This is a genomic window from Streptacidiphilus sp. MAP5-3, from assembly GCF_041262505.1.
GTDB lineage: Bacteria > Actinomycetota > Actinomycetes > Streptomycetales > Streptomycetaceae > Streptacidiphilus.
In genome coordinates this window covers 1-112,686 of record NZ_JBGCCL010000014.1, presented here as the reverse complement: position 1 = coordinate 112,686, position 112,686 = coordinate 1, and the positions used below count along the sequence as shown (strand labels likewise).

Annotated in this window: 111 protein-coding genes and 1 tRNA gene (1 of these 112 only partly in view); 95 read left to right on the top strand and 17 right to left on the bottom strand. The window is 69.8% G+C overall.

The window, feature by feature from the left end; genetic code table 11:
* Together ABH928_RS21545 and ABH928_RS21540 are read right to left on the bottom strand one after the other, a co-directional pair.
* Positions 1–611, bottom strand: partial view of an adenosine deaminase gene (locus tag ABH928_RS21545; protein WP_370068880.1) — the 5' portion only. Its footprint begins 454 nt before the window's first position; 611 of the gene's 1,065 nt are visible here — the first part of the coding sequence; the start codon lies at positions 609–611; its stop codon lies beyond the left edge, outside the window.
* A 212-nt stretch (positions 612–823) separates the two neighbouring features.
* Entirely contained in the window at positions 824–2,062 is a 1,239-nt protein-coding gene (locus ABH928_RS21540; RefSeq protein WP_370068878.1) for a pyridoxal phosphate-dependent aminotransferase, read from the bottom strand.
* Positions 2,063–2,309: 247 nt separating this feature from the next.
* Here ABH928_RS21540 and ABH928_RS21535 point away from each other — a divergent pair.
* From ABH928_RS21535 to ABH928_RS21490, 10 genes are all read left to right on the top strand, one after another.
* Positions 2,310–2,382, top strand: a tRNA-Trp gene (locus tag ABH928_RS21535).
* 109 nt (positions 2,383–2,491) lie between these two features.
* Positions 2,492–2,827 carry a preprotein translocase subunit SecE gene (gene secE / locus ABH928_RS21530; RefSeq protein ID WP_370068876.1) on the top strand — a complete coding sequence of 112 codons (336 nt, stop codon included), beginning with the start codon at positions 2,492–2,494 and terminating at the stop codon, positions 2,825–2,827.
* 191 nt (positions 2,828–3,018) lie between these two features.
* Positions 3,019–3,876, top strand: coding sequence for a transcription termination/antitermination protein NusG (gene nusG, locus ABH928_RS21525; RefSeq protein WP_370068874.1), 858 nt, complete (start codon positions 3,019–3,021; stop codon positions 3,874–3,876).
* Positions 3,877–4,097: 221 nt separating this feature from the next.
* Positions 4,098–4,532 (top strand): 50S ribosomal protein L11, encoded by a 435-nt coding sequence (rplK, locus tag ABH928_RS21520; protein WP_370068872.1) that lies wholly within the window; start codon positions 4,098–4,100, stop codon positions 4,530–4,532.
* A gap of 90 nt (positions 4,533–4,622) precedes the next feature.
* A complete protein-coding gene (rplA, locus tag ABH928_RS21515) occupies positions 4,623–5,345 on the top strand; it encodes a 50S ribosomal protein L1 (protein ID WP_370068870.1) in 723 nt (240 codons plus the stop codon).
* A gap of 193 nt (positions 5,346–5,538) precedes the next feature.
* A complete protein-coding gene (locus ABH928_RS21510) occupies positions 5,539–6,402 on the top strand; it encodes a hypothetical protein (RefSeq protein WP_370068868.1) in 864 nt (287 codons plus the stop codon).
* Between the two features lie 352 nt (positions 6,403–6,754).
* Positions 6,755–7,327: a 50S ribosomal protein L10 gene (gene rplJ / locus ABH928_RS21505; RefSeq protein ID WP_196193133.1), complete on the top strand. Its 573-nt coding sequence runs from the start codon at positions 6,755–6,757 to the stop codon at positions 7,325–7,327.
* 80 nt (positions 7,328–7,407) lie between these two features.
* Positions 7,408–7,794, top strand: coding sequence for a 50S ribosomal protein L7/L12 (rplL, locus tag ABH928_RS21500; protein ID WP_370068866.1), 387 nt, complete (start codon positions 7,408–7,410; stop codon positions 7,792–7,794).
* A gap of 722 nt (positions 7,795–8,516) precedes the next feature.
* A complete protein-coding gene (rpoB, locus tag ABH928_RS21495; protein ID WP_370068864.1) occupies positions 8,517–11,990 on the top strand; it encodes a DNA-directed RNA polymerase subunit beta in 3,474 nt (1,157 codons plus the stop codon).
* Between the two features lie 126 nt (positions 11,991–12,116).
* Entirely contained in the window at positions 12,117–16,016 is a 3,900-nt protein-coding gene (locus ABH928_RS21490) for a DNA-directed RNA polymerase subunit beta' (protein WP_370068862.1), read from the top strand.
* A gap of 91 nt (positions 16,017–16,107) precedes the next feature.
* On the opposite strand, the gene ABH928_RS21485 is transcribed toward ABH928_RS21490, so the two are convergent.
* The gene (locus ABH928_RS21485) at positions 16,108–17,352 is read right to left on the bottom strand and encodes a DUF2786 domain-containing protein (RefSeq protein WP_370068860.1); all 1,245 of its coding nucleotides are present in this window, start codon (positions 17,350–17,352) and stop codon (positions 16,108–16,110) included.
* Positions 17,353–17,610: 258 nt separating this feature from the next.
* On the opposite strand from ABH928_RS21485, the gene ABH928_RS21480 reads away from it, so the two are divergent.
* The 6 genes from ABH928_RS21480 to tuf all read left to right on the top strand — a co-directional run bounded on the left by ABH928_RS21480 (position 17,611) and on the right by tuf (position 24,609).
* Positions 17,611–19,053 carry a DUF2637 domain-containing protein gene (locus ABH928_RS21480; protein ID WP_370068858.1) on the top strand — a complete coding sequence of 481 codons (1,443 nt, stop codon included), beginning with the start codon at positions 17,611–17,613 and terminating at the stop codon, positions 19,051–19,053.
* Between the two features lie 181 nt (positions 19,054–19,234).
* Positions 19,235–19,873, top strand: a complete 639-nt coding sequence (locus ABH928_RS21475) for a DUF1707 and DUF4190 domain-containing protein (protein ID WP_370069017.1) — start codon at positions 19,235–19,237, stop codon at positions 19,871–19,873.
* 387 nt (positions 19,874–20,260) lie between these two features.
* The gene (gene rpsL, locus ABH928_RS21470; RefSeq protein WP_014144289.1) at positions 20,261–20,632 is read left to right on the top strand and encodes a 30S ribosomal protein S12; all 372 of its coding nucleotides are present in this window, start codon (positions 20,261–20,263) and stop codon (positions 20,630–20,632) included.
* 2 nt (positions 20,633–20,634) lie between these two features.
* The gene (rpsG, locus tag ABH928_RS21465) at positions 20,635–21,105 is read left to right on the top strand and encodes a 30S ribosomal protein S7 (RefSeq protein ID WP_037605734.1); all 471 of its coding nucleotides are present in this window, start codon (positions 20,635–20,637) and stop codon (positions 21,103–21,105) included.
* 42 nt (positions 21,106–21,147) lie between these two features.
* A complete protein-coding gene (gene fusA, locus ABH928_RS21460; protein ID WP_370068855.1) occupies positions 21,148–23,253 on the top strand; it encodes an elongation factor G in 2,106 nt (701 codons plus the stop codon).
* Between the two features lie 162 nt (positions 23,254–23,415).
* Positions 23,416–24,609, top strand: a complete 1,194-nt coding sequence (gene tuf, locus ABH928_RS21455; RefSeq protein ID WP_370068853.1) for an elongation factor Tu — start codon at positions 23,416–23,418, stop codon at positions 24,607–24,609.
* 160 nt (positions 24,610–24,769) lie between these two features.
* Here the strand turns inward: tuf and ABH928_RS21450 are convergent, their stop codons facing one another.
* Positions 24,770–26,263, bottom strand: a complete 1,494-nt coding sequence (locus ABH928_RS21450; protein ID WP_370068851.1) for a glycosyltransferase family 39 protein — start codon at positions 26,261–26,263, stop codon at positions 24,770–24,772.
* A 311-nt stretch (positions 26,264–26,574) separates the two neighbouring features.
* On the opposite strand from ABH928_RS21450, the gene ABH928_RS21445 reads away from it, so the two are divergent.
* The 3 genes from ABH928_RS21445 to ABH928_RS21435 all read left to right on the top strand — a co-directional run bounded on the left by ABH928_RS21445 (position 26,575) and on the right by ABH928_RS21435 (position 29,825).
* Positions 26,575–27,474: a glycosyltransferase family 2 protein gene (locus tag ABH928_RS21445; protein WP_370068849.1), complete on the top strand. Its 900-nt coding sequence runs from the start codon at positions 26,575–26,577 to the stop codon at positions 27,472–27,474.
* 82 nt (positions 27,475–27,556) lie between these two features.
* Positions 27,557–28,501 carry an NAD-dependent epimerase/dehydratase family protein gene (locus ABH928_RS21440; RefSeq protein ID WP_370068847.1) on the top strand — a complete coding sequence of 315 codons (945 nt, stop codon included), beginning with the start codon at positions 27,557–27,559 and terminating at the stop codon, positions 28,499–28,501.
* Positions 28,494–29,825: an acyltransferase family protein gene (locus tag ABH928_RS21435; RefSeq protein WP_370068845.1), complete on the top strand. Its 1,332-nt coding sequence runs from the start codon at positions 28,494–28,496 to the stop codon at positions 29,823–29,825. Before ABH928_RS21440 ends, ABH928_RS21435 begins: the two co-directional genes overlap by 8 nt.
* On the opposite strand, the gene rfbC is transcribed toward ABH928_RS21435, so the two are convergent.
* Positions 29,800–30,399, bottom strand: a complete 600-nt coding sequence (rfbC, locus tag ABH928_RS21430) for a dTDP-4-dehydrorhamnose 3,5-epimerase (protein ID WP_370068843.1) — start codon at positions 30,397–30,399, stop codon at positions 29,800–29,802. The genes ABH928_RS21435 and rfbC overlap by 26 nt on opposite strands.
* The gene (gene rfbA, locus ABH928_RS21425; protein WP_370068841.1) at positions 30,396–31,271 is read right to left on the bottom strand and encodes a glucose-1-phosphate thymidylyltransferase RfbA; all 876 of its coding nucleotides are present in this window, start codon (positions 31,269–31,271) and stop codon (positions 30,396–30,398) included. The genes rfbC and rfbA overlap by 4 nt, the downstream gene beginning before the upstream one ends.
* Positions 31,272–31,404: 133 nt before the next feature.
* On the opposite strand from rfbA, the gene rfbB reads away from it, so the two are divergent.
* The 25 genes from rfbB to rplO all read left to right on the top strand — a co-directional run bounded on the left by rfbB (position 31,405) and on the right by rplO (position 45,123).
* Complete coding sequence (gene rfbB / locus ABH928_RS21420; RefSeq protein ID WP_370068839.1) at positions 31,405–32,391, top strand: dTDP-glucose 4,6-dehydratase; 987 nt, start codon at positions 31,405–31,407, stop codon at positions 32,389–32,391.
* A complete protein-coding gene (locus ABH928_RS21415; RefSeq protein ID WP_370068837.1) occupies positions 32,388–33,728 on the top strand; it encodes a lipopolysaccharide biosynthesis protein in 1,341 nt (446 codons plus the stop codon). The genes rfbB and ABH928_RS21415 overlap by 4 nt, the downstream gene beginning before the upstream one ends.
* A gap of 34 nt (positions 33,729–33,762) precedes the next feature.
* Positions 33,763–34,161, top strand: coding sequence for a DUF2304 family protein (locus ABH928_RS21410; protein ID WP_196193118.1), 399 nt, complete (start codon positions 33,763–33,765; stop codon positions 34,159–34,161).
* The gene (locus ABH928_RS21405) at positions 34,161–34,952 is read left to right on the top strand and encodes a glycosyltransferase family 2 protein (protein WP_370068835.1); all 792 of its coding nucleotides are present in this window, start codon (positions 34,161–34,163) and stop codon (positions 34,950–34,952) included. Before ABH928_RS21410 ends, ABH928_RS21405 begins: the two co-directional genes overlap by 1 nt.
* 439 nt (positions 34,953–35,391) lie before the next feature.
* Positions 35,392–35,700: a 30S ribosomal protein S10 gene (rpsJ, locus tag ABH928_RS21400; protein ID WP_020549238.1), complete on the top strand. Its 309-nt coding sequence runs from the start codon at positions 35,392–35,394 to the stop codon at positions 35,698–35,700.
* Positions 35,701–35,716: 16 nt separating this feature from the next.
* The gene (gene rplC / locus ABH928_RS21395; protein WP_370068832.1) at positions 35,717–36,361 is read left to right on the top strand and encodes a 50S ribosomal protein L3; all 645 of its coding nucleotides are present in this window, start codon (positions 35,717–35,719) and stop codon (positions 36,359–36,361) included.
* A 4-nt stretch (positions 36,362–36,365) separates the two neighbouring features.
* Positions 36,366–37,043, top strand: a complete 678-nt coding sequence (gene rplD, locus ABH928_RS21390) for a 50S ribosomal protein L4 (RefSeq protein WP_370068830.1) — start codon at positions 36,366–36,368, stop codon at positions 37,041–37,043.
* Positions 37,043–37,363, top strand: coding sequence for a 50S ribosomal protein L23 (gene rplW, locus ABH928_RS21385; protein WP_196193115.1), 321 nt, complete (start codon positions 37,043–37,045; stop codon positions 37,361–37,363). Before rplD ends, rplW begins: the two co-directional genes overlap by 1 nt.
* Positions 37,364–37,405: 42 nt before the next feature.
* Positions 37,406–38,242 (top strand): 50S ribosomal protein L2, encoded by an 837-nt coding sequence (gene rplB / locus ABH928_RS21380; RefSeq protein ID WP_370068828.1) that lies wholly within the window; start codon positions 37,406–37,408, stop codon positions 38,240–38,242.
* Between the two features lie 11 nt (positions 38,243–38,253).
* Positions 38,254–38,535: a 30S ribosomal protein S19 gene (gene rpsS / locus ABH928_RS21375; protein WP_030251592.1), complete on the top strand. Its 282-nt coding sequence runs from the start codon at positions 38,254–38,256 to the stop codon at positions 38,533–38,535.
* A gap of 46 nt (positions 38,536–38,581) precedes the next feature.
* The gene (rplV, locus tag ABH928_RS21370; RefSeq protein ID WP_370068825.1) at positions 38,582–38,929 is read left to right on the top strand and encodes a 50S ribosomal protein L22; all 348 of its coding nucleotides are present in this window, start codon (positions 38,582–38,584) and stop codon (positions 38,927–38,929) included.
* Complete coding sequence (gene rpsC / locus ABH928_RS21365) at positions 38,929–39,753, top strand: 30S ribosomal protein S3 (RefSeq protein ID WP_370068823.1); 825 nt, start codon at positions 38,929–38,931, stop codon at positions 39,751–39,753. Before rplV ends, rpsC begins: the two co-directional genes overlap by 1 nt.
* Positions 39,754–39,755: 2 nt before the next feature.
* Positions 39,756–40,175, top strand: a complete 420-nt coding sequence (gene rplP / locus ABH928_RS21360; RefSeq protein WP_196193111.1) for a 50S ribosomal protein L16 — start codon at positions 39,756–39,758, stop codon at positions 40,173–40,175.
* Positions 40,172–40,396, top strand: coding sequence for a 50S ribosomal protein L29 (rpmC, locus tag ABH928_RS21355; RefSeq protein WP_196193610.1), 225 nt, complete (start codon positions 40,172–40,174; stop codon positions 40,394–40,396). The genes rplP and rpmC overlap by 4 nt, the downstream gene beginning before the upstream one ends.
* Positions 40,396–40,668, top strand: a complete 273-nt coding sequence (gene rpsQ, locus ABH928_RS21350; protein WP_042367669.1) for a 30S ribosomal protein S17 — start codon at positions 40,396–40,398, stop codon at positions 40,666–40,668. Before rpmC ends, rpsQ begins: the two co-directional genes overlap by 1 nt.
* Positions 40,669–40,786: 118 nt before the next feature.
* Positions 40,787–41,158: a 50S ribosomal protein L14 gene (gene rplN, locus ABH928_RS21345; RefSeq protein ID WP_042451761.1), complete on the top strand. Its 372-nt coding sequence runs from the start codon at positions 40,787–40,789 to the stop codon at positions 41,156–41,158.
* A gap of 15 nt (positions 41,159–41,173) precedes the next feature.
* Positions 41,174–41,497 (top strand): 50S ribosomal protein L24, encoded by a 324-nt coding sequence (gene rplX, locus ABH928_RS21340; RefSeq protein WP_370069014.1) that lies wholly within the window; start codon positions 41,174–41,176, stop codon positions 41,495–41,497.
* On the top strand, positions 41,497–42,066 hold the full coding sequence (gene rplE, locus ABH928_RS21335; protein WP_370068819.1) for a 50S ribosomal protein L5: 570 nt from the start codon (positions 41,497–41,499) through the stop codon (positions 42,064–42,066). Before rplX ends, rplE begins: the two co-directional genes overlap by 1 nt.
* Positions 42,067–42,069: 3 nt before the next feature.
* Positions 42,070–42,255, top strand: coding sequence for a type Z 30S ribosomal protein S14 (locus ABH928_RS21330; protein ID WP_196193109.1), 186 nt, complete (start codon positions 42,070–42,072; stop codon positions 42,253–42,255).
* A 199-nt stretch (positions 42,256–42,454) separates the two neighbouring features.
* Positions 42,455–42,862 (top strand): 30S ribosomal protein S8, encoded by a 408-nt coding sequence (gene rpsH, locus ABH928_RS21325; protein WP_370068816.1) that lies wholly within the window; start codon positions 42,455–42,457, stop codon positions 42,860–42,862.
* 23 nt (positions 42,863–42,885) lie between these two features.
* Positions 42,886–43,425 carry a 50S ribosomal protein L6 gene (gene rplF, locus ABH928_RS21320; protein WP_370068814.1) on the top strand — a complete coding sequence of 180 codons (540 nt, stop codon included), beginning with the start codon at positions 42,886–42,888 and terminating at the stop codon, positions 43,423–43,425.
* Positions 43,426–43,428: 3 nt separating this feature from the next.
* Positions 43,429–43,812, top strand: coding sequence for a 50S ribosomal protein L18 (gene rplR / locus ABH928_RS21315; RefSeq protein ID WP_037605700.1), 384 nt, complete (start codon positions 43,429–43,431; stop codon positions 43,810–43,812).
* A gap of 45 nt (positions 43,813–43,857) precedes the next feature.
* Complete coding sequence (rpsE, locus tag ABH928_RS21310; RefSeq protein ID WP_111504516.1) at positions 43,858–44,484, top strand: 30S ribosomal protein S5; 627 nt, start codon at positions 43,858–43,860, stop codon at positions 44,482–44,484.
* Positions 44,484–44,666, top strand: coding sequence for a 50S ribosomal protein L30 (gene rpmD, locus ABH928_RS21305; RefSeq protein WP_042367653.1), 183 nt, complete (start codon positions 44,484–44,486; stop codon positions 44,664–44,666). Before rpsE ends, rpmD begins: the two co-directional genes overlap by 1 nt.
* 1 nt (position 44,667) lies before the next feature.
* The gene (rplO, locus tag ABH928_RS21300) at positions 44,668–45,123 is read left to right on the top strand and encodes a 50S ribosomal protein L15 (RefSeq protein ID WP_196193106.1); all 456 of its coding nucleotides are present in this window, start codon (positions 44,668–44,670) and stop codon (positions 45,121–45,123) included.
* A gap of 144 nt (positions 45,124–45,267) precedes the next feature.
* On the opposite strand, the gene ABH928_RS21295 is transcribed toward rplO, so the two are convergent.
* Entirely contained in the window at positions 45,268–46,722 is a 1,455-nt protein-coding gene (locus tag ABH928_RS21295) for a glycosyltransferase family 39 protein (protein WP_370068810.1), read from the bottom strand.
* 373 nt (positions 46,723–47,095) lie between these two features.
* On the opposite strand from ABH928_RS21295, the gene secY reads away from it, so the two are divergent.
* The 10 genes from secY to truA all read left to right on the top strand — a co-directional run bounded on the left by secY (position 47,096) and on the right by truA (position 54,479).
* Positions 47,096–48,406, top strand: coding sequence for a preprotein translocase subunit SecY (gene secY / locus ABH928_RS21290; RefSeq protein ID WP_370068808.1), 1,311 nt, complete (start codon positions 47,096–47,098; stop codon positions 48,404–48,406).
* On the top strand, positions 48,406–49,065 hold the full coding sequence (locus ABH928_RS21285) for an adenylate kinase (RefSeq protein ID WP_370068806.1): 660 nt from the start codon (positions 48,406–48,408) through the stop codon (positions 49,063–49,065). The genes secY and ABH928_RS21285 overlap by 1 nt, the downstream gene beginning before the upstream one ends.
* A 131-nt stretch (positions 49,066–49,196) precedes the next feature.
* Positions 49,197–50,030, top strand: coding sequence for a type I methionyl aminopeptidase (map, locus tag ABH928_RS21280; protein ID WP_370068804.1), 834 nt, complete (start codon positions 49,197–49,199; stop codon positions 50,028–50,030).
* A gap of 187 nt (positions 50,031–50,217) precedes the next feature.
* Positions 50,218–50,439 carry a translation initiation factor IF-1 gene (infA, locus tag ABH928_RS21275; protein WP_003956442.1) on the top strand — a complete coding sequence of 74 codons (222 nt, stop codon included), beginning with the start codon at positions 50,218–50,220 and terminating at the stop codon, positions 50,437–50,439.
* A gap of 33 nt (positions 50,440–50,472) precedes the next feature.
* A complete protein-coding gene (gene rpmJ / locus ABH928_RS21270; protein ID WP_009740505.1) occupies positions 50,473–50,586 on the top strand; it encodes a 50S ribosomal protein L36 in 114 nt (37 codons plus the stop codon).
* A 206-nt stretch (positions 50,587–50,792) separates the two neighbouring features.
* Positions 50,793–51,173, top strand: coding sequence for a 30S ribosomal protein S13 (gene rpsM, locus ABH928_RS21265; protein ID WP_370068800.1), 381 nt, complete (start codon positions 50,793–50,795; stop codon positions 51,171–51,173).
* 75 nt (positions 51,174–51,248) lie between these two features.
* Positions 51,249–51,656, top strand: coding sequence for a 30S ribosomal protein S11 (rpsK, locus tag ABH928_RS21260; RefSeq protein WP_030251538.1), 408 nt, complete (start codon positions 51,249–51,251; stop codon positions 51,654–51,656).
* A gap of 122 nt (positions 51,657–51,778) precedes the next feature.
* Complete coding sequence (locus tag ABH928_RS21255) at positions 51,779–52,798, top strand: DNA-directed RNA polymerase subunit alpha (RefSeq protein ID WP_370068797.1); 1,020 nt, start codon at positions 51,779–51,781, stop codon at positions 52,796–52,798.
* A gap of 145 nt (positions 52,799–52,943) precedes the next feature.
* The gene (rplQ, locus tag ABH928_RS21250) at positions 52,944–53,363 is read left to right on the top strand and encodes a 50S ribosomal protein L17 (RefSeq protein WP_370068795.1); all 420 of its coding nucleotides are present in this window, start codon (positions 52,944–52,946) and stop codon (positions 53,361–53,363) included.
* Positions 53,364–53,582: 219 nt separating this feature from the next.
* The gene (gene truA / locus ABH928_RS21245; protein ID WP_370068793.1) at positions 53,583–54,479 is read left to right on the top strand and encodes a tRNA pseudouridine(38-40) synthase TruA; all 897 of its coding nucleotides are present in this window, start codon (positions 53,583–53,585) and stop codon (positions 54,477–54,479) included.
* A 28-nt stretch (positions 54,480–54,507) separates the two neighbouring features.
* Here the strand turns inward: truA and ABH928_RS21240 are convergent, their stop codons facing one another.
* Complete coding sequence (locus ABH928_RS21240) at positions 54,508–55,620, bottom strand: hypothetical protein (RefSeq protein ID WP_370068791.1); 1,113 nt, start codon at positions 55,618–55,620, stop codon at positions 54,508–54,510.
* Positions 55,621–55,728: 108 nt separating this feature from the next.
* Here ABH928_RS21240 and ABH928_RS21235 point away from each other — a divergent pair, with 108 nt between their 5' ends.
* The 7 genes from ABH928_RS21235 (at position 55,729) to ABH928_RS21205 (ending at position 62,669) form a co-directional block, all read left to right on the top strand.
* Positions 55,729–57,375, top strand: a complete 1,647-nt coding sequence (locus ABH928_RS21235; protein ID WP_370068789.1) for an ABC-F family ATP-binding cassette domain-containing protein — start codon at positions 55,729–55,731, stop codon at positions 57,373–57,375.
* A gap of 319 nt (positions 57,376–57,694) precedes the next feature.
* Entirely contained in the window at positions 57,695–58,138 is a 444-nt protein-coding gene (gene rplM, locus ABH928_RS21230) for a 50S ribosomal protein L13 (protein WP_370068787.1), read from the top strand.
* A 42-nt stretch (positions 58,139–58,180) separates the two neighbouring features.
* On the top strand, positions 58,181–58,672 hold the full coding sequence (rpsI, locus tag ABH928_RS21225; RefSeq protein WP_370068785.1) for a 30S ribosomal protein S9: 492 nt from the start codon (positions 58,181–58,183) through the stop codon (positions 58,670–58,672).
* Between the two features lie 119 nt (positions 58,673–58,791).
* Positions 58,792–60,150 carry a phosphoglucosamine mutase gene (gene glmM / locus ABH928_RS21220; protein ID WP_370068783.1) on the top strand — a complete coding sequence of 453 codons (1,359 nt, stop codon included), beginning with the start codon at positions 58,792–58,794 and terminating at the stop codon, positions 60,148–60,150.
* A 178-nt stretch (positions 60,151–60,328) separates the two neighbouring features.
* On the top strand, positions 60,329–61,579 hold the full coding sequence (locus ABH928_RS21215; RefSeq protein WP_370068781.1) for an aminotransferase class I/II-fold pyridoxal phosphate-dependent enzyme: 1,251 nt from the start codon (positions 60,329–60,331) through the stop codon (positions 61,577–61,579).
* A 71-nt stretch (positions 61,580–61,650) separates the two neighbouring features.
* Positions 61,651–62,202, top strand: a complete 552-nt coding sequence (locus ABH928_RS21210; RefSeq protein ID WP_370068779.1) for a hypothetical protein — start codon at positions 61,651–61,653, stop codon at positions 62,200–62,202.
* Between the two features lie 38 nt (positions 62,203–62,240).
* Entirely contained in the window at positions 62,241–62,669 is a 429-nt protein-coding gene (locus ABH928_RS21205) for a hypothetical protein (protein WP_370068777.1), read from the top strand.
* A gap of 13 nt (positions 62,670–62,682) precedes the next feature.
* On the opposite strand, the gene coaA is transcribed toward ABH928_RS21205, so the two are convergent.
* Both coaA and ABH928_RS21195 read right to left on the bottom strand, forming a co-directional pair.
* On the bottom strand, positions 62,683–63,663 hold the full coding sequence (coaA, locus tag ABH928_RS21200) for a type I pantothenate kinase (protein WP_370068775.1): 981 nt from the start codon (positions 63,661–63,663) through the stop codon (positions 62,683–62,685).
* 117 nt (positions 63,664–63,780) lie between these two features.
* Positions 63,781–64,287 (bottom strand): FBP domain-containing protein, encoded by a 507-nt coding sequence (locus ABH928_RS21195; protein ID WP_370068773.1) that lies wholly within the window; start codon positions 64,285–64,287, stop codon positions 63,781–63,783.
* Between the two features lie 65 nt (positions 64,288–64,352).
* On the opposite strand from ABH928_RS21195, the gene ABH928_RS21190 reads away from it, so the two are divergent.
* The 10 genes from ABH928_RS21190 to ABH928_RS21145 all read left to right on the top strand — a co-directional run bounded on the left by ABH928_RS21190 (position 64,353) and on the right by ABH928_RS21145 (position 75,494).
* Positions 64,353–64,928: a TetR/AcrR family transcriptional regulator gene (locus tag ABH928_RS21190; RefSeq protein ID WP_370068771.1), complete on the top strand. Its 576-nt coding sequence runs from the start codon at positions 64,353–64,355 to the stop codon at positions 64,926–64,928.
* Between the two features lie 76 nt (positions 64,929–65,004).
* Entirely contained in the window at positions 65,005–66,876 is a 1,872-nt protein-coding gene (gene glmS / locus ABH928_RS21185; protein ID WP_370068769.1) for a glutamine--fructose-6-phosphate transaminase (isomerizing), read from the top strand.
* Between the two features lie 81 nt (positions 66,877–66,957).
* Positions 66,958–67,326 carry a holo-ACP synthase gene (locus ABH928_RS21180; protein ID WP_370068767.1) on the top strand — a complete coding sequence of 123 codons (369 nt, stop codon included), beginning with the start codon at positions 66,958–66,960 and terminating at the stop codon, positions 67,324–67,326.
* Between the two features lie 25 nt (positions 67,327–67,351).
* Entirely contained in the window at positions 67,352–68,848 is a 1,497-nt protein-coding gene (locus ABH928_RS21175) for an NAD(P)H-hydrate dehydratase (RefSeq protein ID WP_370068765.1), read from the top strand.
* A 118-nt stretch (positions 68,849–68,966) separates the two neighbouring features.
* Positions 68,967–69,545 carry a L,D-transpeptidase gene (locus ABH928_RS21170; protein WP_370068763.1) on the top strand — a complete coding sequence of 193 codons (579 nt, stop codon included), beginning with the start codon at positions 68,967–68,969 and terminating at the stop codon, positions 69,543–69,545.
* A gap of 181 nt (positions 69,546–69,726) precedes the next feature.
* Entirely contained in the window at positions 69,727–70,863 is a 1,137-nt protein-coding gene (gene alr / locus ABH928_RS21165) for an alanine racemase (protein ID WP_370068761.1), read from the top strand.
* A complete protein-coding gene (locus tag ABH928_RS21160; RefSeq protein ID WP_370068759.1) occupies positions 70,863–72,308 on the top strand; it encodes an alpha/beta fold hydrolase in 1,446 nt (481 codons plus the stop codon). Before alr ends, ABH928_RS21160 begins: the two co-directional genes overlap by 1 nt.
* Before the next feature lie 74 nt (positions 72,309–72,382).
* Complete coding sequence (gene tsaE, locus ABH928_RS21155) at positions 72,383–72,940, top strand: tRNA (adenosine(37)-N6)-threonylcarbamoyltransferase complex ATPase subunit type 1 TsaE (RefSeq protein ID WP_370068757.1); 558 nt, start codon at positions 72,383–72,385, stop codon at positions 72,938–72,940.
* A gap of 115 nt (positions 72,941–73,055) precedes the next feature.
* Positions 73,056–73,220, top strand: coding sequence for a hypothetical protein (locus ABH928_RS21150; protein ID WP_370068755.1), 165 nt, complete (start codon positions 73,056–73,058; stop codon positions 73,218–73,220).
* Positions 73,221–73,613: 393 nt separating this feature from the next.
* The gene (locus ABH928_RS21145) at positions 73,614–75,494 is read left to right on the top strand and encodes a protease pro-enzyme activation domain-containing protein (RefSeq protein WP_370069012.1); all 1,881 of its coding nucleotides are present in this window, start codon (positions 73,614–73,616) and stop codon (positions 75,492–75,494) included.
* Positions 75,495–75,582: 88 nt separating this feature from the next.
* Here ABH928_RS21145 and ABH928_RS21140 read toward each other — a convergent pair whose 3' ends face one another.
* A complete protein-coding gene (locus ABH928_RS21140; RefSeq protein WP_370068753.1) occupies positions 75,583–76,146 on the bottom strand; it encodes a hypothetical protein in 564 nt (187 codons plus the stop codon).
* 180 nt (positions 76,147–76,326) lie between these two features.
* Between ABH928_RS21140 and tsaB the strand changes: the two genes are divergently transcribed.
* From tsaB to tsaD, 3 genes are read left to right on the top strand one after another with little or no spacing between them, the layout of a single operon-like run.
* Complete coding sequence (gene tsaB, locus ABH928_RS21135; protein WP_370068751.1) at positions 76,327–77,007, top strand: tRNA (adenosine(37)-N6)-threonylcarbamoyltransferase complex dimerization subunit type 1 TsaB; 681 nt, start codon at positions 76,327–76,329, stop codon at positions 77,005–77,007.
* A complete protein-coding gene (gene rimI / locus ABH928_RS21130; RefSeq protein ID WP_370068749.1) occupies positions 77,004–77,588 on the top strand; it encodes a ribosomal protein S18-alanine N-acetyltransferase in 585 nt (194 codons plus the stop codon). The genes tsaB and rimI overlap by 4 nt, the downstream gene beginning before the upstream one ends.
* The gene (gene tsaD, locus ABH928_RS21125) at positions 77,578–78,666 is read left to right on the top strand and encodes a tRNA (adenosine(37)-N6)-threonylcarbamoyltransferase complex transferase subunit TsaD (protein WP_370068747.1); all 1,089 of its coding nucleotides are present in this window, start codon (positions 77,578–77,580) and stop codon (positions 78,664–78,666) included. The genes rimI and tsaD overlap by 11 nt, the downstream gene beginning before the upstream one ends.
* A gap of 4 nt (positions 78,667–78,670) precedes the next feature.
* Here the strand turns inward: tsaD and ABH928_RS21120 are convergent, their stop codons facing one another.
* Positions 78,671–79,870, bottom strand: a complete 1,200-nt coding sequence (locus ABH928_RS21120; protein ID WP_370068745.1) for an SAM-dependent methyltransferase — start codon at positions 79,868–79,870, stop codon at positions 78,671–78,673.
* 339 nt (positions 79,871–80,209) lie between these two features.
* Between ABH928_RS21120 and groES the strand changes: the two genes are divergently transcribed.
* The 3 genes from groES to ABH928_RS21105 all read left to right on the top strand — a co-directional run bounded on the left by groES (position 80,210) and on the right by ABH928_RS21105 (position 83,300).
* Positions 80,210–80,518 carry a co-chaperone GroES gene (gene groES, locus ABH928_RS21115; RefSeq protein WP_196193076.1) on the top strand — a complete coding sequence of 103 codons (309 nt, stop codon included), beginning with the start codon at positions 80,210–80,212 and terminating at the stop codon, positions 80,516–80,518.
* Between the two features lie 93 nt (positions 80,519–80,611).
* The gene (gene groL / locus ABH928_RS21110) at positions 80,612–82,246 is read left to right on the top strand and encodes a chaperonin GroEL (RefSeq protein WP_370068743.1); all 1,635 of its coding nucleotides are present in this window, start codon (positions 80,612–80,614) and stop codon (positions 82,244–82,246) included.
* 148 nt (positions 82,247–82,394) lie between these two features.
* Complete coding sequence (locus ABH928_RS21105) at positions 82,395–83,300, top strand: LysR family transcriptional regulator (RefSeq protein WP_370068741.1); 906 nt, start codon at positions 82,395–82,397, stop codon at positions 83,298–83,300.
* Positions 83,301–83,376: 76 nt separating this feature from the next.
* Here the strand turns inward: ABH928_RS21105 and ABH928_RS21100 are convergent, their stop codons facing one another.
* Positions 83,377–83,694: a WhiB family transcriptional regulator gene (locus ABH928_RS21100; RefSeq protein ID WP_370068739.1), complete on the bottom strand. Its 318-nt coding sequence runs from the start codon at positions 83,692–83,694 to the stop codon at positions 83,377–83,379.
* 465 nt (positions 83,695–84,159) lie between these two features.
* Between ABH928_RS21100 and ABH928_RS21095 the strand changes: the two genes are divergently transcribed.
* From ABH928_RS21095 to ABH928_RS21055, 9 genes are all read left to right on the top strand, one after another.
* Positions 84,160–84,771 carry a response regulator transcription factor gene (locus ABH928_RS21095; protein ID WP_030251459.1) on the top strand — a complete coding sequence of 204 codons (612 nt, stop codon included), beginning with the start codon at positions 84,160–84,162 and terminating at the stop codon, positions 84,769–84,771.
* Between the two features lie 194 nt (positions 84,772–84,965).
* Entirely contained in the window at positions 84,966–85,589 is a 624-nt protein-coding gene (locus tag ABH928_RS21090) for a sigma-70 family RNA polymerase sigma factor (protein ID WP_370068736.1), read from the top strand.
* 236 nt (positions 85,590–85,825) lie between these two features.
* The gene (guaB, locus tag ABH928_RS21085) at positions 85,826–87,328 is read left to right on the top strand and encodes an IMP dehydrogenase (RefSeq protein ID WP_370068734.1); all 1,503 of its coding nucleotides are present in this window, start codon (positions 85,826–85,828) and stop codon (positions 87,326–87,328) included.
* Between the two features lie 110 nt (positions 87,329–87,438).
* Positions 87,439–88,551: a GuaB3 family IMP dehydrogenase-related protein gene (locus ABH928_RS21080; protein WP_196193070.1), complete on the top strand. Its 1,113-nt coding sequence runs from the start codon at positions 87,439–87,441 to the stop codon at positions 88,549–88,551.
* Between the two features lie 246 nt (positions 88,552–88,797).
* Positions 88,798–90,534 carry a glycerol-3-phosphate dehydrogenase/oxidase gene (locus ABH928_RS21075; RefSeq protein WP_370068731.1) on the top strand — a complete coding sequence of 579 codons (1,737 nt, stop codon included), beginning with the start codon at positions 88,798–88,800 and terminating at the stop codon, positions 90,532–90,534.
* A gap of 135 nt (positions 90,535–90,669) precedes the next feature.
* On the top strand, positions 90,670–92,448 hold the full coding sequence (locus ABH928_RS21070) for a protein kinase (protein ID WP_370068729.1): 1,779 nt from the start codon (positions 90,670–90,672) through the stop codon (positions 92,446–92,448).
* A gap of 4 nt (positions 92,449–92,452) precedes the next feature.
* The gene (locus ABH928_RS21065; RefSeq protein WP_370068727.1) at positions 92,453–93,658 is read left to right on the top strand and encodes a hypothetical protein; all 1,206 of its coding nucleotides are present in this window, start codon (positions 92,453–92,455) and stop codon (positions 93,656–93,658) included.
* A 316-nt stretch (positions 93,659–93,974) separates the two neighbouring features.
* Entirely contained in the window at positions 93,975–95,822 is a 1,848-nt protein-coding gene (locus ABH928_RS21060; protein ID WP_370068725.1) for a serine/threonine-protein kinase, read from the top strand.
* A gap of 73 nt (positions 95,823–95,895) precedes the next feature.
* Positions 95,896–97,326 (top strand): NAD(P)/FAD-dependent oxidoreductase, encoded by a 1,431-nt coding sequence (locus ABH928_RS21055; protein ID WP_370068723.1) that lies wholly within the window; start codon positions 95,896–95,898, stop codon positions 97,324–97,326.
* A gap of 43 nt (positions 97,327–97,369) precedes the next feature.
* On the opposite strand, the gene ABH928_RS21050 is transcribed toward ABH928_RS21055, so the two are convergent.
* Complete coding sequence (locus ABH928_RS21050; protein ID WP_370068721.1) at positions 97,370–98,344, bottom strand: hypothetical protein; 975 nt, start codon at positions 98,342–98,344, stop codon at positions 97,370–97,372.
* 204 nt (positions 98,345–98,548) lie between these two features.
* On the opposite strand from ABH928_RS21050, the gene ABH928_RS21045 reads away from it, so the two are divergent.
* The 7 genes from ABH928_RS21045 (at position 98,549) to ABH928_RS21015 (ending at position 107,559) form a co-directional block, all read left to right on the top strand.
* The gene (locus tag ABH928_RS21045; protein WP_370068719.1) at positions 98,549–100,171 is read left to right on the top strand and encodes a succinic semialdehyde dehydrogenase; all 1,623 of its coding nucleotides are present in this window, start codon (positions 98,549–98,551) and stop codon (positions 100,169–100,171) included.
* A 130-nt stretch (positions 100,172–100,301) separates the two neighbouring features.
* Entirely contained in the window at positions 100,302–102,125 is a 1,824-nt protein-coding gene (locus ABH928_RS21040; RefSeq protein WP_370068717.1) for a GMC family oxidoreductase N-terminal domain-containing protein, read from the top strand.
* Positions 102,126–102,214: 89 nt separating this feature from the next.
* On the top strand, positions 102,215–102,880 hold the full coding sequence (locus tag ABH928_RS21035) for a TMEM175 family protein (RefSeq protein WP_370068715.1): 666 nt from the start codon (positions 102,215–102,217) through the stop codon (positions 102,878–102,880).
* Between the two features lie 1,083 nt (positions 102,881–103,963).
* On the top strand, positions 103,964–104,335 hold the full coding sequence (locus ABH928_RS21030; RefSeq protein WP_370068713.1) for a chorismate mutase: 372 nt from the start codon (positions 103,964–103,966) through the stop codon (positions 104,333–104,335).
* Positions 104,336–104,434: 99 nt separating this feature from the next.
* On the top strand, positions 104,435–106,030 hold the full coding sequence (gene guaA, locus ABH928_RS21025; RefSeq protein WP_370068711.1) for a glutamine-hydrolyzing GMP synthase: 1,596 nt from the start codon (positions 104,435–104,437) through the stop codon (positions 106,028–106,030).
* Between the two features lie 139 nt (positions 106,031–106,169).
* Positions 106,170–106,967, top strand: coding sequence for a class II aldolase/adducin family protein (locus tag ABH928_RS21020; RefSeq protein WP_370068709.1), 798 nt, complete (start codon positions 106,170–106,172; stop codon positions 106,965–106,967).
* Between the two features lie 73 nt (positions 106,968–107,040).
* Positions 107,041–107,559 (top strand): TQO small subunit DoxD, encoded by a 519-nt coding sequence (locus ABH928_RS21015; RefSeq protein WP_370068707.1) that lies wholly within the window; start codon positions 107,041–107,043, stop codon positions 107,557–107,559.
* On the opposite strand, the gene ABH928_RS21010 is transcribed toward ABH928_RS21015, so the two are convergent.
* A complete protein-coding gene (locus tag ABH928_RS21010) occupies positions 107,481–107,750 on the bottom strand; it encodes a hypothetical protein (protein ID WP_370068705.1) in 270 nt (89 codons plus the stop codon). The two genes, ABH928_RS21015 and ABH928_RS21010, sit on opposite strands and share 79 nt — an antisense overlap.
* Positions 107,747–109,075, bottom strand: coding sequence for a PspC domain-containing protein (locus ABH928_RS21005; protein ID WP_370068703.1), 1,329 nt, complete (start codon positions 109,073–109,075; stop codon positions 107,747–107,749). Before ABH928_RS21005 ends, ABH928_RS21010 begins: the two co-directional genes overlap by 4 nt.
* A gap of 155 nt (positions 109,076–109,230) precedes the next feature.
* On the opposite strand from ABH928_RS21005, the gene ABH928_RS21000 reads away from it, so the two are divergent.
* A complete protein-coding gene (locus ABH928_RS21000) occupies positions 109,231–110,661 on the top strand; it encodes a PspC domain-containing protein (protein WP_370068701.1) in 1,431 nt (476 codons plus the stop codon).
* A complete protein-coding gene (locus ABH928_RS20995) occupies positions 110,658–111,329 on the top strand; it encodes a LuxR C-terminal-related transcriptional regulator (RefSeq protein WP_370068699.1) in 672 nt (223 codons plus the stop codon). The genes ABH928_RS21000 and ABH928_RS20995 overlap by 4 nt, the downstream gene beginning before the upstream one ends.
* Before the next feature lie 20 nt (positions 111,330–111,349).
* On the opposite strand, the gene ABH928_RS20990 is transcribed toward ABH928_RS20995, so the two are convergent.
* A complete protein-coding gene (locus tag ABH928_RS20990) occupies positions 111,350–112,384 on the bottom strand; it encodes an NlpC/P60 family protein (protein ID WP_370068697.1) in 1,035 nt (344 codons plus the stop codon).
* Positions 112,385–112,686: the final 302 nt, after the last annotated feature.

The window sequence follows — 112,686 nt, the reverse complement described above, 5'->3', positions numbered from 1 at the left end:
TCGGTGGCGATCCGGAAGGCGCGGTCGAAGTCGCGCGCGAGCCCGCGCCGTTCGTCGTTGGAGAGACCGAAGCCGACCACGCCCTGGTCGGCGTAGCGGACGGCGAGGCGGGCCAGGGTACGGGCGTCCAGCGGGTGCTTCATGCGGTTGGCGGCGACCAGGACCCGGATGCCGACCCCGGACATCCGCGAGGCCTGGTCGACGGCGTCAAGTACCAGCTCCAGCGCGGGGATCAGGCCACCCAGCCGCGGCGCGTAGGAGGTCGGGTCGACCTGGATCTCCAGCCACCCCGAGCCGTCGGCACGCTCGTCCTCCGCGGCCTCGTGCACCAGCCGCCGGATGTCCTCCTCGTCCCGGAGCACGGAGCGGGCGGAGTCGTACAGCCGCTGGAACCGGAACCAACCCCGCTCGTCCGTCGCCCGCAGTTGGGGCGGCTCCCCGGAGCTGAGCGCCTCCGGCAGACGGACGCCGTGCTTGTCGGCGAGCTCCATCAGGGTGGCGGGGCGCATGGAGCCGGTGAAGTGCAGGTGCAGATGGGCCTTGGGCAGCAGACGCAGATCGCGCTGCGCGGGCTCGGTGACGGGACGGGACGGGGCAAGGACCTGTTCCATCCACAGATCCTCGCGCATCGACGGGGCGGAAGGGAAACAACAATTTCCGGCCCCCCGATCGAGTGATCTTTGGGCAAGAGACAAGGGAGAGGTGGAAAGCGTCAGGGGCGCGGGGCTCTGCTTTGCCGCGCCACGCGCCACGCGGCCACGCGGCGGAGCCGCAGATCAGCAGAGCCCGCGCCCCTGAGTAGTGCAACCACCTGAGAGAGCGACTACTGCGCCTCGGCGAGCAGCTTCTGCACGCGGGTCACGCCCTCGACGAGGTCCTCGTCGCCCAGTGCGTAGCTGAGTCGGAGGTAGCCCGGGGTGCCGAAGGCTTCGCCCGGGACGACCGCGACCTCGACCTCGTCCAGGATCAGCGCGGCGAGCTCGGCGGACGTGGCCGGGCGACGGCCACGGATCGCCTTGCCCAGCAGGCCCTTGACCGACGGGTAGGCGTAGAACGCGCCCTCCGGCTCGGGGCAGACCACGCCGGGGATCTCGTTCAGCATCGAGACGATCGTGCGACGGCGCCGGTCGAAGGCGACCTTCATCTCGTCGACCGCGGTCAGGTCACCCGCGACGGCGGCCAGTGCCGCACGCTGGGCGACGTTGCTGACGTTGGAGGTGGCGTGCGACTGCAGGTTGGTGGCCGCCTTGATGACGTCCTTGGGGCCGATCACCCACCCGACCCGCCAGCCGGTCATCGCGTAGGTCTTGGCCACGCCGTTGACCACGATGCACTTGTCGGCCAGCTCCGGCACCGCCACCGGCAGCGAGACGAACTCCGCGTCGCCGTAGACCAGGTGCTCGTAGATCTCGTCCGTCAGCACCCACAGGCCGTGCTCGGCCGCCCAGCGGCCGACCGCCTCGACCTCGGCGCGGGTGTAGACCGCGCCCGTCGGGTTGGAGGGGGAGACGAAGAGCAGCACCTTGGTGTTCTCCGTGCGCGCGGCCTCCAACTGCTCGACGGAGACCTTGTAGCCGGTGGTCTCGTCGGCCACGACGACGACCGGGGCACCGCCCGCGAGCTGGATCGACTCGGGGTAGGTGGTCCAGTACGGCGCGGGCACGATCACCTCGTCGCCCGGGTCGAGGATCGCGGCGAAGGCCTCGTAGATGGCCTGCTTGCCACCGTTGGTGACCAGGATCTGGGAGGGCTCCACGGACCAGCCGGAGTCGCGCAGCGTCTTGTCGACGATCGCCTGCTTGAGCTCGGGCAGGCCGCCGGCCGGGGTGTAGCGGTGGTTCTTCGGGTCGCGGCAGGCGTCGACCGCGACCTGGACGATGTAGTCCGGCGTCGGGAAGTCGGGCTCGCCGGCGCCGAAGCCGATCACCGGGCGGCCGGCGGCCTTGAGGGCCTTGGCCTTGGCGTCCACGGCGAGGGTGGCCGACTCGGCGATGGCGCCGATCCGGGCCGAGACCCGGCGGTCGGCGGGACGGATGCTGGGGTCAGGGGAGACAGCGCTCATGACTGCATGCTTGCAGACGCCGGGAGAGGGGGCCCAGGCATTCCGCGATGCGACCCGAACGAGTTCGGCACGCGGGACCCACGCGATACCCACGGGGTACTCGGCGGTACTCATTCGACGCGCACGCCGTGTCCCCTCTACACTCAACCCTCGTTGGAAGCCCACCGACGGCGCGGGCCCGGCAGCGAACCTGCCGACCGTCCGATGCTGTAGGTTGGTCACCGCGAGTTCGCTACACGGACTCCAAAGGGTCGTAGCTCAATTGGTAGAGCACCGGTCTCCAAAACCGGTTGTTGGGGGTTCAAGTCCCTCCGGCCCTGCTGTCCGCCCTGTCGGAAACTTCGTACAGGCGGTACCGTCAGCAGTGCAATCAGGGGCCCCGTGGTTCACGGGTGCCCCTATGGGTACCCGATTTCAGGTGAGGGACTAGTGACGGAGACCGTAGGCTCCACCGCCACACCTGAGAGTGGTTCGGGTGGCTCCGGCGACGAGGATCTCTCCCGTCGTGACCGGAAGCGTGCTCGCAAGTCCGCCGACCCTGAGGGTAAGGGCGGCCGGGGCCGCGAGAAGCGCCCGAACGTCTTTGCGCGCAGCGCGCGTCTCTACCGCCAGATCATCGCGGAACTGCGCAAGGTCGTCTGGCCGACCCGCAACGAGCTGACCTCCTACACCTCGGTGGTCATCGTCTTCGTGCTGGTGATCATGGCGCTGGTCTACGGCCTCGACACCGGCTTCGTGAAGCTCGCCTCGATCCTCTTCGGCTGAGCTGAGCCGAGCTGGTCGGAGTTGAGCCGAGTCGGCTCTTTCGGCCCGACCGCGCGTCCTCACAGTCCCGGCGTCGCACCTCTCCGCTGGCTTGCTCCGCGCCCCGACCCGAGCTGTCCGGGCGCTCCGCTAACGTTGAGTCGGTATCGTGGAATCCACCGACCGTTCACAAGCAGGAAGAAGCAGCCAACGTGTCTGAGTCCCACTCGTACGACGCCGCTGAGGCCCAGGAGGCCGAAGAGCAGGCGTGGGGCGACGACTCCGCCGAGGAGATCGTCGACAACGCCGATTCCGACGTCGACGAGAACGAGGCTGCCGAGGAAGCGGCCGGCCGCTCCGCGGAGGAGGAGGCCATGAGCGTCGTCACCGGCGACGAGTCCTCCGCCACGGAGGCCTTCGAGGAGGCGTCCGCCGCGGTCACCGAAGAGGACGGCGTCGACATCGACCCCGTGGTCGCCTTCCGTGAGGAGCTGCGCACGGCGCCGGGCGAGTGGTACGTGATCCACACCTACGCCGGCTACGAGAACCGGGTGAAGGCCAACCTGGAGCAGCGCGCCGTCTCGCTGAACGTCGAGGACTACATCTACCAGGCCGAGGTGCCGCAGGAAGAGGTCGTCCAGATCAAGAACGGCGACCGCAAGACGATCCGCCAGAACAAGCTCCCCGGCTACGTGCTGGTGCGCATGGACCTGACGAACGAGTCCTGGGGCGTCGTCCGCAACACCCCCGGCGTCACCGGCTTCGTCGGCAACGCCTACGACCCGTACCCGCTGACGCTGGACGAGGTCGTCAAGATGCTCGCCCCCGACGTCGAGCGCGCCGCCGCCAAGGAGGCCGGCAAGCCGAGCCCGGTCCGTCCGAGCGAGGTCCAGGTCCTCGACTTCGAGGTCGGCGACTCGGTCACCGTCACCGACGGTCCGTTCGCCACGCTGCAGGCCACCATCAACGAGATCAACCCGGACTCGAAGAAGGTCAAGGGCCTCGTCGAGATCTTCGGTCGCGAGACGCCGGTCGAGCTCTCCTTCGACCAGATCGCCAAGAACGACTGACGTCCGACTCACGTCGTCCGACGGCCCCGCGCCCCTCACTGAGGGGTGCGGGGCCGTCCGGATTTCGGGCTGGGCGGGGTCTCGGTCTATCCTGGTTGGATGTGTGTGCAGTGCGGGCCGGCTTTCTGAGCCCCCGCCGAAGCCACACGGTTATCCAAGGCCCCGCTGGTGCGCTGTCGCGCGCCGGTCGGGAACACCTCTCGTAAGGACCCGGAGAGAGCATGCCTCCCAAGAAGAAGAAGGTCACGGGGCTTATCAAGCTCCAGATCAACGCTGGTGCGGCCAACCCCGCGCCGCCCGTCGGCCCGGCCCTGGGTCAGCACGGCGTCAACATCATGGAGTTCTGCAAGGCCTACAACGCGGCCACCGAGTCGCAGCGTGGCATGGTGATCCCGGTGGAGATCACGGTCTATGAGGACCGCTCCTTCACCTTCATCACCAAGACTCCGCCGGCCGCCAAGCTGATCCTCAAGGCTGCGGGCGTGGAGAAGGGCTCCGGCGAGCCGCACAAGACCAAGGTCGCCAAGATCACGGCTGCCCAGGTCCGTGAGATCGCCACCACCAAGATGCCCGACCTGAACGCCAACGACATCGAGATGGCCTCGCGCATCATCGCGGGTACCGCTCGTTCGATGGGCATCACCGTCGAGGGCTGAACCCCTCGGTAGAGCTTTTCCCGTGGTAGGGCCGGGCGCGGCCCGTCACAACCACGACTCCACGCCAAGAGATATTCAGTAGGAGCAGCAGTGAAGCGCAGCAAGGCTCTGACTGCCGCGGACGCAAAGATCGACCGCGAGCGTCTGTACGCCCCCCTCGAGGCCCTCCGCCTCGCCAAGGAGACCTCCACCACCAAGTTCGACTCGACCGTCGAGGTCGCCATGCGCCTGGGTGTCGACCCGCGCAAGGCCGACCAGATGGTCCGCAGCACCGTCAACCTTCCGCACGGCACCGGCAAGACCGCCCGGGTCCTGGTCTTCGCGACCGGTGACCGTGCCGCGGCTGCGGAGGCTGCGGGCGCCGACATCGTCGGTGCCGACGAGCTGATCGACGAGGTCGCCAAGGGTCGCCTGGACTTCGACGCCGTCGTCGCCACCCCGGACCTCATGGGCAAGGTCGGCCGCCTGGGCCGCGTGCTCGGTCCGCGTGGTCTGATGCCGAACCCGAAGACCGGCACCGTCACCGTCGACGTGGCGAAGGCTGTCACCGAGATCAAGGGCGGCAAGATCGAGTTCCGCGTCGACAAGCACTCGAACCTGCACCTGATCATCGGCAAGACGTCGTTCGACACCGAGAAGCTGGTCGAGAACTACGCCGCGGCGATGGAGGAGGTCCTCCGGGCCAAGCCGTCCGCCGCCAAGGGCCGCTACATCAAGAAGATCGCCATCAGCACCACGATGGGCCCCGGCATCCAGGTCGACCCGAACCGCACGCGCAACCTCCTCGTCGAGGAGGACCCCGCGTCGGTCTGACGACCGAGCGAGGGACGAGCGAGGGCGGCAAGACGCCGCATCAAGCTCAGCGTCGGTCTGAGTCACCTCAGCCACGTAGGTCTGTAACGGGCCGGTACCAGCTCCTAACGGAGTGGGTACCGGCCCGTCGCTGTTTGTAGGCGCAGGAGTAACGTCTGCCCGGCACAGTTGAAAATCAGGGGAGGGACCCTCAATGCGCCACACCCGTACGCTCGTAGCCGCCACCACGGTTGCCCTCGCGCTGGTCGGCGTGTCCGCCTGCAGCGCGGCGAAGCAGGCCGCAGGCGGTGTCGTGGCCGGTGCCGGGCAGGCCGTGCAGACTGTCGCCGACGCCATGTCGCTGACGACCAAGGCCACGCAGCAGTACACCTCGGTCAGGATGCAGCTGAACGAACACATGACCGCCGAAGGTACGTCCGTGACCGTCACCGCGAACGGCCAGACGTCCTGGAAGCCCGCGGCTGTGAACCTGACGATGATGATGCCGAAGACGGCCACGACGCCTGCTGGCGCGGTGCACATGCTGCTCTCCGGCACCACCATGTATATGGGGTACAGCGGCTCTGCTCCGGCCGCGTTCAAGGGCAAGCACTGGATGAAGTTGGACTTCTCCCAGGACCCGGCTCTGGCGTCCGTGTACAACCAGAGCAACGGCCAGGACCCGGCCACCCAGGTGGCGCTCTTCACATCCTCGCCCGACATCAAGCGGGTCGGTCCGGAGACGGTCGATGGTGTTGCGACGACCCACTACTCCGGCACAGCGGACATGGCCAAACTCGCGACGGCCGAGAACCCGCAGCTCAAGTCGCTGGCCAGCAAGATGGCCGGGAGCGGCATCGGCACTGTCAACCTGGACTTCTGGGTCAATGCGCAGAACCTGCCGGTGCGCATGGTCGAGTCCACCCCTGCCTCTTCCTCGGTCGCGCTCACGGCCACGGTGGACTACTCCGACTACAGCACCGCGCCGGTCACGGTCACCCCACCGCCCGCGTCGGACACGGTGGACATGAGCTCCCTGCTGAACGGCGCCGGGCTCGGATCGGGCTCCAGTTCCTGAATTCCGCCGACCGCCCGGAGGGCGATTTGCCCCCCGGGCGGTCGGTCACGTAGTCTTCGAACCAAGCCACTGACCGCTGGTTGTCCCCGTGTGCCCGCAAGGGTGCCGAGGACCGAAGGATCCGCACAGCGAATGCTGCGGACGGCCCGCGCAGGTTGATTCGAGGACATTCGTCCCGACCGCTCCGCCGCGTTCCGCGCAGCGTAGAGCTGTTGGTCCGAGCCCCGTGCGCCTGCGCCGGGGCTCGTCGTAGTTTTCGGGACTTCGCCCTTCTCCTTCCGGCGGACATGCGCTTGGCAGGTCGACTCACTGGTCGGCCCCGCATCGACATCACGGAAGGAGGCGTAAGCCTATGGCAAGGCCCGACAAGGCTGCCGCCGTCGCCGAGCTCACGGACAAGTTCCGCGGTTCGAACGCGGCCGTGCTGACCGAGTACCGCGGTCTGACCGTGGCGCAGCTGAAGACGCTGCGTCGCTCGCTCGGCGCTAACGCCCAGTACGCCGTGGTGAAGAACACGCTGACCAAGATCGCGGCCAACGAGGCCGGGATCACCACGCTGGACGACCAGTTCAACGGTCCGACGGCGGTTGCCTTCGTCACCGGTGACCCGGTGGAGTCGGCCAAGGCTCTGCGTGACTTCGCCAAGGAGAACCCGGCGCTCGTCATCAAGGGCGGTGTGCTTGACGGCAAGCCGCTCACGGGTGACGAGATCAAGAAGCTCGCGGACCTCGAGTCCCGCGAGGTGCTGCTCTCCAAGCTCGCCGGCGCCATGAAGGCCAAGCAGTCCTCGGCTGCTGCGCTCTTCCAGGCACTGCCGTCGAAGCTTGTTCGCACCGTCGAGGCGCTGCGCGCCAAGGTGGAGGAGCAGGGCGGTGCCGGTACGCCGGCCCCCGCCGTCGAGGACGAGGCTCCCGCCGCGGAGTAATCCGTTCTCGCAGCGGGCCGTGCACGCCCGCCGTTCATTACATCCGGCACCAGCCGACTTAGTGGAAGGACGCCAAGATCATGGCGAAGCTCAGCCAGGACGACCTGCTCGCGCAGTTCGAGGAGATGACCCTCATCGAGCTCTCCGAGTTCGTGAAGGCTTTCGAGGAGAAGTTCGACGTCACCGCTGCCGCCCCGGCCGCCGTTGCCGTCGTTGGTGGCCCGGGTGCCCCGGCCGCCGAGGCTGCTGAGGAGAAGGACGAGTTCGACGTCATCCTCACCGGCGCCGGCGAGAAGAAGATCCAGGTCATCAAGGTCGTGCGCGAGCTGACCTCCCTGGGCCTCAAGGAGGCCAAGGACCTGGTCGACGGTACGCCGAAGCCGGTTCTGGAGAAGGCCACCAAGGAGGCCGCTGAGAAGGCCGCCGAGTCCCTCAAGGCCGCTGGCGCGTCCGTCGAGGTCAAGTAAGACCTTTCGGACCTTCTGGTCCGAGCGGGCTGAGTCCCCAGGGACTCAGGCCCGAGCGCTCTGAGACAGGGGCGATCACTCTTCCGAGTGATCGCCCCTGTTTCTTTTTGTCCGAGGTGACGTCGTTTCAGTCCATCCGGCGTAGCGGTGCTCCCGGTTGTCAGTCGAGGCGAGTAAGGTGATCGACGTTGCGAGAGCCCGTGGGGACACGGGCGGGAGCTGGGCGGAACCAGGGAGCGAGCAGCGGTGATGTCGGTGCGTAACCGAGCCGGACACCCGCACGCCCTTGACGAACGGCACGCGGCGCGCAATTCTCAGGACGCGAGGTCTTGAGTGAGTAGGCAGCACGAGGCATGGATTCGCGTCGTGGTGGGAAGCATCCATCACGTGACGCAGTGACCGCCCTCTGTGGACGGATGTGGCTGCCCCGGGAGGGGTCGGCCCGCGAAGTTGGGAGTTCGACGATTCGGTCTCCGAATCCGGACTGGACAGCAGTGCAGCCGTTGGCTACACTGTCCCTTTGCGCTGCCTTTTAGCTGCTCCGTGACTCGTCGCCCGGAGTCTGCGCTGCCCTGACCAGGGGTGGCACCCCGCCCGCGCACCGCCTCCGACCAGGCCGAACGGCTTGGTCTCGGAGTTGGTGCGAGAGCGCGGATGCTACCCGTGCGAGGGGCGGGCCCGGTACGCGCGTAGTGAGTCCGAGCCCTCGGAAGGACCCCCTCTTGGCCGCCTCGCGCAACGCCTCGAACACCTCCGCATCCACCGCACCGCTCCGCATTTCCTTCGCGAAGATCAAGGAGCCCCTCGAGGTTCCGAACCTTCTGGCACTCCAGACCGAGAGCTTTGACTGGCTCCTCGGCAATGCCGCGTGGAAGGCGCGAGTGGAGAACGCACTCGCCGACGGTCACAACGTCCCGACCAAGTCCGGCCTGGAGGAGATCTTCGAGGAGATCTCCCCGATCGAGGACTTCTCGGGGTCGATGTCGCTGACCTTCCGCGACCACCGTTTCGAGCCCCCGAAGAACTCGATCGACGAGTGCAAGGACCGCGACTTCACGTACGCGGCCCCGCTCTTCGTCACCGCCGAGTTCACCAACAACGAGACTGGTGAGATCAAGTCCCAGACGGTCTTCATGGGTGACTTCCCCCTGATGACCAACAAGGGCACCTTCGTCATCAACGGCACCGAGCGTGTCGTCGTGTCCCAGCTGGTCCGCTCCCCCGGCGTGTACTTCGACACGACCCTGGACAAGACCTCGGACAAGGACATCTACTCCGCCAAGGTCATCCCGTCCCGTGGTGCCTGGCTGGAGATGGAGATCGACAAGCGCGACATGGTCGGTGTGCGCATCGACCGTAAGCGCAAGCAGTCGATCACTGTTCTGCTCAAGGCCCTCGGTTGGACCTCCGAGCAGATTCTGGAGGAGTTCGGCCAGTACGAGTCGATGCGGGCCACCCTGGAGAAGGACCACACCCAGGGCCAGGACGACGCGCTGCTCGACATCTACCGCAAGCTGCGTCCTGGCGAGCCGCCGACCCGCGAGGCCGCGCAGACGCTGTTGGAGAACCTCTACTTCAACCCGAAGCGCTACGACCTCGCCAAGGTCGGCCGGTACAAGATCAACAAGAAGCTGGGCGTCGGCCAGGGTCTCGACTCCGGCGTGCTGACCGTCGACGACATCATCGCGACGATCAAGTACCTGGTCGCCCTGCACGCCGGTGAGACCGAGCAGCAGGCGCCGAACGGCTCGACGATCGTCATCGAGGACGACGACATCGACCACTTCGGCAACCGCCGTCTGCGCAACGTCGGCGAGCTGATCCAGAACCAGGTCCGTACGGGTCTCGCCCGTATGGAGCGTGTCGTGCGCGAGCGCATGACCACCCAGGACGTCGAGGCGATCACGCCGCAGACCCTGATCAACATCCGGCCGGTCGTCGCCTCCATCAAGGAGTTCTTCGGCACCAGCCAGCTGTCCCAGTTCATGGACCAGACGAACCCGCTGTCGGGTCTGACCCACAAGCGTCGTCTGTCCGCGCTGGGCCCCGGTGGTCTCTCCCGTGAGCGTGCCGGCTTCGAGGTCCGTGACGTGCACCCGTCCCACTACGGACGCATGTGCCCGATCGAGACCCCGGAAGGCCCGAACATCGGTCTGATCGGTTCGCTCGCCTCCTACGGCCGGGTCAACGCCTTCGGCTTCGTGGAGACGCCGTACCGTCGCGTCGTCGAGGGTGTCGTCACCGACGACCTCGACTACCTGACCGCCGACGAGGAGGACCGCTTCGTCATCGCGCAGGCCAACGCGCCGCTGACGGACGACAACCACTTCGCCGAGGCCCGTGTCCTGGTCCGTCGCCGTGGCGGCGAGATCGACTACATCCCCGGTGTCGAGATCGACTACATGGATGTCTCGCCGCGCCAGATGGTGTCGGTCGCGACCGCCATGATCCCGTTCCTCGAGCACGACGACGCCAACCGTGCGCTCATGGGCTCGAACATGATGCGTCAGGCCGTCCCGCTGCTGAAGAGCGAGTCGCCGCTGGTCGGCACCGGCATGGAGTACCGCGCCGCGGTCGACGCCGCCGACGTCATCTCCGCCGAGAAGGACGGCGTGGTCCAGGAGGTCTCCGCGGACTACGTCACGGTCGCCAACGACGACGGCACCTACACCACCTACCGGGTCGCCAAGTTCACCCGCTCCAACCAGGGCACGGCCTTCAACCAGAAGGTCATCGTGGACGAGGGCGCCCGCGTGATCGCCGGCCAGGTGCTGGCCGACGGTCCCTGCACCGACGAGGGCGAGATGGCCCTCGGCAAGAACCTGCTCGTGGCGTTCATGCCGTGGGAGGGTCACAACTACGAGGACGCGATCATCCTGTCGCAGCGCCTCGTGCAGGACGACGTCCTCTCCTCGATCCACATCGAGGAGCACGAGGTCGACGCCCGTGACACCAAGCTCGGCCCCGAGGAGATCACCCGGGACATCCCGAACGTCTCCGAGGAGGTCCTGGCGGACCTGGACGAGCGCGGCATCATCCGCATCGGTGCCGATGTCACCACCGGTGACATCCTCGTCGGCAAGGTCACGCCGAAGGGTGAGACCGAGCTGACGCCGGAGGAGCGCCTGCTGCGCGCGATCTTCGGTGAGAAGGCCCGTGAGGTCCGTGACACCTCGCTGAAGGTCCCGCACGGTGAGTCCGGCAAGGTCATCGGCGTGCGCGTCTTCGACCGCGAGGAGGGCGACGAGCTGCCCCCGGGCGTGAACCAGCTGGTCCGCGTCTACGTGGCACAGAAGCGCAAGATCACCAACGGTGACAAGCTCGCCGGCCGCCACGGCAACAAGGGCGTCATCTCCAAGATCCTGCCGGTCGAGGACATGCCGTTCCTGGAGGACGGCACCCCGGTCGACATCGTGCTCAACCCCCTCGGTGTCCCGTCCCGAATGAACCCGGGACAGGTGCTGGAGACCCACCTCGGCTGGCTCGCCAAGACCGGCTGGGACGTCTCGGGCATCGCCGAGGAGTGGGCCCGTCGTCTGCAGAAGATCGGCGCCGACACGGCGGAGCCGGGCACCAACCTGGCCACCCCGGTCTTCGACGGCGCCCGCGAGGACGAGATCACCGGCATGCTGGACAACACCACGCTCACCCGTGACGGTGAGCGCCTGGTGAACTCCACCGGCAAGGCCCGGCTGTTCGACGGCCGCTCCGGCGAGCCGTTCCCGATGCCGATCTCGATCGGCTACATGTACATCCTCAAGCTGCACCACCTGGTCGACGACAAGCTGCACGCCCGTTCGACCGGTCCGTACTCGATGATCACCCAGCAGCCGCTGGGTGGTAAGGCGCAGTTCGGTGGTCAGCGCTTCGGTGAGATGGAGGTGTGGGCCCTCGAGGCCTACGGCGCCGCGTACGCCCTCCAGGAACTCCTCACCATCAAGTCCGACGACGTCCTCGGCCGCGTGAAGGTCTACGAGGCCATCGTCAAGGGCGAGAACATCCCCGAGCCCGGCATCCCCGAGTCCTTCAAGGTCCTCATCAAGGAGATGCAGTCGCTCTGCCTGAACGTGGAGGTGCTGTCGTCCGACGGTATGTCCATCGAGATGCGTGACTCCGACGAGGACGTGTTCCGCGCCGCGGAGGAGCTCGGTATCGACCTGTCCCGGCGCGAGCCGAGCAGCGTCGAAGAGGTCTGACAGGGGGGTTGGGCCGACCTCCACACAAGCAAGGTCGGCCCGCCGCCCCCAGGCCCCCCTTTCAGACCAGACAGACGTTTTCGACCCCCGCCCCGCCTTCTGGGGTGACGAAAGGGATTGACGAGAGTGCTCGACGTCAACTTCTTCGATGAGCTGCGAATCGGCCTGGCCACCGCTGACGACATCCGTCAGTGGTCCCACGGCGAGGTCAAGAAGCCCGAGACCATCAACTACCGCACCCTCAAGCCGGAAAAGGACGGGCTCTTCTGCGAGAAGATCTTCGGCCCCACCCGGGACTGGGAGTGCTACTGCGGTAAGTACAAGCGCGTCCGCTTCAAGGGCATCATCTGTGAGCGCTGCGGCGTCGAGGTCACTCGCGCCAAGGTGCGTCGTGAGCGGATGGGCCACATCGAGCTGGCCGCCCCCGTCACCCACATCTGGTACTTCAAGGGCGTTCCTTCGCGCCTCGGCTACCTCCTGGACCTTGCTCCCAAGGACCTGGAGAAGGTCATCTACTTCGCCGCCTACATGATCACGTGGGTGGACGAGGAGCGCCGCACCCGTGACCTGCCCTCCCTGGAGGCCCAGGTCTCCGTGGAGCGCCAGCAGATCGAGCAGCGCCGCGACTCCGACCTGGAGTCCCGCGCCAAGAAGCTCGAGGCCGACCTGGCCGAGCTGGAGGCCGAGGGTGCCAAGGCCGACGTGCGCCGCAAGGTGCGCGAGGGCGCCGAGCGCGAGATGAAGCAGCTGCGCGACCGCAACCAGCGTGAGCTGGACCGCCTCGACGAGGTGTGGGCGCGCTTCAAGTCCCTCAAGGTCCAGGACCTCGAGGGCGACGAGCTGCTCTACCGCGAGCTGCGCGACCGCTTCGGCACCTACTTCATGGGTTCCATGGGTGCCGCGGCGCTGCAGAAGCGCCTCGAGTCCTTCGACCTGGAGGAGGAGGCCGAGAAGCTCCGCGAGATCATCAAGACGGGCAAGGGTCAGAAGAAGACCCGCGCCCTGAAGCGTCTCAAGGTCGTCTCCGCCTTCCTGCAGACCAACAACAAGCCGGCCGGCATGGTGCTGGACTGCGTCCCGGTCATCCCGCCGGACCTGCGTCCGATGGTGCAGCTGGACGGTGGCCGCTTCGCGACCTCCGACCTGAACGACCTGTACCGCCGCGTCATCAACCGCAACAACCGCCTGAAGCGGCTTCTCGACCTCGGCGCGCCCGAGATCATCGTCAACAACGAGAAGCGCATGCTCCAGGAGGCCGTGGACTCGCTGTTCGACAACGGCCGTCGTGGCCGTCCGGTCACCGGTCCGGGCAACCGCCCGCTGAAGTCCCTCAGCGACATGCTGAAGGGCAAGCAGGGTCGTTTCCGTCAGAACCTGCTCGGCAAGCGCGTCGACTACTCGGCCCGTTCGGTCATCGTCGTCGGCCCGCAGCTCAAGCTGCACCAGTGCGGTCTGCCGAAGGCCATGGCGCTGGAGCTCTTCAAGCCGTTCGTGATGAAGCGCCTGGTCGACCTGAACCACGCGCAGAACATCAAGTCGGCCAAGCGCATGGTCGAGCGTGCCCGTCCGGTCGTGTGGGACGTGCTCGAAGAGGTCATCGCCGAGCACCCGGTTCTGCTGAACCGTGCGCCGACGCTGCACCGCCTCGGCATCCAGGCCTTCGAGCCGCAGCTGGTCGAGGGCAAGGCCATCCAGATCCACCCGCTCGTCTGCACCGCGTTCAACGCGGACTTCGACGGTGACCAGATGGCCGTCCACCTGCCGCTCTCCGCGGAGGCGCAGGCCGAGGCCCGCATCCTGATGCTGTCCTCGAACAACATCCTCAAGCCGGCTGACGGTCGCCCGGTCACCATGCCGACGCAGGACATGGTGCTGGGTCTGTTCTTCCTGACCAGCGACCGCGACCTGGACACGCTCAAGGGCGTCGGCCGTGCCTTCGGCCAGACCTCGGAGGCCATCATGGCCTTCGACTCCCGCGAGCTGGACCTGCAGGCCCCGATCGACCTGCGTCTGCCCGCCGGCACGGTTCCGCCGCGCGGCTGGACGCCGCCGGTCGACGAGGACGGCAAGCCGACCTGGTCGGAGGGCGACCCGCTGCGTCTGCGGACGACCCTGGGCCGCGCGCTCTTCAACGAGCTGCTGCCCGAGGACTACCCGTTCGTCGACTACGAGATCGGCAAGAAGCAGCTCTCGGCGATCGTCAACGACCTGGCCGAGCGCTACCCCAAGGTCACCGTCGCGGCGACCCTGGACAACCTCAAGGCCGCCGGTTTCCACTGGGCGACCCGCTCCGGCGTCACGGTGTCCATCTCGGACGTCGTCGTGCCGCCGAGCAAGCCGCAGATCCTCGAGGGCTACGAGGCTCAGGCCGAGAAGGTCCAGAAGCAGTACGAGCGCGGTCTGATCACCCGTGACGAGCGCCAGCAGGAGCTCGTCGCGATCTGGACCAAGGCGACCAACGAGGTTGCCGAGGCCATGAACGAGAACTTCCCGAAGACGAACCCCATCTTCATGATGGTCGACTCGGGTGCTCGTGGAAACATGATGCAGATGCGTCAGATCGCCGGTATGCGTGGTCTGGTGTCGAACGCCAAGAACGAGACGATCGCGCGACCCATCAAGGCGTCGTTCCGTGAGGGTCTCTCCGTGCTGGAGTACTTCATCTCCACCCACGGTGCCCGTAAGGGTCTGGCCGACACCGCCCTGCGTACCGCCGACTCCGGCTACCTCACCCGTCGTCTGGTCGACGTCTCCCAGGACGTCATCATTCGCGAGGAGGACTGCCAGACGGAGCGCGGTCTCAAGCTGCCGATCGCCACGGTGGGCGCCGACGGCACCCTCCGCAAGGTCGACAACGTCGAGACCAGCGTCTACGCCCGCACGCTGTCCGAGGACGTCGTGGTGGACGGTCAGGTCGTGGCCCCGGCCGGGGTCGACCTGGGCGACGTCATGATCGACGAGCTGGTCCGCCTGGGCGTCTCCGAGGTCAAGATCCGCTCGATCCTGACCTGTGAGTCCGCCGTCGGCACCTGCGCCATGTGCTACGGCCGCTCGCTGGCCACCGGCAAGCTGGTCGACATCGGTGAGGCGGTCGGCATCATCGCCGCCCAGTCCATCGGTGAGCCCGGCACCCAGCTGACGATGCGTACCTTCCACACCGGTGGTGTGGCCGGTGACGACATCACCCAGGGTCTGCCGCGTGTCGTCGAGCTCTTCGAGGCCCGTAACCCGCGTGGTGTGGCCCCGATCTCCGAGGCCGCCGGCCGCGTGCGGATCGAGGACACCGAGAAGACCCGCAAGATCGTCGTCACCCCGGACGACGGCAGCGACGAGATCGCCTACCCGATCTCCAAGCGCGTCAAGATGCTGGTCGAGGAGGGTTCCGCGGTCACCGTCGGCGAGAAGCTGACGGCCGGCACGATCAACCCCCACGACGTGCTGCGCATCATGGGTCAGCGCGCGGTGCAGGTGCACCTGGTGGAGGAAGTCCAGAAGGTCTACAACTCCCAGGGTGTGTCCATCCACGACAAGCACATCGAGATCATCATCCGGCAGATGCTCCGCCGTGTGACGATCATCGAGTCGGGCGACGCCGAGCTGCTCCCGGGCGAGCTCGTCGAGCGCGGTCGCTTCGAGGTCGAGAACCGTCGTGTGGTCTCCGAGAGCGGTCACCCCGCCTCCGGCCGTCCGCAGCTGATGGGTATCACCAAGGCCTCGCTGGCCACCGAGTCCTGGCTGTCGGCCGCCTCCTTCCAGGAGACGACCAGGGTCCTGACGGACGCGGCGATCCACGCCAAGTCCGACCCGCTGCTGGGCCTCAAGGAGAACGTCATCCTCGGTAAGCTCATCCCGGCCGGTACGGGCCTGCCCCGCTACCGCAACATCCGGGTCGAGCCGACCGAAGAGGCGAAGGCCGCGATGTACTCCGCCGTCGGCTACGACGACATGGACTACTCGCCCTTCGGCGCCGGCTCCGGCCAGGCCGTCCCGCTGGACGACTACGACTACGGCCCGTACACGGGCTGATAGTTACTGACGCAAGGCCCGGCTCCCCGAAAGGGGGGCCGGGCCTTCGTCGTTCCGCCGGGGGCGGGTGGGGGAGCGTGGGGGAGGGTGGCTATTCGCGCAGTTCCTCGCGCCCCCGACGGTGCAACTGGGCCCTGTCGGCCGCCTCGCGGCCCTGGGTCCAGCCGTCGAGGTCGGAGACGCGGATGGAGCGGCCCTTCTTCAGTGACGGGAAGAGCGCCGTGGTGCGGTGCTCCACGGCCTCCTGGCGGGCCGCCAGGACCGGGAGGAGGTCGCCGGTGCCCGGCTCCGCCGCCGCTTCCTCCTGCGCCTGCGCGGTCGCCGCGCTGAGCCGCTCGCGGATGCGGGAGGCGTAGGAGACCAGGAAGGACTGCCGAAAGGCCTTGCTGCGGCCGCGCTGTTGGACCTTCGCGCTGTTCATCGCGGTGACCGCCTGGACCAGCAGCGAGGTGTACAGCAGCTCCACCGCGTCCAGGTCCGCGTCGAAGCCGACGACCGTGCAGAAGCCGTTGGCCTTGTCCCAGACCGAGCGGGCGCGGTTGGCGTCCGCGACCGCGTCCAGCAGCAGGGCCTTGGCGGACTCGTACGGGTTGTCGATACCGATCCGGATCGCACCGGGCAGCGTGCGGGCACCGCTGCGCGCGGCGAGCAGGGCCTCGTCGATGCTGTGACGGGCCATCAACTCCTGTGCCTTGGCGGTGAATGCCTCCGCCTCCTCGGCGTACTCGGTGGACTCCGCCTTGGCCAGCAGCGCCCGGATCCGGGCCAGCAGTCTGGGCTCGCCCGGGACGGGCTCGGTGAGCGTTGTGACTGCGGCGTGAACGCTGCCGCCCGCCGGGACGGGGCCGATCCCGGTGAGCCGGGGGAGCCAGGACCAGAGCCGCACCAGCTCCAGCAGTGCGGTCAGCGCCGAGAAGCGGTCCAGGCGGTGACGCCCGGCCACCTCCTCCAGCCAGGCGTCCTCGGGCCCCTGCCAGGTGCTCGCCTCCAGCTCGCGCAGCTGCTCCGTCCAGCGGCGGTCCAGGGTCGCCTGCGGGTAGCGCCGCGCCTCGGCTGCGACCAGCGCCACGGCGAAGGTCAGATGCACGGACCCGAGCTCGCGTCGCACCACGCGCACGGCGTCGGCCGGACGCCAGTGGTTGCGCCAGAGCGTTCCGAGCAGGGTCTCCCCGTGGCTCAGCAGCGCACGGTCGACACCGGCGCGCAGGGTGGTCTGTGCGGCCAGCAGGGACGCGGCGTCCTCCACGGCGCGTTCGCTCTGCGCGGGCGTCGCGCCGGTCGCCAGGGCGGTCGCGCGGGCGACGAGCTCGACGGGGGAGGGGGAGTGGTCACGCATGACTCCAAGTGTGCACGGCCCGCTCAGACAGCCCGTTCCCGGCCGTTCCCAGCCGTGCGGGAAGGTGCGGGACCGTGCGGGACGCTGCCGGATGGGGAGAAAGCATCCCCAGTCGGGCGCCAGGGGTGTGTCAACTCACGTCCGACGAGCTGTTCTTGGATCGTGTCCGGGCTCAGTGCAAGTCCTGCGCGTGCATATGGCAAGCTTTGGCCCGCCCGTCCGTAGTGATCATCTTCGAGCACGAAGCGAGCATGCGTCATGGCCGACCGCCCCGTGATAACCAGAACCCACCGCCGACTCATCATCGCGGTGGGCGTCGGCGCGTTCATCATCGCCGGGATCGGCTTCGCCGGTTCGTACTCGGCCGTTCGCGTGCTGGCCACACACAAGGGCTTCGGCCTGTTCGCCTGGGTCTTCCCGATCGGGGTCGACGTCGGCATCGCCGTGCTGCTCGCCCTGGACCTGGTGCTGACCTGGCTGCGGATCCCGTTCCCGCTGCTGCGGCAGGCGGCCTGGGTGCTGACCACCGGGACGATCGTCTTCAACGCGGCCACCTCGTTCGGCGACCCGCTCGCCATGTCGATGCACGCGATCATCCCGCTCCTCTTCATCGTCATCGTCGAGGCGGCGCGCCACGCGGTGGGCCGGATCGCCGACATCACGGCCGACCGGTACATGGAGTCGGTCCGCCTGATCCGCTGGATCCTCTCGCCGGTGCCGACCTTCCGGCTGTGGCGCCGGATGAAGCTGTGGGAGCTGCGCTCCTACGACGAGGTCGTGCGACTGGAGCAGACCCGCCTGGTCTACCGGACGCATCTGCGCGCCCAGTACGGCCGTGCCTGGCGCTACCGGGCGCCGCTGGAGATGCTGCTGCCGCTCAAGCTGGCCCGCTACGGCGTGCCGCTCGACCTGGACGTGGTCCGGCCCAGAGACCAGGACGCCCCTGCGCTGGAGGCCCCGGTCGCCCACAACCAGCCGCATCCGCAGCCGGTCCAGCAGCACGCCCAGGCCGCGCAGCACGGCCGCCCCGACGCGTTGCTGAAGCCGCCCGCGCAGCACGGCCCGTTCGCCCAGGCCCAGCAGCCGGCACAGCCGGCACAGCCGCAGCAACCGGCACAGGCCCAGCAGCAGGCGCAGGCGCCGCAGGCGAGCCCGCAGCAGCAGCCGTACCCGCAGCAGCAGCACGCGCCGCAGACGGGGCCGCAGCCCGCCCAGCAGCCCGCGCAGCCCCAGCAGCCGCTGCACCCGCAGGCGGGCGTCCAGGCCGCCCGTGCGCAGGCCGCGCCACCCGTCAACCAGCTCGCGCTCAACGCGCTGAACACCGTCGTCCGCAGCCGCCACCGGCGGCCGCTCGGTGACCCGGACGGCACGGCCGAGCTGTCCGACGGCGCGGAGCCTGAGGGAAACCCCATCGCCGACCAGTCCACCCGCGGGATCGGCTGGCTGCCCAACCAGCAGCCGCCGATGCCGAACCCCGGCCCGGACGCCTGGTTCTCCCGGCAGAACGAGCCGGAGGACCTCGACCTCTTCGTCTCCGCCTTGGTCAACTACCTGGACGCGCACGGGCAGGAGCCCGGTCCGGAGCAGCTGAGCGAGTACCTTGTGAACCAGTACGGAGCCCAGGTCGCCCCGGCGCTGCTGGACCGGCACTGGGGTGAACTCCGCCGCCGCTACGCCGAGCGGGTCGAGAGCAGCTCCTGACGGCCATCCGGTGCCTGCCACGGTGGGTGAGGGACTGTCACAACTGCGCGACAGTCCACGCCGGGTGGCCCCGGCACCGTGCGGGGCCGCCGTTCGTCTTGCACTATGAAGCTGCGGGTCCCCCCGCCGAAGGCAGGGGGAGGGAGCCGGTGGTCGATCCAGCGGGAGGGGCGCAGTGTCGATGAACCAGCCGATGGGTCCGTGGCAGTACCGTCAGCCGGCACAGCCTGCGCGTCCGGCGCCGGCGCCGCCGGTCGTGATGGTGCCTGCCGCGCCGATGGCGGTGGCAGGGCTGCCGCAGTCCGCGATGCGGGCCGCGCAGGCGGACCGGGAGCGGACGGTCGACGTGCTGAAGGCCGCCTTCGCCGAGGGCCGGTTGAGCAGCGAGGAGTACAGCGACCGCGTCGGCGCGGCGCAGAGCGCCCAGACGTACGGCCAACTGGCCGCGCTGGTACAGGATCTGCCGGTCGGCCCGATGCCGACGCCGATGAGCAGCCCGCTGCCGTCCGCGTTCACGGCGCCGCCCGCCCTGCCGTACGCGTACCCGGGGCCGCCGCAGGCCTACGCCCCGCCTTACTGGCCGCCGCGGCCCAGGCGGACCAACGGGGCGGCGGTGGCCTCGCTGCTGCTCGGCCTGGCTCAGGTCTTCACCATGGGGTTGACCGGTCTTCCGGCCCTGATCACGGGAATTGTGGCCAAAACCCAGCTGCGCGACCAGCGCCAGGAAGGCTCGGGCATGGCGACAGCCGGTATTGTCCTCGGCAGCATGGGCACGGCCCTCTGGGTCCTGCTGATCGTCCTCGGCGTCAGCCACCCCTGACTCACGACCGACTCGCCTCGACTGCGCGGCTCCGCCGGCCGCCCCGACCTGCAGCGTCCGCCGTGCCCCACCTGTCTCCGACACGACCCGGTTCACCCGTTCGGCCCAACGGCTTGACAGTGCCGCCAAGGGCCCACAGGCATTGGTTTTGACCCGCGCCCAACCGCTGGGTACGCTCTGACCTTGTGCCTGGGGTGTCCCCGGGTCTCTCGCGCGTGCGTGCAGTCAGGCCGCCGCGCATGGGATACCGCGCTTCCACACATCCGAGCTGTCTATCGCTCGGTGTATGTGCAGGACGTCCGACACACCCGACCGCGTGGGTCGGGGAGTCGGTGAGACGCACCAGGTTAGTTTCACGCAGCCTTGGCACAAAGAATCGGAGAAACGGTGCCTACGATCCAGCAGCTGGTCCGAAAGGGCCGGCAGGACAAGGTCGAGAAGAACAAGACGCCCGCACTGAAGGGAAGCCCTCAGCGCCGCGGCGTCTGCACGCGCGTCTACACGACCACCCCCAAGAAGCCGAACTCGGCTCTGCGTAAGGTCGCGCGTGTGCGTCTGACCAGCGGGATCGAGGTCACCGCTTACATTCCGGGTGAGGGTCACAACCTGCAGGAGCACTCCATCGTGCTCGTGCGCGGCGGTCGTGTGAAGGACCTGCCGGGTGTGCGCTACAAGATCATCCGCGGCTCCCTTGACACCCAGGGTGTCAAGAACCGCAAGCAGGCCCGCAGCCGCTACGGCGCCAAGAAGGAGAAGTAAAGATGCCTCGTAAGGGCCCCGCCCCGAAGCGCCCGGTCATCATCGACCCGGTTTACGGCTCCCCTGTGGTGACCCAGCTCGTCAACAAGATCCTCCTGCACGGCAAGCGCTCCACCGCCGAGCGCATCGTGTACGGCGCCCTCGAGGGCGTCCGCGAGAAGACCGGCAACGACCCGGTGGTCGCGCTCAAGCGCGCCCTGGAGAACGTCAAGCCGACTCTCGAGGTCAAGTCCCGCCGCGTCGGTGGCGCCACCTACCAGGTGCCGGTCGAGGTCAAGCCGGGCCGCGCCAACACGCTGGCCCTGCGCTGGCTGGTCGGGTACTCCCGCGCCCGTCGCGAGAAGACCATGACCGAGCGTCTGCTCAACGAGATCCTGGACGCCAGCAACGGTCTGGGCGCCTCCGTGAAGCGTCGCGAGGACACCCACAAGATGGCCGAGTCCAACAAGGCCTTCGCGCACTACCGCTGGTAGTCCGAACCCCGTCAGAACCAAGAAAGAGAGAGACTGGCCACCATGGCTGCAACCTCCCTTGACCTCGCCAGGGTCCGCAACATCGGGATCATGGCGCACATCGACGCGGGCAAGACCACCACGACCGAGCGCATCCTGTTCTACACCGGTGTGTCTTACAAGATCGGTGAGGTCCACGACGGCGCTGCCACGATGGACTGGATGGAGCAGGAGCAGGAGCGCGGCATCACGATCACGTCGGCCGCGACGACCTGTCACTGGGCCGTCGACGGCGTCGACAACACCATCAACATCATCGACACCCCGGGTCACGTCGACTTCACCGTCGAGGTGGAGCGTTCGCTCCGCGTGCTCGACGGCGCCGTGACGGTGTTCGACGGTGTGGCCGGTGTCGAGCCGCAGTCCGAGACGGTGTGGCGTCAGGCCGACCGTTACGGCGTCCCGCGCATCTGCTTCGTGAACAAGCTGGACCGCACCGGCGCGGAGTTCTTCCGCTGTGTCGACTCCATCGTCGACCGCCTGAGCGCGACCCCGCTGGTCATGCAGCTGCCGATCGGTGCGGAGTCCGACTTCACCGGTGTCGTCGACCTGGTCACGATGAAGGCTCTGGTCTGGTCCGCCGAGGCGACCAAGGGCGAGATGTACGACGTCGTCGACATCCCGGCCTCGCACACCGAGCTCGCCGAGGAGTACCGGGCCAAGCTGCTCGAGACCTCCGCGGAGGGCGACGACGAGCTGATGGAGCTCTTCCTCGAGGGCCAGGAGCCCACCGAGGAGCAGCTCATCGCCGGTATCCGTCGTGGCACGCTCGCCAGCAACTTCACCCCGGTCTTCTGTGGCACCGCGTTCAAGAACAAGGGCGTCCAGCCCCTGCTCGACGCGGTCGTGAAGTACCTGCCGTCGCCGCTGGACGTCGAGTCCATCGTCGGCCACAAGCCGGGCGACGAGTCGGTCGAGGTCATCCGCCACGCGTCGGACGACGAGCCGCTGTCGGCTCTGGCGTTCAAGATCATGTCCGACCCGCACCTGGGCAAGCTCACCTTCGTCCGCGTGTACTCCGGGCGTCTCGAGGCCGGCACCGCCGTCCTCAACTCGGTGAAGGGCCGCAAGGAGCGCATCGGCAAGATCTACCGCATGCACGCGAACAAGCGTGAGGAGATCGACTCGGTGGGCGCCGGCGACATCGTCGCCGTCATGGGCCTCAAGCAGACCACCACCGGTGAGACGCTGAGCGACGACAAGAACCAGGTGATCCTGGAGTCCATGGACTTCCCGGCCCCGGTCATCCGTGTCGCGATCGAGCCCAAGTCCAAGGGTGACCAGGAGAAGCTGGGTGTCGCCATCCAGCGTCTCGCGGAGGAGGACCCCTCCTTCCAGGTCAACACGGACGAGGAGACCGGCCAGACCATCATCGCGGGTATGGGCGAGCTGCACCTCGAGGTGCTGGTCGACCGTATGAAGCGTGAGTTCAAGGTCGAGGCCAACGTCGGCAAGCCGCAGGTCGCGTACCGCGAGACGATCCGCAAGGCCGTCGAGCGCATTGACTACACCCACAAGAAGCAGACGGGTGGCTCCGGTCAGTTCGCCAAGGTCCAGATCGCGATCGAGCCGCTGGAGTCCGGTGAGGGCTACGAGTTCGTGAACGCCGTCACCGGTGGTCGCGTGCCTCGTGAGTACATCCCCTCGGTCGACGCCGGTGCGCAGGAGGCCATGGAGTTCGGCATCCTCGCCGGCTACCCGCTCCAGGGTGTCCGCGTGACGCTGCTGGACGGTGCGTCGCACGACGTCGACTCCTCCGAGCTCGCGTTCAAGATCGCCGGTTCGATGGCGTTCAAGGAGGGTGCCCGCAAGGCGTCCCCCGTGCTGCTCGAGCCGATGATGGCCGTCGAGGTGACCACGCCCGAGGACTACATGGGCGACGTCATCGGCGACATCAACTCGCGCCGTGGCCAGATCCAGGCCATGGACGAGCGTCACGGCGCCCGCGTCGTCAAGGCGCTGGTCCCGCTGTCCGAGATGTTCGGCTACGTCGGTGACCTGCGCAGCAAGACCTCGGGTCGCGCAAGCTACTCCATGCAGTTCGACTCGTACGCCGAGGTTCCCAAGAACGTGGCGGAAGAGATCGTGGCAAAGGCCAAGGGCGAGTAAGTACCTCGCATACCGGGACTTTCCGGTGCGAAACCTCGCATAGGCTGTACGGAGGTGGTCCTGGGGTCCGCGGAACATGCGGACCCCGGGCTCCTTCGGCCCCCCACCCCAGACCACCTGACGTCGAACGGCGTACAGAAACTGTCCTCAGGAGGACCCCAAGTGGCTAAGGCCAAGTTCGAGCGGAACAAGCCGCACGTCAACATCGGCACCATCGGTCACATTGACCACGGCAAGACGACGCTGACTGCCGCGATCACCAAGGTGCTGCACGACGCGTACCCGGAGATCAACCCCTTCACGCCGTTCGACCAGATCGACAAGGCGCCGGAGGAGCGTCAGCGCGGTATCACGATCTCCATCGCGCACGTCGAGTACCAGACCGAGGCGCGTCACTACGCCCACGTCGACTGCCCGGGTCACGCGGACTACATCAAGAACATGATCACCGGTGCCGCCCAGATGGACGGCGCGATCCTGGTCGTGGCCGCCACCGACGGCCCGATGCCGCAGACCAAGGAGCACGTCCTCCTGGCCCGCCAGGTCGGCGTCCCCTACATCGTTGTCGCCCTGAACAAGGCCGACATGGTGGACGACGAGGAGATCCTGGAGCTCGTCGAGCTCGAGGTCCGCGAGCTGCTCTCCGAGTACGAGTTCCCGGGCGACGACCTGCCGGTCATCCGCGTCTCCGCGCTGAAGGCGCTGGAGGGCGACAAGGAGTGGGGCGAGAAGCTCCTCGGCCTGATGCACGCGGTCGACGAGGCCATCCCGACCCCGGACCGCGACGTCGACAAGCCGTTCCTGATGCCGATCGAGGACGTCTTCACGATCACCGGTCGTGGCACCGTCGTCACCGGTCGTATCGAGCGTGGCGTCCTCAAGGTCAACGAGACTGTCGACATCATCGGCATCAAGGAGACCAAGACCACCACCACGGTCACCGGCATCGAGATGTTCCGCAAGCTGCTCGACGAGGGCCAGGCTGGTGAGAACGTCGGTCTGCTGCTCCGTGGCATCAAGCGCGAGGACGTCGAGCGCGGCCAGGTCATCATCAAGCCGGGTTCGGTCACGCCGCACACCGACTTCGAGGCCCAGGCGTACATCCTGTCGAAGGACGAGGGTGGCCGCCACACCCCGTTCTTCAACAACTACCGCCCGCAGTTCTACTTCCGTACCACGGACGTGACCGGCGTCGTGACCCTCCCCGAGGGCACCGAGATGGTCATGCCGGGCGACAACACCGCCATGACGGTCGCGCTGATCCAGCCGATCGCCATGGAGGAGGGCCTGAAGTTCGCCATCCGTGAGGGTGGTCGTACCGTGGGCGCCGGCCAGGTCACCAAGATCATCAAGTAATTGACGATCTGTTGATCTGAGTCACCACTCAGCAACGCAAGAAGCCCCCCGCCAGTACTGCTGGCGGGGGGCTTCTTTGTGTGGTGCGGAGTGCCGTGCGGAGTGTGGTGAGACGGGTCGGTTGCCACACCCGGGGGTGCGTGCGACGTCCCCGCCGGCCTCAGTGCATGCGGGTGAGCAGAAAGACCGAGAGGCCGGAGACCAGCTTGCGCAGCGCCTCGCGGTAGTGGGCGTGGAGGACCTTCGCCTCCGCCTTCGGAACCGCGGTGAAGGGGTTCACCACGTGGCCGCCGTCGGCGACGAGCCACAGGCGGGGTTCGTCGCCCAGGCAGCGCGCGGGCGTCGCGCACGCGATGCCCCAGAGGTCGTTGCGCTCCTCCGCGGTCGTCCCGGCGAAGACGTCGACGGGCTTGTCGCCGGCCGGGAGGTAGTACGGCACGCCGGTCTGGATCTCCCACCACTGCGCGTAGCCGTAGCCGTAGACGATGCCGTCACCCGGGCGGTAGCCCGCCGCGACGACATCCGCCGCCGCGCGGTAGTCCAGCGCGGTGAACGGTGCGGCCTGCGGGTACTGGTAGCGGTTGTGCGAGAGCGTCCCGTGCAGCGCGCGCTGGTCCGGGACGACGACGACGGCGAGCGCCAGCGCGACGGGCAGCGCGTAGCGCAGCCGCAGGGTCGCCAGGGACGCGCCGGCCAGCAGGGCCACCGCGGGGATCAGGAAGAAGAGGTACTTGGGCATCACGTACGACACCGAGCCGTACGATAGCGCCCACACCGCGCAGAACGGCACCAGCGTCATCACCGCCGCCATCGCGAGCTCCGCCCGGCGGCGGACCCGCCAGCCGAGCAGGACGACGATCGCGACCAGGGCCACCACGAGCCCGGTGGAGCAGAGGATCTGCGGCCAGAGCGTGGCCAGGTCGCGCACCGTCGGCTTGGGGATCCAGGAGATCTGACGCGTCGCCTGGTTCTCGCCCAGCGTGACGACGGGGATCAGCACCACCCCGGCGAGTGCTCCCGCGCCCAGGAAGCCGATCCAGCGGGCACGGCCGCCCTCCCGGCGCAGCGCGAGCGCGACCAGCGCGGCGTGACCGGCCAGGTAGGCCAGCGAGACCAGGTTCGAGTAGCCGGAGAGGGCGAGCGCACCCGCGTAGCAGAGCCAGCGGAGCGCGGTGGGACGTTCGAGTGCGCGCAGCAGCAGGAGCAGTGCCAGCGCGGACGCGAGGACGACCATGCCGTAGTCCCGCGCCTCCTGGCCGTAGCGTCCGATCGCCGGGACCAGGGCGTAGACCAGCCCGGTCAGCAGACCGGTGCGGTAGTCGAAGAGGCGCCGGGCCGCCAGGGCGGTGCAGGCCGCGCCGGCGGTCATCGCCAGGGCGGAGGGCAGCCGGAGGGCGGCGGGGGAGTCGCCGACAAGAGTCACCCAGAAGTGGACACCCAGGTAGTACAGACCGTGGACGGCGTCCACGTGCTGCACCGTCTGCAGGATCTTTCCAGCAGGACGGGTGACGACGCTGATCGTGGCCAGCTCGTCCTGCCACATCACCGGGTTGCCGAGACGGTAGAGCGTGGTCAGCAGGGTGACCAGCACGGGGAGCAGCCACACGGGACCGAGCAGTCTGCGGCCCATGAGGGAGCGCACGGATTGGGGCACGGGGGTCCTTCACAAGTCCTGCCCGGCTCTCCGCAGCTCTCCTGTGAGGTCCTGGTGCTCGGTCCGGGGTCAGCCACAAAGCCTAACCGGCCAAGGTCGGGAAGCCTGTGGGATCAAGTTCGGGATGCTGCGAGGATCAGTTGAGAACTCACGGCCGCCGGGAGTGTCGACGAGCGCGCGAAAGCACGGAAAGCTACCGGGTTGGCCGCGGTCGGTATGCTTCGCCCCGAGGGTGCCCTCCGCCCACGCAGGAGCTCGCGCGCGCCCGGCAGGCCGCCCGTCCGGACCCCAACCGATTTGGTGCCTTTATCGTGACCACTCTCGACATCATGCTGCCGTACTACGGCGACGTCGCTCTGATGCAGACCGCCGTGCGCAGTGTCATCGCCCAGACGGACCGGGACTGGCGGCTGGTCGTGGTCGACGACGGCAAGGAACCAGGGGTGCCGGAGTGGTTCGCCGAGCTCGGCGACGCTCGGGTGAGCTACCAGCGCAACGAGAAGAACCTCGGGGTCGTCGGGAACTACCAGAAGTGCCTGGGCCTGGTCGAGGCCGAGCACTTCGTGATGATGGGCACCGACGACGTCATGCTGCCCAACTACGTCGCAACGGTCCGCGCCGCCCTGGCCGCGCACCCGGGGACGGCGATCGTGCAGCCCGGCGTCGAGGTGATCGACTCCGACGGGAAGCCCAGCAACACGCTGGTCGACGAGGCCAAGCGCCGTATCTACGCCCCCAGGATCCAGGGCCGACGGCTGCTCGGCGGCGAGGCGCTCGCGGCCAACCTGCTGCGCGGCAACTGGCTCTACTTCCCGGCGCTGTGCTGGCGCACGGACGCGGTGCGCAAGTGGGGGTTCCGTGAGGGTCTGGAGATCATCCAGGACCTGGCGCTGATCGTCGACCTGATCCAGGACGGCGAGCAGCTGCTGGTCGACGAGACCCTCTGCTTCCAGTACCGGCGGCACGCGGTGAGCGTCTCCTCCGCCAAGGCCTTCAGCGGGTACCGCTTCGAGGAGTCCGCGCAGTACTTCGCCGACGTCGCCGACCGGCTCGACGCCCACGGCTGGCCGCGCGCGGCGAAGGCGGCCCGGACGCACCTCTCCTCGCGCATCCACGCGCTCACGCTGCTGCCGGGCGCGCTGCGGACCGGGCAGCGTGACGGTGCGCGTGCCCTGCTGCGGCACGCCGCAGCCTCCGGCCGTCGGCCCTGACGCACGGCCTGACCGGCCCACCGCCTGACCGGGCATGATCCGCGGCTCCGCCGCATCACGAACCACCTTTGGAGAAGCAGGTATGTCGAACAGCGTGGCGGTCCTCGGCGGCACCGGCTTCATCGGCCGTGCCCTGGCCGAGGAGCTGGTCCAGGGCGGCAGGCAGGTGCTGGTCGTCGCCCGCCGCGAGCCCGAGGTCCCGGTCCCGGGACGGTTCCGGGCCTTCGACCTGGTCGCCGGGACCGCCGCCGACCTGGCCGAGCTGCTGTGCGAGGAGCAGGTGTCCGCGGTGGTCAACGCCGCGGGCGGCATGTGGGGCCTGACGGACGAGCAGATGGTCGACGCCAACGTCACCATGGTCAAGCGCGTGCTCGACGCGATCGCGCTGCTGCCGGAGCAGGTCCGCTTCGTCCAGCTCGGTTCGGTCCACGAGTACGGGCTGGCGCCGATCGGCACGCTCCAGGCCGAGGGCGACGAGCCGCAGCCGGTGATGGCCTACGGCCGGTTGAAGGTGCAGGCCACCGAGCTGGTCCAGGCCGCCGCGAAGGGCGGTGCCCAGGCCGTGGCGCTGCGGGTGGGCAACGTCGTCGGCGCCGGACAGCCGGGACACAGCCTGCTGGGCGTGATGGCCGCCAAGCTGGCCGCCGCCGAGGCCGCGGGCGAGACCGCCGCGCTCACCCTCGCGCCGCTGACCGCGCAGCGGGACTTCGTGGACCTGGACGACGTCGTCGACGCGGTGGTCGTCGCGCTGGACGCCACCGGCGTCGACTGGGCGGCGGAGCCGGTGCTCAACGTGGGCCGTGGCGAGGGTGTCTCCGCCCGGCAGATGGTCGAGCTGCTCATCGCCGCATCCGGCGTGCCGGTGGACGTCACCGAGGACCCGGGCCCGGCGGGCGCCGGACCCGAGACGGACTGGCAGTGCCTTGATGTCACACTGGTGCGTCGCGTGCTCGGCTGGGAGGCGCGCCGGTCGCTGGCGGAGTCCGTCGCGGCGCTGTGGAAGGCGGAGGGAAGCCGCAATGGCTGAGACCATAGCTGCCGCTCCGGCGGGCAGGACCCGTGCGTGGTGGCGCACCCGTGGCACGCTCGGTGAGCTGTTGTCCGGCCGCGCGAACGGCTTCGGCCTGATCCGTCTGGCGTTGGCCCTGTCCGTCGTGGTCTCGCACAGCAACCCGGTCGGCTACGGCCGCCTGGACGTGGGCTCCCAGCTCTTCGGCAACCAGGTGGACCTCGGCAAGATGGCCGTGGTCGGCTTCTTCGCCATCTCCGGCTTCATGATCACCGGCAGCGGCAAGCGGCTGGGCATCGGCCGCTACGCCTGGCACCGGGCGCTGCGCATCCTGCCGGCCCTCTGGGTCTGCATCGTGCTCACCGCCTTCGTACTGGCGCCGTTCCTCTACCACTGGCAGCACGGCTCGCTGACGGGCTTCTGGACCGCCAAGTACGGGCCGTTCCAGTACATCGAGGGCATGTGGAACACCTCGATCGGCAGCGGCTACGACATCTCCGGGATCATGACCACCGGGATCCACCGCCACACCAACTTCAACGGGGCCTTCGACGGCGCCCTCTGGTCGCTGAAGTACGAGATCTTCTGCTACGTCATCGTGGGCATCCTGGCCGCGGGCGGTGTGCTGACGCGGGCCCGGAAGACGGTGGCGCTGGTGACCGTCGGGCTCTGGATCATGATCCTGATGAACCTGATCGACGCCAAGGGCTGGCGCGGCGCTCCCAGCGAGGGCAGCACCGCCTGGAACATGCCGGTGCTCGGCTGGCTCAGCAGCCACTACGTGATCTACCTGGGCTTCGTCTTCCTGCTCGGCGCGACGTTCCAGCTCTACAAGGAGCGGGTGCCGGTCAACGACCTGCTGGCCCTGGGCTCGCTGGTCGCGCTGGTCGGATCGCTGCTGCTGGGCGGCTTCTTCGTGATCGGCTACCCCGCCTTCGCCTACCTGGTGATCTGGGGCGGCGTGCGGATGCCCAAGCAGCTGCACTGGGTCGGCCGCAAGAACGACTACTCCTACGGCATCTACATCTACGGGTTCCCCGTACTGCAGACGCTGCTGATGATGCACTTCACCCGGTACGGCCACTACGCCTACGTGCTGGCCGCGATGGCCATCACCTGGGCGCTCGCCTGGCTCTCCTGGCACCTGGTGGAGGACCGCGCCATGAGTCTGCGGAACTGGACCCCGGCTCCGCTGCTGCGCTGGCTGAACGCACGCCAACGGGCACGCGAAGAGGCCGTCCTCGCCAGGGGAGCAACGGCTCCCGCAGCGACGGCGGCCTCCGGTTCGGCGTCGGATCAGGCCTCGGCGACCGAGGTCAGCGCTGCCGCAGTGAAGCAGTGAACGCGCGACAGGCTTCGTAGTCGGGCAGCAGACCGGCGGCCTCGGCCTCAGCGAGGGTCGGGGCCGCCGTGTCCTTGGCGGACAGCTGCGGCGCGTCGGCGGGCCACTCGATGGCCAGCGTCGGGTCGAGCGGGTGGATGCCGTGCTCGCCGGTCGGGTTGTACGTCTCCGAGCAGAGGTACGACAGCGTCGCGTCGTCGCTCAGCGCGCAGAAGCCGTGGCCGAGGCCCTCGGAGATGTACACCGCACGACGGTCGGCGTCGTCCAGGCGGACGCCCTCCCACTGGCCGAAGGTGGGGGAGCCCACCCGCAGGTCGACGATGATGTCGAGCACCGCGCCGCGCACGCAGGTCACGTACTTGGCCTGGCCGGGCGGGACGTCGGCGAAGTGGATGCCGCGGACCACGCCGGCCGCGGAGACCGACATGTTGCCCTGCGCCAGCCGCAGCGGGTGGCCCACAGCCTCGGCCAGGTGGTCGAAGCGGTACCACTCCATGAACATGCCGCGCGGGTCACCGTGCTGTACGGGGGTGACCTCCCAGGCGCCCTCGATGCTCAGCGGGCGGATCTTCATGCGGTGAGCCCTTCGTCCAGCAGGTTCAGCAGGTAGGTGCCGTAGCCGCTCTTGACCAGCGGCTCGGCGAGGGCGCGCAGCTGCGCCTCGTCGATGTAGCCCATGCGCCAGGCGATCTCCTCGACGCAGCCGATCTTGAAGCCCTGCCGCTGCTCGATGACCCGGACGTACTCGGAGGCCTGGACCATCGAGTCGTGGGTGCCGGTGTCGAGCCACGCGGTACCGCGGTCCAGCACGGTGACGGTCAGTCGGTCACGGCGCAGGTAGGCGTCGTTGACGGCGGTGATCTCCAGCTCGCCGCGGGCGCTGGGCTTGAGGTTCCGGGCGATCTCGACGACCTCGGAGTCGTAGAAGTAGAGGCCCGGCACCGCGTAGCGGGACTTGGGCTTCTCCGGCTTCTCCTCGATGGAGATGACCTTGCCCTCGCTGTCGAACTCGACCACGCCGAGTGCGCTCGGGTCCGCCACCGGGTAGGCGAAGACCCGGCCGCCGACCAGGCCCTTGTTCTCCCGCAGCCGGGTGCCCAGGCCACTGCCGTGGAAGATGTTGTCGCCCAGGATCAGCGCCACCGGCTCGTCGCCGATGAAGTCCGCGCCCAGCACGAACGCCTGGGCGATGCCCTCGGGGCGTTCCTGGACGACGTAGCTCAGCTGCATGCCCCACTGGGAGCCGTCGCCGAGCAGGCGCTTGAACTGGTCCTGGTCCTCCGGGGTGGTGATGACGAGCACCTCGGAGATGCCTGCCATCATCAGCGTGGACAGCGGGTAGTAGATCATCGGTTTGTCGAAGACGGGGAGCAGCTGCTTGGAGACCGCCCTGGTCAGAGGCCAGAGACGGGAGCCCGTTCCACCGGCGAGAAGAATGCCGCGCATGCCGCCACTCTATGGCCTCCTCCCGGAGGGGCCCTCCCGCCGGGTTGCGGATGTTCGCGGACTGTGACGAAGGGGAGAAGGCTCGGCGGCAGCTGGCCTCGGGCTCAGGCGGTCCGGCTATGCTGACCGGACTATGCGCATTCTTGTCACCGGCGGTGCCGGGTTCATCGGCTCCGAGTTCGTCCGCCAGCTCCTCTCGGCACCCGGTCCGCTGCAGGGCGCCCAGGTCACGGTGTTCGACAAGCTCACCTACTCCGGCGTCCTGGCGAACCTGGACCCGGTGGCCGACCACGCGGACTACAGCTTCGTCCGCGGCGACATCTGCGACGCCGAGGCCGTCGACCAGGTCATGGCCGGTCACGACGCCGTGGTGCACTTCGCCGCCGAGTCCCACGTCGACCGCTCCATCGCGGGCGCGGGACCGTTCGTGACCACCAATGTGCTGGGCACCCAGGTGCTGCTGGACGCCGCGCGCAAGCACGGCGTCGGCCGCTTCCTGCACGTCTCCACCGACGAGGTCTACGGCTCGATCGACGAGGGCTCCTGGACGGAGGAGTGGCCGCTGGCGCCGAACTCCCCGTACTCCGCCTCCAAGGCGGGCTCCGACCTGCTTGCGCTGGCCTACCATCGCACCCACGGCATGGACGTGGTGGTGACCCGCTGCTCCAACAACTACGGGCACTACCAGTTCCCGGAGAAGGTCATCCCGCTGTTCACCACCAACCTCATCGACGGCAGGAAGGTGCCGCTGTACGGCGCGGGCGGCAACATCCGCGACTGGCTGCACGTCTCGGACCACTGCCGCGGCATCGCCCTGGCGCTGGCCAAGGGCCGTGCCGGTGAGGTCTACAACATCGGCGGCGGCACCGAGATCACCAACAAGGAGCTGACCGGCCTGCTGCTGGGGGCCGCCGGAGCCGGTTGGGACATGGTCGAGCGCGTCGCCGACCGCAAGGGCCACGACCTGCGCTACTCCCTGGACATCACCAAGATCTCCGAGGAGCTCGGCTACACCCCGCAGGTGAGCTTCGAGCAGGGCCTGGCCGACACCATCGCCTGGTACCGCGAGAACCGCGCCTGGTGGGAGCCGCTCAAGGCGAAGGCAGCGCTGGAGCAGTGAGCGAGGCCGCCGCCGCGAGCTCGGCCCCGGCCGCGCGGAGCGGCCCGTTCGCCCGGATCCTCAGCGTCATCCCGCCCGGCACCCACCTGGTGATCGGCGGGACGCTGATCCTCGGCCTGGCCTCCTACGCGCAGATCGCCATCAACGGCCACGCGCTCGGCCCGGTTCCGCGCGCGGCCGTCTCGGAGCTCTGGTCGCTGGCGATGACGCTGAGCCTCGGGCTGTTTTTCCCGGTCGAGCAGGAGCTCACCCGGGTCGTCGCCGCGCGTCAGGTCCGCGGCGAGGGCGTGCGGCCGGTGTTCCGTCGGGCGGCGCTGTTCACCGGCGGCCTGCTGGCGCTGCTCTGCGCGGTCCTGGCGGCCACCGCAGGGCCGGTCGCGCACCGGTTCTTCGGCGGCGACACCGGTCTGGTCTGGGCGTTCGCCGCGACGCTGGTCGGCATGGGCCTGGTCTTCATGACCCGCGGCGTGCTGGCCGGGCTCGGCCTCTTCGACTCCTACGGGATCTCGCTGGCCCTCGACGGCGGGCTGCGCATCGTGATCGCCCTCGCGCTGGTGCTGGCCGGCGTGCACGAGGCGATCTACTACGGCCTGGTGATGGCGGTCGCGCCGCTGCTGGCCATGCTGTTGACGTTGCGTCCCGCCCGGCGCGGTTCGCTGCCGGGACCGCAGATGCCCTGGCCGGAGCTGTCGCAGAACCTCACCACGATGATGGGCGCCTCGATCCTGGCGCAGGTCGTGGTCAACGCTCCGGTGGTGGCCCTGGCGCTGCTGGCGCAGAACGACGCCAACCTGACCTTCGCGGTGCTCAGCGCGGGTGTGCTGTGCCGGATTCCGCTCTTCGTCTTCGGCTCGCTGCAGCCGACGCTGATGACCGGGCTGTCCACGGCGGCGACGTCGGGGGACCGGGCCGGGTTCCGGAAGATGCTGCTGCGGACCTGTGGCGTGATCACCGGGCTGGGCGTGCTGGGCGGTCTGCCGTCGGTTCTGCTCGGTTCTTGGCTGATTCACACCTTCCTGAACGCTCCCGACGTCCTGCACATGCTGGACTTCTTCTGGTTCGCCGCCGGGACCATGGCCTACATGTTGGCACTGGTGCTCGGACAGGCACTGATGGCCGTCGGGCGGCACCGGCTCCAGCTGCTCGGTTGGGTGGTGGGAACCGTGGCGCTCGTCGGTGCGACATTCCTACCGGGGGGTGCTTCGACGCGGGTGGAGTTCGCGTACTTCACCGGCTCGGTGGTCACCGCGGGGGTCCTTCTGGTACTGCTGTCGCGCGTGTCCGGTGGCCGTGAGGCCGCCGACGCCCGTGACGCGGAACCCGTCGCCACTCGCTAGGATTCCCTACGCCCCATCTGAAAGGCTCCCCGCCGTGCAACTCTCCGTACTCACCTCGATCAGCAGCGTGCTGGTGATCGGGTGCATCCTGGAGCTGCTGCGCCGCCAGCAGCTGCGGGAGAAGTACGCAGCGATCTGGATCACGATCGGCATCGTGGTCACGCCGATCGGCTTCTTCCCCTCGCTGCTGAACGGCGTCGCCCACCGCCTCGGTGTGGCCAACGGGGCCAGCCTGGTGCTCTTCTGCGGTTTCCTCCTGGTGCTGTTGGTCTGCCTGCACCTGAGCTGGGAGGCGAGCCGCCTCGAGGCGGAGACGCGCACTCTTTCGGAGGACATCGCCCTGGTCCGCACGCAGCTGGACCAGCACGCCGCGGAGCTCGCCGAGCTCCGCGACCGGCAGGAGCAGGGGCAGCCGCGGGAGGTGCGGGCCTGATGGGCGACAGTGTGATCGACACCGCAGCACTGGACGGCAAGCGGGTCCTGCTGATCCTGCCGGCCTGGAACGAGGCGGAGGGCCTGCCCTTCATACTCAAGGAGATCCAGGAGAAGCTCCCCGGAGTGGACACCCTGGTGGTGGACGACGGCTCCGCCGACACCACGGCCCGCGTGGCCGCGGCCTCCGGCGCCACCGCCGTGGCGCGGCTCCCGTACAACCTGGGTGTCGGCGGCGCGATGCGCCTCGGCTACCGCTACGCCTACGAGCACGACTACGACGTCGCGATCCAGTGCGACTCGGACGGCCAGCACGACCCCGGCTACGTCCCCGCCCTGGTCCAGGCGCTGGAGTCGGCGGACCTGGTCATCGGGGCCCGCTTCGCGGGAGAGGGCGCCTACTCGGTGCGCGGCCCGCGTGCCTGGGCGATGAAGCTGCTCTCCACGGTGCTGTCCCGGATCGCGCGCACCCGGCTCACCGACACCACGTCCGGTTTCAAGGCCTGCAACCGGAGCATGATCGCCCTCTTCGCCCACTGGTACCCGGTCGAGTACCTGGGCGACACGATCGAGTCCCTGGTCGGCGCGGTCCGCTGCGGCTTCGTCGTGCGGCAGATCCCGGTCGCCATGCGCGAGCGCACCACCGGCACGCCGAGCGCCTCGCCCATAAAGGCGACGATCTACCTCGGCCGGGCCGGCTTCGTGCTGCTGCTGGCCATGATCCGCCGGATGCCGAAGATTCCCGACCACGAGCAGCCGACCGCCCGGCTGGCGAGCGCCACCGCCGAGTGAGCAGCGGGAACTGACCGAACGTCACGTGGGGCCTCCTCCGGGAGGCCCCACGTGCGTGTTGACCTCGATTGGCGTGCCCCTTGTCCGGTATGGCACACTAGCCGAGTTGCTCGGTTGAGCGCCGATGCCGCGCGCCCCCTCATCGGATCCTTCGGGATCGGGGGGACCGAAAGCGAGTCCCACAGTACTCGTCGTGCCCGTGATGCCCGTTTGTCTGTGATCCAGCACGTCTGGACGAGACGCGGCAGCTGCGGCGCGAAAGTACGGGAATCTTTCGGGAAGCGTGGACAGAGGTGCCGATCCGGTGTTTCCGCCCCGGCTTCATTGCGAAGGCAAGTGCGACACGCCCGACCGCGTGGGTCGGCGAAACACCCCGAATGACTCCACCCGGAGGCGTTCGGCGCAGAGGTGACAGAGACAGAAGGACTACGAAGCAGCCATGGCGGGACAGAAGATCCGCATCCGGCTCAAGGCCTACGACCACGAGGTCATCGACTCCTCGGCGAAGAAGATCGTCGAGACGGTGACGCGTACTGGTGCGCAGGTCGCGGGCCCGGTGCCGCTGCCCACTGAGAAGAACGTGTACTGCGTCATCCGCTCGCCGCACAAGTACAAGGACTCGCGCGAGCACTTCGAGATGCGCACGCACAAGCGCCTGATCGACATCCTCGACCCGACGCCCAAGACCGTTGACTCTCTGATGCGACTCGACCTGCCGGCCGGTGTCGACATCGAGATCAAGCTCTGAGGGGCGTGAGCTGAAGATGGCTAAGCAGATCAAGGGCATCCTGGGCGAGAAGCTCGGCATGACGCAGGTCTGGGACGAGAACAACCGCATCGTCCCGGTGACCGTCGTCAAGGCCGGCCCGAACGTCGTTACCCAGGTTCACACCGCCGACGGCACCGGCTATGACGCCGTGCAGATCGGTTTCGGCGACATCGACCCGCGCAAGGTGAACAAGCCCCTCGCGGGTCACTTCGCCAAGGCCGGCGTGACCCCGCGCCGCCACCTGGTCGAGCTCCGCACCGCGGACGCCTCGGAGTACACCCTCGGCCAGGAGATCACCGCTCAGGTGTTCGAGGCCGGTGTCAAGGTCGACGTGACCGGCACCAGCAAGGGCAAGGGCTTCGCCGGTGTCATGAAGCGCCACAACTTCCGTGGCCTCGGCGCGGGCCACGGCGTCCAGCGCAAGCACCGTTCGCCCGGCTCGATCGGTGGCTGCGCCACCCCGGGTCGCGTGTTCAAGGGCATGCGCATGGCCGGTCGTATGGGCCACGAGCGTGTCACCACGCAGAACCTGACCATCCACGCCGTTGACGCGGAGAAGGGCCTGCTGCTCATCAAGGGCGCTGTCCCCGGTCCGAACGGCGGCCTGATCCTGGTCCGCACCGCGGCAAAGGGGGCCTGAAGCAATGAGCACCATCAACGTTCTCTCCCCCGCGGGTGAGACCGTCGGCACCGTCGAGCTGCCGGCTGAGATCTTCGACGCCAAGGTCAGCGTTCCGCTGCTGCACCAGGTCGTCGTGGCTCAGCTCGCCGCTGCTCGTCAGGGCACGCACAAGACCAAGCGTCGTGGCGAGGTCCGTGGTGGCGGCAAGAAGCCGTACCGCCAGAAGGGCACCGGCCGCGCCCGTCAGGGTTCGACCCGTGCGCCGCAGTTCGCCGGCGGTGGCGTCGTGCACGGCCCCCAGCCGCGCGACTACTCGCAGCGGACCCCCAAGAAGATGAAGGCCGCCGCTCTGCGTGGCGCCCTCACCGACCGGGCCCGCAACGCTCGCATCCACGTCGTCACCGGCGTGGCCGCGACCGAGGCGCCGTCCACCAAGGCTGCCCGCACGCTGCTCGGCAAGATCAGCGAGCGCAAGAACGTGCTGCTGGTCGTCGAGCGTGACGACGAGCTGTCGCTGCTCAGCGCCCGCAACCTGCCGACCGTCCACATCCTGGACGCCGGTCAGCTGAACACCTACGACGTGCTCGTCTCCGACGACGTGGTCTTCACTCAGGCTGCCTTCGAGCGTTTTGTGGCCGGTCCGGTCGCGTCCGCCAAGGCTGTCGCCGCTGAGGGCGAGCTCGATGGGAGCGCCGCCTGATGAGCGAGATCACGAGCAAGACGTACACGGACCCCCGTGACGTCCTGATCAAGCCGGTCATCTCGGAGAAGAGCTACGCGCTCCTCGACGAGAACAAGTACACCTTCGTGGTGTCGCCGGACGCCAACAAGACCCAGATCAAGCAGGCCGTCGAGGCCGTCTTCTCGGTCAAGGTCGCCAACGTCAACACGCTGAACCGCCAGGGCAAGCGCAAGCGCTCCCGCACCGGCTTCGGCAAGCGCAAGGACACCAAGCGCGCCATCGTGACGCTGGCAGAGGGCAACCGCATCGACATCTTCGGGAACGCCCCCGCCGCCTGACGGCGCGAGGGAATCCCGTAACGGTTAAGGACAGAAGAAGCCATGGGCATCCGCAAGTACAAGCCGACAACGCCGGGCCGTCGCGGCTCCAGCGTTGCCGACTTTGTCGAGATCACGCGGTCCGAGCCGGAGAAGTCGCTGGTCCGCCCGCTGCACAGCAAGGGCGGTCGTAACAACACCGGTCGTGTGACTGTTCGCCACCAGGGTGGCGGCCACAAGCGCGCGTACCGTGTCATCGACTTCCGTCGTCACGACAAGGACGGCGTGCCGGCCAAGGTCGCTCACATCGAGTACGACCCGAACCGCACCGCGCGCATCGCACTGCTGCACTACGCAGACGGTGAGAAGCGCTACATCATCGCTCCGGCCAAGCTCGGCCAGGGCGACCGGGTTGAGAACGGCCCCAGCGCCGACATCAAGCCGGGCAACAACCTCCCGCTCCGGAACATCCCGGTCGGTACGGTCATCCACGCCATCGAGCTGCGTCCCGGTGGCGGCGCGAAGATCGCCCGTTCCGCGGGCTCCTCGGTGCAGCTGCTGGCGAAGGAGGGCGTCTACGCCCACCTGCGCATGCCGTCCGGCGAGGTCCGCCTCGTGGACGCGCGCTGCCGCGCGACCGTCGGCGAGGTCGGCAACGCCGAGCAGTCGAACATCAACTGGGGCAAGGCCGGCCGTATGCGCTGGAAGGGCGTCCGCCCGACCGTGCGTGGTGTCGCCATGAACCCGATCGACCACCCGCACGGTGGTGGTGAGGGTAAGACCTCCGGTGGTCGCCACCCGGTTTCGCCGTGGGGTCAGAAGGAGGGTCGTACTCGTTCGCCGAAGAAGGCGTCCAACAAGTACATCGTCCGCCGCCGCAAGACGAACAAGAAGCGCTAGGAGCAGTCTCGATGCCGCGCAGTCTCAAGAAGGGGCCCTTCGTCGACGACCACCTCATGAAGAAGGTGGATGTCCAGAACGAAGCCGGTACCCAGAACGTCATCAAGACCTGGTCCCGTCGCTCCATGATCGTTCCGGCGATGCTCGGGCACACCCTCGCGGTGCACGACGGCCGCAAGCACATCCCGGTGTTCGTCACCGAGTCGATGGTCGGCCACAAGCTCGGCGAGTTCGCGCCGACCCGCACGTTCAGGGGTCACGTCAAGGACGACCGCAAGTCCAAGCGACGCTGACCTGCGAAGCGAAGACACGATGACAGACACCATCAAGGGGACAACCATGGAAGCCAGGGCAGCGGCGCGGTACATCCGCGTAACGCCCATGAAGGCCCGCCGCGTGGTGGACCTTGTCCGTGGCATGAGTGCCACGGAGGCCCAGGCGGTCCTGCGATTCGCTCCGCAGGCCGCGTCTGTGCCCGTTCTCAAGGTGCTCAACAGCGCCATTGCGAACGCGGACCACAACTACAACCACAACGACGTCGAGAGCCTCTACATCTCCGAGGCCTACGTCGACGAGGGCCCGACCCTGAAGCGTTTCCGTCCGCGGGCCCAGGGCCGCGCGTACCGGATCCGCAAGCGGACGAGCCACATCACCGTGGTCGTCGCGTCGAAGGAAGGGACCCGGTAATGGGCCAGAAGGTTAACCCGCACGGGTTCCGCCTCGGCATCACCACGGACTTCAAGTCCCGCTGGTACGCCGACAAGCTGTACAAGGACTACGTCAAGGAAGACGTCGCGATCCGTCGCATGATGACGTCCGGCATGGAGCGCGCCGGTATCTCGAAGGTTGAGATCGAGCGCACCCGTGACCGCGTGCGGGTGGACATCCACACCGCCCGCCCGGGCATCGTCATCGGCCGCCGCGGCACCGAGGCCGACCGCATCCGCGGCGACCTCGAGAAGCTGACCGGCAAGCAGGTCCAGCTGAACATCCTCGAGGTCAAGAACCCCGAGCTGGACGCCCAGCTCGTGGCTCAGGGCGTCGCTGAGCAGCTGTCCTCCCGCGTCTCCTTCCGTCGCGCCATGCGTAAGAGCATGCAGGGCACGATGAAGTCCGGTGCCAAGGGCATCAAGATCCAGTGCTCCGGCCGTCTGGGCGGCGCTGAGATGTCCCGCAGCGAGTTCTACCGCGAGGGCCGCGTGCCCCTGCACACGCTGCGCGCCAACGTCGACTACGGCTTCTTCGAGGCCAAGACCACCTTCGGTCGCATCGGCGTCAAGGTCTGGATCTACAAGGGCGACGTCAAGAACATCGCCGAGGTCCGTGCCGAGAACGCTGCCGCCAAGGCCGGCAACCGCCCGCCGCGTGCGGGTGGCCCGGGCGAGCGCCCGCGTCGTGGTGGCGACCGTCCCGCCGGTGGCCGCGGCCGCCGTCCGCAGCAGAACACCGAGGCTGCCGCCCCCGCGGCGACCGAGGCTCCGGCTGCGGCTGAGACCACTACGGAGGCCTGACCATGCTGATCCCTCGCAGGGTCAAGCACCGCAAGCAGCACCACCCCAAGCGCCGCGGTATGGCCAAGGGTGGCACTGAGGTGACGTTCGGCGAGTACGGCCTGCAGGCCGTCACCCCGGCGTACGTGACGAACCGGCAGATCGAGTCCGCTCGTATCTCCATCACCCGTCACATCAAGCGTGGCGGCAAGGTGTGGATCAACATCTACCCCGACCGCCCGCTGACGAAGAAGCCCGCCGAGACCCGCATGGGTTCCGGTAAGGGTTCGCCGGAGTGGTGGATCGCGAACGTGCACCCGGGTCGGGTCATGTTCGAGCTGTCCTACCCGAACGAGAAGGTGGCTCGTGAGGCGCTCACCCGCGCTGCTCACAAGCTCCCGATGAAGTGCCGGATTGTCCGGCGCGAGGCAGGTGAGAGCTGATGGCCGCGACGAAGGCTGCTGAGCTCCGCGAGCTGGACAACGAGGGTCTCGTTGCGCAGCTGCGTGAGCGCAAGGAGGAGCTGTTCAACCTCCGCTTCCAGGCGGCGACCGGGCAGCTCGACAACCACGGGCGCCTCAAGCTCGTCAAGAAGGACATCGCGCGGATCTACACCCTGATGCGCGAGCGCGAGCTGGGCATCGAGACGGTGAAGGACGCCTGATGACTGAGAACACCAACGAGACGCGCGGTTTCCGCAAGACCCGTGAGGGTCTCGTCGTCAGCGACAAGATGGACAAGACCGTCGTCGTCGCCGTCGAGGACCGCGTCAAGCACGCGCTGTACGGCAAGGTCATCCGCCGTACGAACAAGCTGAAGGCGCACGACGAGGCCAACGCTTGCGGTGTCGGCGACCGTGTTCTCCTCATGGAGACCCGTCCGCTGTCCGCGACGAAGCGCTGGCGCGTCGTCGAGATCCTCGAGAAGGCCAAGTAACGAACGCGATTGGGTGCCGTCGTATGTGCTCGGGACCCCGGCTCTTGCAAGAGAGTCAGGGGTGCCCGGGTGAGCAGCGGCGGACCCGGTCCCGATCGTTGACGATCAGGAGAAAGACGTGATCCAGCAGGAGTCGCGACTGCGTGTCGCCGACAACACGGGCGCGAAGGAAATCCTTTGCATCCGCGTTCTCGGTGGCTCCGGCCGGCGCTACGCGGGCATCGGCGACGTCATCGTGGCGACCGTCAAGGACGCGATCCCCGGTGGCAATGTGAAGAAGGGCGACGTGGTCAAGGCCGTCATCGTCCGGACCGTGAAGGAGCGCCGTCGTCCCGACGGTTCCTACATCCGGTTCGACGAGAACGCCGCCGTCATCCTCAAGAACACCGACGGTGACCCCCGTGGTACCCGCATCTTCGGCCCGGTGGGCCGTGAGCTGCGCGAGAAGAAGTTCATGAAGATCATCTCGCTGGCGCCGGAGGTGCTGTAACCGATGGCTAACAGCATGAAGATCAAGAAGGGTGACCTGGTCCAGGTCATCACCGGCAAGGACAAGGGCAAGCAGGGCAAGGTCATTCAGGCCATCCCTACGGAGAACCGCGTCCTGGTCGAGGGTGTCAACCGGGTCAAGAAGCACACCAAGGCCACGCCCACCGCGAACGGCTCGAAGGCCGGCGGCATCGTGACCGTCGAGGCCCCGATCCACGTCAGCAACGTTCAGCTGGTCGTGGAGAAGGACGGCAAGAAGGTCGTCACCCGCGTCGGGTACCGATTCGACGAGCAGGGCAACAAGATCCGCGTTGCCAAGCGCACCGGTGAGGACATCTGATGACCGACACCTCGATTGAGAAGGTCAGCCCCCGGCTCAAGGAGCGCTACCGCTCCGAGATCAAGGGTCAGCTGCAGGAAGAGTTCAGCTACGACAACGTCATGCTGATCCCCGGCCTGGTCAAGGTCGTGGTCAACATGGGTGTGGGCGACGCCGCCCGCGACTCGAAGCTGATCGACGGTGCGGTCAAGGACCTCACCGCCATCACCGGCCAGAAGCCGACCGTGACCAAGGCTCGCAAGAGCATCGCGCAGTTCAAGCTGCGTGAGGGTCAGCCGATCGGCGCCCACGTCACCCTCCGCGGTGACCGCATGTGGGAGTTCCTGGACCGCCTCATCTCGCTTGCGCTGCCGCGCATCCGTGACTTCCGCGGTCTGTCGCCGAAGCAGTTCGACGGCAAGGGCAACTACACCTTCGGTCTGACCGAGCAGGTCATGTTCCACGAGATCGACCAGGACAAGGTCGACCGCCCTCGTGGTATGGACATCACCGTGGTGACCACCGCCCAGACCGACGACGAGGGCCGGGCGCTGCTGCGGGCTCTCGGCTTCCCCTTCAAGGAGAGCTGACCGATGGCGAAGAAGGCACTGATCGCCAAGTCGGAGCGCAAGCCGAAGTTCGGTGTCCGGGGCTACACCCGGTGCCAGCGCTGCGGCCGTCCGCACTCCGTGTACCGCAAGTTCGGCCTCTGCCGTGTCTGCCTTCGTGAGATGGCGCACCGCGGCGAGCTGCCGGGCGTGACCAAGAGCTCCTGGTAACCAGCTCCTTCGGCCTATCCGAAGGACTGTCAGGAACTCAGAGGTAAGCAACCTCGGAACAGTCGGGTTCCCGACCTCCTGTAACCTAGGGAGGTCGGGGCCCGTGCTGCCCCGAATTCGTCTTACTACACCGTAGGTCCCGTGCCCCTTCTGCAAACGAGGCGCGCGGAAACCGCGGTGAGAGAGGCCACAGGCCATCATGACCATGACCGACCCGATCGCAGACATGCTGACGCGTCTGCGAAACGCGAACTCGGCCTACCACGACTCCGTCGTGATGCCCCATTCGAAGATCAAGACGCACATCGCGGAGATCCTCAAGCAGGAGGGTTACATCTCCAGCTGGAAGGTCGAGGAGCCGAAGGAGGGCGAGGTCGGCAAGAAGCTGGCCATCGACCTCAAGTTCGGCCCGAACCGTGAGCGCTCGATCGCGGGCATCAAGCGCATCTCCAAGCCGGGTCTGCGGGTCTACACCAAGTCCACCGCTATGCCGAAGGTGCTCGGCGGCCTGGGCGTGGCGATCATCTCCACGTCCGCAGGTCTGCTCACCGGACAGCAGGCAGCCAAGAAGGGCGTGGGTGGGGAAGTCCTCGCCTACGTCTGGTAACTCAGGGAAACGGAGGTACAGCAATGTCTCGCATTGGACGGCTGCCCATCCCGGTTCCCGCCGGCGTGGACGTCACCATCGATGGCCGCACGGTCTCGGTGAAGGGCCCCAAGGGCACCCTCACCCACGCCGTCGCCGCGCCGATCGAGATCGCGAAGGCTGAGGACGGCACTGTCGTCGTCTCCCGCCCGAACGACGAGCGCATGTCGAAGGCCCTGCATGGCCTGACCCGCACGCTGGTGGCGAACATGATCACCGGCGTGACCGCGGGCTACCGCAAGTCGCTCGAGATCAGCGGTGTTGGTTACCGTGTCGCGGCGAAGGGCTCCGACATGGAGTTCCAGCTCGGCTACAGCCACCCGATCCTGGTCCCGGCCCCGGAGGGCATCTCCTTCGTGGTCGAGTCGCCGACCAAGTTCCACGTGGACGGCATCGACAAGCAGAAGGTCGGCGAGGTCGCCGCGAAGATCCGCAAGCTGCGCAAGCCCGACCCGTACAAGGCCAAGGGCGTCAAGTACGCGGGCGAGGTCATCCGCCGCAAGGTCGGAAAGAGTGGTAAGTAACCCATGACTGTCGGTGTGAAGATCGGCAAGGGCAACGGCTACAAGGCCGCCGCCCGTAAGCGCCGCGCCATCCGCGTCCGCAAGCGCGTCTCCGGTACTCCGGTTCGTCCGCGCCTGGTGGTCTCCCGGTCCAACCGCCACATCGTGGCGCAGGTGATCGACGACCTCGCGGGCCACACCCTGGCTTCGGCGTCCACCCTCGACGTGTCCATCAAGGGCAACGAGGCGGACAAGACCGAGCAGGCCAAGAAGGTCGGAGCCCTGGTCGCCGAGCGCGCCAAGGCTGCCGGTATCGAGCAGGTCGTCTTTGACCGCGCGGGCAACCAGTACGCCGGCCGCATTGCGGCCCTGGCGGACGCCGCCCGCGAGGCCGGTCTGGACTTCTGACCCGCCCGCCACAGGCTGACGGACGAAACGAGAGAGGTAAATCCAATGGCTGGACCCCAGCGCCGCGGTAGCGGCGCCGGCGGCGGCACCGGCGGTGGCGAGCGGCGTGACCGTAAGCGTGACGGTCGTGACGGCGGAGCCGCCGTCGAGAAGACCGCCTACGTCGAGCGCGTCGTAGCGATCAACCGAGTCGCCAAGGTTGTCAAGGGTGGCCGTCGCTTCAGCTTCACCGCGCTGGTCGTGGTGGGCGACGGTGACGGCACCGTGGGTGTCGGTTACGGCAAGGCGAAGGAGGTGCCGGCCGCCATCGCCAAGGGTGTTGAGGAGGCCAAGAAGCACTTCTTCAAGGTCCCCCGTATCCAGGGCACCATTCCCCACCCCATCCAGGGCGAGAAGGCCGCGGGCGTCGTCCTGCTCAAGCCGGCTTCCCCGGGTACCGGCGTTATCGCCGGTGGTCCGGTGCGTGCCGTGCTCGAGTGCGCCGGCGTGCACGACATCCTGTCGAAGTCCCTGGGCTCCGACAACGCGATCAACATCGTCCACGCGACCGTGGCCGCGCTGAAGGGCCTTTCGCGCCCCGAGGAGATCGCTGCCCGTCGTGGTCTGCCGCTGGAGGACGTTGCTCCGGCCGCGCTGCTGCGCGCCCGGGCTGCTGGGCAGGGGGCTGCGTAATGGCTCGCCTGAAGATCACCCAGGTCAAGTCCTACATCGGTAGCAAGCAGAACCACCGTGACACCCTGCGTTCGCTTGGTCTCAAGCGCATGCACGACGTGGTCGTGAAGGAGGACCGTCCCGAGATCCGCGGGATGGCCCAGACTGTCCGTCACCTCGTCACGGTCGAGGAGGTGGACTGAGATGGCGGAGCAGAACCCGCTGAAGATCCACAACCTGCGTCCCGCCCCGGGTGCCAAGACCGCCAAGACCCGTGTCGGTCGTGGTGAGGCATCCAAGGGTAAGACCGCTGGTCGTGGTACCAAGGGCACCAAGGCCCGTTACCAGGTTCCGCAGCGCTTCGAGGGTGGCCAGATGCCCCTTCACATGCGCCTGCCGAAGCTGAAGGGTTTCAAGAACCCGTTCCGCGTCGAGTTCCAGGTCGTCAACCTCGACAAGCTGGCCGCGCTCTACCCGCAGGGTGGCGAGGTCACGGTCGAGGACCTGGTCGCGAAGGGTGCGGTTCGCAAGAACTCGCTCGTCAAGGTGCTCGGCACCGGCGAGATCGCCGTGGCGCTGCAGGTTTCGGTTGACGCCGTCTCCGGCTCCGCCAAGGAGAAGATTGCCGCTGCGGGCGGCTCGGTGACCGAGCTCATCTGAGCTCGTCGCTGACGCCCCGAGCGCTGAGGCCCGGTTCCCCTTCGGGGGAGCCGGGCCTTTCGCCTTTTCCACAGAGGGACGTTGCAGTTCCCCGCGCCCCTGGTGGTGCAACTGCCTGCGGCAGCGCCCCCGAAGGAGTTGCGCCTATCGCTTGAGGGTCAGCAGCCCTATGGTCAGGCCCTGGACGTGGTGGACCGAGGTGACGTTGTACCGGGCGGCGAGCGCCGCGCGCTCCGCAGGAGTCAGGCCGCTCATCGGGCTGTGCCAGTAGCCGTAGGAGACGACCCAGATGCGGCGCGGAGCGTTGTCCAGGCAGGTCGCGGGCACCGTGCATTCGACCGCCATCAGGTCGTCCGCCTGGGCCGGGGTCTTCGCTGCGAAGAGGTCGCGGGGTCTGTCGGCGGAGGGCAGGTAGTACTCGATCCCCAGATCGAGCATGTACTTCGCGTACGGGCCGCGCTCCGGGACGAACGCGTCCCCCTCGCGGTAGCCCGTGGCGATGATCGAGGCCGCGCCCTTCCAGTCGGTCGTGGTGTGCGCGGCGGGCTGGCGCAGTTGGACCTGGTAGGGGAGGGCGATCAGGGCGACCAGCAGGACCGCCGCGGGTGCGGTCCAGCGGGAGAAGGGAAGCCGTTCCGCGCCTGCCGCGGCGATGATCGCCCAGAACGGGACGACGAAGAGCAGGTAGCGCTCGACCCAGTAGGACGTGGAGCCCTGGGAGACGAGCCACACCGTCAGCACCGGCAGGATCGGCAGGGGGAGCAGCAGTCGGCCGGGGCGGCGCAGGCAGGCGACGACGGTCAGGGCCAGCAGCACCACCGTCACCGGCCAGGAGGCCGTGATCGAACCGAGCAGTCCGGGCAGGGCGAAGATGTTCGGGCGGGTGGTCCAGTTGAGCTGGCGGCCGGCCTGGTCGTGGCCCGCCAGCAGCAGCGGGGTGAGGACGGCGAAGGCCAGCACGGCGGCCGGGACGAAGCCGCGCCAGGCGCGCCTGCGGCGGGTGTACACCAGCCAGAGGTGGCCCGTCAGCACGCTGAGGGCGACCAGGTGGAGAAGTCCCGCCAGGGCCATCAGGGTCGCGTAGCCCAGCCAGCGGAGTGCCATCCGGCGCCGGCCCGGGTTCTCCCGGCAGTCGAGGATGGTCAGCAGTTGCAGGGTGGCCAGCAGGACGACGGTGTCGACCATCGCGTAGACCCGGGCCTCCTGCGCATAGCGGATGACCAGAGGCGTCAGCGCGTAGAGCAGGCCGGCCCAGAGCCCGACCCGGGCGCTGAAGAGGCGCTTGCCGATGACGGCGGTGAGCCCGGCGGAGACCGCGGTTGCCAGCACGCTGGGCATCCGCAGGGCCGCGGCCGAGGTGCCGAAGCTGTTGATCCAGAAGTGCAGGAGGACGTAGTAGGCGCCGGAGACGGCGTCCACATGGCCGAGCAAGCCCCACAGCTGTCCCAGGCTGCGGGTGGCGGCGGTCCAGCTGGCCAGTTCGTCGCGCCAGAGGTCCGGACGTCCCACCTCGATCAGGCCGAGGACGAGCGCCAGGAGCGCGGGCGGGGCCCATGCGCGGGGTCTGCGGAGCAGCACGGGTGCCTCGGGTGCCTTCATCGGTTTGTGGTTTTCCCTCGAACGGGGTCCTGTCTACCAGCCGCCAAGCGGCGTAGCGGCTCGGTAAACGGGCTTTCATGCGCAATTCATCGCTCAATTACTTCGAAGGTGTGCGTTGTGGCGTCGCCTTGACCTCGGAGCTTGACGTGCGCGAATCGGACAGAAGACGGACAGAAGGCACCCTTTGCCGGTAACCATCGGGGGAAGCCCCAAGATCGGCTTGTCTCCCTTGGGTTCTGTGCTTCATTCGTGCGGCCACTGGCTGTTAGAGTCCGTGGAGTCCATATGTAGGTTGGCCCACCCGTCTCAGACGGTACGCCCCCCGATCCACCGTCCCTCCGGGCCCCCACGGCCGGGAGCAGCAGGAGGCCCCGTGCTCACCGCGTTCGCCCGGGCGTTCAAGACGCCCGACCTGCGCAAGAAGCTGTTGTTCACGCTGGGCATCATGGTCGTCTTCCGCGCGGGTGCGCACATCCCCGTGCCGGGCGTCAACTACGCGGGTGTGCAGTCCTGTCTGACCAGCCTGAACAAGTCGGGCGGCAACCAGCTGCTGGGCCTGGTGAACCTCTTCAGCGGCGGTGCGCTGCTGCAGATCACCATCTTCGCGCTCGGGATCATGCCCTACATCACGTCGAGCATCATCCTTCAGCTGCTGACGGTGGTGATCCCGCGCCTGGACGCCCTGAAGAAGGAGGGCCAGGCCGGTCAGACGAAGATCACCCAGTACACCCGGTACCTGACCATCGCGCTGGCCATCCTCCAGGCCACCGCGATCTCCGCCACCGCGCAGAACGGTGCGCTGTTCGGCGGGGCCTGCTCCGGCAGCCAGGTCGTCCCGAACCAGTCGGTCTTCACCATCGCGACCATGGTCATCACCATGACCGCGGGCACCGCGGTCATCATGTGGCTGGGCGAGCTGGTGACCGACCGCGGCATCGGCAACGGCATGTCGATCCTGATCTTCACCTCGGTCGCCGCGCAGTTCCCGTCGCAGCTGTGGAGCATCAAGGCGAGCCACGGCTGGCTGACCTTCTTCGGCGTGATCATCATGGGTCTGGCCATGGTGGGCCTGGTCGTCTTCGTCGAGCAGGCCCAGCGCCGCGTCCCGGTGCAGTACGCGAAGCGCATGATCGGTCGCCGCGCCTACGGCGGCACCTCGACGTACATCCCGCTCAAGGTGAACCAGGCGGGTGTGATTCCGATCATCTTCGCCAGCTCGCTGCTCTACATCCCCGCGCTCGTGGTCCAGCTCAGCAACAAGACCAGCTCAGGCTGGGGGGCGTGGATCGAGAACAACCTCACCAAGAGCGACCACTGGCTCTACATGCTGGTCTACTTCGTCCTGATTGTCTTTTTCGCCTTCTTCTACGTGGCCATCACGTTCAACCCCGAAGAAGTCGCCGACAACATGAAGAAGTATGGTGGGTTCATCCCGGGCATCCGGGCCGGCCGCCCGACGGCGGAATACCTGAACTATGTGCTGACCAGGATCACCTGGCCGGGCTCGCTCTATCTGGGCCTGATCGCCCTGGTGCCCCTGATCGCACTCGGGCTGTTCCAGGCGTCTTCGAACTTCCCGTTCGGCGGTACGAGCATCCTCATCGTTGTGGGTGTGGGCCTTGAAACTGTGAAGCAGATCGAGAGCCAGCTCCAGCAGCGCAACTACGAAGGGTTCCTCCGCTGATGCGTATCGTCCTCGTCGGACCCCCGGGGGCCGGGAAGGGTACTCAGGCCGCGCTGCTGGCCAAGACCCTGTCCATCCCCCATGTGTCCACCGGTGACCTGTTCCGCGCCAACATCTCGCAGGGCACTGAGCTCGGCCGGCTGGCGAAGAGCATCATGGACGAGGGCACGCTGGTACCCGACGAGGTCACCATCGCGATGGTGAAGGACCGGCTGCACCAGCCGGACGCCGAGAACGGTTTCCTGCTGGACGGCTTCCCGCGCAACACCGCGCAGGCCGTCGCGCTGGACGGGATCCTCAAGGAGCTCGGCATCGCCCTCGACGGCGTGCTGGACCTGGAGGTCCCCGAGGACGAGGTGGTCCGGCGCATCGCCGGCCGCCGCCTGTGCCGCAACGACAGCGCGCACATCTTCCACGTGCTCTACAACGCGCCCGCGGTCGAGGGCGTCTGTGACGTCTGCGGCGGCGAGCTGTACCAGCGCTCGGACGACAGCGAGGAGACCGTGCGCACCCGGCTCGAGGTCTACCACACGGAGACCGAGCCGATCATCGAGTACTACCGCAAGCAGCACCTGGTCACCACGATCTCGGCGCTCGGCAAGGTCGACGAGGTCACCGAGCGCGCGATCGCCGCGCTGCGGGAGAACGCGAACGACTGAGTTTCATTTCTTGGCTGCGGCCGTGACACCCTGGATGGATGTCACGGCCGCAGTGCGTTTTCCAGGCGCCGCTGCGTCGCCACTGGTTGCACGTGTCTGGTTGGACGAGTTGAGGAGAGCGAGAAGAGCGCATGGTTGAGATCAAGACGCCCGAGCAGATCGCGAAGATGCGGGAGGCCGGGCTGATCGTGGCCGAGGCGCTCAAGGCCGCGAGCGAGGCCGCGGTGCCCGGTGTCACCACCGGCGAGCTCGACGCCGTCGCCAAGAAGGTCATCGAGGGCCATGGCGCGACGTCCAACTTCCTCGGCTACCACGGCTTCACCGGTGTGATCTGCGCCTCCGTCAACGAGGAGGTCGTGCACGGCATCCCCGGCGACCGCGTGCTGAACGACGGCGACATCATCTCCATCGACTGCGGCGCGATCGTCGACGGCTGGCACGGCGATGCAGCCGTCACCGTCTTCGTTGGCGGCGGCCACGCCCCGGAGCTGCACGCGCTGAGCGAGACCACCGAGGGTTCGATGTGGGCGGGCATCGCACAGGTGAAGAAGGGCAACCGGCTCTCCGACATCAGCCGCAGCATCGAGGGCTTCATCCGCCGTCAGCCGCTGCCCCCGCGCGGAAAGTACGGCATCGTCGAGGACTACGGCGGCCACGGCATCGGCTCCGCCATGCACATGGACCCGCACCTGCTCAACTACGTCGACCGCCGCCGTGGGCGCGGTATGAAGCTGGTCCCGGGCTTCTGCATCGCCATCGAGCCGATGATCACCCTCGGCACCCCCAAGACCCACGTCCTCGAGGACGAGTGGACGGTCGTCAGCAACGACGGCACCTGGTCCTCCCACTGGGAGCACTCCATCGCCCTGACCGAGGAGGGCCCGCTCGTCCTCACCGCCGTCGACGGCGGCAAGGCGAAGCTCGCCGAGCTCGGTGTGACCGTGGCCCCGGACCCGCTGGGCTGAGCCCGTCGGGCCGGGCTGCGACGGGGTGATTTCGCGTTCGCTTGGACACTGTCGTAGACTGCTGTGTCGGCTCACTCGTAGCTTGCTTCCGCACGTCCCCGCCCGGTAAGGCGAGGATGGATCGATCCGGTCCCTGCGTGAGTGCCGACTACGGTAGTCGATTCCGGAAGGCGAATTCCGCAGGATTATGGCCAAGAAGCAAGGCGCCATCGAAATCGAGGGCACCGTGATCGAGTCTCTGCCGAACGCGATGTTCAAGGTCGAACTGCAGAACGGTCACAAGGTTCTCGCGCACATCAGCGGCAAGATGCGCATGCACTACATCCGCATCCTCCCGGACGACCGGGTCGTCGTCGAGCTCAGCCCGTACGACCTGACCCGTGGTCGCATCGTCTACCGGTACAAGTAACCAGCAGATCCAGACCCGGAGAACCTGAGTCAGATGAAGGTCAAGCCGAGCGTCAAGAAGATCTGCGACAAGTGCAAGGTGATCCGCCGTCACGGTCGGGTCATGGTGATCTGCGAGAACCTGCGCCACAAGCAGCGCCAGGGCTGATCTCACCCCCTGTACGGGTCGTAACTCTTCGCGCGACGCGAAAAACAACATGAAACGGGATGCCCGATCTCTCGTTGTCCTTGCAGGGATTCACTCTGCAGGGACGGGAGACTGCCACCCCCGGTCGGAGGCCGGGGCTCGATCAGCGGGAGCTGAACGGGTAGGCGTCACGTCAGACCTCCGAGGAAACAACAGGAGCCAGATTCATGGCACGCCTCAGTGGCGTTGATCTCCCGCGCGAGAAGCGGATCGAGATCGCCCTCACCTACGTCTACGGCATCGGCCGCACCCTCGCCAAGCAGGCGCTGGTCGAGACCGGTGTGAACCCGGACATCCGCGTCCGCGACATCACCGAGGACGACCTCGTCGCCCTGCAGAAGTTCGTGGACGCGAACTTCGAGGTCGAGGGTGACCTCCGCCGTGCCGTCGCCGCCGACATCCGCCGCAAGGTCGAGATCGGCTGCTACGAGGGCCTGCGCCACCGCCGTGGCCTGCCGGTCCGCGGTCAGCGCACCCACACCAACGCGCGTACCCGCAAGGGCCCGCGTCGCGCGATTGCCGGCAAGAAGAAGCCGGGCAAGAAGTAGTCCGCCCCCTCAACCGGACTTCAATCCGGCCCGCTGGGCTAGCGGACCGACCACCTCATCAGGAGATTTCAGCTCATGCCTCCCAAGGGCCGTCAGGCTGCCGGCGCGAAGAAGATCCGCCGCAAGGAGAAGAAGAACGTCGCTCACGGGCACGCCCACATCAAGAGCACGTTCAACAACACGATCGTTTCGATCACCGACCCGTCCGGCAACGTGATCGCCTGGGCGTCCTCGGGCCACGTCGGCTTCAAGGGCTCCCGCAAGTCGACCCCGTTCGCCGCGCAGATGGCCGCCGAGGCCGCTGCTCGCCGCGCGCAGGAGCACGGCATGCGCAAGGTCGACGTCTTCGTCAAGGGCCCGGGCTCCGGTCGTGAGACCGCGATCCGCTCCATCCAGGCCACCGGCCTGGAGGTCGGCTCCATCCAGGACGTCACCCCCACCCCGCACAACGGCTGCCGCCCGCCGAAGCGTCGTCGCGTCTGACGCACGCGCTTCGCAGCGTGTAGCTCCAAGGGATACGGCCTCCGGTTCAGCCGGAGGCCGTATCCTTGCTTTCGTCGGCATCAAATAGTGGGTGCCGAAGATCTATCTGGAGGATTTCCCTCATGTTGATCGCTCAGCGTCCGTCGCTGACCGAAGAGGTTGTCGACGAGTACCGCTCCCGGTTCGTCATCGAGCCGCTGGAGCCGGGCTTCGGCTACACCCTCGGCAACTCCCTGCGTCGTACCCTCCTCTCCTCGATCCCCGGCGCTGCTGTCACCAGCATCCGGATCGACGGCGTGCTGCACGAGTTCACCACCGTGCCGGGCGTCAAGGAGGACGTCACCGACCTGATCCTCAACATCAAGCAGCTGGTCGTCTCCTCGGAGCACGACGAGCCGGTCGTGATGTACCTGCGCAAGCAGGGCCCGGGTCTGGTCACCGCCGCTGACATCGCGCCCCCGGCCGGTGTCGAGGTCCACAACCCCGAGCTGGTCCTGGCCACGCTGAACGGCAAGGGCAAGCTGGAGATGGAGCTGACCGTCGAGCGCGGTCGCGGCTACGTCTCCGCCGTGCAGAACAAGCAGTCCGGCCAGGAGATCGGCCGTATCCCGGTCGACTCGATCTACAGCCCCGTGCTGAAGGTCACCTACAAGGTCGAGGCCACGCGTGTCGAGCAGCGCACCGACTTCGACAAGCTGATCGTCGACGTCGAGACCAAGCCGGCCATGCGTCCGCGTGACGCGATGGCGTCGGCCGGTAAGACCCTGGTCGAGCTGTTCGGTCTCGCCCGCGAGCTGAACATCGATGCCGAGGGCATCGACATGGGCCCGTCCCCGACGGACGCCGCCCTGGCCGCGGACCTGGCGCTGCCGATCGAGGAGCTGGAGCTCACGGTCCGCTCCTACAACTGCCTCAAGCGCGAGGGCATCCACACCGTGGGTGAGCTCGTCGCCCGCTCCGAGGCCGACCTGCTCGACATCCGCAACTTCGGTGCGAAGTCGATCGACGAGGTCAAGGCGAAGCTGGCCGGCATGGGCCTGGCCCTCAAGGACAGCCCGCCCGGATTCGACCCGACCGCCGCTGCGGACGCCTTCGGCGCCGACGACGACGACCCGGGCTTCGCGGAGACCGAGCAGTACTGAGTCTGATCCGACTCCGCTTGGGTACGGGACCGCTTCGGCGGTCCCGTATTCTTGTCACCTGTATGTCTAAGTCGTGCGGGCGCCACTGCCCGTACGCCCGGTCCGGTTCCTAGTACGGCCGACGCCGGATATTGAAGGAGACACCATGCCTCGTCCCGCCAAGGGTGCCCGCCTCGGCGGCGGCCCGTCCCACGAGCGTCTGCTGCTCGCCGGTCTGGCTCGCGAGCTGTTCCAGTACGGCCGCATCACCACGACCGAGGCCAAGGCCCGCCGCCTGCGCCCGTTCGCGGAGAAGCTGATCACCAAGGCCAAGAAGGGTGACCTGCACAACCGCCGTGAGGCGCGCAAGGTCATCACCGACGTCGCGGTGCTGCACACCCTGTTCACCGAGATCGGTCCGCGTTACGTGAACCGCCCCGGTGGCTACACCCGTATCACCAAGATCGGTACGCGCCGTGGCGACAACGCGCCCATGGCCGTCATCGAGCTGGTCGAGCCTCTGACGGTGGCCCAGGAGGCCGTCGGCGAGGCCGAGGCGGCGACCAAGGTCGCGGCTGCGGAGTAGTCCCCAGAGGACTCGTTGCACTATCCAGGGGCGCGAGGCCCTGCTGATTTTGCGGCTCCGCCGCGTGGGCGCGAGCAACCATCCTGTGCGGATGGCTCTGCTCGTTCGGCGAGTCACCTGTCATGGTGGCTTGTCGCGCCTGCGCGGCGGGGCCGCATATCGGCAGAGCCCCGCGCCCCTGGCGTTTGCCCTCCACCCCTTGCGTAGAGAGTTTCCCCTGTGGCCTGCGAAGAAGAGCCCCGTAAGGACGGCCCTGCCGACGGCTTGGTCCGGATCCGGTTGGACCTCGCCTACGACGGCGCGGAGTTCTCCGGGTGGGCGCGGCAGAAGAGCGGGCGGCGGACGGTCCAGCAGGAGCTGGAGGAGGCGATCGCGGTCGTCACGCGGCAGCACGACGTGTTGTTCCCGCTGACCGTCGCCGGGCGGACCGACGCCGGGGTGCACGCGCGGGGGCAGGTCGCGCACGTGGATCTGCCGGAGGGCATCTGGCAGGCGGAGGGCGAGAAGCTGCTGCGACGGCTCGCCGGGCGGCTTTCGGGGGACATCCGGGTGTGGCGGCTGTCCGAGGCTCCCGCGGGCTTCGACGCGCGCTTCAGCGCGATCTGGCGGCGCTACGCCTACCGCATCTGTGACGTCCAGGGCGGCGTCGACCCGCTGCGGCGCGGGCACGTGCTCTGGCACGACCGTCCGCTGGACGTGCCGCTGATGAACGAGGCGGCACGACGCCTCGTGGGAGAGCACGACTTCGCCGCGTACTGCAAGAAGCGCGAGGGCGCGACCACCATCCGGGAGCTGCTGGAGTTCTCCTGGGAGCGCACCGAGGGCGACGCGCTGCTCGGGCCCGGAGTGCCGGGGCTGGTCGTCGGGACGGTCCGGGCGGACGCGTTCTGCCACAACATGGTGCGCGCGCTGGTCGGCTCGATGCTGCTGGTCGGCGGTGGGCAGCGGCCGGTGGACTTCCCGGCGGAGGTGCTCGCCGGCGGCGAGCGGAACTCGGCCGTCAACGTGGTCCGGCCCTACGGGCTGACGCTGGAGGAGGTCGGCTACCCGGCCGACGAGCTGCTGGCGGAACGCAACCGCGCGGCCCGTCGGCTCCGGGTGCTCGGAGCGAAGTAACCGCGGCGGCAGCCGACCTGACGGCCCATCAGTGCGCGGACTGGGCGGCTGCAGCCGCTTCCGCACGGCCGCGGGCGGCGAGGTTCTGGAAGGCCATCGCGGCGATGTCGTTGCCTGATGCCAGTGCGACGGTGTCGTTGGCGGGGACCGGCTTGCCGTTGGTGTAGCCCGCGACGGTGAAGTAGGTGTAGCGGCCGATCGCGTCGGTCGAGAGTCTGCAGACCACGCCGCGGCAGAACGGTTTCACCGGGCCGCCGAAGAGCGACTGCAGGTTGCCCGATGCGGCCTGGGCCTTCACCGCGTCGGCCTGGGCCGCCGAGGGGAAGACGGCGATACCGACGGTGACGTCGGCCGCGCCGCTGCCGTAGGTGGCACGGAAGACGGCCTGGCAGCCGTTCTTGGCCAGCACCGCGGCCAGCGGCGCGGTGGCGGCGTCCGTGCACGCGGAGGTCGCTGTCAGTGCCTGGGTGTAGGGATGGCCGTTGACGGTGACCTTCTTGCCGGGGAAGAGCGCCGCCACGCTGAGCGGGGCCGTGTCCGTCGTGGCACTGGAGAGCAGGGTGATCGGGTCGAGCAGCGTCGGGCTGGGCGTCGGCTGCGCGGGGGGCATCGTCGTGGGGGCGAACGAGGGCTGGGTCGTGGGCACGGCCACGGAGGGGCTCGCCACTGCCGTGGGGTGGCCGGTGGAGTGACCGCCCGTCAGGGCGAGGGCGGCCGCCCCGCCGCCGAGGACGAGGACGGCGGCAGCGCCGAGGGCGATGCGGCGGCGCAGACGGGTGGGCCCGGTGGGCCGGGTGTGCTGGTTGGACCGGTGCGAGGGCTCGGGGGCGGTCTCGGTGGGCTGCTCCCAGTCAGGGGCCGGCGTGCCCTCGGGCGGCGGGTCGCTGGGCAGGCCGGGGCGTATCGCAAAGGCCGTGGTGGTCCTGGCGCCGCCGCGGACGGGAGCGGTGCCCTGCTGCGGCTCGGGCGTGGGCGGCTCCGGAGCGCCGGGCCGCACCTTGAAGGCGGTGAGTGCCCGCGCGCGCAGACGGCCTGGCGCGTACTGGGTCGGGATCCGGCCGTGCTGCCGGTCGCCGCGGCGGGGGAGGGACTGCTGCGGGTCGGCCTGCGGCTGACGGTCCTGACGGGGGCCTGTCGTCATGCGCCGAAAGCGTAGTAGGTCCAGCTTCCGGATCCGGCAAAGCCCAGGTGAGAGGGGTGCGGAAAACCCGTTTTCCCAGGAACGCGGCAGGGACGAGAATCGCTGAACATGGGACACGTCGAGATCTCGCACCTGGAGTACTACCTACCCGACGGGCGGGTGTTGTTCGCCGACGCGTCTTTCCGGGTCGGGGAGGGCGCAGCGGTCGCCCTGGTCGGAGCCAACGGCGCGGGCAAGACCACGCTGCTGCGGCTGATCGCGGGTGATCTCACCCCGCACGGCGGCACGGTGACGGTCAGTGGTGGGCTCGGGGTGATGCGTCAGTTCGTCGGCACGACCGGGCGCGAGTCGCCGCTGGCCGAGGACGCCTCGGTGCGCGACCTGCTGGTCGCCGTCGCGCCGCCCAAGGTCAAGGCCGCGGCGCAGACCGTGGACGCGGCCGAGCTGGCGATGATCGCCCAGGAGGACGAGCGGACCCAGCTCGACTACGCCCAGGCGCTCTCCGACTGGGCGGACGCGGGCGGCTACGAGTGGGAGACCGTCTGGGACGTCTGCACCGTCGCCGCGCTCGGCACGTCCTACGAGCGCGCCCAGTGGCGCGGCCTGAACACGCTCTCCGGCGGCGAGCAGAAGCGCCTGGTGCTGGAGGCGCTGCTGCGCGGCCCCGACGAGGTGCTGGTGCTGGACGAGCCCGACAACTACCTGGACGTCCCCGGCAAGCGCTGGCTGGAGGAGCAGATCCGGCAGACCCGGAAGACCGTGCTCTTCGTCTCGCACGACCGCGAGCTGCTGGCCAACAGCGCCGAGAAGATCGTCAGCGTCGAGCCCGGCGTGGACGGCAGCGAGGTCTGGGTGCACGGAGCCGGTTTCGCGACCTACCACGAGGCCCGGGAGGAGCGCTTCGCCCGGTTCGAGGAGCTGCGCCGGCGCTGGGACGAGAAGCACGCCCAGCTGAAGAAGCTCGTGCTGGACATGCGTGAGTACGCGGCCCGCTCGCACGACATGGCCTCCCGCTACCAGGCGGCCACGACCCGGCTGCGCAAGTTCGAGGAGGCGGGCCCGCCGCCGGAGCCGCCGCGCAAGCAGGCGATCAGCATGCGGCTCAAGGGCGGACGCACCGGCGTCCGGTCGTTCACCTTCCAGAAGCTGGAGCTGACCGGCCTGATGCAGCCGTTCGACCTGGAGGTCTACTACGGCGAGCGGGTGGCCGTGCTGGGCTCCAACGGCTCGGGCAAGTCGCACTTCCTGCGCCTGGTCGCCGGCGACGAGCGGCGACCGGTCGCCCACAGCGGGGCGTGGAAGCTGGGCGCGCGCGTTGTGCCGGGCCACTTCGCGCAGACGCACGCGCATCCGGAGCTGCTGGGCCGGACCGCGCGCGAGATTCTGCAGACCGAGCACGCACTGGACCGCGCGGCGGCGATGAGCGCGCTGCGCCGGTATGAGCTGCATCACCAGGAGGCGCAGCGTTTCGAGAACCTCTCCGGCGGCCAGCAGGCCCGGCTGATGATCCTGCGGCTGGAGCTGGGCGGTGCGACGGCGCTGCTGCTGGACGAGCCCACCGACAACCTGGACCTGGAGAGCGCCGAGGCGCTGCAGGAGGGGCTGGAGGCCTTCGAGGGCACGGTCCTGGCGGTCACGCACGACCGCTGGTTCGCCCGGTCCTTCGACCGGTTCCTGGTCTTCGGCGCGGACGGCCGGGTGTACGAGTCGCCGGAGCCGGTCTGGGACGAGCGCCGGGTCACCCGGGAGCGGTGACGGGCGATGAGGGCCGCTGACGAGCTCCGACTGGTCGGCGAACGTCCCGGGTCCACGTAGACTGGTGCACAGCTTGTGGAAAACCAGCGCGGTGGTTGCCGGGCGTTTTGACCCGCCTGCCACCGGGCCGGTATTCTGCGAGTTCGTTGTGCGTATTGGCTCGCTCTATCTCACGTGAGACGTCGGTACGCCGGTCCGCCAGGTCGATGAGTGGCGGCGCTGCACACCCGATTGCGTCCGGGTCCCAGTGCTGAGGCTGCTCCGATCGTCCCGGTGGCCCTGTCAGGCACACACTCACTGAAAAGCGAAGGCTACGACCGTGCGTACGTACAGCCCCAAGCCCGGCGACGTCCAGCGTCAGTGGCTCGTCATCGACGCCCAGGACGTTGTCCTGGGTCGTCTGGCCTCCCAGGCCGCCACCATCCTCCGTGGTAAGCACAAGCCGGTGTACGCGCCGCACGTTGACATGGGTGACTTCGTCATCATCATCAACGCGGACAAGGTGCACCTGTCCGGCAACAAGAAGACTCAGAAGATGGCCTACCGCCACTCCGGTTACCCGGGTGGTCTGCGGGCCGTCCGCTACGACGACCTTCTGGCGAAGAGCCCGGAGAAGGCCGTCGAGAAGGCCATCAAGGGCATGCTCCCGAAGAACTCCCTGGGTCGTCAGATGCTCTCGAAGCTGAAGGTGTACTCGGGCGACCAGCACCCCCACGCTGCCCAGCAGCCGGTGCCGTTCGAGATCACCCAGGTCGCTCAGTAAGACCGGCCACCAGACAATCTGACGAGAAGAACAGAGGAAACCGTGGCCGAGACCACTGCTGAGCTCCCCCTCGAGGTCGAGGAGACCTTCGAGGTCGAGGAGACCGAGTACACCAGCGAGTCCCTTCCCTCCGCCTTCGCCGAGGCCATTCCGGGCGCCGGCCTGGGTCGCCGCAAGGAGGCGATCGCCCGCGTGCGCATCGTCCCCGGCACCGGCCAGTGGAAGATCAACGGTCGCACCCTGGAGGAGTACTTCCCCAACAAGGTGCACCAGCAGACCGTGAACGACCCGTTCAAGATCCTTGAGCTGGACGGTCGCTACGACGTCGTCGCCCGTATCAACGGTGGCGGCATCTCCGGCCAGGCCTACGCCCTGCGCCTCGGTGTCGCTCGCGCCCTGAACGAGGCCGACGAGGACACCAACCGCCCGGCCCTGAAGAAGGCCGGCTTCCTGACCCGTGACCCGCGCGCCGTCGAGCGCAAGAAGGCCGGTCTCAAGAAGGCCCGTAAGGCGCCGCAGTACAGCAAGCGCTAAGTCGCATCCCGCTCCGCCGTTCATCGCATGGGGGAGCTGGTTTTCACCACGCCCTGGGAGCACCCTGTGTTCCCAGGGCGTGGTTCGTTCATACCCGGCACACCCGGAAGGTTTTGGCAGTGGGACGACTCTTTGGCACTGACGGCGTACGCGGGCTTGCGAACGTCGATCTGACCGCCGAGATGGCGATGGGCCTCTCCGTCGCCGCCGCGCACGTGCTCGGTGATCTGGGCGCGTTCGAGGGCCACCGCCCGGTGGCCGTGGTCGGCCGCGACCCGCGGGCCTCGGGTGAGTTCCTGGAGGCGGCCGTGGTGGCCGGCCTCGCCAGCTCCGGTGTCGACGTGCTCCGTCTCGGTGTCCTGCCGACCCCTGCCGTGGCGTACCTGACGGAGGCGTTGGGCGTCGACTTCGGCGTCATGCTGTCGGCCAGCCACAACCCGATGCCGGACAACGGCATCAAGTTCCTCGCCAAGGGTGGCCACAAGCTCGACGACGCGATCGAGGACGCCATCGAGGCGCACTTCGAGCGCTTCGGCGGCGAGGAGTGGTCCCGCCCGACCGGCGCCGGGGTCGGCCGGGTCCGCGACCACGAGGCCGGGCTCGACCAGTACGTGGAGCACCTGCTGAGCGTGGTGCCGAACCGCCTCGACGGGCTGCGCATCGTCCTCGACACCGCGCACGGCGCGGCGGCGGTCGCGTCGCCCGAGGCGTTCCGCCGGGCGGGCGCGGAGCTCGTCCACATCATCGGCGCCGAGCCGGACGGCCTCAACATCAACGACGGCGTCGGCTCGACCCATCTCGACCTGCTGTGTGCGGCGGTCATCGAGCACGGCGCGGACCTGGGCATCGCCCACGACGGCGACGCGGACCGCTGCCTGGCCGTCGATCACACCGGCACCGAGGTCGACGGCGACCAGATCCTCGCCGTCCTGGCCCTCGGCCTGCGGGAGTCCGGCGCGCTGGCCAAGGACACCGTGGTCGCGACGGTCATGTCCAACCTGGGCTTCAAGCTGGCCATGGAGCGCGAGGGCATCGACCTGGTCCAGACGGCGGTCGGCGACCGCTACGTGCTGGAGTCCATGAAGGAGCACGGCTACACGTTGGGCGGCGAGCAGTCCGGCCACGTGATCATGCTGGAGCACGCGACCACCGGTGACGGCACGCTGACCGGCCTGATGCTGGCCGCGAGGGTCGCGGCGACCAAGCAGCCGCTGCAGGAGCTGGCCGCGGTGATGACGCGGCTGCCGCAGGTCATGATCAACGTCAAGGGCGTGGACAAGACGCGCGCCGCGCTGGACCCCGAGCTGGTGGACGCGGTGGCGGCGGCGGAGAAGGAGCTGGGCGACACCGGCCGGGTTCTGCTGCGTCCCTCCGGGACGGAGCCGCTGGTTCGCGTCATGGTGGAGGCAGCGAACCACGACCAGGCCCAGGAGGTTTGCGAGCGGCTCGCCATGGTCGTGCGGGAACGCTTGGGATAAGGGACGTTCCACTGTCCAGGGGCGCGGGGCTCTGCTGATGTGCGGCTCCGCCGCGTGGGCGCGACGAGCCACCCACGTGGGTGGAGCCCCGCTTGTTCAGGGCCGTCTGCTCATCAGTGGTTTCTCGTGCAGAGCCCCGCGCCCCTGGGGTGTCTGCAACTGAGCGAGGGAGAGTCGAGTGACGCTTCGTGAGGAATACGCACAGCTCCAGGCCAAGGGCCTGAAGCTGGATCTGACGCGGGGTAAGCCCTCGCCCGAGCAGTTGGACCTCTCGGCGGGGCTGCTCGAACTTCCCGGCGCTGCCGACTTCCGCGCTGCGGACGGGACCGACACCCGGAACTACGGCGGGCTGACCGGGTTGCCCGAGCTGATCGAGATCTTCTCGCCGCTGCTCGGCATCCCGCAGGGCCAGCTGCTGGCGCTGGGCAACGCCAGCCTGCAGATCATGCACGACGTGATCGCCAACGCGCTCCTCTCCGCCGTGCCCGGTGCCCCCCGCCGCTGGGTGGACGAGGGCGAGGTCGTCTTCCTCTGCCCCGTGCCCGGATACGACCGGCACTTCGGCGTGTGCGAGCGGTTCGGCATCCGGATGGTCCCGGTCGCGCTGACCGGGCACGGGCCGGACATGGACGAGGTGGAGCGCCTGGTCACCGCCGATCCGCGGATCAAGGGCATGTGGTGCGTCCCGGCGTACAGCAACCCGACCGGCGAGGTCTACAGCGCCGAGACGGTCCGCCGCCTCGCGGCCATGCCGACCGCCGCGCCCGACTTCCGGATCTTCTGGGACAACGCCTACGCCCTGCACGACCTGACGGACCGTCGGGCCGAGCTCGTGTCGATCCTGGACGCCTGCGCCGAGGCGGGGAACCCGGACCGGGCGTTCGTCTTCGCGTCGACCTCGAAGATCACCTTGGCGGGTTCGGGGGTCGCCTTCTTCGGCTCCTCGGCCGCCAACGTCGAGTGGCTCAAGAAGCTGATGGCCAAGCAGACCATCGGCCCCGACAAGGTCAACCAGCTGCGGCACGTCCGCTTCTTCCGCGACGCGGACGGCGTGCTCGCGCACATGGCCGAGCACCGTGCGCTGCTCGCGCCGCGTTTCGCCGCGGTCGAGCACGTGCTGGAGCGGGAGCTCGGCGGTCGCGGCATCGCGCGCTGGACCCGGCCCGAGGGCGGGTACTTCGTCAGCCTCGAGGTCCCGGACGGCTGCGCCGCCGAGGTCGTGCGCCTGGCGAAGGAGGCCGGCGTGGCGCTGACTCCGGCCGGTGCGGCCTTCCCGTACGGGCACGACCCGCGCGACCACCAGATCCGGATCGCGCCGAGCTACCCGACGCTGACCGAACTCACCGAGGCCATGGAGGCGGTGGCGCTCTGCGTCCGGCTCGCGGCCGAGGAGAACAAGGCGGTCACCGAGGGTGGGGCGCAGACCTGACAGCGTGACAGTCCGAGCGGGATCGGATAGCGTCCGCCGGGCGTCATCCGATCCTGTTCCGGGGGGACTTCATGCTGCTCGAATTCAGCGCGCACCCGTTTCTGGCCATCTACTCGATCCTGCTGATGATCAGCGGCTTCGGCTCGGTGGCGCTCAGTGTGCTCAATATCGGCGGGCGGAGCGTCGGTTGGCGGATCTTCGGCGTGATCGCCGGTCTCCTTTTCGGCGGCTACGGCATCTACATGGGGTTCTTCTTCACCGGCGGTGAGTACATCCTCTCGGGCAGGGGGATCGTCCTGCCGTTCCTGCTGATCGCCGGCATGCTCGGGAGGGCACGCCGTGGGAAGGCGGCCAACGCTGCCGGGCCGATGCCGGGCATCCCGCAGCAGCCGGGGATGCCGTACGGGCAGCCGCAGGGATACGGACAGCAGCCTTATGGCCAGCCGCAGCAGGCGTACGGACAGCAACCGTACGGGCAGCCGCAGTACGGTCAGCCCCAGCAGCCTTATGGTCAGCAGCCTTACGGCCAGCCGCAGCAGCAGCCGTACGGCCAGCCCCAGCCCCAGCCGCAGCCTTACGGCCAGCCGCCGGAGGGCCCCTACGGTCAGTTCCCGCAGGGCTGAGACCCTGAGACCAGCTGATCCTGCTCCGGGGGAACTCCATGCTGCTCCACATCACCACGCACCCGTTCTGGGCCTTCTATGCGATCCTGCTGCTGATCACCGGCATCACGGCGTTCGTCCTTGTGTTCGCCCCCGGTGAGGACAGCATCTTCTTCCGGATCTTCATGGTCGGCTGCGGTCTTGCCTTCGGCGGCTACGGCGTCTATGTCGGGTTCGTCTCCACCAGCGGCTCGTACTACGTCTCCACCTGGGCGATCTTCGTTCCGGGCCTGTTGCTCGCCGGTCAGATCATGAGGATCGTGAAGTGGGTCCGCGGCAGGGCGGCAAAGGACGCCGCGCCGGTCCCGGGCGTGCCGCAGCAGCCTGTCGTGCCGTACGGGCAGCCGCCGCAGGCTTACAGCCAGCCGCAGCCGTACGGGCAACTGCCGCAGTACGGACCGCCACGGCAGCCCCCCGGCCAGGGCTGAGGCACGCTGAAGCTCAGAGCTTGCGGATGCGGATCCGCTGGACCTTGTGGTCCGGGCCCTTGCGCAGGATCAGGTCGGCGCGGCCGCGGGTCGGGGCGACGTTCTCGACGAGGTTGGGGCGGTTGATGGTCCGCCAGAGGTGGCGGGCGTAGTCGAGCGCCTCGTTCTCGGGGACCTCCGCGTAGCGGCGGAAGTAGGACTCCGGGTTCTGGAACGCGGTCTCGCGCAGCTTGCGGAACCGCTTCAGGTACCACTTCTCGATGTCGTCCGGGCGGGCGTCGACGTAGATGGAGAAGTCGAAGAAGTCCGCCACCGCGACCCTGGTGCGCCCGTCCTGTCCCGGCAGGGCGGGCTGCAGCACGTTGAGGCCCTCGATGATCAGGATGTCGGGCCGCCGGACCGTCAGCCGCTCGTCGGGGACGATGTCGTAGACCAGGTGCGAGTAGACCGGGGCGGTGACCTCCTCCTTGCCCGACTTCACGTCGGCCACGAAGCGGGTCAGCGCCCGGCGGTCGTAGGACTCGGGGAAGCCCTTGCGGGACATGAGGCCCCGGCGGCGCAACTCCTCGTTGGGCAGCAGGAAGCCGTCGGTGGTCACCAGCTCCACGCGTGGGTGCTCGGGCCACCGGGCCAGCATCGACTGGAGCAGTCGAGCGGTGGTGGACTTGCCCACCGCGACCGAGCCGGCCACGCCGATGACGAACGGCGTGCCGGACTGGGTGTGGGTGTGCTCGTTGCTGTCCAGGAAGTCGTTGAGCGCGCCGCGCAGTTGACCCGTCGCGGTGACGTAGAGGTTGAGCAGGCGCGACAGCGGCAGGTAGACGTCCTGGACCTCGTCGAGGTCGATGACGTCACCGAGGCCGCGCAGCCGTTCCAGCTCGTCGGCGGTCAGCGGCAGTGGTGTGCGCTCGTGGAGGGCACTCCACTCGGCACGGTCGAGGTCGACGAAGGGCGATGCGTCGGTGCGACGCCCGGCTTCCAGGGTGGTGGACACGTTCCTATTGTCTGCCGAGCTGCCGTCGCCGGGGTGCGAGAGATATCTCTCAGCGGCCTCCGCACGACCTCCACCGGGACTCCGCGCGAAATCCGTACGAACTCAGGTCGCGCTCGGTCAGGCCTCCAGGACCTGGTCCAGGAAGGCGTCGACCTTGGTGCGCAGGCGCTCGATCTGCTGCTCGACGGTGAGCGTCTCGTCCTGGCGGGCGCCTGACTCGGCCTGCTTCCTGCCGCGGACGTAGAGCGAGCAGGCGAGATCGGTGCACATGTAGAAGCCGACCGAGTTGCCCTGGCGCCCGGCCTTGCCCGCGCGGCGGGCGGTCAGCAGCGAGACGCCGTTGCCCGGCCGGGTGGTCAGGCAGAGCGAGCAGAGGCTGCGGTGCAGGAAGCCGCGCTGCGGCGGCGGGAAGCGCAGCGTGATGCCGACCAGGCCGCCCGGCGCATCCGCCCGCTCGGCGACCAGCGCGCAGCGGTCGGGCGCGCCCGGATCGCGCCAGCCCAGGAAGTCAAGGTCGGCGAAGGGCCGTTCGGCCAGGTCGCGCGGGATGTGGAGGCGTGACGCCTCGCCCTTGCTGCAGTTCACGAAGGACGCGCGGATCTGTTCTTCGGTGACGATCTCCATGGGTACGACGCTAAGCTTGCCTAGGAGTCCTAGGCAAATGGTTTATCTCTCTAGTTTGGAGTGGGATGGCGCGGGCGGGACTGAACGCCGAACGGGTGACCCGGGCGGCAGCGGACCTGGCGGACCAGGTCGGGCTGGAGAAGGTCACGGTCTCCGCCGTGGCCAGGGGTTTCGGCGTCAAGGACGCGAGCCTCTACGCGCACCTGAGCAGCCTGGCCGAGCTGCGCGAACGGATCGCCGGGCTGGCGATGGCGGAGCTGGCGGACGCGCTGGGCGACGCCGTCGCCGGGCGGTCGGGGCGGGCCGCGCTCACGGCCTTCGCCGACGCGTACCGGGACTTCGCCCTCGCCCACCCCGGGCGCTACGCCGCCACCCAGCTGAACATCGAGTGTGAGGGCGGCCACCGCGTCGTCGCCGCCTGCGCGGCGCTGCTCCGCGGCTACCGGCTGGAGGACGTGGACGCGGTGGACGCGGTCCGGCTGCTGTGCAGCTCCTTCCACGGCTGGGTGACCCTGGAGGCCGCCGACCGGTTCCGGTCCGACCGCCCTATGGCGGAGTCCTGGCAGGTCGCCCTCACCGCGCTGGACGGAGCGCTGCGCACCTGGGGCGGTCGTGCGGGCGTTCCTCGGGCCTCCGTCTGACGGAATCCGCCCAGGTGGAGCCGGGGTCGGGGCCTCGCCGCGCGGGGCTGCCGCGGCGTGCCCTTAAGCTGGGGCGATGTGCGGAATCGTTGGTTACGTTGGCGAGCAGCCTGCCCTGGACGTGGTCCTGTCCGGGCTGCGCCGTCTGGAATACCGGGGGTATGACTCGGCGGGTGTCGCCGTGCAGACCCCCGAAGGCGGCCTCGCGGTCGCGAAGAAGGCCGGCAAGCTGGCCAACCTGGAGAAGCTGCTGGCCGAGCAGCCGCTGCCGGAGGGCACGGTCGGGATCGGTCACACCCGTTGGGCCACCCACGGCGGCCCGACCGACGCCAACGCGCACCCGCATGTGGGCGGCGCGGGCAAGGTCGCCGTCGTGCACAACGGGATCATCGAGAACTTCGCGCGGCTCCGCGTCGAGCTCTCCGAGCGCGGTCACCTACTCGCGTCGGAGACCGACACCGAGGTGGTCGCCCACCTGCTGGCCGAGGCCACGGACGCCCAGCTCGCCGCGGGCAGCGGCACGCTGGACCTCGCCGAGGCCATGCGCAGCGTCTGCCGTCGCCTGGACGGCGCGTTCACGCTGGTCGCCACGCACGCCGACGCGCCGGGCGTGGTCGTCGCCGCGCGTCGCAACTCGCCGCTGGTGGTCGGGCGCGGCGAGGGCGAGGCCTTCCTCGCCTCGGACGTGGCCGCGTTCATCGAGCACACCCGTGAGGCGATCGAGCTCGGTCAGGACCAGGTCGTCGAGTTGACCCGCGAGGGCATCACGATCACCGACTTCCAGGGCAATCCGGGTGAGTACCGCGAGTACCACGTCGACTGGGACGCCTCCGCCGCCGAGAAGGGCGGCTACGACTACTTCATGCTCAAGGAGATCGCCGAGCAGCCCAAGGCGGTGGCCGACACCCTCCTCGGCCGGATCGACGCCAACGGCTCGCTCACCCTCGACGAGCTGCGCATCGACCGCTCGGTGCTGCGCGAGATCGACAAGGTCGTCATCGTCGCCTGCGGCACGGCGTTCCACGCCGGCCTGATCGCCAAGTACGCGATCGAGCACTGGGCCCGCATCCCCTGCGAGGTCGAGGTCGCCTCCGAGTTCCGCTACCGGGACCCGATCATGGACCAGCAGACGCTGGTCATCGCCATCTCGCAGTCCGGCGAGACCATGGACACGCTGATGGCGCTGCGTCACGCGCGCGAGCAGGGCGCCAAGGTGCTGGCCATCTGCAACACCAACGGTTCGACGATCCCGCGCGAGTCGGACGCCGTGCTCTACACGCACGCCGGTCCCGAGGTCGCGGTCGCGTCGACCAAGGCGTTCCTGACCCAGCTGGTCGCCTGCTACCTGGTCGCCCTCTACCTGGGCCAGGTCCGCGGCACCAAGTGGGGCGACGAGATCTTCGAGGTGATCCGCCAGCTCGCGGACGCGCCGAAGCAGGTCGAGCAGGTGCTGACGACCATGGAGCCGGTCCGTGAGCTGGCCCGTTCGCTGGCCGATGCCAAGTCGGTCCTGTTCCTGGGCCGTCACGTCGGCTACCCGGTGGCTCTGGAGGGCGCGCTCAAGCTCAAGGAGCTCGCCTACATGCACGCCGAGGGCTTCGCGGCGGGTGAGCTCAAGCACGGTCCGATCGCGCTGATCGAGGAGGGGCTGCCGGTCGTCGTGGTCGTCCCGTCGCCGCGTGGGCGCTCGGTGCTGCACGACAAGATCGTCTCCAACATCCAGGAGATCCGCGCACGTGGTGCGCGCACCCTGGTGATCGCCGAGGAGGGCGACGACGCGGTCGTGCCCTACGCCGACCACCTGGTCCGCATCCCGCAGACGCCGACGCTGCTGCAGCCGCTGGTGGCGACCGTCCCGCTGCAGGTCTTCGCCTGCGAGCTGGCGACGGCCAAGGGCCACGAGGTCGACCAGCCGCGCAACCTGGCCAAGTCGGTGACGGTGGAGTAGCCGCCCGATGGCAAGGTGGAGGCCCGGACGCCGCGTCGGCGTCCGGGCCTTCGCGTTTTGCACGGTCCCAGGGAGTTCTGAATGATCATCGGTGTCGGCATCGACGTCGCGGAGATCAGCCGCTTCGAGGAGGCCCTGCGCCGCACCCCCGCGCTGGCGGACCGGCTCTTCGTCGCCGAGGAACTGACGCTGCCCAGCGGCGAGCGGCGCGGGATCGCCTCGCTGGCGGCCCGGTTCGCGGCCAAGGAGGCGGTGGCAAAGGCGCTCGGCGCGCCCGGCAATCTGGAGTGGACCGACGCGATCGTCCGCACCGAGCCCTCCGGCCGACCGCTGCTGACCGTGCGCGGCACCGTGGCGGCGTGCGCGGAGCAGCTCGGGGTGACGTCGTGGCATCTCTCGCTCAGCCACGACGCGGGCGTAGCGTCTGCGGTGGTGATCGCCGAAGGGTGACGGCCTCTCAAGGAGTGGACAGGCCATGCGTTGTGCACATGCTGTGGACTGGGTCCGGGCGGCGGAGGGCGAACTGATGGCCCGTCTGCCCGAGGGCACGCTGATGCAACGGGCGGCGGCCGGGCTGGCCGCCTGCTGCGTGGAGCTGCTGGCGAGCGGGAAGCGGGGCCGCGTCCGGGGCAGCCGGGTGCTGGTCCTGGTCGGCAGCGGCGACAACGGTGGTGACGCGCTCTACGCCGCGGCCCGGCTGGCCCGCCGCGGCGCACGGGTCCGGGCCGCGCTGCTCGCCCCGCCGGAACGTACCCACGCGGGTGGACTGGCCGCGCTGCTCGCGGCGGGTGGCAGGACGACCGACGATCCCGCCGAGGCCGCGTCGGCCGACCTGGTCCTCGACGGCATCGTCGGCATCGGCGGACGCGGTCCGCTGCGCGAGGCCGCGCTCCCGTGGGTCGACGCGGCCGAGCGCGGCGAGGCGTTGATCGTCGCCGTCGACCTGCCCAGCGGCGTCGACCCGGGCACCGGGGCCGTCCCCGGCCGTGCGGTCCACGCCGACGTCACGGTCACCTTCGGCACCCACAAGCCCGGCCTGCTCGTCGACCCCGGCGCGTCGTACGCGGGAGTGGTCCGGCTGGTCGAGATCGGGTTGCCGGTCGCAGCGGGGTCGGACACGCACGTCGTCGAGGCGCTTCAGCACGCCGACGTGGCCGCGCTGCTGCCGGAGCCCGGCGCCGAGAGCGACAAGTACCGGCGTGGGGTGGTCGGCATCGCCGCCGGTTCGGCCCGGTATCCGGGCGCCGCGGTGCTGGCCGTCGGATCCGCGCTGCGCGGCGGCTGCGGCGCGGTGCGCTATGTCGGCGCGGCGGGCGCGGACGTGGTGCGAGCACACCCCGAGGCGTTGGTCGGCGACGGCGGTCCGGCGGACGCCGGTCGGGTGCAGGCCTGGGTGGTCGGCCCCGGCCTGTCCCAGAACGCCGACGCCGAACGCGCCGTGGAGGAGGCCCTGGCCGCCGAGGTGCCGGTGCTGGTCGACGCCGACGGGCTGCGGCTGCTCGCCCGGCGCGGCAGCGCGCCCGCGAACGCGCTGCTCACCCCGCACGCGGGCGAGGCGGTCGCGCTGCTGGCCGGGGTCGGCGTCACCGCGACCCGGGAGGAGGTCGAGGGCGAGCGGTTGCGGTACGCGCGCACGCTCGCCCGGGCGTACGGCTGCACGGTGCTGCTCAAGGGCTCGACCACGGTCGTCACCGGTCCCGAGGGCCCGGCCCGGGTCAACCCCACCGGGACCGCGCAGCTCGCCACCGCCGGGAGCGGCGACGTGCTGGCCGGACTGGCCGGTGCGCTGCTCGCCGCCGGGCTGGCCCCGAGGGACGCCGGATCCGTCGCCGCGTATCTGCACGGTCTGGCGGGCAGGATCTCCTCCGGCGGCGCGCCGACCTGCGCCACCGCGATCACGGCCGCGCTGCCCGAGGCCTGGCGGTCCGTCATCGCGGGGGACGGCGATGACGGGGTTCCACCGTTCCGGTGAGTTTCGTGGTGATATTCGGCCGGACGGGGGTGAACCGCGGTCATACGTGCAACCGATCAGCCGAATTGATTGTCTTCCCAACGACACCGTGCACAGCGGACGGAAAGCAGGGGGAGAGTTGACGCAGCTGAGGGCACGAGTGACCGCGGCGGCCCTGGCGACCGCGGCACTGCTGGTCGGGGTGGGCACCCTGGGCGCGGGAACGGCGAACGCCGCCACCCCGACGCTGACGACGCCTGCCGCGGTGACGCACGTCGGGACGACGCACGCGGTCACGACGCACGCGGTCACGGCGCACGCGGTCACGACCGCGCCGAAGTCGCCCTGCCCGGCAGACCGGGGCCGGGTGGTCTGCGTGGACCTGACCCACCAGAAGCTGTGGATCTCGGACGGCGGCAAGCTCGTCTTCGGCCCGGTGGCCGTCCGCACCGGCCGCAAGGGGTACGTCACCCGTGACGGCCTGTGGCACATCTACTGGCGCGACCTGCACCATGTCTCCTCGATCTACCACGTGCCCATGCCCGACAGCCAGTTCTTCTCCGGCGGCGAGGCGCTGCACGCGGTGGGCATCCCGATGTCGACCCCGCCCGGCTCGCACGGCTGCGTCAACATGACCGTCCACGACGCGCGGATCGCCTGGGAGCTGCTGCGCGTCGGCGATGTCGTCGACGTCTTCGGGCGCAAGCCCGGCACCTGAGCAAGACGCCTGAGCCCGGCAGCTGAGCCCGGCAGCTGAGCCGCACGCTCGGACACGCTCGGACGGAAGGGCCGGGGGTCGGTTGAGCGGCCCCACCCGCACTACGCGACACTGTGGCGCCCATCACTTGGTGACGGGCGCCCGCCTGCTTCTGGGAGACTTACCCCCGATGGAAACTGCGATGCGAGCCGAAGCTCTGATCGACCTGGCGGCGCTGCGCGGCAATATCGCCGCGTTGCGCGAGCGTGTCGGGTCGGCCGGAGTCATGTCCGTGGTCAAGGCCGACGCCTACGGCCACGGCGCGATCCCGTGTGCCCGCGCGGCCCTCGCCGCCGGTGCGAGCTGGCTCGGCACGGCCACCCCGGAGGAGGCGCTCGCACTGCGCGCCGCCGGGATCGGCCCGGACCAGGCCCCGGTGCTGTGCTGGCTGTGGACGCCGGGCGGCCCGTGGCGCGAGGCGGTCGCGGCGGACGTCGACATCACCGTCAGCGGCCTGTGGGCGCTGCCCCACGTGCTGGACGCGGTCCGCGAGGTCGGCCGCCCGGCCCGGGTGCAGCTGAAGGCGGACACCGGACTCGGTCGCAACGGCGCGCAGCCGCACGACTGGCCCGAGCTGGTCGCCGCCGCCCGCGCCGCCGAGGCCGAGGGCCTGATCAAGGTCACCGGCGTCTGGTCCCACTTCGCCTGCGCCGACGAGCCCGGCCACCCCTCCGTCGCGGCGCAGCTCGACGCGTACCGCAGCGCGCTGGACGTCGCCGAGGCGGCAGGCCTGCGGCCCGAGGTGCGCCACATCGCCAACTCGCCCGCCACGCTGACCCTGCCGGAGTCCCACTTCGACCTGGTTCGGACCGGTCTGGCCCAGTACGGGCTGTCCCCGGTTCCGGAGGTCGGCGGACCGGCCGACTTCGGGCTGCGGCCGGTGATGTCGCTGGTCGCCCGGGTCGCCCAGGTCAAGCGGGTGCCCAGCGGACACGGCGTCAGCTACGGCCTCACCTACACCACTCCGGGCGAAACCACGCTGGCCCTGGTCCCGCTCGGCTACGCCGACGGGATCCCGCGTCACGCAAGCGGCGCCGGACCGGTCTGGCTCGGGGGCAAGTGGCGCACCGTCGCCGGACGCGTCGCGATGGACCAGTTCGTGGTCGACCTCGGCGGTGACGCCGCCGAGGTGGGCGACCAGGTCGTCGTCTTCGGCCCCGGCGACCTCGGCGAGCCGACGGCCGAGGACTGGGCCCGCGCGGCGGGCACTATCGCGTACGAGATCGTCACCCGTATCGGCGCCCGGGTGCCGCGCCGCTACCTGGAGGGCGGCGGCTGATGCCGGAGGAGAGCGGAGGCGTCGTCCGCCAGGTGCGGGACGTGGCGGGCGCGGTCGTCGGTGACGTCGCGGCCGGCCGCTGGCGCCGCGCGGGCATCGTCGGCGTCTCCCTCGGGGTGGTCGCGGCCGGTGCGGCGGCGGGCGTCGCGCTGGAGCGGCTGACCGTCGGCCGCGACATGCGCCGCCGGGCCCGCGCCGAGATCGACGCGGCGGCGGCGTTCGGCTCGCTCCGCGGCACCCCGCTCCATGTCGCCGCGGCCGACGGTACCGACCTCTACGTCGAGCTCGACGGCTCCGGCTGGGCCGGCAGTGCCCCGGCGATCGCCCGCGAAGCCGCGGAGCGCGCGGAACCCGCGGAGCGCACTGACGGCGACGGCGAGACAGCCGCCGCGCCGGTCGGAGCCGATCCCGGCCGGGCCGGCAACGGCAACGGTCGCCCCACGCTGCGCAGTTGGCTCGGCAGACGGCGTGCGTCGGGTGCCGAGCCGCAGCCCGGACCGCTGGGCGGCGTGCTGTCCGGCGTCGGCAGCTGGCTCGGAATGCCCCCCACCCCGCCGCTGACCGTCGTCTTCGCTCACGGTTACTGCCTCAACCAGGACAGCTGGCACTTCCAGCGCGAGGCTTTCCGCGACGGACTGCGGCTGGTCTTCTGGGACCAGCGCAGCCACGGCCGCTCCGAGCGCTCCCGCAGCTACCTGGCCGGAGAGCAGTCCTCCATCGACCAGCTCGGCCAGGACCTCGGCGCGGTGATCGACGCCGTCGCGCCGACCGGACCGCTGGTGCTGGTGGGGCACTCCATGGGCGGGATGACGATCATGGCGCTGGCCGACCAGCGTCCCGAGCTCTTCGCCGAACGGGTCGCCGGAGTCGCCCTGCTCGGTACCACCGCGGGCAGCTGGCGCGGGGTGACCCTCGGCCTCCCCGGTGTCGGCGCGAGGATGTTCCACCGGATCGGCCCCGGTGTGATCAAGGCACTGGGCCGCCAGGCCGAGCTGGTCGAGCGCGGCCGTCGTCTCAGCAGCGAGCTGACCGCCGCGATCTACCAGAAGTTCTCCTTCGGCGCCGAGGACGTCGATCCCGCACTGGCCCACTTCGCGCAGGACCTGCTGGAGTCCACGCCGGTCGACGTGGTCGCCGAGTTCTTCCCGGTCTTCCCCGCGCACGAGAAGACGGCCGCGCTGGCCGTCCTCCGCGACATCCCGACCCTGGTCATGGCGGGGGACGAGGACCTGCTCACGCCGCCCTCGCACAGCGAGGCGATCGCCGCCGAGCTGCCCGACGCGGAGCTGGACATACTCCCGGACACCGGCCACCTGCTGATGCTGGAGCGCCCGGACCTGGTCGACGCCCGCCTCGCCGACCTCCTCGAACGCGCAGCCGGGCACTGCGGTGCGCCGCTGCCGCAACACGTGCACGATCTCGCGCAGGACACGCGCCAGGCCTGACGGCTGAGTGCCGGGTGGCCCCTTCTGCCTGATTGTCGGGCTGACGCCCCGAACCGAAAGGACCCGCAGGACCCATGGGCAACGCCGTGAACGCTGTCACGATCTCCGTTCCGGACCCGGCCGCGATGCAGGAGCTCGGCCGCACCCTGGCGACGGTGCTGCGCCCGGGGGACCTGGTGCTGCTCTCCGGTGAGCTGGGCGCGGGCAAGACCACGCTGACCCGTGGCCTGGGCGAGGGCCTCGGCGTACGCGGTGCGGTGACCTCGCCGACCTTCGTGATCGCCCGGGTCCACCCGTCGCTGGTCGGCGGCCCGGCGCTGGTCCACGTCGACGCGTACCGCCTGAGCGGCGGCCTGGACGAGATGGAGGACCTGGACCTGGACGTCTCCCTGCCGGAGTCGGTCGTGGTCGTCGAGTGGGGCGAGGGCAAGGTCGAGGAGCTCTCCGAGACCCGCCTGGAGGTCCGCATCGACCGCGCGCTGGGCGGCGCGGCCGGGCACGAGGACCACCTGCTGTCCCTGGCTGAGGACCTGAACCCGGAGGTCCCCGACGACCGCACGGTCACCCTCCGCGGCCTCGGCGACCGCTGGGCGGACGTCGACCTCGGCGCGCTGGCGGTCGCCCGGGCGTAGCGCCCGCACGGCCTGGTGACGTTGCCGGCCGCCTTGCCGGGGTTTGCGGTTGTTTTTCCGACGCGCTGTCGGGAAGATGGAATGAGCCGCACCTGACACCCCTCGGGGAGACCGAATGCCCGGCACGACCTCGTCCGACCCCCGCGCCACCGACGTGGACGTCGCCCGTCTGCTCGCATCCGGCCCGTCGGCGGCAGCGGTCTGCACGCCACCCTCGGAGGACGAGTCGGCGAACGCGGAGAGCAATTCGGACGACGAAACGCCCACTTCCGACGAATAGGGACGTTGCAAACGTCAGGGGCGAGGGGCTCTGCTGATATGCGGATCCGCCGCGCGGGCGCGCGCCAAGCCACTGACTTTTGGCTCCCGCGGGTAGGTGCACCCCCAGAGCCCCGCGCCCCTGGGGAGCTACAACCTCCCTGGCGTGCATGACACATTCCTATGCGCCGTCAAAACCACATTTCCCCGCGTGAAATGTCGCCTTGTCACCACTGAACTCGGTAACACACGCGCTTCGCACTCTTGACCGATGGTTCATTCCCCGGTTCTATTCCCCTTGCCATACATCGCAGCGGGGAACATTGGGCCCGCTGCTACGGCCCGGGGAGGGCGTTTGAAGCACATCAGGGGATCTCATCGGCGTGCCGGCATAGCTTTGGTGGCGACGCTGCCCATGCTCGCGGCTGCCGTCGCCGCGGGGGCGCCGGCCAGTGCCACGCCCGCCCGGCACGCGATTGCCGGCGGGAAGCCGACCTGGGCCGCGGTCGCCGCGGACAAGGGCCAGGTGGCCCAGAGCAACGCGGTCACCGCGCGCGTGTACCTCGCGGGTGACCAGGCCGGACTCGCCGCCTATGCCGCGCAGGTGTCGAACCCTCAGAACGCCGACTACGGCAAGTATCTGAGCCCGCAGGCCGTCCAGGCGAAGTACGGCCCGACCAAGGCGCAGGTCGCCGCGGTCAAGCAGTGGCTGGCCGCCTCCGGCTTCAAGGTCACCGCGGAGAACGACCAGTACCTGACCGTCACCGGTGACGCCGCCGCCGCGCAGACCGCGTTCGGTTCGCAGCTGCACAGCTTCGCCACCGACGGCCACGTCTACCGCGCCCCGGCGGGCGCGCTGACCGTGCCGGCCGACGTCGCGGACGCAGTGCTCACCGTCACCGGTCTGAGCACCGCCCCGTCGAAGGCGACGCACGAGGACACGCTGCCCGGCCCCGGCCCGGCGTACGTCAACTCGGGTCCGTTCTCGAGCTACTACGGCTCGAACCCGGCGAAGACCCTGCCCAAGGTGGACGGCCGTACCGTGCCGTACGTCATCAAGGGCTACAACGGTCACCAGCTGCGCTCCGCCTACGGCGCCACGGCCTCCGGTCTGACCGGCAAGGGCCAGACCATCGCGATCGTGGACGCGTACGACTCGCCGACGATCGCCTCGGACGCGAGCACCTACGCCGGGCTCAACGGTGACGCGGCCTACAAGACGGGCCAGTTCAAGGAGTACGACCCCGCCACCTGGACCCACACCGCCGCCAACGACTGTGGTGCGTCCGGCTGGTACGGCGAGCAGACGCTCGACGTCGAGGCGGTCCACGCGGTCGCCCCGGCCGCGAACATCCACTACGTCGCCGCAGCCTCGTGCTACGACGCGGACCTGATCGACGCGCTGGACAACATCGTCACGAACCACCTGGCGTCCCTCGTCAGCGACTCGTGGGGTGAGCCGGAGAACGCCAGCGACCCGTCGAACGACGCCGTCTACAACAACATCTTCGAGCGCGGCGCGGTCGAGGGCATCAGCTTTGACTTCTCCTCCGGCGACAACGGCGACGAGGTCGCCAACTCCGGTACGAAGCAGGCCGACATGCCCGCCGCCCTGCCGTGGGTGACCGCGGTCGGCGGTACCTCGCTGGCCGTCGGCAAGCACGGCAACTACGAGTTCGAGACCGGCTGGGGCACGGACGTCGCCCCGCTGGCGGCGAACGGCAAGAGCTGGACCGGCTTCCCGGGCGGGTTCCAGAGCGGCTCGGGCGGTGGCGTCAGCGCCCGTACCGCGCAGCCGTGGTACCAGGCGGGCGTCGTCCCGTCCTCGCTGTCGGCGAGCAAGAACGGCCCGATGCGCGTCGTCCCGGACGTCGCCGCGGTCGCCGACCCGCAGACCGGCTTCCTGATGGGCCAGACCCAGGCCTTCCCGAACGGGACGGTCAAGTACAGCGAGTACCGCATCGGCGGCACCAGCCTCGCCTCGCCGGTCTTCACGGCGATCGAGGCGCTGGCGCAGGAGAAGCAGGGCTTCGCGCTCGGCTTCGCCGACCCGGCGATCTACGCCCGCAAGGCCCTGCTGCACGACGTGACCGACCACCCGTTCGGCCCGAACGTCCAGCTGGCGGTCGCCCGCGTCAACTTCAACAACAGCGTGGACGCCTCGGGTGGCACCAGCACCTCCGCCCGCACCCTCGGCACCGACTCGTCGCTGTCGGCGACGAAGGGCTACGACGACTCCACCGGCCTCGGCTCGCCGACCTACTGGTACATCGAGTCCTTCGGCATCCGCCGCTGACGCGGTCCGCCGGTGAACTGCTGAACCACTGAACGCGTGTGGCCCCGCACCTCGGTGCGGGGCCACACGCGTTCCTGCCTGGGACTCGTCAGGAAACGACCACGACCTTGGTGTTGTACGGCGCGAAGTCGTACAGCGCCTGGCCGTCGGCGACCGACTCGCGGATGCCGCCGAGGTGCTTGGACGGGTCCGGCGGGGGAGTGCTGCCGTCGACGGCGGAGCTGAAGCCGATTCTGGTGCCGTCGCGGCTGGTGAACAGGACCGCGTTCTTGATCAGCTTGCCGTCCGAGCCGGTGTACGGCCCCGGCAGGAGCGTGGTCGCCGCGTAGGTGCCCGGAAGCGGGTCGACGTTCCCCGGCATCACGGTGAAGGTGCGGTCCGCGCTCGCGTCGCTCGGGTCCACCAGCCAGACGCGCTTCTGGGCGAGCGAGTACACCACCCGCCGACCCGTTCCCGAGTCCGCGGGGACCGCGGGCGGCTTGGCCTGCGTCCCGCCCCGCCCCGCGGACGCGGAGGCCGAGGGGACCTTGCCGGGTGGTGCGGCGACCGTCGCGGACGCGGAGTTCTTGGCCTGCACGGCGAGCAGGGTGACGACGGCGAGGGCTCCCGCGGTCAGCACGGTGACCACCGAGCCCGAACCGAGTTTCGCCACGGTCTCTCCTCCCACTCCTCCGACCGACCGAGTGGCCGACCGTTTCTGCGGACGTGGCGCACACACGCGTGTGCGAGGGCCACGACCGGGTCCAAGCCTCTCATCCTCCCAGCCGCGACGAGCACAGGCGGGCGGGCGTCTCGCGGATGAGCAGTCCGGGCCACCGACTAACCTGGGTGCGTGCTTCTGCTTGCGTTCGACACCGCCACGCCCGCCGTCACCGCCGCCGTGTACGACACCGACACCCGTACCGTCCGGGCCGCTGCCGACCAGGTCGACGCGCGCCGCCATGGTGAGCTGCTGCTTCCCACCATCGACGCGGTGCTGCGCGAGGCGGGCACGCCCAAGGAGTCGCTGGGCGGTGTGGTCGTCGGCGTCGGACCGGGCCCGTACACCGGTCTGCGGGTCGGCCTGGCCACGGCCGCCGCGTTCGGGCACGCGCTCGGCATCCCCGTCTACGGCGTCTGCTCGCTCGACGGAGTGGCCCGCGCGGCGCGGGACGCCGGGGTGGTGACGGGCCCGTTCGTCGCCGCCACGGACGCCCGCCGCAAGGAGGTCTACTGGGCCCGCTACGACGCCGCCGGCGTCCGGGTCGAGGGCCCGGCGGTCGACCGCCCGGCGGAGATCGCGGAGAGGGTGGCCGGGCTGCCCGCCGTCGGCGCGGGCGCGCTGCTCTACCCGGACGTCTTCACCGACATCCCGACCGGTGCGCCCGAGCACCAGTCCGCCGCCGCGCTCGCGGCCTTCGCCGCGGACGCGCTCGCCTCGGGCACGCCGCTGCTGCCGCCGACCACCGCGCTCTACCTGCGACGGCCGGACGCGGAGGTCCCGAAGAACTACAAGACGGTGCTCCCCGCATGACCGCCGGTACCGCGCAGCTGCCGGAGACGGCGCGGACTCCCGCCACGCTGCGCGAGATGCGCTGGTGGGACATCGAGGCCGTGCTCGTGCTGGAGCGGGAGCTCTTCCCCGACGACGCGTGGTCGGTCGGTATGTTCTGGTCCGAGCTCGCCGACGCCCGGCACCCGGGCGCGACCCGCTGGTACACCGTCGCGGAGCAGGGCGACGGCGACGGCGCGGAGCGCCGGATCGTCGGCTACGCCGGGCTGATGGCGATCGCGGGCGAGGGCGACGTGCAGACCATCGCGGTGGCGCAGGACCAGTGGGGCACCGGCCTCGGCGCCCGGCTGCTGCGACGGCTGATCGACCAGGCCGCCGAGGCCGAGTGCAACGACCTGCTGCTGGAGGTCCGGGTCGACAACGAGCGCGCCCAGCGGCTCTACCGGCGCTTCGGCTTCGTGCCGGTCGGCATCCGCCGCAACTACTACCAACCGTCCGGCGTGGACGCCCTGGTGATGAGTCGTCAGATGACGGACACCGACGGACACGACGACGCAGACCGCGTTCAGGGAAGCGAAGGAACAACAGACGATGGCCGCTGACGAACCGCTGGTCCTCGGGATCGAGACCTCCTGCGACGAGACCGGCGTCGGCATCGTCCGGGGCACCACGCTGCTCGCCGACGCCGTCGCGTCCAGCGTTGACGAACACGGCCGCTTCGGCGGCGTCGTGCCGGAGATCGCCAGCCGCGCGCACCTGGAGGCGATGGTCCCCACCGTCCAGCGCGCGCTGGACACGGCCGGGATCAAGGCGAGCGACCTCGACGGCATCGCCGTCACCGCCGGTCCCGGCCTGGCCGGTGCGCTGCTGGTCGGCGTCAGCGCGGCCAAGGCGTACGCCTACGCGCTCGACAAGCCGCTCTACGGCGTCAACCACCTCGCCTCGCACATCTGCGTGGACCAGCTGGAGCACGGGCGGCTGCCCGAGCCGACCATGGCGCTGCTGGTCTCCGGCGGGCACTCGTCGCTGCTGTTCACCGAGGACATCACCAGCGAGGTCCGCTCGCTCGGCGCCACCATCGACGACGCCGCGGGAGAGGCCTTCGACAAGGTCGCCCGCCTGCTCAACCTGGGCTTCCCCGGCGGCCCGGTGATCGACCGCTACGCCAAGGAGGGCGACCCGAAGGCCATCGCCTTCCCGCGCGGTCTGAGCGGTGCCAAGGACCCGGCGTACGACTTCTCCTTCTCCGGCCTCAAGACGGCCGTCTCCCGCTGGGTCGAGGCCAAGCGCCGAGCGGGCGAGGAGGTCCCGATCCGGGACGTCGCCGCTTCGTTCCAGGAGGCGGTGACGGACGTGCTGACCAGGAAGGCGGTCCGTGCCTGCAAGGACGAGGGCGTCGACCACCTGATGATCGGCGGCGGCGTCGCGGCCAACTCCCGTCTGCGGGCCATGGCCCAGGAGCGCTGCGAGCGCGCGGGCATCACGCTGCGCGTCCCACGCCCCAAGCTCTGCACCGACAACGGCGCGATGGTCGCCGCCCTCGGCGCGGAGATGGTCCGGCGCGACCGCAGGCCGTCAGCCTTCGACCTCTCCGCCGACTCGTCCCTCCCGGTCACCGAGACGCACGTCCCCGCGCCGGTCCCCGCGTCCCACGACGAGCTGCACCGGCTGTCCGAATAGGCCGTCACCCGTTGGTGGCCGGTTGCCCGATCAGCATGACCGGCGCACCGGCCGCCCGGGTCAACACCACGACGGCCGAGTTCGCCCCTTCGGGCTTCACCTTCCGGCGCAGCTCCTCGGGCTCGATCGCCGAGCCGCGCTTCTTGACGACCAGCGTGCCGATGCCGCGCTCGCGGACCAGCGCCTTCAGCTTCTTGAGGTTGAACGGCAGCGCGTCGGTGATCTCGTACGCGGTCGCGTAGGGGGTCGCCGTGAGCTGATCCGACGTCAGATACGCGATGGTCGGGTCGATCAGGGTCGCGCCGCCGAGCTGGTCGCGGAGCTGCCCGGCCACCTCGGCGACGAGATGGGCGCGGATGACCGCGCCGTCGGGCTCGTACAGGTAGCGGCGGACGGGCCCGGTCTCCGGGTCCGGGAGCAGGCCGCCTGTCAGGCTGGCGCCTTCCGGCAGCAGCGTCGCCCGGTGCGGCCGGTCCGGCTCCGGCTTCGAGCCGAACCAGAGCGCGGCCTCCTTCACGTCCCCGCGGTCGGAGACCCATTCGGCCTCGGCGTCCTCGGGCACGGCCTCGTGCGGGATTCCGGGCGCGACCTTGAGCGCGGCGACGGGCGCCTTGCGCGCCGCCTCGATCGCCCAGCTGAGCGGCGGCGAGTACGCCTCCGGATCGAAGATCCGGCCGCGCCCGGTGGCCCGGCGGGCGGGGTCCACGAAGACCGCGTCGTAGCCGCTCGTGTCGACCTCGGTCACGTCGGCGCAGCGGGTCTCGATCAGCCCGCTCAGCCCGAGGGCCGCGGCGTTCGCCTCGGCGGCGGCGCAGGCGAGCGGGTCCCGGTCCACGGCCAGCACCCTGATCCCGGCCCGTGCGAGCGCGAGGGCGTCCCCGCCGATCCCGGAACACAGGTCCGCGACGGAGCCGACCCCCAGAGCACGGAACCGCTCCGCGCGCCACTGGGCCACACCCGAACGGGTGGATTGCTCGACCCCGTTCGGCGTGAAGTACATCCGCTGCGCATCCGCCCCGAACTTCGCCGCCGCGCGGGTGCGGAGCCGTGCCTGGCTCAGCGCGGCGGACACCAGCCCGGCGTCGTACTCCCGCCGCAGGCGTGTCGCGAGCGCGAGCTCGTCACCGGGGGAGTAATCCCGCAACTCGTCCAGCAGGGCTTGGCCCTCGGGGGTGAACAGGGCACGCAACGCTTCGATCTCCACGAGGACATTCTGGCAAGTGGGGGGATCTTCCGAGCACGGCCACCATGGGCAGGCGGGTGAGCATGCACCTCAGGGGCGCGGGGAACTGCGCCACAAACCACCCGCCCACGTGGCCCGCCGAACGGGCAGGACCATCCGCTCATCGGTGGTTTCTCGCGCACCACGTTGGCACTCTGGTTGACCGAGTGCTAACCGCCGCCTACAGTCGTCGTTGGCACTCTCCACCAGAGAGCGCTAAGCGTGAGACGGTACGTCCGGCACCGCGACGACGGGCATGCCATGTCTTCACGCCCCAAGACATGTGTACCCCGTGAGATCTCCGAAGGGGGAGGTCGGATCGTGACGACCACCAGCTCCAAGGTTGCCATCAAGCCGCTCGAGGACCGCATTGTGGTCCAGCCGCTCGACGCCGAGCAGACCACGGCCTCTGGCCTGGTCATCCCGGACACTGCCAAGGAGAAGCCCCAGGAGGGCGTCGTCCTGGCTGTCGGCCCGGGTCGCTTCGAGGACGGTCAGCGTCTGCCGCTCGACGTCAAGGTCGGCGACGTCGTCCTCTACAGCAAGTACGGCGGCACCGAGGTCAAGTACAACGGCCAGGAGTACCTGGTCCTCTCGGCCCGCGACGTGCTCGCGATCATCGAGAAGTAAGACTCACCGCTCAGTCGGCTAAGTCGTGACCCGCCCCGGACGCCCGTACCACGGGGCCCGGGGCGCGGTTGTTTCGAGAGGGAACCCCTAGGCATGGCGAAGATCCTGCAGTTCGACGAGGACGCCCGCCGCTCGCTGGAGCGCGGTGTCAACAAGCTGGCCGACACGGTCAAGGTGACGATCGGTCCCAAGGGCCGCAACGTCGTGATCGACAAGAAGTTCGGCGCCCCCACCATCACCAACGACGGTGTCACCATCGCCCGCGAGGTCGAGCTGGATGACCCGTACGAGAACCTCGGCGCGCAGCTGGTGAAGGAGGTGGCCACCAAGACCAACGACGTCGCTGGTGACGGCACCACCACCGCCACCGTGCTGGCCCAGGCGCTCGTCAACGAGGGTCTGCGCAACGTCGCCGCGGGCGCCGGCCCGGCCGCCCTGAAGCGCGGTATCGACGCCGCCGTCAAGGCCGTCTCCGAGCACCTGCTCTCCGTCGCCCGCGAGATCGAGGGCAAGGACGACATCGCCGCCGTCGCCGCGCTCTCGGCGCAGGACACCCAGGTCGGCGAGCTCATCGCCGAGGCCATGGACAAGGTGGGCAAGGACGGTGTCATCACCGTCGAGGAGTCCAACGCCTTCGGTCTCGAGCTCGAGTTCACCGAGGGCATGCAGTTCGACAAGGGCTACCTCTCGCCGTACATGGTCACCGACCAGGAGCGTATGGAGGCTGTCCTCGAGGACCCGTACATCCTGATCAACCAGGGCAAGATCTCCTCGATCCAGGACCTGCTCCCGCTGCTGGAGAAGATCCTGCAGGGCGGTGCCTCCAAGCCGCTGCTGATCATCGCCGAGGACATCGAGGGCGAGGCGCTCTCCACCCTCGTCGTGAACAAGATCCGTGGCACCTTCAACGCCGTGGCCGTCAAGGCCCCCGGCTTCGGTGACCGCCGCAAGGCCATGCTGGGCGACATCGCCACGCTGACCGGCGCCACCGTCATCGCCGAGGAGGTCGGCCTCAAGCTCGACCAGGCCGGTCTGGACGTGCTGGGCAGCGCCCGCCGCGTGACCATCACCAAGGACGAGACCACCATCGTCGACGGTGCCGGCTCCGCCGAGGAGGTCGCCGGTCGCGTCGCCCAGATCAAGGGCGAGATCGACGGCACCGACTCCGACTGGGACCGCGAGAAGCTGCAGGAGCGCCTGGCCAAGCTGGCCGGCGGCGTCTGCGTCATCAAGGTCGGCGCGGCCACCGAGGTCGAGCTCAAGGAGAAGAAGCACCGCCTGGAGGACGCCATCTCGGCGACCCGCGCCGCGGTCGAGGAGGGCATCGTCGCCGGCGGCGGCGCCTCCCTGGTCCACGCGCAGAAGGTGCTGGACGAGGGCCTGGGCCTGACCGGCGACGAGGCCGTGGGTGTCTCCGTCGTCCGCCGCGCCCTGGTCGAGCCGCTGCGCTGGATCGCCCAGAACGCGGGCCTCGAGGGCTACGTCATCACCACCAAGGTCTCCGAGCTGACCGATGTCCGCGAGGGCTTCAACGCCGCGACCGGCGAGTACGGCGATCTGCTCAAGGCCGGCGTCATCGACCCGGTCAAGGTGACCCGCTCCGCGCTGGAGAACGCCGCGTCCATCGCCTCCCTGCTGCTCACGACCGAGACCCTGGTCGTCGAGAAGAAGGAGGAGGAGCCGGCTGCGGCCGGCCACTCCCACGGCGGCCACGGCCACGCGCACTGACGCTCCCGTCGCTCTGAGGCCCGGTACCCCCTGCGGGGTGCCGGGCCTCCGGCGTTCCGTTGCACCACGCACTTCGGGCAGGCGGAGCCGCGCATCAGTAGGGCCTCGCGCCCCCAGGCAGTGCAACGGCGCACCTATCCTTGACCCCGTGATCGAGGCCCGTCATCTCCGTGTCCTGCGTGCCGTCGCCCGTCAGGGCTCCTTTTCTGCTGCCGCGCGCGAGCTCGGGCTGACGCAGCCAGCCATCAGTCAGCAGATGAAGGCGCTGGAGAAGTCCGTCGGCACCCCGCTCGTCGTCCGCGTCGGACGGGGCGTCGCGCTGAGCGAGGCGGGCGAGGTGCTCGCCTCGCACGCCGCAGGCATCCTCGCCGGGCTGACCGCCGCCGAGGACGAGCTGGCCGGTATCGCCGGCCTCCGGGCCGGCCGCGTGCGGCTGGTGTCGTTCCCGACCGCGAGCGCCACGCTCGTGCCCCCGGCCGTCGCCGCGCTGCGTGCCGACTCGCCCGGGGTGCGGGTCTCGCTGACCGAGGCCGAGCCGCCGACGTCGATCGGCATGCTGCGGGCCGCCGAGTGCGAGGTCGTGCTCGCGTTCCGCTACCCCTCCTCGCCGGCGGACAACAGCGCCGAGGAGTGGAGCGACCTCGTGGTGACCCATCTGCGGGACGACCCGATGGTCGCGCTGCTGCCGACGAACCACCCGCTGGCGGGAAGCGGGGACGAGGGGCAGCTGGACCTCGCCGCGCTCGCGGAGGAGCCGTGGATCGCCGGGTGTCCGCAGTGCCGCGGGCACCTGGTGGACCTCTGCGAGGTCGCCGGCTTCACCCCGCGGATCGACTTCGCCACCGACGACTACCCGGCCGTGCTCGGACTGGTCGCCGCCGGCGTCGGCGTGGCCGTGCTGCCGCGCCTCGCGCTGGCCGCGACACGCGCGGACGGCGTGGCGGTCTTGCCGCTCGGCTCGGGCGTCGCCCGCGAGATCGTCGCGCTGACGCTGCCGGACCTGGAGCGGGTGCCGGCGGTGTCGTCGATGTTGGAGAAGCTGAAGGGCCGGTGACGACAGGCGCGGCCCCCCGCAGGGGGCGCCGCGCCCGTGCAGAAACGTTACGGCAGGGTCGAGGGCTGACCCGGAGTCAGTCGATCGGCAGCAGTGACAGCGGATCCATCGTGCGACGGCGCGCCCGTCCGAGCAGTTCCTCGCGTTCGTCCTCGGTCAGACCGCCCCACACCCCGTAGGGCTCACGTACTGCCAGCGCGTGTGCCCCGCACTGCGCGCGGACCGGGCACCGCATGCAGACCTCCTTCGCGGACTGCTCGCGCGAGCTGCGCGCCGCGCCACGCTCGCCCTCCGGGTGGAAGAAGAGTGAGCTGTCCACGCCGCGGCACGCGGCGGAGAGCTGCCAGTCCCACAGGTCTGCGTTCGGGCCAGGAAGCCGTGAGTAGTCGGCCATGGTCGTCATTCCCTTGCGTGGTGCTAGCGGTTCAGTACGAACTGATGGAAATATGACTCATGCAGATCTAACGGACAAGAGGCCATCAGCGTGGCACAACGTGCCGAAAACCATTAAATCCCATGAAAACGGACTAATGGGACGAAGGGAAGGGGTGCGTGTCCTGCATGCGGGTGCACTCGTTGGGCCTAAAGGCAAGCCCGACGAGGCGCGCGGGCGTCGTACGAGCGGCGCATTTTGCGCCGGTGCGCACCGCGAGGTGGATGATCCGTAGCGGGTCGACCACGTAGAGTGGTGGAGGCTGCTGCCAGACCGTAACTCATTCGGGTGACGGTCGTTGGGAGTGCGGAGGCGGCAAACGGCACGGGCGTCGGGGAAGACGCCGGTATGCCGGAGGCCGTGCCGGTGACGATTCGTACCAGCCAGGAGGCTCAACGTGACGCTCATCAGCTGCGGAGGCGGGTCATGACATCCGTTCTCGTCTGTGACGATTCCCCACTCGCCCGGGAGGCGCTCCGGCGCGCCGTGGCCACGGTCCCCGGCGTCGACCGGGTCACCACGGCCACCAACGGTGAGGAAGTTCTCCGCCGATGGGTCGCGGACCGCTCCGATCTGGTGCTGATGGACGTGCGCATGCCCGGCCTCGGCGGTGTGGAGACCGTCCGCCGGCTGCTCTCTGCGGACCCGGGCGCCCGCATCATCATGCTCACCGTCGCCGAGGACCTCGACGGCGTCGCCCTGGCGGTCGCCGCCGGTGCCCGCGGCTACCTGCACAAGGACGCGTCCCGTGCCGAGCTGCGTGCCACGGTCACCCAGGCGCTGGCCGACCCGACCTGGCGGCTCGCCCCGCGGCGCCTCCGCTGCGCGGAGATGGGCGCGGCCCCGACGCTGACGGCTCGTGAGATCCAGGTGCTGGAGGGCATGAGTCATGGCCGCAGCAACGCCGAGATCGGGCGCGAGCTGTTCCTCTCCGAGGACACCGTCAAGACGCACGCCCGTCGCCTCTTCAAGAAGCTCGGCGCGTCCGACCGCGCGCACGCGGTCGCGCTCGGTTTCCGCTGGGGCCTCGTCCGCTGATCCCCTCGCCGGGAGCTGTTTGGCTGCCGGGTGGGAGGCGGCGTGGCCCACTTCCCACCCGAGGGCGCACCATGGGGGTGTAGCGCGAAGTCGGGCCGGGCGGGGATGGTGGCGTGGGCGTGGTGGATAACGTTCCGATGCACAAGTCTGGGTGCGGTGTCACGTTTTCATCCATGACCAGGCACCATGGACCAGTGCGTGACGACGAGGCGAGCCCCGTGAGCGGGCCCGGCGTGCCCATCGGGTCGCTCGTGGTGCACGCGGTGGGTGGGGATCCCGAGGCGGTGGACGCCCTGCTCGCGCAGGTGCACCCGCTGGTCCTGCGGTATTGCCGCGCCCGGCTGGTCAGACTGCCGGGCAATGCGAGACACCATGTGGACGACGTGGCGCAGGAGGTCTGCCTGGCCGTCCTGTGCGCGTTGCCCCGCTACCGAGACGAGGGGCGCCCGTTCGAGGCGTTCGTCTACGGCATCGCGGCGCACAAGATCGCCGATCTGCAACGCGCGGCGATGCGTGGTGGGCCGGCGCACAGCGTCCCGCTCGGCGAGGAACTCCCTGACACGCCGGACGACGCGCTGGGCCCGGAGGAGCGGGCGCTGCTGAGCAGCGACGCCGCGTGGATGCGCGAACTTCTGGCGCTCCTGCCGGAGCGTCAGCGTGAGCTGGTCATCCTGCGGATCGCCGCGGGGTTCAGCGCGGAGGAGACGGGCGAGGTCCTCGGTATGTCGCCGGGGGCGGTCCGGGTGGCCCAGCACCGTGCGCTCTCGCGCCTGCGCGCGCTCGCCGAAGGCGGCGGGCCTGAGGGGCTCTCGGCCTGACCTGAACTTCGCGCCCCCGGATCGTGCAACTGGACGATCATCCAAGAGTGCGGGAATGTGACCGCTACCTCAGTTGTTGCGGATGCACAAGAGGGTCTCTGGGGGCCCGGTAGAATTAGTCAACGGTGCCGAGCTGCCCACACTGCGGCCCCCGTAGGCGCCGTGTCGCGTCGGGCGGGTGCGGCCACCACCTTCCCGTCCAAGGAGATCCACGGATCCACTTCGGGAAGGGTGTCATGTCTTACAACGCAGCTGGGGTCCCCGAGAAGTTCGGCATGCTCGGGCTCACCTACGACGATGTGCTGCTGCTGCCAGGCCCCTCCGAGGTCCTGCCCAATGCCGTGGACACTTCCTCGCGCGTGTCGCGCAATGTGCGGGTGAACATCCCGCTGCTGTCCGCCGCCATGGACAAGGTCACCGAGGCGCGCATGGCCATCGCCATGGCCCGTCAGGGCGGCGTCGGCGTGCTGCACCGCAACCTGTCCGTCGAGGACCAGGTGAACCAGGTCGACCTGGTCAAGCGCTCCGAGTCCGGCATGGTCACCGACCCGATCACGGTGTCGCCGGAGGCGACCCTCGCCGACGCCGACGCGCTCTGCGCCAAGTTCCGGATCTCCGGTGTTCCGGTCACCGACCCCGAGGGTCGTCTGCTGGGCATCGTCACCAACCGTGACATGGCCTTCGAGTCGGACCGCAGCCGCCAGGTGCGCGAGGTCATGACGCCGATGCCGCTGATCACCGGCCAGGTGGGCATCTCCGGCGTCGACGCGATGGCGCTGCTGCGCCGTCACAAGATCGAGAAGCTGCCGCTCGTCGACGAGCAGGGCAAGCTCAAGGGCCTGATCACGGTCAAGGACTTCGTCAAGGCCGAGCAGTACCCCAACGCCTCCAAGGACGTCGAGGGCCGTCTGATCGTCGGGGCCGCGGTCGGCGCCTCCGCCGAGGCGCTGGACCGGGCGATCGCCCTGGCCGAGGCCGGCGCGGACTTCATCGTCGTGGACACCTCGCACGGCCACAACCGCAACGCGCTCAACTGGATGGCGAAGATCAAGTCGTCCGTCACGGCCGACGTGGTCGGCGGCAACGTCGCCACCCGTGACGGCGCGCAGGCATTGATCGACGCCGGCTGCGACGGCATCAAGGTCGGCATCGGCCCGGGTTCCATCTGCACCACCCGCGTGGTCGCCGGTGTCGGCGTCCCGCAGGTCACCGCGATCTACGAGGCCGCGGTCGCGGCCAACGCCGCGGGCGTCCCGCTGATCGGTGACGGCGGCCTGCAGTACTCCGGCGACATCGGCAAGGCGCTGGCCGCCGGTGCCGACACCGTCATGCTGGGCAGCCTGCTGGCCGGTTGCGAGGAGTCGCCGGGCGAGCTGCTCTTCATCAACGGCAAGCAGTACAAGTCCTACCGCGGCATGGGCTCGCTGGGCGCGATGCAGTCGCGTGGCCAGGCCAAGTCCTTCTCCAAGGACCGCTACTTCCAGGGCGACGTCACCTCCGACGAGAAGCTGATCGCTGAGGGCATCGAGGGCCAGGTCGCCTACCGCGGCCCGGTCGGCTCGGTCATCTACCAGCTGGTCGGCGGACTGCGTCAGTCCATGGGCTACGTGGGCGCCGAGACGGTCGACGCGATGAAGCGCGACGCGCGCTTCGTCCGGATCACCTCCGCCGGTCTGAAGGAGAGCCACCCGCACGACATCCAGATGACGGTCGAGGCGCCGAACTACTCGTCGAACTAGTCGCCTGCTCGACAGTCGTCTCACGGAGGGGCCGCCGCGCGCGGCCCCTCCGGCGTTGTGCGAGATACTGACCCTGGCAGTCGCTGAGCACAACCGAGGGAGCAGTTCAGGTGACCGAGATCGAGATCGGGCGGGGCAAGCGGGGCCGGCGGGCGTACGCCTTCGACGACATCGCGGTCGTCCCGAGCCGTCGCACGCGGGACCCGAAGGAGGTCTCGATCGCGTGGCAGATCGACGCCTACCGTTTTGAGCTGCCGTTCCTGGCCGCGCCGATGGACTCGGTCGTCTCGCCGGAGCAGGCCATCGCGTTCGGTCGCCTCGGCGGCCTCGGCGTGCTGAACCTCGAGGGTCTGTGGACCCGTTACGAGGACCCGCGCCCGCTGCTGCAGGAGATCACCGAGGTCAAGGACGAGGCGCTGGCCACCCGTCGCCTCCAGGAGATCTACCGCGAGCCGATCAAGGCTGAGCTGATCACGCAGCGCCTCAAGGAGATCCGCGACTCCGGCGTCGTCACCGCCGCCGCGCTGTCGCCGCAGCGGACCGCCGAGTTCTCCAAGGTCGTCGTGGACGCGGGCGTCGACATCTTCGTCATCCGTGGCACCACCGTCTCCGCCGAGCACGTGTCCAGCGCTGCCGAGCCGCTGAACCTCAAGCAGTTCATCTACGAGCTCGACGTCCCGGTCATCGTCGGCGGCTGCGCGACCTACACCGCGGCGCTGCACCTGATGCGGACCGGCGCGGCCGGCGTCCTCGTCGGCTTCGGCGGCGGCGCCGCGCACACCACCCGTGCGGTGCTGGGCATCCAGGTCCCGATGGCCACGGCCGTCGCGGACGTCGCGGCGGCGCGGCGCGACTACATGGACGAGTCCGGCGGTCGCTACGTCCACGTCATCGCCGACGGCGGTGTGGGCTTCTCCGGCGACCTCTCCAAGGCGATCGCCTGCGGCGCGGACGCCGTCATGATCGGCGCGGCGCTGGCGCGCGCCAACGACGCGCCGGGCAAGGGCTTCCACTGGGGCAGCGAGGCCGTCCACGAGGAGCTGCCGCGCGGCAAGCGGGTCAACCTGGGCACCGTCGGCACCACCGAGGAGATCCTGCTCGGCCCGTCGCACACGCCGGACGGCACCATGAACCTCTTCGGTGCGCTGCGTCGCGCGATGGCGACGACCGGTTACTCGGAGCTCAAGGAGTTCCAGCGCGTCGAGGTCACCGTCGCCCGGTAAGCGCGTGAGCGCGACAGGGGCGCGGGGAACTGCGCGAGAAACCACTGACATGCGGATGGCCCTCTTAGGTCGGGGTTGTACCTCGCACGGTGGCTTGTCGCGCAGTTCCCCGCGCCCCTGACGTCTGCAACGTCCCGTCGCCTGAGCGTTCCGCCAACTGACTTCGTGCCGTCGAGCCGATCCTGCCGTGCGTTTCGTACTGTGGGTCAGCGGAGCGGATCTGCGGAGCCGATGAGCGGAGGCGTCATGCGGAGCATCAAGCTGGGTCCGGAGGAGCGCGCGGAGGCGCTCGCGCGGATGGGGGAGCGCGAGCTCGACGTGCTGGTGGTCGGCGGAGGCGTCGTCGGCGCCGGAACCGCGTTGGACGCGGCGACGCGCGGTCTGGTCACCGGACTGGTCGAGGCGCGTGACTGGGCCTCCGGCACCTCCTCCCGTTCCAGCAAGCTGATCCACGGCGGCCTGCGGTACCTGGAGATGCTCGACTTCGCCCTGGTCAAGGAGGCGCTCAAGGAGCGCGGCCTGCTGCTGGACCGGCTCGCGCCGCACCTGGTCAAGCCGGTGCCGTTCCTCTACCCGCTGCAGGGGCGCGGCTGGGAGCGCCCCTACGTCGGCTCGGGCGTCGCGCTCTACGACGCGATGTCGGTGTCCAGCGGCCACGGCCGGGGGCTGCCGTTGCACCGTCACCTGACGCGGCGGCAGGCGCTGCACCAGGCACCGTGTCTGCGCAAGGACGCGCTGGTCGGCGCGGTGCAGTACTACGACGCGCAGGTGGACGACGCGCGGTTGGTGACGATGCTGGTCCGCACCGCCGCGTCCTACGGCGCGCTTCCGGCGAACAGGGCGCGGGTGGTCGGCTTTCTGCGCGAGGGCGAGCGTGTGGTCGGCGCACGGGTCCACGATCTGGAGACCGGCGGGCAGTTCGAGATCCGGGCCCGGCAGATCGTCAACGCGACCGGCGTGTGGACGGACGAGACCCAGGCGATGGTCGGCGAGCGTGGCCAGTTCCACGTCCGCGCCTCCAAGGGCATCCACCTGGTGGTGCCGCGCGACCGGATCCACTCCGCGACCGGGCTGATCCTGCGCACCGAGAAGAGCGTGCTCTTCGTCATCCCGTGGGGACGCCACTGGATCGTCGGCACCACCGACACCGAGTGGACGCTCGACAAGGACCACCCCGCCGCCAGCAGCGCGGACATCGAGTACCTGCTGGAGCACGTCAACTCGGTGCTGGCGATGCCGCTGACGCGTGAGGACGTCGAGGGCGTCTATGCGGGCCTGCGGCCGTTGCTCGCCGGGGAGTCGGACGCGACGTCAAAACTCAGCCGCGAGCACGTGGTGCAGCATGCCGCGCCGGGGCTGGTCGTGGTGGCGGGAGGCAAGTACACGACGTACCGGGTGATGGCCGAGGACGCGGTCGACGAGGTGGTGCACGGGTTGGATGTGGGGGTACCCCCGGCGGGACGCTGGGGGAGGATCTCGCCCTGCATCACGGACACCATCCCGCTGGCGGGCGCGGAGGGGTACCGCGCGCTGTGGAACGCGCGCGCCGAGCTGGCGCGCCGCAGCGGGCTGCACGTGGCCCGGGTCGAGCACCTGCTCAACCGCTACGGCTCGCTGACGGAGGAGCTGTTGGAGCTGGTACTCGCCGATCCAAACCTCGGCGAGCCACTGAACGGCGCGGACGACTACCTGCGCGCCGAGGTCGTCTACGCGGCGCGGGCGGAGGGCGCACGGCACCTGGACGACGTGCTGGCGCGCCGAACCCGCATCTCGATCGAGACCTTCGACCGGGGGACGGCGGTGATGGCCGAGGCGGCCGGGCTGATGGCTCCTGAACTGGGGTGGGACAAGGCGCAGATCGAGAACGAGATCGAGCACTACCGCGTCCGGGTGGAGGCGGAGCGGGAGTCGCAGCAGCAGCCCGACGACCTGGCCGCGGACGCTGCGCGGTTGGGCGCGCCGGACATCGTGCCGCTGAAGTGACGACGTCAGATTGCGTCCCTGAGGCGGTTGCAACGTCACCTTTTGCCCCAGGACCCCTTGGGCCCGGGTGAAAGCAGTGTGGGCGTCACGGGATGATGGCGTGCGACAGGAACCACGCGGAGGGGACGGAAACGGATGAGCGGCGAGCAAGACCCGCAGGCCGGCAGGCTCCTCGCGGGGCGGTACCGGTTGACGGCCGTACTCGGTCAGGGCGGGATGGGCACCGTGTGGCGGGCCGAGGACGAGTTCCTGGGCCGGGACGTGGCGGTCAAGGAACTTCGCTTCGCCTCCGACGTCGACGACGAGGAGCGCAGGCGGCTCGTCTCGCGGACGTTGACCGAGGCCAAGGCCATCGCCCGGATCCGGCACAACGGCGCGGTCACCGTCTACGACGTGGTCGAGGAGGACGGTCGGCCGTGGATCGTGATGGAGCTGGTCGAGTCCCGGTCGCTGAGTGAGGTGATCCAGGCCGACGGCGTGCTGCCGCCACAGCGTGCCGCGGAGGTCGCGCTGGAGTTGCTGGGCGTCCTCGCCGAGGCGCACCGGGTCGGGATCCTGCATCGGGACGTCAAGCCGTCCAACGTGCTGATGGGCTTCGACGGCCGGGTCGTGCTGACCGACTTCGGCATCGCCCGGGTCGAGGGGGACCCGTCGGTCACCTCGACGGGGATGCTGGTCGGCGCGCCGTCGTACATCTCGCCGGAGCGGGCGCGCGGCGGGGTGCCGGGCCCGCCGGCGGACATGTGGTCGCTCGGGGCGACGATCTTCGCGATGGTGGAGGGCACCCCGCCGTACGACAAGGGCTCGGCGCTGTCCACGCTGACCGCGGTGATGACGGACCCGGTGCCGCCGCTGCGCCACGGCGAGTTGCTGGAGCCGGTCATCGCCGGACTGCTGCGCAAGGACCCTCGTCAGCGGCTGGACGCGTCGACGGCGCAGGCCATGCTGCGCGGGGTGGTCGGCGAGTACGAGCGCCGGGCCCGTGCCACGACGAACTTCGCCGCGGTCGCGCCGGACGCGCCGACGCAGGTCGTGCCCGAGCCGGAGCGGACGCGGGTGCAGCCGTCCGTCACGTCGGGACTCGGGTCGGGGCTCGCGTCGGGGCTCGCGTCGGGAAAGGCGGCAGGATCCGAGGCGGTGGGGGCGCCGGGGCCCGACCCGGCGTCGGCGACCACGCAGCTGTCCGGCGGCGGCCCGGCGGCGCCGCGGAGCACGGGCTGGGCGGGTCGGCAGCGCGCGCTGCTCATCGGCGGGATCGTGCTGGCCGCCGTGCTGCTGGTCACCGCCGCAGTCGCCAGCATGCGCAACAACTCCGGCGGTAGCGGTAGCGGCAGCGGTTCCGGGGTCGGGGCCGGTGCCACGAGCACGGCGGCACCTGGCAGTTCGGGCGACAGCGCCCCGCAGACCCCGACCGCAGGCGACTCCGGCTCCGGGTCCGGCGACGGCACCGGCACCGGCACGGCGCGTCCGACGGCCGCCGGCTACCACCAGGTGGCCGGGCCGGGCGGGTCGCACCTCCAGATCCCCGACGGCTGGCGGTTGGTGAGCGAGAGCGCGTCCTCCGTCAAGTTCAGCGGCCCGGCCGGGACCTTGCAGGTCGACTTCAGCGCGCATCCGCAGTCCGACGGGGCGCTGGCGGCGTGGAAGAAGGAAGAGTCGAGCGTGGCCGCCGATCTGACGGACTATCACCTGATCCGGCTGGACCAGGTCAGCTACCGGGGCTGGGACGCGGCGGACTGGGAGTGGGGCTACCAGTCCGGGTCGACGATGCGTCAGTCCCTGAACCGTGGCTTCGTCGTGGACGCGCACCACGCCTACGCCCTCTACTGGACCGCGCCGTTGACGAGCTGGACCGACGGCCGCAGCGGGCAGCTGCTCGCGCGCTTCTTCGACACCTTCCAGCCGGGGGGCTGAACCGATGGCCAGGGCGTCCGCAGGGCGGTTGCTCGCCGAGCGCTACGAGCTCACCGAGCGTCGCCGCGGTGCCGCCGTCGAGGCGATGGACCTGCGCAGCGGCGCACCGGTCCTGCTCGAAGCCGTGCCGCTGCCCGAACTGGTGCGCCCGTTCGACCAGTTCACCGAGGAAGCGGAAGACGGGGCCGGCGGCACGGGCGGGGCCGGCGGGGCGAAGGGCGACACGGACGAGAACGACGCCGCCACCCTCGCGTTCACGCAGGCGGCCACCGTGGCGCAGGCGGTGGGCGACCACCCGCGGCTGAACCAGGTCTTCCACGCCTTCGCCGAGAGCGGCTACCTCTGGACGGTCGGCGAGCGCATCCCCGGCATTCCGCTGGCTCAGCTGCTGGAGGACGGCCCGCTGACGCCCTACCGGGCGGCCGAGGTGGTCTACGACGTCGCGACCGGGCTGGAGGCCGTGCACCGGGCCGGGATCGTGCACGGAAACGTCACTGCGCTGTCGGTGACCGTCTGCGAGGACGGCACCGCGCTGCTGGGCGGGTTGGCGGTCTCCGCCGCGCAGGAGGCGCTCTGCGGCGGTCCTGGGACCGCTCAGGCCGGCGCCGGCGTGCCGACGGCGCTGTGGAGCCCGGCCCGGGTGCGGGCCAGGGACGCGCGGTCGGTCGTCGTCGGTCCGGTGGCGGAGCGTTGGGCGCCCGAACAGCTCGGCGTCGTGGACGGGACGGGAGTCCCGGTCGGCCCGGCGGCGGACGTCTGGGCGCTGGGCGTGCTGCTCTACCGGGCCTGCACCGGGAAGGCGCCGTTCCCCGAGAGCGACGCGGAGCAGCTCTTCTACGCGGTACGGGCGGGAGTCCTGCCGGACCCGCGATCGGCAGGCCCGGTCTGGCCAGTGGTCGTGCGCCTGCTCGACGCCGACCCGAACCGGCGGCCGGGGCTGCCCGCGGTCCGCAGCGCCCTGCGCAGGCTGCTGCAGCGCGCACCCGAACCGCTGACCGGGGCAACGGAGTTCAGGCTGGAACTGCCGCCCTCCGACCGGGCGGGCGGCGCGGCGCGACTTCCGGCCCAGCGCACCCCGGCGGAGGTCGCCGAACGGCACCACCACGCGGCTCCCAAGCGGGGGACGGTGCTGCTGGGACCACTGCTGGTCGGTGTGATTATCCTTGTGACCCTGATCGCACTGGTGCTCGTCTCGATGCTGGCGCACTGAGGCGCACTGAGGTGCACAGGGCGGCGCACAGGGCGGTGCGCAGGGCCCGCGTGCGGGGCGGTCGGCGTGGCCGGACGACGTGGTCCGACGGCCGTACCGGGGGCCACGGGACGCCTTGGGGGCAGCGTGACGGATCGTGTCACGGATCCTCAGTGACAGCTGCGCGACGGTCGGTGTGCGGGAGCGTCACATCCCGGTCTCAAGGCGTCGCCTGGGGCCGCCGGGAGGTCTGGGCACGGGATAAGGTGCGCCGTACCGCGGTTCCTGCCGCGGGCACTGGGTGGACGGCAGGACGAGCGGGATGAGGGGGCTCACGGTGGGCACGGAGACCGGCCGCATGCTGGCGGGCAGATACCTGCTCGGCGCGCGCCTCGGACGCGGCGGCATGGGCACCGTGTGGCGTGCCACCGACCAGATGCTGGACCGCGAGGTCGCGGTCAAGGAGCTCTCCGTCGGCCACCTCGCCGAGGAGGACCTGCAGATCGTCCAGTCGCGGATGAAGCAGGAGGCCCGCGCCGCCGCGCGGATCAAGCACCCCGGTGTGATCACCATCCACGACGTCCTGGAGCAGGACGGCAAGCCGTGGATCGTGATGGAGCTGATCGACGGCCGGTCGCTGTCCGAACTGGTCGAGCAGGAGGGCGTGGTCGACCCGCGCGAGGCCGCCCGGATCGGCGCGCAGGTGCTGTCCGCGCTGGACCGGGGCCACCAGGCCGGCGTGATCCACCGCGACGTCAAGCCCGCCAACGTGCTGCTGGAGCGCGCCACCGGCCGCGTCGTGCTGACCGACTTCGGCATCGCGACCTTCGTCGGCGACTCCGCGCTGACCCGCACCGGCGACCTGGTCGGCTCGCCCGACTACCTGGCCCCCGAGCGTGTCCACGGCGGCCGTCCCGGGCCTGAGTCGGACCTGTGGGCGCTCGGCGCGACCCTCTACGCGGCCGTCGAGGGGGAGTCGCCGTTCCGCCGGGAGTCACCGCTGACGACGCTGGCGGCGGTGGTCACCGACCCGCTGCCGGAGCCGCGCAACGCCGGGGCGCTGGCGCCGGTGCTACGCGCGCTGATGGCCAAGGACCCGCAGGAGCGCCCGCCCGCGGCCGACGTGCTGCGGATGCTGGAGAGCGTCGCCGCGGGCCACACCACCAACATCACCCTCGGTCCGAGCCCGCTGCGCACCCCGACCCAGTCGGTTCCGGCCGTCGACCGGCTGGAGCCGGCCGGGAACGACGGCAGCTACGACGGCACGTTCGACGGACTGCACGACGGCCCGTACGAGGACGGCCACGCGCCGACCGCGCTCGGCACCGTCGTCAGCCCGGTGGCGGGCGAGGCGACGGCTGTGGCGACGGCGGTGGTACCGGGCCAGGCCGGTGCCGTGAGCGGCCAGGGTCGGAGCGGCCTGCCGACCGGCCCGACGGCGCGTGTCCCGGCGCAGGGGACCCCGATGTCGTCCCCGATACCGGGCAGCGGTTCCGGCGGCGAGCCGGTGACCGCTGTGGTGCGTCCGAAGGCGCGGCGCGGCCGGGCCTGGGCGTGGCTGCTGGTCGCGGCACTCGTCGCGGGCGGCGCGGGCGCGGGCGTCACGTACCTGCTGCGCCACCACAGCACCGGTGGGTCCGGGACCGGCAACGGCACCGGCACCGGCACCGGCACGCAGCCCGGGGCCTCGGCGTCGGCGTCCGCCTCACCGGCGCCGGTCGGGGCCGGATACGTCCTGACCACCGATCCGGACGGACACTTCTCCTTCGGCATGCCCGACGACCCGGCGCAGCCCTGGGCCAGGGACGCCAGCGGAGGCCTGGGCCGGATCGACTACACCCCCGACCACGGCGAGCACCTGATCCGCTTCGGCGTCACCGTTGCCAACCCGCTCACGCCGTTCCAGCAGGCGCAGTCCATCCGGAGCCAGGTGCAGTCGCACGACAAGACGTTCCAGCAGATCAGCCTCGGGCAGAACACCTACCAGGGCCGACCGGGAGCGCAGTTGGCGTTCTACTACACCGACACCAAGGGCGAGCGCCGCGAGGAGCTGGAGCAGTTCTGGCAGGCGGCGGACGGCACCGAGTACGACTTCCTCGTCTCCTACCCGCAGACGGACTGGGACAACGGCTACAACCGGTTCGAAGAGGTCATGGCGACGTTCACCGTGCCCGGGGCCCGGTAGAACGGTACCGTGGTGTGAACACCGTGGTGTGAACCCAGCCGTTCCCTGAAATTCACCTTTCGGGAGGCACGTCATGCCCGCTTCGGCGCGTGAGACACCAGACGTGGTCGTCATCGGAATGGGCCCCGGAGGTGAGGACGTCGCCGGACGGCTGGCGGACGCCGGGCTGGACGTGGTCGGCGTCGACGAACGGCTGGTGGGGGGCGAGTGCCCCTACTACGGCTGCATCCCCTCCAAGATCATGGTCCGCTCGGCGGACCTGGTCGGCGAGGCGCGGCGGATCCCGGGAATGGCGGGCATCGTCCGGGTCCACCCGGAGTTCCGCCCGGTCGCGCGGCGGGTCAGGGAGGCCACCGACAACTGGGACGACAAGGCCGCGGTGGACCGCTTCACCGGTCGTGGCGGCCGTTTTCTGCGCGGCACGGCGCGGCTGACCGGGCCCGGCGAGGTCACCGTGCTCGGCACCGACGGCCTGGAGTCCGTTCTGATGCCCCGTCAGGCCGTGGTGCTGGCAACGGGATCCGAGCCGGTCACGCCGCCCGTCCCCGGGCTCGGGGGCACCCCGTACTGGACCAACCGCGAGCTGATCGAGGCCGACGAACTGCCGGAGTCGCTGCTGGTGCTGGGCGGCGGCGCGATCGGACTGGAGCTCGGCCAGGCGCTGCAACGCCTGGGCTGCGCGGTCACAGTGGTCGAGGTCGGCCCGCGCCTGCTGGGCCGGGAGGAGCCGGAGTCCTCCGACCTGGTCACCCAGGTGCTGACCGGCGACGGCGTCGCCGTGCACACCGGAACCGAACTGGCCTCGGTCGAGTACCGCGACGGACGGTTCCAGATGATCTGCCGACGCGGTGAACGCCTCAGCGGCGAACGGCTGTTGGTCGCGACCGGGCGCCGGGTGGCGATGGACAGGATCGGCGCGGGCGTGCTCGGCATCCCGGCGGACGCGCGGGTGGTGCCGATCGACGAACGCTGCCGCGTGGCGGGGACGCCGGGCGGCAGGTCGGCCGAGGGTTGGCCGGTCGAGCGCTGGCCGATCGGGGTCTGGGCGATCGGCGACATCACCGGCAAGGGCGCGTTCACGCACATGTCGATGTACCAGGCGGACATCACCGTCCGCGCCATCCTCGGCCAGGGCGGCGCGCCCGCCCGCTACCACGCGGTCCCGCGCGTCACCTTCACCGATCCCGAGATCGGCGCGGTCGGCCTGACCGAGGCCGACGCCCGCGCGCAGGGCCTTCCGGTCCGGGTCGCCGTCACCGAGCTGGCCGACTCCCCCCGCGGCTACATCCACGGCGTGAACGGCAACGCGGGCTTCATCAAGCTCGTGGCCTCGGGCGACACCCTCGTCGGGGCGACCTCCGCGGGCCCGTCGGGCGGCGAGCTCCTCGGGCTGCTCTCGCTCGCCGTCTCCGCCCGAATCCCGCTGAGCGAGCTGGCGACGACGATCTGGGCCTACCCCACCTTCCACCGCGCGGTGGGCACGGCGGTGGCGGAGCTGGTGTAGGGCCGAACGGGCCGAACTGCCCGCGGGGGGCCGAACTGCGGTGTCAGCGCTGGCGCTTGAGGGCGGTCACCGCGAAGGACGCCATCCGCTGCGTCGCCGCGACGGAGGCCGGGTTGTGCATGCCCGGAGCACTGCCGGACGGACCGGCGATGACGTAGTAGGTGAAGTGGCCGACCACGCCGTGGGCCAGGGCGCAGGGGGTCTTGTCCTGGCAGAAGTTCGGTATGCCGGCCCCGCGCAGCGGCTCGATGTGGCCCACGTAGGCCGCGTTGGCAGCCTGCGCCGCCGCTGCGTCCGGGAAGACGGCCACGCCGACGCTGACCGCCTGGTTGCCCGACACCCAGGTGGCGCGGAGCATCTGGCTGCAACGGTTGGGCGCGAGAGCGTTGCCGAGGTGCCCGGTGCTGGCCTCCCAGCACGGGCTCTTCTCGTCCGTCAGTTTCCGGACGTAGACCTGCTTGCCGACGCTGAGCTTCTGCGCGTAGAGCACCGCGCCCGCGTTGAGCGGCGGCCAGGCGGGCGGCTGCGCCTTGACGGTCGGCTTGGCCGACGCGGGGGCGGAGGGCCTGGCCGACATCGACGCGCCGGTCGACGCGGCCGCCGACACCGAGGCCGAGCCGCTCGCGCCCGAGTTCGCGGAGCCGTTCGACCCGCTCGCGTTCGCCGACGAGGAGCCGCCGACCGTGGCCACGGCCGCCACGACGCCGCCCACCAGCGCGACCCCGAGCACTCCGCCGATCACCGCGAGGCGGCGCTTGCGATTCTGCTGGGTCTCGTTGGCCTCGGCCATCGCCTGCCAGTCCGGCCGTCCGTCACCTCCGCCAGGGGAGAAGCCGGCACCAGGGGGGAAGCTGGCACCAGGGGGGAAGCCGCCGCCTCCGGAAGGGGGGAAGCCGCCGCTTCCGCCGGGCGGGAAGCCGCCGCCACCTGCGGGCGGATAGCCGCCGTAGCCGTCGCCGTACCCGCCGTAGTTGGCTGTCGGCTCGGAGTCGCGATCGCGCGGCTGAAAGAGCGACATCGCCCCGCCCCTCTCGTTGGTCGCGGGCATGCTAACTCACCGGGGTGCGCCACGGGGCGGTCGAGGGGAGCGCGCGCGAGCCCGCAGAGGCCCGCCTCGTATGCGAACGGCCCGTATGCGGACGTTCGAAAGATTGCTCGGTCGCAGACATATTTCTGTTACTGATGGGTATCGCAACCGGCGGAAAACGCCTACGCTTCCGCCATGACTGACATCAGCACCGACAGCAGCACTGCCGTCGCAGGCAATCCGGTAGCCACTCCCGGCGCGCGGAGCGTCGCCGACGCGGTGCCGGAGGAGCTGGTCAAGCGGCTGGTCGGCGCGGTGGTGACCGGGGCCGAGCCGACCATCGCCACCTCGCGCTGCCCGTTCACGGGCGACGTGCTCGCGGAGATCCCCGAGTCCTCGCCCGCCGACGTGGCCTCGGCCTTCGTCCGCGCCCGTGCCGCGCAGAAGGACTGGGTCAGGAAGCCGGTCCGCGAGCGTGCCGCGGTCCTGCTGCGCTTCCACGACCTGGTGCTGCAGCACAAGGACGAGCTGCTCGACCTGATCCAGGTGGAGACCGGCAAGGCCCGCGCCCACGCCTTCGAGGAGGTGCTCGCCTCCGCGATCGAGGCGCGCCACTACGGCCGGGCGGGCGCCAGGTACCTCAAGCCGCGCCGTCGCGGCGGCGTCTTCCCGATGCTCACGCAGGTGCTGGAGCTGCGTCAGCCCAAGGGCGTCATCGGGCAGATCTCGCCGTGGAACTACCCGCTGGCGCTGTTCACCGGAGACGCCGTCCCCGCTTTCGTCGCGGGTAACGCGGTCGTCACCAAGCCGGACACGCAGACCGCGCTCACCGCGTTGCGCGCCCGCGAGCTGATGATCGAGGCCGGTCTGCCGGGCGAGCTCTGGCAGATCGTCATCGGCGACGGCCCCGTCGTCGGCCCCGAGGTGGTCGCCCACGCCGACTACGTCTCCTTCACCGGCTCCACTCGCACCGGCCGCGACGTCGCGACCCGCGCCGCCGCGCGCCTGATCGGCGCGTCGATGGAGCTGGGCGGCAAGAACGCGATGCTGGTCCTTGCCGACGCGGATCTGGACAAGGCCGCCGAGGGGGCGGTCCGTGCCTGCTTCTCCTCGGCCGGGCAGCTGTGCATCTCCATCGAGCGGATGTACATCGCCTCGTCGATCGCCGACGCCTTCCTTGCGAAGTTCGTCGCCCGCACCAAGGCGCTCAAGCTCGGCAACAGCCTTTCCTGGGGCGCCGACATGGGCTCCCTGGTCTCCCAGCGCCAGCTCGACACGGTCACCCGCCACATCGAGGAGGCCGTCAAGAACGGCGTCACGGTGCTGGCCGGCGGCAAGCCGCGGCCGGACGTCGGCCCGCTCTTCTACGAGCCGACGATCCTCGAGGGCGTAACCGACGAGAGCGCGGTCTGCGGCGAGGAGACCTTCGGGCCGGTCGTCTCGATCTACCGCTTCGACGACGAGGACGACGCGATCAACCGGGCCAACGGCACCAGCTACGGCCTCAACTCCAGTGTCTGGAGCAAGGATCTGCGTCGCGCCCGCTCGATCGCGGCCCGGCTGCACACCGGCACGGTCAACGTCAACGAGGGCTACGCGCCCGCGTATGCGAGCGTCGCGGCACCGATGGGCGGCATGGGCGACTCCGGCATCGGCCGCCGCCACGGCGCGGAAGGCATCTGGAAGTACACCGAGGTGCAGACCGTCGCGGTGCAGCGCCTGATCCAGATGACGCCGTCCTTCGGGATGGACGACGAGGGCTACGCGAAGCTCATGGGCAAGGCCCTCGGCACGCTCAAGGCCTTGCGGTTCAAGTGACCTGACGCCCTTTCGGGCGGCAGGCAGAACGAACGAGCAGTCAGTCACGTCAGTCAGTCAAGTCAGGCAGTTCAGACAGTTCAGTCAGTCAGTAGAACCGGCGGAGTCGGCGGAAGGCAGGGCGCGTCAGATGAGTTCCGAGGTGCAGGCGGACGGAGCGCCGGAGCAGCCGGTCGCGGAGCAGGGCTACGACTACGACGTCGTGATCGTCGGCTCCGGCTTCGGCGGATCGGTCTCGGCGCTGCGGCTGACCGAGAAGGGTTACAAGGTCGCGGTGCTGGAGGCCGGTCGCCGGTTCACCGCCGAGACGTTGCCGAAGACCTCCTGGGACACCAAGAACTACATCTGGGCGCCCGCCCTCGGCCTCTACGGCATCCAGCGCTTCCACGTCCTCGACGACGTGATGGTGCTGGGCGGCGCGGGCGTCGGCGGCGGGTCGCTCAACTACGCCAACACGCTGTACGTTCCGCCGAAGCCGTTCTTCGAGGACCCGCAGTGGAAGGACATCACCGACTGGTCGGACGAGCTCGCGCCCTACTACGACCAGGCGCAGCGCATGCTCGGCGTCCGTACCAACCCCACCGTCACACCGTCCGACGTGCACCTGCGCGACGCCGCCGAGAGGCTCGGCTACGGCGACACCTTCCACATGGCCCCGGTCGGCGTCTTCTTCGGCGACGGCCAGGACTGCGGCGGCGCGGGCGCCAAGGTGAAGCCGGGCGACTCGGTCGAGGACCCGTACTTCGGCGGAGCCGGACCGCGCCGCAAGGCGTGCACCGAGTGCGGCGAGTGCATGACCGGCTGCCGTCACGGCGCCAAGAACACGCTCACCGAGAACTACCTCTACCTCGCCGAGAAGAACGGCGCGGAGATCCTCCCGATGACCACGGTCACCGCGATCCGGGTCGACGGCGAGGGCTACGCCGTCGACACGCGCCGCACCGACTCGCGGTCGAAGAACCCGGCCAAGAACGGCTTCCGCACCATCCGGGCGCAGAAGATCGTCGTCTCGGCGGGCACCTACGGCACCCAGAAGCTGCTGCACCGGCTGCGCGACGAGGGCGTGCTGCCGCAGATCTCGGACCGCCTCGGCCGGCTGACCCGCACCAACTCCGAGGCCCTGGTCGGTGCGATGACCAATGACAAGCGCTACGGCAAGCGCGTCGACTTCACCAAGGGCGTCGCGATCACCTCCTCGGTGCACCCCGACGAGCACACCCACATCGAGCCGGTCCGCTACGGCAAGGGCTCCAACGCGATGAGCCTGATGACGACCATTCAGGTCCCCGGCGAGGGGCGGGCGCCACGGCTGCTGCGCGCGGTCGGCCTCTCGCTCAAGCGGCCGGACCTGGTCGTGCGGGCGATGAACAAGCGCCGCTGGTCGGAGCGGACCATCATCGGGCTGGTCATGCAGTCGCTGGACAACTCGATCAACGTCACCCGGCGGAAGAGCGGGCCGCTGAAGGGCCAGCTGAGCTCCGGTCAGGGCCACGGAGCTCCCAACCCGAAGTTCATCCCGGCCGCCGAACAGGCCGCGGGCGCGATCGCGAACGAGATCGGCGGCTTCCCCGGCACCAACGTCGGCGACCTGATGGGCCGGACGCTGACCGCGCACTTCCTCGGTGGCTGCGTCATCGGCGACTCGCCCGAGCACGGCGTCGTCGACCCGTACCAGCGCCTCTACGGCTACCCGGGCATCACCGTCGCCGACGGCTCGACCGTCTCGGCGAACCTGGGCGTCAACCCCTCCCTGACGATCACCGCGCAGGCCGAGCGGGCCATGGCCTTCTGGCCGAACAAGGGCGAGGCCGACTCGCGTCCGGCCCAGGACGAGGCCTACCGCCGCGTCGAGCCGGTCGCCCCGCAGCGTCCCGCCGTCCCCGACTCGGCGTTCGGCGCGCTGCGGCTCCCGTTGCTGGCGGTGCCTCAGATCCCGCCGCGCAAGGGGAAGTAGCCAAGGAGGAGTAGCCAAGGGGGAGTTGCGCTGCCGCCGTCGCTGCGAACGGGCCGTTCACCACGACCCGCTCCGGTAGGTTGCACCGCGTGGACAGTGCGGGAAGGAACGAGTCAGGGCGGGTCGAGGCGTTCAGCGACGGGGTCTTCGCGATCGCGATCACGCTGCTGGTGCTGCAGTTGACGGTGAACAACCCCACGCGCATCACCAGCAGCGGGGCGGCGTGGTCGCAGTTGGGACACCTCTGGCCCGCCTATGACGCCTACGTGGTGAGCTTCCTGGTCATCGGGATCATGTGGATCAACCACCACACGGTCTTCGGCTACGTGGCCCGGGTCGACCGCGGCCTGCTGGTACTCAACCTGCTGCTCCTGCTCGTGGTTGCGGCGCTGCCGTTCCCGACCGCGCTGGTCTCCGACTGGCTCAACACACCCGGCGCGCGCACGGTGGCGGTCGCCGTCTTCAGCGGCTTCATGGTCGCCCACTCGCTGACCTTCCAGACGCTGTGGTGGTGGCTCACCCGGACCGGACACCTCTTCGACTCCCGGGTCGACGTCGTCGCGGCCCGCGCCACCCGCCGCCGCTTCGCGGCCGGGTCGGTCGTCTACCCGATCCTGTTGGGTCTCTCGTTCGTCGCGCCGATGGTGACGATGGTGCTGCACGGGGCGATGGCTCTCTACTACGCCTTCAACCAGCTGCCGATCCCGCTGCGCGCGGACATGCCGCCGGACGACGAGGCGGTCATCTCCGTCTGAGCCGACGGGCCCGGCCGTCGCCTGGGGCGGGGGCCTGGTGTGTGTGGTCGGAGGGCTGGGGCGTCGGGGATGGCGCGTAGGGATGGGCAAGGGGCCCCGCGGGGGAAGGCGGGGCCCCTTGCTGCAGCACACGGCGCCAGGGCTGCGCCGGTGCTGTGGCAACGACGCCGGGGGAGGGCGCCGTCGGTCGGTTGGTCGGTGCTGAGGGGAGCGGCTGTCGCGTGACAAGGGGCGCGCGCGTTTCCCGTGCGCCTGCCGCGCTTCGCGAGAGCCTGATCGACTACTCAACGTCACGCATGGCGGCTGGTAGTCGGCCACTCCACGCCCTTGGGGCCAGCAGTCTGCCGACAGTCCCAGGTACGTACGGTCCACCCCCTCACCAGCATCGTGGGGGATATGGCCCGCTTGGCGCAACCAGTTCGACATACTTTGGGCGACTCGTTTTTCGTCACGCTCCGCAAGGATCGGCAGCGGTAGTGCAGCGCATGACGCGCGCCGGGTGGCGCAACGCCACCCCCTCTGGCGCCCTTGAGCCGCGTCGACGTCCCCTCGGTGCCGCCTTTGAACGGCGGGATCGGGGGCGGTCGGCCCAGGGCGTCCCCGAGGCCGACCACCCCTTTCTCCGCAGTCGCAACCGGGCCGCTGTCCCCTGCTGTCCGGTCACAGCGTGGCCGCGAGGTCCCACGGCGCATGCCTCACGGCGCACGCCTCATCGCGTCCACGGACTGGGTGTCACACCACGCGTGGTCCTGCTCGCCGCACGATCGCCCCCGGAAGGGAGCTGGAGCCGTCCCTGGCGGGGACGCTGCACCCCGTACGGTCATGGGGGACAACGATTCTCCTGGCGGCGGGTCACGCGCTACCATGTCGACATGTTCCAGATGGCCTACTTCTTTACCTATGGCACCGGAGGCTCCGGTCGCCATGGTGATGCCGTCTGAACTGACGCAGACCTTGAGGGCGCCCCGGGCCGATGGCCCAGGGGCGTCTTTTCGTTTCCCGGGCCACTGGCTCCCCGGCCCCTCCGACGTCCCGACTGACCGCAGAGACGGCCAGAGACAGAAGAGACAGAGGAGCGCGAACATGACCCAGAGCCCGACCCCGGCCCCCGCGATCCCGGCCCCCGTGGCGGCGACCCCGACCGACGAGACCCCGACGGCCGTGACGCCGGCCGAGGCGCCCGCCGCAACGACCGCGCTCTCTCGGGAGAGTGCGGCGACGGTCATCGCCGAGGCGCGCGGTCGCATCGACGCGCTCGACGCGGAGATCCTGGCCCTGGTCCAGAGCCGGATCGCCTTCTCCGCGGAGGTGCAGCAGGCCCGGATCGCGACCGGCGGGCCGAGGCTCTCGCTCACCCGCGAGATGGAGATCCTGGAGCGCTACCGCGAGCGGCTGGGCCGTCCGGGCACCGACATCGCGATGCTGCTGCTGGAACTGTGCCGCGGGCGGGTCTGAACCCGCTGCGGCCCGGCAGGTGGTGTGGGTCGGGGGTCGGTCCTTCCGCCCGTTAGAATGGGGATCGACTCCCCATACCACCCGCCGGAAGGCCGCCCTGTGGCATCAGCGACCCCCGACCCTGCGGACACCGCCGTCGACACCGTTCTCGTCGTCGACTTCGGTGCGCAGTACGCCCAGCTCATCGCGCGTCGCGTCCGCGAGGCCCGCGTGTACAGCGAGATCGTGCCCCACACCATGCCGGTCTCGGAGATGCTCGCCAAGAACCCCAAGGCGATCATCCTTTCCGGCGGACCCTCCTCCGTCTACGAGGAGGGCGCGCCTACGGTCGACAGGGCGCTGTTCGAGGCCGGCGTGCCGGTCTTCGGCATGTGCTACGGCTTCCAGTTGATGGCCACCACGCTGGGCGGCGTCGTCGACAACAGCGGCGCGCGCGAGTACGGCCGCACTCCGCTGGCGGTCTCGCAGACCGGTTCCACCCTCTTCGAGGGCACCCCGGCCGAGCAGTCCGTCTGGATGTCGCACGGTGACGCCTGCTCCGCGGCGCCGGAGGGCTTCACCGTCAGCGCGTCCACGAGCGTCGTCCCGGTGGCCGCGTTCGAGAACGACGCCAAGCGGCTCTACGGCGTGCAGTACCACCCCGAGGTGATGCACTCCACGCACGGCCAGCAGGTGCTCGAGCACTTCCTCTACCGCGGCGCGGGCCTGGCCCCGACGTGGACCACTTCGAGCGTGGTCGAGGAGCAGGTCGCGGCGATCCGCGCCCAGGTCGGCACCAAGCGCGCGATCTGTGGTCTCTCCGGCGGTGTCGACTCCGCAGTCGCGGCGGCGCTCGTCCAGCGCGCCATCGGCGACCAGCTCACCTGCGTGTACGTCGACCACGGCCTGATGCGCAAGGGCGAGACGGAGCAGGTCGAGAAGGACTTCGTCGCGGCCACCGGCGTCAAGCTCAAGGTCGTCGACGCGGAGGAGCGCTTCCTCAGCGCGCTCGCCGGGGTCAGCGACCCGGAGGAGAAGCGCAAGATCATCGGACGCGAGTTCATCCGCGTCTTCGAGCAGGCCCAGGTCGAGATCATCGCCGAGGCGGGCGCGTCCGGCGAGCCGGTCGAGTTCCTGGTCCAGGGCACGCTCTACCCGGACGTCGTCGAGTCCGGCGGCGGCGAGGGCACCGCGAACATCAAGTCACACCACAACGTCGGCGGGCTGCCCGAGGACCTCGAGTTCCAGCTGATCGAGCCGCTGCGCAAGCTGTTCAAGGACGAGGTCCGGATGGTCGGCCAGGAGCTCGGCCTGCCGGAGGAGATCGTCCAGCGTCAGCCCTTCCCGGGCCCGGGCCTCGGCATCCGCATCGTCGGCGAGGTCACCAAGGACCGCCTGGACCTGCTGCGCGACGCCGACGCGATCGCCCGCGCGGAGCTCACGGCCGCGGGCCTGGACCGGGAGATCTGGCAGTGCCCGGTGGTGCTGCTGGCCGACGTCCGCTCGGTCGGCGTCCAGGGCGACGGCCGCACCTACGGTCACCCGATCGTGCTGCGCCCGGTCTCGTCCGAGGACGCGATGACGGCGGACTGGTCCCGCCTGCCGTACGAGGTCCTGGAGAAGATCTCGACGCGGATCACCAACGAGGTCCGCGACGTCAACCGCGTCGTGGTCGACGTGACCAGCAAGCCGCCGGGGACGATCGAGTGGGAGTGAGCCTTCGCTCTCACCGGTAGGTGCACCACCCAGGGGCGCGACGCTCTGCCGCACATCGGCAGAGCCTCGCGCCCCTGGTGTGTGCGTGGTTGCTCGTCTGCCTCTGGTAAGCGCCGCTACCGCGCGGTAGCTTCCGAGCATGACGAACCCACCCCCGCAGCCCGTCCCCATGGACAGCCTTCAGTTCGCGCTGCCACCGAAGTTCGAGACCGTCGAGGCCGAGCGGGCCTATCGCAAGGCGCGGCTGGTGACCGCGCTGCGGCTCTTCGGGAAGTTCGGGTTCGAGGAGGGGGTTGCCGGACACATCACCGCCCGCGACCCCGAATGGACCGACCACTTCTGGGTCAACCCCTTCGGCATGTCCTTCAAGCAGATCAACGCCGGCGACCTGCTGCTGGTCAACCACGAGGGACAGGTCGTGCAGGGCCGTCACCACGTCAACCAGGCTGCCTTCGCTATCCACTCCGAGGTGCACGCCGCCCGCCCGGACGTGGTCGCCGCCGCGCACAGTCACTCCACCCACGGCCGCGCCTTCTCCGCGCTGGGGCAGCTGCTCGACCCGATCACCCAGGACGTCTGCGCGTTCTACCAGGACCACGCGCTCTTCGACGACTACACCGGCGTCGTGCTGGACCGGGAGGAGGGACGCCGGATCGGTGCCGCCCTCGGCCCGCACAAGGCGGTGATCCTGCGCAACCACGGTCTGCTGACCGTCGGTGACTCGGTCGACGCGGCCGCCTGGTGGTTCATCACCATGGAGCGCTCCTGCCAGGTACAGCTGCTGGCCCAGGGCGCCGGCAAGCCGGTGCAGATCGGGCACGAGAGCGCCGTGCTCACCCGGGACCAAATCGGCAACGACCTCGTCGCCTGGATCAACTACCAGCCGTTGGTCGCGGGGCACTCGGACGCGTTGGCCGGTGCGTACGACGAAGACTGATCCTAGGCTGAACCCGCAGGTTCACCGCGGCGTACTGGTCGGGGAACCGAGGAGACGCTGAGGAGCAGCAGCCATGGGCGGAGCGCTTTCGCGTGAGCGGATGAAGCAATGGGGCACCACCTATGCGCTACTGCCCCTGCGGGTGTTTCTCGGGGTCACCTTCATCTATGCGGCTTGCTACAAGTTCACCGACCCGAACTATCTGGGCGGTCTCTCCGACGCGCAGTCGTTCGCGTCGATGACGCGGGCGCTCAGGGCCTCGAGCCCGATCGGGCCGCTGTTGAGCCTGGCGCTCCACGCGCCCACCGCGTTCGCGCTCGCTTTCGCCATCGGCGAGCTCGCGGTGGGCGTCGGCATCCTGGTCGGCCTGCTCGGCCGGGTGGCCGCCGTCGGCGGGGCGCTGCTGAACCTGACGCTCTTTCTCACCGTGAGCTGGCAGACGTCGCCCTACTTCCTGGGCAACGACCTCATCTATCTGATGGCGTGGCTCCCGTTGGTGCTGGCGGGGACGCCCTATCTCTCGCTGGACTCCGTGCTCTGGCCGAAGCTTGCCGCGCGTCGGGCCGCCGCGCCGCGCGGCGCTCGGGTGTAGACGGCCGCGAGTAGACCCGCAACCCCGAGGGCGATCAGCTCGACGGGAAGCAGGACTCGCCCGTTCACCCGCAGCACGCCCCCGGCCTGCAGCAGGTAGAGCACGGCGACGGTGACGAAGACGAGACCGCTCAGCAGCGGGTAGAGCTGCACGCGCCGCCCACCGCCAGGAGCCTTGCTGCGCCTGTTCATTGGAGCACCTCCACCTGGCCGGCACCGACCTGGAGCTCGACCGTCACAGTGCCGTGGGCGGCGGCGTCGCCCTGGTTCAGATCGACGCTGCGGGAACTGCCGACGCCGGAGAACTGGCGGCCGTCCGGCAGCTTCAGCTCACCCGCCCCGGTCTGGGCGTTGAGCCTGACCTCGGGGGCGACGGAGCCGCCCGGAAGGAGCACCTTGAGCGTTCCCGCGCCGAGGCTGACATGGGTGGTGACCGTCTGACCCGGCGCCGGCTGGACGTTGCGCAGGTCGAGGGTGGCCGCGCCCGCGCGGAGGTCGTAGGTCGTCTGCAACTGGGCCGCCGAGGCGGGGGCCCAGGTCGTATGGCTCCAGTGCTGCCAGGGGGCTGCGCCGACCACGGCGGTGGCGCCGGAGAGCAACAGGGCGACGAAGGCGAGGCCGATCGCGCGCCGCCGCAACAGGCCGCTGAGCACCAGCCCGAGACCGACCACCACGAGCGCCGAGGCCGTGACGGCGAGGGCGTTGACATGGTGCGGGGCCTGGGCCGCGTAGACGGCTCCTGCGGTGCCGGCTGCCAGCACCAGGACGGCCAGCCCCCAGGGCCCGCGCACCCGGCGTCGCCGCTCCGGCTCGGCCGCGCCCCCGGCAGACTCGAAGGGTTCGAAGGACTCGAAGGGCGGCAGCGGAGCGAGCGGCTCGGTGGGTTCCGTCAACAGCTCACCGGGGACGGCGTCCGTCGGGGGATGCGGCGGCTTCGCCAGGGAGACCGGTTCACCCGGGGGCGGAGTCGTGGTGGTCTTCAGCAGTGTGTCCGTCCGCTGCCACCAGTTCGGGGTGGCCGGAGCCGGCTCCGGGACAACCGGGGGAGCCTGCTCGCGCGGCGGAAACTGGTGGCGCTTGGGGTCGTAGCGGAGGGCGGCGAAGGCCAGCGCGGCGATCAGCAGCAGTGGGAAGACGTGGTCCTTGGCGCCCATGTAGGAGAAGAAGATGCCGGTGCCGAGGACGGTGACCAGCACGGCGCTGAGGGACTGCCCGTCGACCCGGCCGGACATCAGGCGTTGCAGCTCGTTCTTGCCGGTGCCCTCCATGGGGATCATCAGCCAGGCGACCCCGTAGATGAAGAGGCCGACGCCGCCCCACAGACAGAGCACCGCGATCACCACGCGGAAGACCAGCGGATCGATGTCCAGCCGACGGCCGAGGCCGCCGCAGACGCCCGTGACCACGCGGTGGCTGGCACTGCGTTCCAGCGGCGGCCGGGAGCTCGCGGGCTCCTGGTCGGCACCGGGTGCGGCGTCGCCGTCCGGCGGGGGCGGGATGCTGGTCGTGGGATCCATGCCCCCATCCTGCTGGTCGTCAGCGCCCGTGCCCATCCGTCATCTCCCTGGTCGAACCCTGAGATCAACCCTGACACAGCCCGACTCCGGAACCAGGGCGACCATCGGGGTCGACCCTGATGCTTTTCTCACCCGTGCCGTGTGACGATCGAACCGTGGCAAGCAGCGACCTCATCTCCGACCGCCCGGACGCCCGGCCCGACGCAGTCGGCCAGCCCGGCACGCCGGTCCGCAAGCTGTACCGCCGTCCCGAGGGGCGCGTGGTCGGCGGCGTGGCCAGCGGGCTCGCCGCGCACCTGGGCATCCCGGTGCTCTGGGTCCGCGCCGCGTTCGTGGTGCTGACACTGGGTCAGGGGCTGGGCCTGGTGCTGTACGCCGCGTTCTGGTTCGTGGTGCCGATGGGTCGGGCCGTTGCCGGGGGGCCGGGTCGGCCCGCCGGGGCAGCCGAGGCGGGCGAGGCAGGCGAGACGGGTGAGTCCGTCCGGGCCGGGCGGTCGCGGGGCGTGATCGGCCGGGCCAGACGCTCGCTCCAGCAGTTGTTCCAGGGGGACTCCGCCGCCGGGGGCCCGGCGGCGGAGGAGGGCGGCGCGGCGTCCGGGCGGCCCCAGGCCGACAACGACCGGGGTCGGCTGCTCGCGCTGGTCGCCGTGCTGGCGGGTGTGCTGGTGCTGATCAACGTGCTCACGGCCGGCCAGGACGACCCGTACTTCTGGCCGGTGCTGATCTCCGGAGCCGGTGTCGCCCTGGTCTGGCGGCAGGTCGACGACGCCCGCTGGGCACGCTGGTTCTCGCTGGACGACAGCAGCGGCGGCGCGCTGACGCTGCGGCTGGGGGCGGGCGTCGTCCTGGTCGCCGCCGGTGTGGTCAGCTTCCTCGTCGTCTCCGGCTCGCTGGCCGAGTTCGGCAAGGTCATGCAGGCCGTGCTGGTCGTGCTGGCCGGGGTGCTGCTGTTGGCCGGCCCCTATCTGCTGCGGATGTGGCAGGACCTGGCAACCGAACGCCGCGAGCGCATCCGCGCCCAGGAGCGGGCCGAGGTCGCCGCCCATATCCACGACTCCGTGCTGCACACACTGACCCTCATCCTCCGCCACGCCGACAACCCGAAGGAGGTCGCCCGGCTGGCCCGGGCCCAGGAGCGCGACCTGCGCCAGTGGCTCTACCGCTCCGGCGATCCGGCGGACGACGACACCCCGGACACCCTGGCCGAGTCGGTCCGCAAGGTCGCCGCCGACGTGGAGGACCTGCACGGCGTCCCCGTCGAGGTCATCTGCGTCGGCGACGCGCCCATGGACGAACGGCTCGGCGCCCAGCTCCAGGCCGCACGGGAGGCCATGGTCAACGCCGCCAAGTACGGTGGCGGTGAACCGGTCTCGGTCTACGCCGAGGTCGAGGGCAGTACGGTGTGGGTGTTCGTTCGTGACCGCGGTCCCGGGTTCGATCTGGACGCGGTGCCGGAGGACCGGATGGGCGTGCGCGGCTCGATCATCGGGCGGATGCAGCGCAACGGCGGCCACGCCCGGGTGCGCCCGGCCCCTGCGGGCGGCACGGAGGTTGAGCTGGAGATGGAGAGGGCGACGAACGGATGAGCGCGAACACGAACGCGGAACGACCTCAGGCGCGAGTGGTCCTGGTGGACGACCACCGGATGTTCCGCACGGGTGTCCGGGCGGAGATCGGCCAGACCGAGCGGACCAACGTCGACGTGGTGGGCGAGGCCGCCGATGTCGATCAGGCCGTCACGGTGGTCACCTCGACCATGCCGGACGTGGTGCTGCTCGATGTTCACCTCCCCGGCGGCGGTGGGGTGGAGGTGCTGCGGCGCTGCGCATCGCTCGAGGGCGTCAAGTTCCTGGCGTTGTCGGTCTCCGACGCGGCGGAGGACGTCATCGGCGTGATCCGCGGCGGCGCGCGGGGTTACGTCACCAAGACGATCACGGGCACCGATCTGGTCGACGCCATCTTCCGGGTCCGCGAGGGCGATGCGGTCTTCTCGCCCAGGCTCGCCGGCTTCGTGCTGGACGCGTTCGCGGCCACCGACACCCCGCCGGTCGACGAGGACCTGGACCGGCTGACGCAGCGCGAGCGCGAGGTGCTCCGCCTGATCGCGCGCGGGTACGCGTACAAGGAGATCGCCAAGCAGCTCTACATCTCGGTGAAGACGGTGGAGAGCCATGTCTCGGCGGTGCTGCGCAAGCTGCAGTTGAGCAACCGTCACGAACTCACCCGGTGGGCCACGGCACGTCGGCTCGTCTGAGGCGCGGTCGGAGGGCGCGGTCAGGGCCGGACGGCGCCGACGATGGGCATCTCGTCGACCGGCGCGTACTCCACGGCCGCGCCGGGGTGCGGAGCGTGGATGATCTCGCCGCCGCCGACATACATGCCCACATGGCTGACGCCGGAGTAGTAGAAGACCAGGTCGCCGGGCTGGAGGTCGCTGACGGGGATCCGCGTCCCCGTGTCGATCTGCTCGTAGGTGGTGCGCGGCAGCGCCACACCCGCTGCGGCCCAGGCGGCTTGGACCAGGCCCGAGCAGTCGTAGGAGTTCGGTCCGGTCGCGCCCCAGACGTAGGGCTTGCCCAACTGCGCCCGGGCGAAGGCCACGGCAGCTGCGGCCCGGCCCGAGGCGGGGATGTCGGCGAGGCCGGGCGGGGTGGTCGTGGTGCCGCCGGTCTGGGTGACGGTGGCGAGTGATGCGGCAGTCAGGGTGTTGAGCAGGGCCTGGGCGGCGCCGAGCTTCTCCTGGATCTGGGCCTTGGCCGCGGCCAGCCGGGTCTCCTCGGCCTTCAGGGCCGCGAGCCTGGAGTCGGCGGCGGCGCGCTCCGAGCGGAGCGTCCGTGATTCGGTGGCGAGTTGCTGCAGCAGGTCCGACTGCGAGGCGAGGGCCTGGGAGAGGTCGCCGGCGCGCTGGAGGTAGTCCTCGGGGTCGGCGGAGAGCAGCAGTTGCAGCTGCGGGTCCATGGCGCCGTTGCGGTACTGCGTGGCGGCCATCTGATCGAGCCCGCTGGTCAGTCGGTTGAGCCGGCTGTCGGTGCGGGCGGCCTCCTGTTCCCACTGCCCGGCCTGGGCCTGCAGTTGCTGGGCCGCGGCGACTGCGCCGTCGTACTGCTGGGTGGCCTGCTCGGCCTGCTGGTAGAGCTCGCCCACTTGGGCCTTGACCTGGTTCGGGGTCGGCTTCGGGTCCGCGTGGCCCGGCTGGGTCAGCGCCACCACGGAGGCGGCTGCGGCCGTCACCAGCGTGGCGGCGGTGCGGACAGCCGGTCCGGCCAGCGGTGAGGTCCGGGGTTTTCGATGCTTCTGGTGTGACGCCACGAGGGCGTTCCCTTCTCCCGAGGTGGTTGGAGCGCGACGCTAGCCCGCTGGGAGTGGTGGGCACCGTGTGGTTGACGAGGCTGGTCGGAAGACGACGGAAGGAGCGGCTCCGATCGTCCGGTCGTGGTCGATGGCGTGTGTCTTTCGACCGTATGACGACTGGTCAGGCGATCAGTCGGATCAGTCCGACGATCGGACTTTGCCTCGCTAGTAGATTGTCGCAGCTTAATTTCGCTGTGTGGTGGGGTAGAGGTGGCGTAGTTTCACGCGTGCGTCGTCGGTGGTGAAGTGCCAGTCGACTT

Excerpts from the sequence above, each read along its gene's own strand:
- infA (WP_003956442.1), top strand. The coding sequence starts at position 50,218 with ATGGCCAAGAAGCAAGGCGCCATCGAAATCGAGGGCACCGTGATCGAG.
- ABH928_RS21540 (WP_370068878.1), bottom strand. The coding sequence starts at position 2,062 with ATGAGCGCTGTCTCCCCTGACCCCAGCATCCGTCCCGCCGACCGCCGG.
- rplB (WP_370068828.1), top strand. The coding sequence starts at position 37,406 with ATGGGCATCCGCAAGTACAAGCCGACAACGCCGGGCCGTCGCGGCTCC.
- rfbC (WP_370068843.1), bottom strand. The coding sequence starts at position 30,399 with ATGAAGATCCGCCCGCTGAGCATCGAGGGCGCCTGGGAGGTCACCCCC.
- fusA (WP_370068855.1), top strand. The coding sequence starts at position 21,148 with ATGGCTGCAACCTCCCTTGACCTCGCCAGGGTCCGCAACATCGGGATC.
- ABH928_RS21510 (WP_370068868.1), top strand. The coding sequence starts at position 5,539 with ATGCGCCACACCCGTACGCTCGTAGCCGCCACCACGGTTGCCCTCGCG.
- rpsG (WP_037605734.1), top strand. The coding sequence starts at position 20,635 with ATGCCTCGTAAGGGCCCCGCCCCGAAGCGCCCGGTCATCATCGACCCG.
- ABH928_RS20995 (WP_370068699.1), top strand. The coding sequence starts at position 110,658 with ATGAGCGCGAACACGAACGCGGAACGACCTCAGGCGCGAGTGGTCCTG.
- rpmJ (WP_009740505.1), top strand. The coding sequence starts at position 50,473 with ATGAAGGTCAAGCCGAGCGTCAAGAAGATCTGCGACAAGTGCAAGGTG.
- rplF (WP_370068814.1), top strand. The coding sequence starts at position 42,886 with ATGTCTCGCATTGGACGGCTGCCCATCCCGGTTCCCGCCGGCGTGGAC.
- ABH928_RS21015 (WP_370068707.1), top strand. The coding sequence starts at position 107,041 with ATGGGCGGAGCGCTTTCGCGTGAGCGGATGAAGCAATGGGGCACCACC.
- ABH928_RS21195 (WP_370068773.1), bottom strand. The coding sequence starts at position 64,287 with ATGGAGATCGTCACCGAAGAACAGATCCGCGCGTCCTTCGTGAACTGC.
- ABH928_RS21175 (WP_370068765.1), top strand. The coding sequence starts at position 67,352 with ATGCGTTGTGCACATGCTGTGGACTGGGTCCGGGCGGCGGAGGGCGAA.
- ABH928_RS21240 (WP_370068791.1), bottom strand. The coding sequence starts at position 55,620 with ATGACGACAGGCCCCCGTCAGGACCGTCAGCCGCAGGCCGACCCGCAG.
- ABH928_RS21020 (WP_370068709.1), top strand. The coding sequence starts at position 106,170 with ATGACGAACCCACCCCCGCAGCCCGTCCCCATGGACAGCCTTCAGTTC.
- rplQ (WP_370068795.1), top strand. The coding sequence starts at position 52,944 with ATGCCTCGTCCCGCCAAGGGTGCCCGCCTCGGCGGCGGCCCGTCCCAC.
- rpsJ (WP_020549238.1), top strand. The coding sequence starts at position 35,392 with ATGGCGGGACAGAAGATCCGCATCCGGCTCAAGGCCTACGACCACGAG.
- ABH928_RS21485 (WP_370068860.1), bottom strand. The coding sequence starts at position 17,352 with ATGCGTGACCACTCCCCCTCCCCCGTCGAGCTCGTCGCCCGCGCGACC.
- rimI (WP_370068749.1), top strand. The coding sequence starts at position 77,004 with ATGACCGCCGGTACCGCGCAGCTGCCGGAGACGGCGCGGACTCCCGCC.
- ABH928_RS21285 (WP_370068806.1), top strand. The coding sequence starts at position 48,406 with ATGCGTATCGTCCTCGTCGGACCCCCGGGGGCCGGGAAGGGTACTCAG.
- rfbB (WP_370068839.1), top strand. The coding sequence starts at position 31,405 with ATGCGCATTCTTGTCACCGGCGGTGCCGGGTTCATCGGCTCCGAGTTC.
- ABH928_RS21005 (WP_370068703.1), bottom strand. The coding sequence starts at position 109,075 with ATGGATCCCACGACCAGCATCCCGCCCCCGCCGGACGGCGACGCCGCA.
- ABH928_RS21235 (WP_370068789.1), top strand. The coding sequence starts at position 55,729 with ATGGGACACGTCGAGATCTCGCACCTGGAGTACTACCTACCCGACGGG.
- rpmD (WP_042367653.1), top strand. The coding sequence starts at position 44,484 with ATGGCTCGCCTGAAGATCACCCAGGTCAAGTCCTACATCGGTAGCAAG.
- ABH928_RS21405 (WP_370068835.1), top strand. The coding sequence starts at position 34,161 with ATGGGCGACAGTGTGATCGACACCGCAGCACTGGACGGCAAGCGGGTC.
- ABH928_RS21210 (WP_370068779.1), top strand. The coding sequence starts at position 61,651 with ATGCTGCTCGAATTCAGCGCGCACCCGTTTCTGGCCATCTACTCGATC.
- guaB (WP_370068734.1), top strand. The coding sequence starts at position 85,826 with ATGTCTTACAACGCAGCTGGGGTCCCCGAGAAGTTCGGCATGCTCGGG.
- tsaE (WP_370068757.1), top strand. The coding sequence starts at position 72,383 with ATGGGCAACGCCGTGAACGCTGTCACGATCTCCGTTCCGGACCCGGCC.
- rplJ (WP_196193133.1), top strand. The coding sequence starts at position 6,755 with ATGGCAAGGCCCGACAAGGCTGCCGCCGTCGCCGAGCTCACGGACAAG.
- rplO (WP_196193106.1), top strand. The coding sequence starts at position 44,668 with ATGGCGGAGCAGAACCCGCTGAAGATCCACAACCTGCGTCCCGCCCCG.
- rpsH (WP_370068816.1), top strand. The coding sequence starts at position 42,455 with ATGACCATGACCGACCCGATCGCAGACATGCTGACGCGTCTGCGAAAC.
- rpsM (WP_370068800.1), top strand. The coding sequence starts at position 50,793 with ATGGCACGCCTCAGTGGCGTTGATCTCCCGCGCGAGAAGCGGATCGAG.
- rpsQ (WP_042367669.1), top strand. The coding sequence starts at position 40,396 with ATGACTGAGAACACCAACGAGACGCGCGGTTTCCGCAAGACCCGTGAG.
- rplX (WP_370069014.1), top strand. The coding sequence starts at position 41,174 with ATGAAGATCAAGAAGGGTGACCTGGTCCAGGTCATCACCGGCAAGGAC.
- ABH928_RS21070 (WP_370068729.1), top strand. The coding sequence starts at position 90,670 with ATGAGCGGCGAGCAAGACCCGCAGGCCGGCAGGCTCCTCGCGGGGCGG.
- rplV (WP_370068825.1), top strand. The coding sequence starts at position 38,582 with ATGGAAGCCAGGGCAGCGGCGCGGTACATCCGCGTAACGCCCATGAAG.
- rpsE (WP_111504516.1), top strand. The coding sequence starts at position 43,858 with ATGGCTGGACCCCAGCGCCGCGGTAGCGGCGCCGGCGGCGGCACCGGC.
- tsaD (WP_370068747.1), top strand. The coding sequence starts at position 77,578 with ATGGCCGCTGACGAACCGCTGGTCCTCGGGATCGAGACCTCCTGCGAC.
- ABH928_RS21480 (WP_370068858.1), top strand. The coding sequence starts at position 17,611 with ATGGCCGACCGCCCCGTGATAACCAGAACCCACCGCCGACTCATCATC.
- ABH928_RS21030 (WP_370068713.1), top strand. The coding sequence starts at position 103,964 with ATGACCCAGAGCCCGACCCCGGCCCCCGCGATCCCGGCCCCCGTGGCG.
- ABH928_RS21095 (WP_030251459.1), top strand. The coding sequence starts at position 84,160 with ATGACATCCGTTCTCGTCTGTGACGATTCCCCACTCGCCCGGGAGGCG.
- map (WP_370068804.1), top strand. The coding sequence starts at position 49,197 with ATGGTTGAGATCAAGACGCCCGAGCAGATCGCGAAGATGCGGGAGGCC.
- ABH928_RS21475 (WP_370069017.1), top strand. The coding sequence starts at position 19,235 with ATGAACCAGCCGATGGGTCCGTGGCAGTACCGTCAGCCGGCACAGCCT.
- rplR (WP_037605700.1), top strand. The coding sequence starts at position 43,429 with ATGACTGTCGGTGTGAAGATCGGCAAGGGCAACGGCTACAAGGCCGCC.
- ABH928_RS21040 (WP_370068717.1), top strand. The coding sequence starts at position 100,302 with ATGAGTTCCGAGGTGCAGGCGGACGGAGCGCCGGAGCAGCCGGTCGCG.
- ABH928_RS21190 (WP_370068771.1), top strand. The coding sequence starts at position 64,353 with ATGGCGCGGGCGGGACTGAACGCCGAACGGGTGACCCGGGCGGCAGCG.
- rplP (WP_196193111.1), top strand. The coding sequence starts at position 39,756 with ATGCTGATCCCTCGCAGGGTCAAGCACCGCAAGCAGCACCACCCCAAG.
- rpsK (WP_030251538.1), top strand. The coding sequence starts at position 51,249 with ATGCCTCCCAAGGGCCGTCAGGCTGCCGGCGCGAAGAAGATCCGCCGC.
- ABH928_RS21055 (WP_370068723.1), top strand. The coding sequence starts at position 95,896 with ATGCCCGCTTCGGCGCGTGAGACACCAGACGTGGTCGTCATCGGAATG.
- ABH928_RS21435 (WP_370068845.1), top strand. The coding sequence starts at position 28,494 with ATGGCTGAGACCATAGCTGCCGCTCCGGCGGGCAGGACCCGTGCGTGG.
- rplL (WP_370068866.1), top strand. The coding sequence starts at position 7,408 with ATGGCGAAGCTCAGCCAGGACGACCTGCTCGCGCAGTTCGAGGAGATG.
- ABH928_RS21160 (WP_370068759.1), top strand. The coding sequence starts at position 70,863 with ATGCCGGAGGAGAGCGGAGGCGTCGTCCGCCAGGTGCGGGACGTGGCG.
- ABH928_RS21295 (WP_370068810.1), bottom strand. The coding sequence starts at position 46,722 with ATGAAGGCACCCGAGGCACCCGTGCTGCTCCGCAGACCCCGCGCATGG.
- ABH928_RS21010 (WP_370068705.1), bottom strand. The coding sequence starts at position 107,750 with ATGAACAGGCGCAGCAAGGCTCCTGGCGGTGGGCGGCGCGTGCAGCTC.
- rplC (WP_370068832.1), top strand. The coding sequence starts at position 35,717 with ATGGCTAAGCAGATCAAGGGCATCCTGGGCGAGAAGCTCGGCATGACG.
- glmS (WP_370068769.1), top strand. The coding sequence starts at position 65,005 with ATGTGCGGAATCGTTGGTTACGTTGGCGAGCAGCCTGCCCTGGACGTG.
- ABH928_RS21145 (WP_370069012.1), top strand. The coding sequence starts at position 73,614 with ATGCTCGCGGCTGCCGTCGCCGCGGGGGCGCCGGCCAGTGCCACGCCC.
- rpsS (WP_030251592.1), top strand. The coding sequence starts at position 38,254 with ATGCCGCGCAGTCTCAAGAAGGGGCCCTTCGTCGACGACCACCTCATG.
- ABH928_RS21205 (WP_370068777.1), top strand. The coding sequence starts at position 62,241 with ATGCTGCTCCACATCACCACGCACCCGTTCTGGGCCTTCTATGCGATC.
- alr (WP_370068761.1), top strand. The coding sequence starts at position 69,727 with ATGCGAGCCGAAGCTCTGATCGACCTGGCGGCGCTGCGCGGCAATATC.
- rfbA (WP_370068841.1), bottom strand. The coding sequence starts at position 31,271 with ATGCGCGGCATTCTTCTCGCCGGTGGAACGGGCTCCCGTCTCTGGCCT.
- ABH928_RS21255 (WP_370068797.1), top strand. The coding sequence starts at position 51,779 with ATGTTGATCGCTCAGCGTCCGTCGCTGACCGAAGAGGTTGTCGACGAG.
- ABH928_RS21050 (WP_370068721.1), bottom strand. The coding sequence starts at position 98,344 with ATGTCGCTCTTTCAGCCGCGCGATCGCGACTCCGAGCCGACAGCCAAC.
- ABH928_RS21330 (WP_196193109.1), top strand. The coding sequence starts at position 42,070 with ATGGCGAAGAAGGCACTGATCGCCAAGTCGGAGCGCAAGCCGAAGTTC.
- groL (WP_370068743.1), top strand. The coding sequence starts at position 80,612 with ATGGCGAAGATCCTGCAGTTCGACGAGGACGCCCGCCGCTCGCTGGAG.
- rpsC (WP_370068823.1), top strand. The coding sequence starts at position 38,929 with ATGGGCCAGAAGGTTAACCCGCACGGGTTCCGCCTCGGCATCACCACG.
- ABH928_RS21045 (WP_370068719.1), top strand. The coding sequence starts at position 98,549 with ATGACTGACATCAGCACCGACAGCAGCACTGCCGTCGCAGGCAATCCG.
- rplW (WP_196193115.1), top strand. The coding sequence starts at position 37,043 with ATGAGCGAGATCACGAGCAAGACGTACACGGACCCCCGTGACGTCCTG.
- rplD (WP_370068830.1), top strand. The coding sequence starts at position 36,366 with ATGAGCACCATCAACGTTCTCTCCCCCGCGGGTGAGACCGTCGGCACC.
- ABH928_RS21065 (WP_370068727.1), top strand. The coding sequence starts at position 92,453 with ATGGCCAGGGCGTCCGCAGGGCGGTTGCTCGCCGAGCGCTACGAGCTC.
- ABH928_RS21075 (WP_370068731.1), top strand. The coding sequence starts at position 88,798 with ATGCGGAGCATCAAGCTGGGTCCGGAGGAGCGCGCGGAGGCGCTCGCG.
- ABH928_RS21440 (WP_370068847.1), top strand. The coding sequence starts at position 27,557 with ATGTCGAACAGCGTGGCGGTCCTCGGCGGCACCGGCTTCATCGGCCGT.
- ABH928_RS21100 (WP_370068739.1), bottom strand. The coding sequence starts at position 83,694 with ATGGCCGACTACTCACGGCTTCCTGGCCCGAACGCAGACCTGTGGGAC.
- ABH928_RS21180 (WP_370068767.1), top strand. The coding sequence starts at position 66,958 with ATGATCATCGGTGTCGGCATCGACGTCGCGGAGATCAGCCGCTTCGAG.
- rplK (WP_370068872.1), top strand. The coding sequence starts at position 4,098 with ATGCCTCCCAAGAAGAAGAAGGTCACGGGGCTTATCAAGCTCCAGATC.
- rplE (WP_370068819.1), top strand. The coding sequence starts at position 41,497 with ATGACCGACACCTCGATTGAGAAGGTCAGCCCCCGGCTCAAGGAGCGC.
- ABH928_RS21150 (WP_370068755.1), top strand. The coding sequence starts at position 73,056 with ATGCCCGGCACGACCTCGTCCGACCCCCGCGCCACCGACGTGGACGTC.